This is a genomic window from Mesorhizobium australafricanum (assembly GCF_033977265.1).
Lineage (GTDB): Bacteria > Pseudomonadota > Alphaproteobacteria > Rhizobiales > Rhizobiaceae > Mesorhizobium > Mesorhizobium australafricanum.
The window spans coordinates 1-115,343 of the sequence record NZ_JAVIIT010000013.1 but is presented as its reverse complement, the minus strand read 5'-3'; the positions used below and the strand labels follow the sequence as shown (position 1 = coordinate 115,343).

92 protein-coding genes and 3 tRNA genes (1 of these 95 running past the window's edge) are annotated in these 115,343 nt (G+C 63.0%); 31 read left to right on the top strand and 64 right to left on the bottom strand.

Features of this window, described 5'->3' with window-relative positions:
- The 4 genes from RFM98_RS23030 to RFM98_RS23015 all read left to right on the top strand — a co-directional run.
- A protein-coding gene (locus RFM98_RS23030; RefSeq protein ID WP_320310983.1) for a caspase family protein crosses the window boundary here: on the top strand, positions 1 to 2,371 show its 3' portion. The gene continues 179 nt to the left of window position 1, outside the view; 2,371 of the gene's 2,550 nt are visible here — the last part of the coding sequence; its start codon lies off the left edge, out of view; it ends in the stop codon at positions 2,369 to 2,371.
- Positions 2,372 to 2,390: 19 nt separating this feature from the next.
- The gene (locus tag RFM98_RS23025; RefSeq protein WP_320310982.1) at positions 2,391 to 2,681 is read left to right on the top strand and encodes a hypothetical protein; all 291 of its coding nucleotides are present in this window, start codon (positions 2,391 to 2,393) and stop codon (positions 2,679 to 2,681) included.
- Between the two features lie 197 nt (positions 2,682 to 2,878).
- On the top strand, positions 2,879 to 3,985 hold the full coding sequence (locus tag RFM98_RS23020; protein ID WP_320310981.1) for an OmpA family protein: 1,107 nt from the start codon (positions 2,879 to 2,881) through the stop codon (positions 3,983 to 3,985).
- Positions 3,986 to 4,025: 40 nt separating this feature from the next.
- Entirely contained in the window at positions 4,026 to 5,231 is a 1,206-nt protein-coding gene (locus RFM98_RS23015) for a caspase family protein (protein ID WP_320310980.1), read from the top strand.
- Positions 5,232 to 5,371: 140 nt separating this feature from the next.
- On the opposite strand, the gene RFM98_RS23010 is transcribed toward RFM98_RS23015, so the two are convergent.
- The gene (locus RFM98_RS23010) at positions 5,372 to 5,932 is read right to left on the bottom strand and encodes a DUF6931 family protein (protein ID WP_320310979.1); all 561 of its coding nucleotides are present in this window, start codon (positions 5,930 to 5,932) and stop codon (positions 5,372 to 5,374) included.
- A gap of 279 nt (positions 5,933 to 6,211) precedes the next feature.
- Here RFM98_RS23010 and RFM98_RS23005 point away from each other — a divergent pair, with 279 nt between their 5' ends.
- A complete protein-coding gene (locus RFM98_RS23005; RefSeq protein WP_320310978.1) occupies positions 6,212 to 6,748 on the top strand; it encodes an OmpA family protein in 537 nt (178 codons plus the stop codon).
- A 240-nt stretch (positions 6,749 to 6,988) separates the two neighbouring features.
- Here RFM98_RS23005 and RFM98_RS23000 read toward each other — a convergent pair whose 3' ends face one another.
- The 7 genes from RFM98_RS23000 to tagH (RFM98_RS22970) form a co-directional block, all read right to left on the bottom strand.
- Positions 6,989 to 9,436, bottom strand: coding sequence for a M23 family metallopeptidase (locus RFM98_RS23000; protein ID WP_320310977.1), 2,448 nt, complete (start codon positions 9,434 to 9,436; stop codon positions 6,989 to 6,991).
- A complete protein-coding gene (locus RFM98_RS22995) occupies positions 9,433 to 9,843 on the bottom strand; it encodes a DUF1036 domain-containing protein (protein WP_430682341.1) in 411 nt (136 codons plus the stop codon). The genes RFM98_RS23000 and RFM98_RS22995 overlap by 4 nt, the downstream gene beginning before the upstream one ends.
- 101 nt (positions 9,844 to 9,944) lie before the next feature.
- A complete protein-coding gene (locus RFM98_RS22990) occupies positions 9,945 to 12,485 on the bottom strand; it encodes a serine/threonine-protein kinase (RefSeq protein WP_320310975.1) in 2,541 nt (846 codons plus the stop codon).
- Positions 12,482 to 13,261: a PP2C family protein-serine/threonine phosphatase gene (locus RFM98_RS22985; RefSeq protein WP_320310974.1), complete on the bottom strand. Its 780-nt coding sequence runs from the start codon at positions 13,259 to 13,261 to the stop codon at positions 12,482 to 12,484. Before RFM98_RS22985 ends, RFM98_RS22990 begins: the two co-directional genes overlap by 4 nt.
- Positions 13,262 to 13,378: 117 nt before the next feature.
- On the bottom strand, positions 13,379 to 16,906 hold the full coding sequence (gene tssM / locus RFM98_RS22980) for a type VI secretion system membrane subunit TssM (RefSeq protein ID WP_320310973.1): 3,528 nt from the start codon (positions 16,904 to 16,906) through the stop codon (positions 13,379 to 13,381).
- 25 nt (positions 16,907 to 16,931) lie between these two features.
- Complete coding sequence (tssL, locus tag RFM98_RS22975; protein ID WP_430682340.1) at positions 16,932 to 18,293, bottom strand: type VI secretion system protein TssL, long form; 1,362 nt, start codon at positions 18,291 to 18,293, stop codon at positions 16,932 to 16,934.
- A 445-nt stretch (positions 18,294 to 18,738) separates the two neighbouring features.
- Positions 18,739 to 19,821 carry a type VI secretion system-associated FHA domain protein TagH gene (gene tagH / locus RFM98_RS22970; RefSeq protein WP_320310971.1) on the bottom strand — a complete coding sequence of 361 codons (1,083 nt, stop codon included), beginning with the start codon at positions 19,819 to 19,821 and terminating at the stop codon, positions 18,739 to 18,741.
- A 413-nt stretch (positions 19,822 to 20,234) separates the two neighbouring features.
- Between tagH (RFM98_RS22970) and RFM98_RS22965 the strand changes: the two genes are divergently transcribed.
- From RFM98_RS22965 to RFM98_RS22955, 3 genes are read left to right on the top strand one after another with little or no spacing between them, the layout of a single operon-like run.
- Entirely contained in the window at positions 20,235 to 22,559 is a 2,325-nt protein-coding gene (locus tag RFM98_RS22965; protein WP_320310970.1) for a type VI secretion system Vgr family protein, read from the top strand.
- 10 nt (positions 22,560 to 22,569) lie between these two features.
- Complete coding sequence (locus tag RFM98_RS22960; protein ID WP_430682339.1) at positions 22,570 to 22,992, top strand: DUF6484 domain-containing protein; 423 nt, start codon at positions 22,570 to 22,572, stop codon at positions 22,990 to 22,992.
- A gap of 7 nt (positions 22,993 to 22,999) precedes the next feature.
- A complete protein-coding gene (locus tag RFM98_RS22955) occupies positions 23,000 to 24,157 on the top strand; it encodes a hypothetical protein (RefSeq protein ID WP_320310969.1) in 1,158 nt (385 codons plus the stop codon).
- Between the two features lie 6 nt (positions 24,158 to 24,163).
- On the opposite strand, the gene RFM98_RS22950 is transcribed toward RFM98_RS22955, so the two are convergent.
- From RFM98_RS22950 to tssA, 18 genes are all read right to left on the bottom strand, one after another.
- On the bottom strand, positions 24,164 to 25,204 hold the full coding sequence (locus tag RFM98_RS22950) for a hypothetical protein (RefSeq protein WP_320310968.1): 1,041 nt from the start codon (positions 25,202 to 25,204) through the stop codon (positions 24,164 to 24,166).
- Positions 25,201 to 26,289 carry a DUF2169 family type VI secretion system accessory protein gene (locus RFM98_RS22945; protein ID WP_320310967.1) on the bottom strand — a complete coding sequence of 363 codons (1,089 nt, stop codon included), beginning with the start codon at positions 26,287 to 26,289 and terminating at the stop codon, positions 25,201 to 25,203. Before RFM98_RS22945 ends, RFM98_RS22950 begins: the two co-directional genes overlap by 4 nt.
- Before the next feature lie 3 nt (positions 26,290 to 26,292).
- Complete coding sequence (locus RFM98_RS22940; protein ID WP_320310966.1) at positions 26,293 to 26,787, bottom strand: hypothetical protein; 495 nt, start codon at positions 26,785 to 26,787, stop codon at positions 26,293 to 26,295.
- Positions 26,784 to 27,245, bottom strand: coding sequence for a hypothetical protein (locus tag RFM98_RS22935; protein ID WP_320310965.1), 462 nt, complete (start codon positions 27,243 to 27,245; stop codon positions 26,784 to 26,786). The genes RFM98_RS22940 and RFM98_RS22935 overlap by 4 nt, the downstream gene beginning before the upstream one ends.
- Before the next feature lie 12 nt (positions 27,246 to 27,257).
- Positions 27,258 to 28,067, bottom strand: coding sequence for a PAAR-like domain-containing protein (locus RFM98_RS22930; RefSeq protein ID WP_320310964.1), 810 nt, complete (start codon positions 28,065 to 28,067; stop codon positions 27,258 to 27,260).
- Between the two features lie 3 nt (positions 28,068 to 28,070).
- The gene (tagF, locus tag RFM98_RS22925) at positions 28,071 to 28,610 is read right to left on the bottom strand and encodes a type VI secretion system-associated protein TagF (protein WP_320310963.1); all 540 of its coding nucleotides are present in this window, start codon (positions 28,608 to 28,610) and stop codon (positions 28,071 to 28,073) included.
- Entirely contained in the window at positions 28,592 to 32,134 is a 3,543-nt protein-coding gene (gene tssM / locus RFM98_RS22920; RefSeq protein ID WP_320310962.1) for a type VI secretion system membrane subunit TssM, read from the bottom strand. The genes tagF and tssM (RFM98_RS22920) overlap by 19 nt, the downstream gene beginning before the upstream one ends.
- 1 nt (position 32,135) lies before the next feature.
- Entirely contained in the window at positions 32,136 to 33,464 is a 1,329-nt protein-coding gene (gene tssL, locus RFM98_RS22915; RefSeq protein ID WP_320310961.1) for a type VI secretion system protein TssL, long form, read from the bottom strand.
- Positions 33,465 to 33,468: 4 nt separating this feature from the next.
- A complete protein-coding gene (gene tssK / locus RFM98_RS22910; RefSeq protein ID WP_320310960.1) occupies positions 33,469 to 34,803 on the bottom strand; it encodes a type VI secretion system baseplate subunit TssK in 1,335 nt (444 codons plus the stop codon).
- A 92-nt stretch (positions 34,804 to 34,895) separates the two neighbouring features.
- Entirely contained in the window at positions 34,896 to 35,348 is a 453-nt protein-coding gene (tssJ, locus tag RFM98_RS22905) for a type VI secretion system lipoprotein TssJ (RefSeq protein ID WP_095765815.1), read from the bottom strand.
- A gap of 3 nt (positions 35,349 to 35,351) precedes the next feature.
- Complete coding sequence (gene tagH / locus RFM98_RS22900; protein WP_320310959.1) at positions 35,352 to 36,815, bottom strand: type VI secretion system-associated FHA domain protein TagH; 1,464 nt, start codon at positions 36,813 to 36,815, stop codon at positions 35,352 to 35,354.
- Positions 36,812 to 37,879: a type VI secretion system baseplate subunit TssG gene (gene tssG, locus RFM98_RS22895; RefSeq protein WP_320310958.1), complete on the bottom strand. Its 1,068-nt coding sequence runs from the start codon at positions 37,877 to 37,879 to the stop codon at positions 36,812 to 36,814. The genes tagH (RFM98_RS22900) and tssG overlap by 4 nt, the downstream gene beginning before the upstream one ends.
- Positions 37,843 to 39,717 carry a type VI secretion system baseplate subunit TssF gene (tssF, locus tag RFM98_RS22890; RefSeq protein WP_320310957.1) on the bottom strand — a complete coding sequence of 625 codons (1,875 nt, stop codon included), beginning with the start codon at positions 39,715 to 39,717 and terminating at the stop codon, positions 37,843 to 37,845. The genes tssG and tssF overlap by 37 nt, the downstream gene beginning before the upstream one ends.
- A 1-nt stretch (position 39,718) precedes the next feature.
- Positions 39,719 to 40,471 carry a type VI secretion system baseplate subunit TssE gene (gene tssE, locus RFM98_RS22885; protein ID WP_320216158.1) on the bottom strand — a complete coding sequence of 251 codons (753 nt, stop codon included), beginning with the start codon at positions 40,469 to 40,471 and terminating at the stop codon, positions 39,719 to 39,721.
- Entirely contained in the window at positions 40,458 to 40,907 is a 450-nt protein-coding gene (locus tag RFM98_RS22880) for an Hcp family type VI secretion system effector (RefSeq protein ID WP_164772067.1), read from the bottom strand. Before RFM98_RS22880 ends, tssE begins: the two co-directional genes overlap by 14 nt.
- Before the next feature lie 72 nt (positions 40,908 to 40,979).
- Entirely contained in the window at positions 40,980 to 42,485 is a 1,506-nt protein-coding gene (tssC, locus tag RFM98_RS22875) for a type VI secretion system contractile sheath large subunit (protein WP_010910844.1), read from the bottom strand.
- A gap of 3 nt (positions 42,486 to 42,488) precedes the next feature.
- Complete coding sequence (tssB, locus tag RFM98_RS22870; RefSeq protein ID WP_320216159.1) at positions 42,489 to 43,025, bottom strand: type VI secretion system contractile sheath small subunit; 537 nt, start codon at positions 43,023 to 43,025, stop codon at positions 42,489 to 42,491.
- 6 nt (positions 43,026 to 43,031) lie between these two features.
- Positions 43,032 to 44,195 carry a type VI secretion system protein TssA gene (gene tssA / locus RFM98_RS22865; RefSeq protein WP_320310956.1) on the bottom strand — a complete coding sequence of 388 codons (1,164 nt, stop codon included), beginning with the start codon at positions 44,193 to 44,195 and terminating at the stop codon, positions 43,032 to 43,034.
- A 332-nt stretch (positions 44,196 to 44,527) separates the two neighbouring features.
- On the opposite strand from tssA, the gene RFM98_RS22860 reads away from it, so the two are divergent.
- The 3 genes from RFM98_RS22860 to RFM98_RS22850 all read left to right on the top strand — a co-directional run bounded on the left by RFM98_RS22860 (position 44,528) and on the right by RFM98_RS22850 (position 55,285).
- Positions 44,528 to 47,359, top strand: coding sequence for a type VI secretion system ATPase TssH (locus RFM98_RS22860; protein ID WP_320310955.1), 2,832 nt, complete (start codon positions 44,528 to 44,530; stop codon positions 47,357 to 47,359).
- Positions 47,360 to 48,263: 904 nt separating this feature from the next.
- Positions 48,264 to 53,957, top strand: a complete 5,694-nt coding sequence (locus RFM98_RS22855) for an autotransporter domain-containing protein (protein ID WP_320310954.1) — start codon at positions 48,264 to 48,266, stop codon at positions 53,955 to 53,957.
- Positions 53,958 to 54,526: 569 nt separating this feature from the next.
- Positions 54,527 to 55,285, top strand: a complete 759-nt coding sequence (locus RFM98_RS22850) for a LuxR C-terminal-related transcriptional regulator (protein ID WP_320310953.1) — start codon at positions 54,527 to 54,529, stop codon at positions 55,283 to 55,285.
- An 83-nt stretch (positions 55,286 to 55,368) separates the two neighbouring features.
- Here the strand turns inward: RFM98_RS22850 and RFM98_RS22845 are convergent, their stop codons facing one another.
- Entirely contained in the window at positions 55,369 to 56,436 is a 1,068-nt protein-coding gene (locus RFM98_RS22845; protein ID WP_320310952.1) for a hypothetical protein, read from the bottom strand.
- A 700-nt stretch (positions 56,437 to 57,136) separates the two neighbouring features.
- On the opposite strand from RFM98_RS22845, the gene RFM98_RS22840 reads away from it, so the two are divergent.
- A complete protein-coding gene (locus RFM98_RS22840; RefSeq protein WP_320310951.1) occupies positions 57,137 to 57,724 on the top strand; it encodes a sugar transferase in 588 nt (195 codons plus the stop codon).
- A gap of 45 nt (positions 57,725 to 57,769) precedes the next feature.
- Here RFM98_RS22840 and RFM98_RS22835 read toward each other — a convergent pair whose 3' ends face one another.
- Positions 57,770 to 58,018: a hypothetical protein gene (locus RFM98_RS22835; protein WP_320310950.1), complete on the bottom strand. Its 249-nt coding sequence runs from the start codon at positions 58,016 to 58,018 to the stop codon at positions 57,770 to 57,772.
- Positions 58,019 to 58,413: 395 nt separating this feature from the next.
- Here RFM98_RS22835 and RFM98_RS22830 point away from each other — a divergent pair, with 395 nt between their 5' ends.
- From RFM98_RS22830 to RFM98_RS22805, 6 genes are all read left to right on the top strand, one after another.
- Positions 58,414 to 59,694, top strand: a complete 1,281-nt coding sequence (locus RFM98_RS22830; RefSeq protein ID WP_320310949.1) for an O-antigen ligase family protein — start codon at positions 58,414 to 58,416, stop codon at positions 59,692 to 59,694.
- Between the two features lie 77 nt (positions 59,695 to 59,771).
- Complete coding sequence (locus RFM98_RS22825; RefSeq protein ID WP_320310948.1) at positions 59,772 to 60,596, top strand: hypothetical protein; 825 nt, start codon at positions 59,772 to 59,774, stop codon at positions 60,594 to 60,596.
- Positions 60,597 to 60,610: 14 nt separating this feature from the next.
- Entirely contained in the window at positions 60,611 to 61,633 is a 1,023-nt protein-coding gene (locus tag RFM98_RS22820) for a hypothetical protein (RefSeq protein ID WP_320310947.1), read from the top strand.
- 56 nt (positions 61,634 to 61,689) lie between these two features.
- The gene (locus RFM98_RS22815; RefSeq protein ID WP_320310946.1) at positions 61,690 to 62,847 is read left to right on the top strand and encodes an aldolase; all 1,158 of its coding nucleotides are present in this window, start codon (positions 61,690 to 61,692) and stop codon (positions 62,845 to 62,847) included.
- Entirely contained in the window at positions 62,847 to 63,839 is a 993-nt protein-coding gene (locus RFM98_RS22810; protein WP_320310945.1) for a nucleotidyltransferase family protein, read from the top strand. The genes RFM98_RS22815 and RFM98_RS22810 overlap by 1 nt, the downstream gene beginning before the upstream one ends.
- A gap of 92 nt (positions 63,840 to 63,931) precedes the next feature.
- Entirely contained in the window at positions 63,932 to 64,174 is a 243-nt protein-coding gene (locus tag RFM98_RS22805) for a hypothetical protein (RefSeq protein WP_320311044.1), read from the top strand.
- Positions 64,175 to 64,494: 320 nt separating this feature from the next.
- Here the strand turns inward: RFM98_RS22805 and RFM98_RS22800 are convergent, their stop codons facing one another.
- The 10 genes from RFM98_RS22800 to RFM98_RS22755 form a co-directional block, all read right to left on the bottom strand.
- The gene (locus tag RFM98_RS22800; RefSeq protein ID WP_320310944.1) at positions 64,495 to 65,313 is read right to left on the bottom strand and encodes a class I SAM-dependent methyltransferase; all 819 of its coding nucleotides are present in this window, start codon (positions 65,311 to 65,313) and stop codon (positions 64,495 to 64,497) included.
- Positions 65,314 to 65,408: 95 nt separating this feature from the next.
- Positions 65,409 to 70,295: a metallophosphoesterase gene (locus tag RFM98_RS22795; RefSeq protein ID WP_320310943.1), complete on the bottom strand. Its 4,887-nt coding sequence runs from the start codon at positions 70,293 to 70,295 to the stop codon at positions 65,409 to 65,411.
- A 260-nt stretch (positions 70,296 to 70,555) separates the two neighbouring features.
- Positions 70,556 to 72,070 carry a lipopolysaccharide biosynthesis protein gene (locus RFM98_RS22790; protein WP_320310942.1) on the bottom strand — a complete coding sequence of 505 codons (1,515 nt, stop codon included), beginning with the start codon at positions 72,068 to 72,070 and terminating at the stop codon, positions 70,556 to 70,558.
- Between the two features lie 135 nt (positions 72,071 to 72,205).
- Positions 72,206 to 73,510 (bottom strand): HlyD family type I secretion periplasmic adaptor subunit, encoded by a 1,305-nt coding sequence (locus tag RFM98_RS22785; protein ID WP_320310941.1) that lies wholly within the window; start codon positions 73,508 to 73,510, stop codon positions 72,206 to 72,208.
- A 36-nt stretch (positions 73,511 to 73,546) separates the two neighbouring features.
- Positions 73,547 to 75,286, bottom strand: coding sequence for a type I secretion system permease/ATPase (locus tag RFM98_RS22780; protein ID WP_320311038.1), 1,740 nt, complete (start codon positions 75,284 to 75,286; stop codon positions 73,547 to 73,549).
- Between the two features lie 657 nt (positions 75,287 to 75,943).
- Positions 75,944 to 77,296 carry a polysaccharide biosynthesis/export family protein gene (locus RFM98_RS22775; RefSeq protein WP_320310940.1) on the bottom strand — a complete coding sequence of 451 codons (1,353 nt, stop codon included), beginning with the start codon at positions 77,294 to 77,296 and terminating at the stop codon, positions 75,944 to 75,946.
- Between the two features lie 14 nt (positions 77,297 to 77,310).
- Positions 77,311 to 78,684, bottom strand: a complete 1,374-nt coding sequence (locus RFM98_RS22770; RefSeq protein ID WP_320310939.1) for a glycosyltransferase — start codon at positions 78,682 to 78,684, stop codon at positions 77,311 to 77,313.
- A 188-nt stretch (positions 78,685 to 78,872) separates the two neighbouring features.
- Positions 78,873 to 80,525, bottom strand: coding sequence for a hypothetical protein (locus tag RFM98_RS22765; RefSeq protein ID WP_320310938.1), 1,653 nt, complete (start codon positions 80,523 to 80,525; stop codon positions 78,873 to 78,875).
- A 385-nt stretch (positions 80,526 to 80,910) separates the two neighbouring features.
- Complete coding sequence (gene nusG, locus RFM98_RS22760) at positions 80,911 to 81,498, bottom strand: transcription termination/antitermination protein NusG (RefSeq protein WP_320310937.1); 588 nt, start codon at positions 81,496 to 81,498, stop codon at positions 80,911 to 80,913.
- Positions 81,495 to 83,579, bottom strand: coding sequence for a GumC family protein (locus tag RFM98_RS22755; protein ID WP_320310936.1), 2,085 nt, complete (start codon positions 83,577 to 83,579; stop codon positions 81,495 to 81,497). Before RFM98_RS22755 ends, nusG begins: the two co-directional genes overlap by 4 nt.
- Positions 83,580 to 84,006: 427 nt before the next feature.
- Here RFM98_RS22755 and RFM98_RS22750 point away from each other — a divergent pair, with 427 nt between their 5' ends.
- The 3 genes from RFM98_RS22750 to RFM98_RS22740 all read left to right on the top strand — a co-directional run bounded on the left by RFM98_RS22750 (position 84,007) and on the right by RFM98_RS22740 (position 86,107).
- On the top strand, positions 84,007 to 84,660 hold the full coding sequence (locus RFM98_RS22750) for a hypothetical protein (protein ID WP_320310935.1): 654 nt from the start codon (positions 84,007 to 84,009) through the stop codon (positions 84,658 to 84,660).
- Positions 84,661 to 85,325: 665 nt separating this feature from the next.
- The gene (locus RFM98_RS22745; protein ID WP_320310934.1) at positions 85,326 to 85,961 is read left to right on the top strand and encodes a Crp/Fnr family transcriptional regulator; all 636 of its coding nucleotides are present in this window, start codon (positions 85,326 to 85,328) and stop codon (positions 85,959 to 85,961) included.
- Positions 85,962 to 85,978: 17 nt separating this feature from the next.
- Complete coding sequence (locus RFM98_RS22740) at positions 85,979 to 86,107, top strand: hypothetical protein (protein WP_320310933.1); 129 nt, start codon at positions 85,979 to 85,981, stop codon at positions 86,105 to 86,107.
- A gap of 239 nt (positions 86,108 to 86,346) precedes the next feature.
- On the opposite strand, the gene RFM98_RS22735 is transcribed toward RFM98_RS22740, so the two are convergent.
- Positions 86,347 to 86,422: transfer RNA gene (locus RFM98_RS22735), tRNA-Phe, on the bottom strand.
- 67 nt (positions 86,423 to 86,489) lie between these two features.
- Between RFM98_RS22735 and RFM98_RS22730 the strand changes: the two genes are divergently transcribed.
- Positions 86,490 to 86,744, top strand: a complete 255-nt coding sequence (locus RFM98_RS22730; RefSeq protein WP_320310932.1) for a hypothetical protein — start codon at positions 86,490 to 86,492, stop codon at positions 86,742 to 86,744.
- Positions 86,745 to 86,813: 69 nt separating this feature from the next.
- Here the strand turns inward: RFM98_RS22730 and yacG are convergent, their stop codons facing one another.
- The 9 genes from yacG to RFM98_RS22685 form a co-directional block, all read right to left on the bottom strand.
- Positions 86,814 to 87,035: a DNA gyrase inhibitor YacG gene (yacG, locus tag RFM98_RS22725; protein ID WP_320310931.1), complete on the bottom strand. Its 222-nt coding sequence runs from the start codon at positions 87,033 to 87,035 to the stop codon at positions 86,814 to 86,816.
- On the bottom strand, positions 87,032 to 87,658 hold the full coding sequence (locus RFM98_RS22720) for a Maf-like protein (protein WP_320310930.1): 627 nt from the start codon (positions 87,656 to 87,658) through the stop codon (positions 87,032 to 87,034). The genes yacG and RFM98_RS22720 overlap by 4 nt, the downstream gene beginning before the upstream one ends.
- A gap of 129 nt (positions 87,659 to 87,787) precedes the next feature.
- Positions 87,788 to 88,006 (bottom strand): translation initiation factor IF-1, encoded by a 219-nt coding sequence (gene infA / locus RFM98_RS22715; protein ID WP_006200926.1) that lies wholly within the window; start codon positions 88,004 to 88,006, stop codon positions 87,788 to 87,790.
- A gap of 199 nt (positions 88,007 to 88,205) precedes the next feature.
- Complete coding sequence (locus RFM98_RS22710; RefSeq protein WP_320310929.1) at positions 88,206 to 88,646, bottom strand: arsenate-mycothiol transferase ArsC; 441 nt, start codon at positions 88,644 to 88,646, stop codon at positions 88,206 to 88,208.
- Between the two features lie 11 nt (positions 88,647 to 88,657).
- A complete protein-coding gene (locus RFM98_RS22705; RefSeq protein ID WP_320215608.1) occupies positions 88,658 to 89,143 on the bottom strand; it encodes a UPF0262 family protein in 486 nt (161 codons plus the stop codon).
- 2 nt (positions 89,144 to 89,145) lie between these two features.
- Positions 89,146 to 90,438, bottom strand: a complete 1,293-nt coding sequence (gene hisD / locus RFM98_RS22700; protein WP_320310928.1) for a histidinol dehydrogenase — start codon at positions 90,436 to 90,438, stop codon at positions 89,146 to 89,148.
- Between the two features lie 6 nt (positions 90,439 to 90,444).
- Complete coding sequence (locus RFM98_RS22695; protein WP_320215606.1) at positions 90,445 to 90,876, bottom strand: DUF2948 family protein; 432 nt, start codon at positions 90,874 to 90,876, stop codon at positions 90,445 to 90,447.
- Between the two features lie 194 nt (positions 90,877 to 91,070).
- Positions 91,071 to 92,363 (bottom strand): UDP-N-acetylglucosamine 1-carboxyvinyltransferase, encoded by a 1,293-nt coding sequence (murA, locus tag RFM98_RS22690; RefSeq protein ID WP_320310927.1) that lies wholly within the window; start codon positions 92,361 to 92,363, stop codon positions 91,071 to 91,073.
- A gap of 141 nt (positions 92,364 to 92,504) precedes the next feature.
- On the bottom strand, positions 92,505 to 92,705 hold the full coding sequence (locus RFM98_RS22685; protein ID WP_320310926.1) for a hypothetical protein: 201 nt from the start codon (positions 92,703 to 92,705) through the stop codon (positions 92,505 to 92,507).
- A 225-nt stretch (positions 92,706 to 92,930) separates the two neighbouring features.
- On the opposite strand from RFM98_RS22685, the gene RFM98_RS22680 reads away from it, so the two are divergent.
- Together RFM98_RS22680 and RFM98_RS22675 are read left to right on the top strand one after the other, a co-directional pair.
- A tRNA-Thr gene (locus RFM98_RS22680) sits at positions 92,931 to 93,005 on the top strand.
- A gap of 77 nt (positions 93,006 to 93,082) precedes the next feature.
- Positions 93,083 to 93,146 (top strand) — tRNA-Cys (locus RFM98_RS22675).
- Positions 93,147 to 93,284: 138 nt separating this feature from the next.
- Here RFM98_RS22675 and RFM98_RS22670 read toward each other — a convergent pair.
- Together RFM98_RS22670 and RFM98_RS22665 are read right to left on the bottom strand one after the other, a co-directional pair.
- Positions 93,285 to 94,031, bottom strand: a complete 747-nt coding sequence (locus RFM98_RS22670) for a GGDEF domain-containing protein (protein ID WP_320310925.1) — start codon at positions 94,029 to 94,031, stop codon at positions 93,285 to 93,287.
- 265 nt (positions 94,032 to 94,296) lie between these two features.
- A complete protein-coding gene (locus RFM98_RS22665; RefSeq protein WP_320310924.1) occupies positions 94,297 to 95,004 on the bottom strand; it encodes a thermonuclease family protein in 708 nt (235 codons plus the stop codon).
- Positions 95,005 to 95,213: 209 nt separating this feature from the next.
- Between RFM98_RS22665 and RFM98_RS22660 the strand changes: the two genes are divergently transcribed.
- Entirely contained in the window at positions 95,214 to 95,747 is a 534-nt protein-coding gene (locus tag RFM98_RS22660; protein ID WP_320310923.1) for a hypothetical protein, read from the top strand.
- A gap of 25 nt (positions 95,748 to 95,772) precedes the next feature.
- On the opposite strand, the gene RFM98_RS22655 is transcribed toward RFM98_RS22660, so the two are convergent.
- The 10 genes from RFM98_RS22655 to RFM98_RS22610 form a co-directional block, all read right to left on the bottom strand.
- Positions 95,773 to 96,327: a hypothetical protein gene (locus RFM98_RS22655; protein WP_320310922.1), complete on the bottom strand. Its 555-nt coding sequence runs from the start codon at positions 96,325 to 96,327 to the stop codon at positions 95,773 to 95,775.
- Positions 96,324 to 96,917: a L,D-transpeptidase gene (locus RFM98_RS22650; RefSeq protein ID WP_430682338.1), complete on the bottom strand. Its 594-nt coding sequence runs from the start codon at positions 96,915 to 96,917 to the stop codon at positions 96,324 to 96,326. The genes RFM98_RS22655 and RFM98_RS22650 overlap by 4 nt, the downstream gene beginning before the upstream one ends.
- Positions 96,904 to 98,067, bottom strand: coding sequence for a CpaE/TadZ family protein (locus RFM98_RS22645; protein WP_320310921.1), 1,164 nt, complete (start codon positions 98,065 to 98,067; stop codon positions 96,904 to 96,906). Before RFM98_RS22645 ends, RFM98_RS22650 begins: the two co-directional genes overlap by 14 nt.
- Positions 98,064 to 98,663 (bottom strand): TadE family protein, encoded by a 600-nt coding sequence (locus RFM98_RS22640; protein ID WP_320310920.1) that lies wholly within the window; start codon positions 98,661 to 98,663, stop codon positions 98,064 to 98,066. The genes RFM98_RS22645 and RFM98_RS22640 overlap by 4 nt, the downstream gene beginning before the upstream one ends.
- Positions 98,664 to 98,709: 46 nt before the next feature.
- Positions 98,710 to 99,234 (bottom strand): TadE/TadG family type IV pilus assembly protein, encoded by a 525-nt coding sequence (locus RFM98_RS22635; RefSeq protein ID WP_320310919.1) that lies wholly within the window; start codon positions 99,232 to 99,234, stop codon positions 98,710 to 98,712.
- A 4-nt stretch (positions 99,235 to 99,238) separates the two neighbouring features.
- Positions 99,239 to 100,690: a TadE/TadG family type IV pilus assembly protein gene (locus RFM98_RS22630; protein ID WP_320310918.1), complete on the bottom strand. Its 1,452-nt coding sequence runs from the start codon at positions 100,688 to 100,690 to the stop codon at positions 99,239 to 99,241.
- 61 nt (positions 100,691 to 100,751) lie between these two features.
- Positions 100,752 to 101,054, bottom strand: coding sequence for a hypothetical protein (locus RFM98_RS22625; protein WP_320310917.1), 303 nt, complete (start codon positions 101,052 to 101,054; stop codon positions 100,752 to 100,754).
- Positions 101,041 to 102,486 carry a type II and III secretion system protein family protein gene (locus RFM98_RS22620; protein WP_320310916.1) on the bottom strand — a complete coding sequence of 482 codons (1,446 nt, stop codon included), beginning with the start codon at positions 102,484 to 102,486 and terminating at the stop codon, positions 101,041 to 101,043. Before RFM98_RS22620 ends, RFM98_RS22625 begins: the two co-directional genes overlap by 14 nt.
- A gap of 51 nt (positions 102,487 to 102,537) precedes the next feature.
- Positions 102,538 to 103,560 carry a Flp pilus assembly protein CpaB gene (gene cpaB, locus RFM98_RS22615; protein WP_320310915.1) on the bottom strand — a complete coding sequence of 341 codons (1,023 nt, stop codon included), beginning with the start codon at positions 103,558 to 103,560 and terminating at the stop codon, positions 102,538 to 102,540.
- Positions 103,561 to 103,666: 106 nt separating this feature from the next.
- Positions 103,667 to 103,897: a Flp family type IVb pilin gene (locus tag RFM98_RS22610; protein WP_320310914.1), complete on the bottom strand. Its 231-nt coding sequence runs from the start codon at positions 103,895 to 103,897 to the stop codon at positions 103,667 to 103,669.
- A gap of 498 nt (positions 103,898 to 104,395) precedes the next feature.
- Between RFM98_RS22610 and RFM98_RS22605 the strand changes: the two genes are divergently transcribed.
- The 6 genes from RFM98_RS22605 to RFM98_RS22580 all read left to right on the top strand — a co-directional run bounded on the left by RFM98_RS22605 (position 104,396) and on the right by RFM98_RS22580 (position 110,000).
- Positions 104,396 to 105,781: a TadA family conjugal transfer-associated ATPase gene (locus RFM98_RS22605; protein ID WP_320310913.1), complete on the top strand. Its 1,386-nt coding sequence runs from the start codon at positions 104,396 to 104,398 to the stop codon at positions 105,779 to 105,781.
- Positions 105,781 to 106,752: a type II secretion system F family protein gene (locus tag RFM98_RS22600; protein WP_320310912.1), complete on the top strand. Its 972-nt coding sequence runs from the start codon at positions 105,781 to 105,783 to the stop codon at positions 106,750 to 106,752. Before RFM98_RS22605 ends, RFM98_RS22600 begins: the two co-directional genes overlap by 1 nt.
- Before the next feature lie 9 nt (positions 106,753 to 106,761).
- Positions 106,762 to 107,718 (top strand): type II secretion system F family protein, encoded by a 957-nt coding sequence (locus RFM98_RS22595; protein WP_320310911.1) that lies wholly within the window; start codon positions 106,762 to 106,764, stop codon positions 107,716 to 107,718.
- Between the two features lie 54 nt (positions 107,719 to 107,772).
- Positions 107,773 to 108,321, top strand: coding sequence for a tetratricopeptide repeat protein (locus RFM98_RS22590; protein ID WP_320310910.1), 549 nt, complete (start codon positions 107,773 to 107,775; stop codon positions 108,319 to 108,321).
- Positions 108,318 to 108,863, top strand: coding sequence for a prepilin peptidase (locus RFM98_RS22585; RefSeq protein WP_320310909.1), 546 nt, complete (start codon positions 108,318 to 108,320; stop codon positions 108,861 to 108,863). The genes RFM98_RS22590 and RFM98_RS22585 overlap by 4 nt, the downstream gene beginning before the upstream one ends.
- A 96-nt stretch (positions 108,864 to 108,959) precedes the next feature.
- The gene (locus RFM98_RS22580) at positions 108,960 to 110,000 is read left to right on the top strand and encodes a phosphatase PAP2 family protein (protein ID WP_320310908.1); all 1,041 of its coding nucleotides are present in this window, start codon (positions 108,960 to 108,962) and stop codon (positions 109,998 to 110,000) included.
- An 84-nt stretch (positions 110,001 to 110,084) separates the two neighbouring features.
- On the opposite strand, the gene RFM98_RS22575 is transcribed toward RFM98_RS22580, so the two are convergent.
- From RFM98_RS22575 to RFM98_RS22560, 4 genes are all read right to left on the bottom strand, one after another.
- The gene (locus tag RFM98_RS22575) at positions 110,085 to 111,317 is read right to left on the bottom strand and encodes an ABC transporter substrate-binding protein (protein WP_320310907.1); all 1,233 of its coding nucleotides are present in this window, start codon (positions 111,315 to 111,317) and stop codon (positions 110,085 to 110,087) included.
- Positions 111,318 to 111,706: 389 nt separating this feature from the next.
- Positions 111,707 to 112,390 (bottom strand): lytic transglycosylase domain-containing protein, encoded by a 684-nt coding sequence (locus RFM98_RS22570; RefSeq protein WP_320310906.1) that lies wholly within the window; start codon positions 112,388 to 112,390, stop codon positions 111,707 to 111,709.
- Positions 112,391 to 112,698: 308 nt separating this feature from the next.
- Positions 112,699 to 113,067 (bottom strand): hypothetical protein, encoded by a 369-nt coding sequence (locus RFM98_RS22565; protein WP_320310905.1) that lies wholly within the window; start codon positions 113,065 to 113,067, stop codon positions 112,699 to 112,701.
- Positions 113,068 to 113,178: 111 nt separating this feature from the next.
- Positions 113,179 to 115,343: VCBS domain-containing protein (locus RFM98_RS22560; protein ID WP_320310904.1), on the bottom strand; the 2,165-nt coding region annotated here is incomplete at its 5' end.

The window sequence follows — 115,343 nt, the reverse complement described above, 5'->3', positions numbered from 1 at the left end:
GTTCGATGTGTTCGTCGCCAAGGACCTCACCAAACTCCAGTTCGAGAAGGAGTTCCGCAACTATCTCGCGGCGGCGGACGGCGCCGATCTGGCGATCGTCTATTATTCGGGTCACGGCTTTCAGATCGGCGGCGAGAATTTCCTGATCCCGGTCGATGCGTCGCTCAAGGATGCAGCCGACATCGAGGTCCAGGCGGTCAAGCTCGACGACGTCCTGCAGCAATTGCGCGCCAAATCGAAGATCCAGGTGATCATCCTCGACGCTTGCCGCAACAACCCGTTCCCGCGCAAGGACTACTGGCTGCGCGACCAGTTGATTGCGGCCGGCGGCACCGGCCTTGCGCAGGTGAAAAGTTCGCTGAACACTCTGATAGCCTTCGCCACGGAGCCCGGTGCGGTCGCCTATGACGGCTCCGGGGATCTCAGCCCGTTTTCATCCGCCTTCTCCCGCCGTGCGCTGGCACCGAACCAGGAGATACGCTCGGTCATGGCGGCTGTGCGCCGCGACGTGGTCGAGGCTACCAAAGGCGCGCAGGTTCCGTGGGAGAATTCCTCGCTGATCGACGAGGTGGTGCTGATGCGCCGCGCCAACCGGCCGGCTTTGCCGCCGGTGCTGGAGAAGACCGTGCCGTCGGGTGTCGGACCCGTCGCGCTCGGCCTGCCGGTGCCGGTCGATGTCGACGGCGGCGCGGTCACCGTCAGCATTGAAAGGCCGCCGGCGCTCGGGCGCCTGATCCTGGACGGCAAGCCGGTCGCAACGGGTGAGCCGATAGCGGGAAAGGATCTGCCGCGGCTCGAGATGGATGTACCGAAGGGCGCCGGCGCCGAGGACGAAGTCGACATGCTGGCCTATGCCACGCATGACGAATGGGGCGGCGCATCGCAAGGCATCCTGGTATTCCGGGTCAAGAATGGCGAGGGCGCCGCGGGCAAGCAGCTCGTGGCCTCGCTCGAGTCCGAGCAGAAGCAGGAGACGGTGGAGCGCGGCATCCACATCACCGGCGCCGCCGAAGCGATCGAGAACCGCGACATCAGCGTCCCGGTCGGTGTCGGCCCGGTGCCGCTGAAGCTGGATTTCCCGACCAAGGATCCCGCGGTCAGCCTGAAGCTCGCGAGCTATCCGGCAACGGGAACGCTGTCCCTGCCGGATCGGACCCTGTCTCCGGATTCCAGCCTGATGGCCGATGAGGTCGACCAATTGCGTTACGAACCGCAGATCGGCGCCGTCAAACCACTGATAGTCGGCGTCGAAATCCGGGCTGACAACACTTCATCCAAGCCGGCGACAATGAAGCTGTCGCCAAGTGTCGACCCCTGCGACAGGGAGGCCGGCGAGCCTCTCGACTTGCAGGGCGTCGTCCCCGGCCTGCTGCCGAACGAAATCAGCAGCAACGCCGTGGACGTCTGCCGGGCAGCGGTGAAGGCCTATCCGGACGTCGCTCGCTTCCATTACGAGCTCGGACGGGCGCTGTTGGCGGCCGGCAAGGTCGATGAGGCCAAGAAGGCGATCCAGGAGGCTGCCGACAGGGGGCATGTCCGCGCGGTGTTCGAGCTCGGCTACCTCAACGCGACCGGGACGGGAATGCCCACCAACCGCAAGCAGGCCAACAGCTTCTACGCTGCGGCATCCGACAAGGGCGATCCCTACGGGATGACGTCATGGGGCCGCGCGCTGTTCAACGGCTACGGCGTTGAGCGCGACACCGGCAAGGGTCTGGATTTGCTGCTCAAGGCGGCGGCGATGGGCCACACCTATGCCATGAACGACCTCGCGGCGATTTTCACCGAGGGCCGTAACGGCGTGCCCGCCGATGCGGCTAGGGCCGTTGCCTTCCTCAAGGCTGGGGTCGAGCGCCAGGACATGTATTCGATGAACCTGCTCGGCCGCAATTATCTCGCTGGCACGGGAGTCGAGAAAGACCCCAAGACTGCGCTCTCGCTCTTCCAGAAATCGATGGACCTCGGCCAGCCTTACGCTCCCGGCAGCCTTGCGCGCATGTACAGGGACGGCGTCGGCGTGCAGCAGGATCTTGCCGAAGCGCAAAGGCTGTTCGAACTGGCTACCAAGCGGGGCGATCAGTCGGCCGCCTATGATCGTGCGGCTCTGGAGATGCAAAGGGGCGATAAGGCCGACCAGGCCCTGGCCGCGCGCTACCTTGCGTTCGCCGCTGCGCTCGACCTTCGCAACGAAATTCCGGATGCAAGGACCACGCTGGCGAAATTCGGAGCCAAGGCCAAGACTGCCGCTCTGAAGCAGATGCGTGGGGAACTCAAATCGAAGATTTTGGCGGACGGTTCCTTGGACGATCAACTGGTCAAGACGGCCAGGGCGGTCTGGGAACAGGCCAATCCGCGTCGGGACTTGTTCTGACCAACAAGGAGGCAATGTGGTGGGCTGGGGATCGAAACAGATAATCGTCGCAACAATCCTGTCCGGCGCCCTTGCTGTCGCAGGGTGCACGACCGTGATGCCCACGGCCGAGCCGGCTCCGACGGTGAAGCACAGGACGAAGGTCGTCCGCGCGACAACCGCGCCAAAGATCGTCAAGCAGAAGAAGGTCACCGCCAAGAAACTGATCAGGCCCGTGCAGGAAGAAACCACACCTGTCGTCGTGCCTCCCTTAGGCGGTGGCAGTGGCGGCGGCGGTGGCGGTGGCGGCGGTGGTGGTGGTTGGGGATGAGCGTTTGACGGCAGCCAACTCGTTGCGACGTTGCCATTGATTGCCGTCGCTCGCTTGCCTCCGTCTGGTCGGCCATTTCCGCAGCCAGGATTTTGGACTTGGCGAGCGGCTAGAACCGCTCGCCAAGTCGGGGCAAGTGCTCTATGCTCCGGTCACGTGCCGGTATCGATATAGGGTTGTCCTTAGGGGGGCGTTCCATGGTCGAAGTCGTCGCATTCTGGCGGAGCATGCGTTTGGAAGCCGCCGCGCGATCCGCCGCTTTCATCGTCGCTGCGCTGTTCGCGTTGTCGCTATTCGAACCGCAAGCCGCCGACGCCGCGCCGAACTGGACGCTCGATCCGTCCGCTTCGGTGCTCACCTACCAGTCGGTCAAGAAGAACACGATCGTCGAGACCAACAAGATCAGGAACATCACCGGCACCCTGAGTTCCACCGGCGACGCCAAGATCAGCTTCGACCTCAATTCCGTCGACACCGGCGTCGACCTGCGCAACGTTCGCATGCGCTTCCTGTTTTTCGAGACCTTCACCTATCCGACGGCCGAGGTCACGGCGAAGGTGGACCCCGCGGCATTCGCCGATCTGCCGACCAGGCGCCGGGTGAAGACGACATTGCCGTTCCGCCTCAGCCTGCATGGCGTCGACAAGGATCTCGAGGCGAGCGTCGTCGTCACCATGATCAGCGACACTCAGGTTTCCGTCGCTTCGGAAGCACCCGTCGCGGTCCATGTCGAGGATTTCGGCCTGCTGCCCAACATCGACAAATTGCAGCAGGCGGCCAATGTGACCAACATCGTGCCCACCGCGTCGGTGTCCTTTGATTTCGTCTTCACGGCCGACGGCGGCAAGCCGGCCGCCGTGCAGACCGTTGCGGCCGGCACTGCCGAGGTCGGTCCCGTCGCCACCGATGCCGCGAAGGCCAATTTCAGCGACGAGGAGTGCCTCAACAGGTTTGCCGTGCTCTCGCGCACCGGCGCCATCTATTTCCGTCAGGCGAGCGCAAGGCTCGACGCCAAGAGCCGCCCGCTGCTGGCGGAGGTCGAAGGCGTCGTCGGCAAATGTCCGGCCCTCAAGGTCGAGGTGTCCGGCTACACCGATTCCGACGGATCGCCCGAGGCAAACAAAGCGCTCTCCGAACGGCGCGCCCGGGCGGTCGCCGACGCGCTTGTCGCCGACGGCGTTCCGCGCAACCAGTTAAGCTCCGCCGGCTATGGCGAGGACAAGCCGGTCGCCGCCAACGACACGCCCAAGAACAAGGCGCTCAACCGGCGGATCGAATTCTCCGCCAGCAAACTCGCCAACTGAGGTCGCGGTGAGTTCTGGTCCGATCGCCTTTTGCGGTGGCATGCTTCGCGCTGCGGGGCTCGTGGCGCTTGCCCTGCTTTTGACGATGACGGCCGCGAGTGCCGAGCGTCGCGTCGCGCTGGTGCTCGGCAACTCGCAATATCAGCATGCAGCGGCGCTCGCCAACCCGGCGCGGGACGCGCAGGCCATGGCCGAGCGGCTCAAGAACCTCGGCTTCGAGGTGGTCTCCGGCTTCGACCTTACCAAGCAGCAGACACAAGGTACGGTTGCCCAGTTCGCCAGAGAGGTGCGCGGCGCCGACATCGCCCTTTTCTTCTATGCCGGCCATGGCCTGCAGGTCTCCGGCAAGAACTATTTGCTTCCGGTCGATGCCGCGCTCGAGGACGAGACCTCGCTGGATTTCGAGGCTGTCTCTGTCGATTTCGTCCTGCGCCAGATGTCGCGCGAGACCAGCATCAGGCTGGTTTTCCTCGACGCCTGCCGGGACAACCCGCTTGCTGAGGTGCTGGCGAAGACCGCCGGCATAAAAGGCGCAAGCAGCGGCCTTGCCGAAATCCCGATCGAAAATGGCGGTGCCGGCACCCTGGTCGCTTTCGCCGCCAGCCCGAACCAGCTTGCCTATGACGGGTCGGGCGACCACTCGCCTTTCACCACCGCGCTGCTCCAGCATATCGGCGAATCCAATGTCTCCATCACCGAAGCGATGAACAGGGTGACCAGCGACGTCTTCAAGGCGACCGCCGGCAAGCAGCGGCCCTGGATCAATGTCTCGCTGACCACCGAGGTCGTCCTCCATAAGGTCGATCTCAACGCGCCGCTGATCGTCGGCGAGGCGGGTGCGCCGCAGGGCGAAGCGGGTTCCGAGACGCGCAATACGGGCGCGGCATCCGGCCGGACCGACGACCAGCTTGCGCTCAATGCGCTGCGCGAGAAGATTCCGAAGCTGGCGACGGACGGGCCGATCTTTTTCGATCGCCCGGTCAAGTTCGGCGACCCGGCGATCGACGGCAAGAGCATCGCCCAATTGATCAAGGGAGAACCGCTTTTCAGTCCGGTCGAAGGCCTCGACAAGTCGGTCTGGCAAGGCAAGCACTGCGACGGCTGTCATCAATGGAACGAGACCCGCCTCTGCGAGCAGGCGAAGAATTTCGCCGCCAACGACGTCTCCGTCCTGCGCCTCCAGCATCCGCTCGGCACCCGCTTCAAGGTCGCGCTCGCCAGGTGGGCGCAAGGCGGCTGCCAATGATCGTAATGCATGTCGCCCAGAAGTGTACGCGGTTCTGGGACAACGACATGCATAAAAACAAGGACTTAAAGCGCGTCGCGCTGAAACGGTTTCAGCGCGACGCGGTTTAGGGCATTCAGAATGTTGCTGGCGGAAAGCCCCTAATACGCGTCGACCGATAGTCGTTGCGCCTCCATCTCCACCATCTGGATTCCCATTTCGACGAAAGCTGAGAGCACGCCAAAGCGGTCTGCTGTCGAGACACGGGCCAGCCCCGCCAGGATCCCGGCGTTGACAGCGTGGGCGGCGGGAAATCCGGTCGATAGCATGTCGAAAGCCGGTTCACGCCATGCCGCTGACAGCGCGATCCACTGAGCCGGCGTCGCCGGCGACAGATCGACGGCGTCGCTCAGGGCCGCTCGATGGTGGGGATTGCCGGGCTCGCGCACCCAGTCGTTCACAAGCGCCAGCAATTCGAGATCCCTGTCGGCAAGGAGCTCTGCGAGATTGCTCAGGCATTCATGTCCCCACCAGACCGCGGCGCGTTCGGGCAGGAGGTAGGCACAGAACGTGACGGCTTCCTCCGGCACGCGTCCGGCGAGCAGGGTGCGGCAAAACTCGAGCGGGGGCTGAGCGGCGGCCGGCGATTTCATGTCCCGGGCGATCGCGGGACAGGCGAGAAAGAGATCCCTTGCTGTTCTGTATCCGAGTTCATTGGCCATGGCTGCCGCACCCCGAGAACCGGCGAAATAGCACTCAAGCCTGCGGCCGAGCGCCGGTCAAGCCTCAGCCTTCGAAGCAATTCCAGGAAAAGTGCTATGCGGCTTTCCGTCTGCAATTGCCCCAGAACAAAACAGCTGGAACGTTCGCCGTTTCACGGAAACGGCGAACCAACTCTATCAGGCCGCGGCCACTGGCAACGTGCGCTTGTTCACAGACAATCCCTTCAAGATTTGATATAGTTCGCTCCAGCGAAACCAGCTCAAACAGGAGTGACGGTCATGCGGTGGGGCAGCTCAGCCTTGGCATTGGCGGCCGTGCTTTTTTCAACGCACATTTCCGCCGATCCGCTTCAGAAATCGGAAGACATTGTGAAGTTCTTCGCCGGCCAGGGCAATCTCGGCGCCTCACGCGGCATCTGCGTCGGCACCGAGGAAGAGTGCAAGAGCAAGGCCGAGAAGAACGAGGCGCCGCCCCAAAAGGCCGGCCTCGATATGATGATCAATTTCGCCCTGGATTCGGCCCAGCTCGACCAGACCGCGCGCACGGAGCTGGACGAGTTCGCCAAGGCGCTGAAGGACAACCGGCTGAGCACGTTCAGCTTCGTCGTCGAAGGCCACACCGACGCGACCGGCACGGATCGTCACAATCAGGACCTGTCGCAGCGAAGGGCGCAATCGGTGGCGGCCTTCCTGACGGCGAACGGGGTTCAACCGACCCGGCTTGAGCCGATCGGCGTTGGTAAGTCGCACCCGCGCGTCGCCAATCCCTACGATCCGGTCAACCGCCGGGTCGAGATGCGGATCAGGACGGAATAGGCCGCTGTCGCCGGCCAGCTACTCATAGCGAAACAGCCGGAGGAGCCCTGCCCATAGGCCAGGGCTCCGCCTTGCCCTCAATCAGTTCTTGAGTGCACCGCCCAAAAGGATGGCGAACGCTTTCATGGAAACCGCGGCTAATGCATGTCGCCCAGAAGTGCAGCGGTTCTGGGACGACGACATGCATCAAAACAAAGACTTAAAAGCGCGTCGCCTGAATCCGGTTCAGCGCGTCGCGCTTTAGCCGGGCTCCAGCGTATTCTGGATCGAACTTATCAGCGCGGTGATTGCCTGCTTGTATTTTTCGAATTCCGGAGAGGTCTGCCGGACTTCGGTCGTGGTCGTCGCGGGCTGGCTCTGATCGGTCGCCACGCGCGGCGCTTTCTGCCCCATCTTGCGCTCGGCCCAGTCGATGACGTAGCCGACGCTCTTGCCGGTGAGGAACGGGTTGGCCTGGATGACGGCAGATCCGAGAACGGCGCTCAATTGCGACGAACCCGCGGCCGCCAGCACCTGATGCGCCCCTTCCATGCCGAGGAAATGGCAAAGATAGAGGCGCCCCGCGGTGATCTGGTGGCCGCGGGCGCGCAGATAGGCTTCCCCTTCGCGCGCCAGGTTGCGCACCATTTCGCGCGACAGTGTCGCGTCGTAGCGAAGCGCCAAAAGGTCGGCGGTCGAAAGCGATCGGGCAAGGTCGGGACGATAGGTGTTCATCATCCGGATCCAGGTCTTGGTGATGAATTGGCCGGCGCCGGTCGCCGACGACAGCGGGTTCTTGGCACGGGAGCTGCCGCCGCTTTCGACATGCACGATCCGGTCGGTCAGCGTCTCGACGGCGGAATCGCCGGTGCCGCCGGAGCTGACGGAAACGGCGGTGGCGACCGTGGTGACCGTCCCCAGCGGGTCGATCGCCTCGCCGTTCCGGTAGAGCTCGAAATGCAGATGCGGGCCGGTCGAAAGCCCCGTTGTGCCGATATAGCCGATGACGTCGCCGGCCTTCACCTTGGTGCCGACGCCACTGGCGATGGCGAATTTCTGCATATGCGCGTAGCGCGTCTCGCGGCCGTTGGCATGCGTGATCTTCACCAGATTGCCGTAGCTGCCGCCATCGCCCTGGAAGGAGATCTCGCCGTCGAAGGCGGCCATGATCGGCGTGCCGACCGGAGCCGCCCAGTCGACGCCCTTGTGGATCCGGACCGTGCCGAGGATCGGATGCTTGCGCGGGCCGAAGGTCGAGGTCATCACCCCGGCGACCGGCGTGACCATGCCGTTAGTGACGGTCAGCGAGCGGACCTGATCGTCGCCGGTCACGCAGGCATACTGGCCGTCGCTCTGCTGGAAGACGAAACAGTCGAGGCTCTTGTCCGAGCCCTGGACGCCGACATAGAGCACCCGTCCGGAGATCTCGCCCTGGCCGCGCGGCGTCTGCGAATAGATCAGCACCAGGCGCTGGTCCTCGCTGGCGAAGGCGTCGAGATCCTGCCCTCGGGACAGATACATGATCGCCTCGCCGATGACGCTGGTCGGCACCTTGTTGCGCGCCGCCGTCGAATAGATTGCGTCGAGCAGACGGTACTGGCGCTTTGGCCCGCCCTGGTCCGAGGCGCCGGAATAGTTGAAGAGGTCCTCGCGGACCCAGGGGTCGACGCCCGACACGAAGGCGCCGGCCGCGTTGCGCGTCAGGGTGCCGACATAGACGTTCTTCGCGTAGATGGAGACCTGCATCAGCGACATGGTCGTCGTCTCGCGGTTCGGCCGGAACCCGCGCATGGCGACGACAAAGCCGGACTCCAGCCCGTCGCGGTTGAACAGCGCTTTCAGCGCCTCGCCCGCAAGCCTCGCGTCATCGGCGGAGAAATGCGCGTCGAGCGCCACGCTGTCCAGGCTGCGGTCGTTGAGGATCTTCACGAAGGTGTCCTCGGTCGCCTCGAAGCGCTGATACTCGCTGGTGACGGTCGCAACGGTCGTGTTGTTCTCGATCGCGGTTTTCTTGAAGGCGGGAAGTGCTGCTTCACCCTGGTCGATGGTCTCGCCCCAGCCGGCCTCGGGGTCGTCGGCGTCGGCCTTGGGCGCCGAACCGGCGGCGGTGTCGCTTTCGTCCGGCGCCGCCTGGAGGTCATTCTCCAGGTCGCCCTGCTGATCGCCCTGTTGATCGTCGGGCGCCGCGGCTGGAGCGGGCGGGGCCGGTTGCTCATCGTCGGGTGCCGTTGCCGAAGGCGTGGGGGCGGCCTGCCGCTGCGCCTGGAAGAAGGCGAAATCCTCCTGCGTCGACGGGATTGTCGTCATGAACTTCTCGCTGGCGCTCAGCATCACGTCGGAGAGGATTTCGATCTGCGGCGAAGCCCCGGAACTGTCGAGCTCGGCCGGACGCGCCACCGTATGGCCCTTCGTCGCGGTGTCCGCGTCGGGCGCGAGCGTGATCCACATCGGATCGCCGGCCAGATCGATGATCGCCGGCACATAGACCGAGGCGTCGGGCGGCACGTCTTCCATGCCCTCGACGGGATGCAGCTCTTCGTCCTCGTCACCGAACGACCAATAGTCCTTGGTCAGGTAGAAGCCGGCGGCGACCGCAACGACGGCGAGCGTGGCAAGGCCGGCGAGAGCGCGGCGCCAGAGCTTGCGTCGGCGCTCGGCCAGGCGCGCCTGTTTCTTCTGCCTGAAGCTCGTGTCGATCGAGTGCGTCACGGGCTGTTTCCGGTCAGGAAATAGGTCCAGCGCACCTGCTCGAGCGTGTCGACCTCGACGAAGTGCGCCGCGATATGGCCGCGCTGCCAGCACTCGTCGATGCCGCGGATCGAGAAGCGCCTCCGATCGATGCACATTTCGGTCGATCCGTCGAGGATCGCGTGGCCGAAGACGTCCGTCGCGTAGAGGTAGATGTAGCGGTTGGTCAGCTCCTCGCGGATGACATTGACGCACTGGTTGGCGCCGATGGTCCACCAGCCGTCCGTCTGGTCGCCATTGTCGACCTTCTGTCCGACGGCGAGATTGACGACGTCGAGCGTCTGGTTGCAGACGGTGAATTCGGCATGCGCCTTGCTGGGCGAAAGGATTGAGAGCAGCGCCGCGCCGAGAAGCGCGGCAAGCGTCATGCGGCCCGGGAAGCTCGGCGGGAATCGGAGCCGGCTACGCTGCTTGCGTGGCGAGGGCTGGCACAATGAACGCGGGCGGCGAAGGTCCATCGGCGTTCATGCTATCCGCCAAGCCGGAAATACGTGGCCGTGGCGGAGAACTGCGATCCGTCGGCCTCGATCTCCTCGAGGATCCTGGGCAACAGCTCCGAGGCCGGCGTCGGTCTTGAGAACATGGCGGCCTGGATGTCCTTGGGCCCGGTGATCACCAGCATGATCTGCGGCACCGCTTTGCCGGTCGCCTTATCCGGGGCGGCAAGGCCGATCGGGATGTTGAAGGTCACCTTGTCGGCTTGCGGCACCATGCGATCGTCGAGGTTGAAAGCGATGCCCTTGTGGTCGATCAGCATTACGTTCGAGATGAGCCCGCCGCCCGTATACAGCGCGCCGCTGACCGGCGAGCCGTCCGGGACCGACGTCCGGTCGAGGACAAGCTTCGGCTTTTCAGCCGAGCTCCGGTCGAGAAGGCGAAGGAAGGTGGGTACTCCGCACTGGGGCGGGTTGATGAGGCGCACGCTGATGTCCGGCTCGATATGGAACCTGGACTGGAAATCGTTGAGCAATTGTTCGAAGGGCTGGACCGCCTCACCGAATCCCTCGATCGCTGGGGAAGCGCCGGGTCCCGATATCACGTTCGCGTAAAAACAGCTGCCGCCGCTGAAATCGCGTACCCAGGAGCGGCGCTCCATCCACTTGGCTGTATCCTGTTCTAGTGACGGAAGCGCCGGCTTGGGCACGTTGATGGCGACGTCGGTGTCGTCGGGCTGCTTGGTCGCCGGCGGCTGCGGTTGCGGCGCCGGCTGTGCTGGCGCGATCGGCGTTTGCGGCTGGCTGGCTGTTGGGGTCTGTCCCTCTGGCTCGGCCGGCGGGGCGGTCGGCTGCGCCGGTGCCTGGCTTTCCGGGGCCGCAGGACTGGAAGCCTTCGGCTTGGGCAACTTGGAAAGCATGTCGACGAGGTCTTTTACGCTGGGCTTGGCCGCCGGCGGATTTGTTTCCTGCACAGGCTTGTTTTCAGCCGTCTGGCTTGGCTCCGGCGTCTTGACCGCCGGCGGCTCGCCGGTCGGCTGCGCCGGCGTCTGGCTCTCCGCGGCCTTCGGCGCGGGCGCTGGTGTCGGCGATTGCTCTGCCGGCGGCTGTGCAGGCTTGGTCTCGACCTGGGGAGCCTGCACCTGGTTGTTGGCCTCGCTCTCCGGCTGAGTGGCGGGCGGCGTCGGCTTCTCGACGGGCGTCTTGACCTCCGCATCCGGTTGCGCAGGTGGGTTCGCCGTTTCGATGGTGGCGGCGCTGTCAGGCTTCGGTGGTTCCGGCTGAGGCACGGTCGGCGCCTGCGGCGGAGGTTTCGGCGCCTCCGGTTGCTGCGCTTCGGCCGCTGGTTTGGCTGCTTCCGCAACCGGCTTCGGCGTCAGCGGCTTGGATTTTTCCGCCGCCGGCGGAGGCGCCAGGATGCCGCTGAAATAAACCCCGCCCCCCAGCAGGACCGCGAGCGCCGCGACGCCGCCGGCGATGGCGGGCATCCGCGAAGCCTTTTTCGGCGCAGCCGGCGCGGGCGCGCGGGCCGGTGCGGCCGCCGGCACGGGCCGCGGCTCCGACAGATGCGCCGGACGCACATGCTCAACGAAGCGCGGCTCGCTGGGCGGCGTGGACGGCTGGGGCTTGGAGCCGGGCGGCGCCGTCCAGCCGGCACGCGGCAGGCCCGAGCGTTCGCGTGCGCCAAACGATACCGGCGGCGGCAATGTCGCCTCGAGATCCTCGCCGCGCGTTGCCCTGGCGATCTCGGTCATGCTGGCCGGGCGGTCGCGCGGATCCGGCTGCAGCATCGCTTCGATGAGTTCGTGGAAATCGGGATCGATATCCGACAGGTCCGGTACCGTCCGGCGTTTCTCGATGACCTCGTATTGCGAGCCGCTCATATCGAGCGGCTTTCCGCGCAATGCGGCGGCAAGCACCAGTCCGAGGCTATAGATGTCGGACTGCTCGCTGACCTCGCCGCCATAGAGACCGAGTTGTTCCGGCGAGACGTAGTTGTATTTGCCGGCGAACTTTCCGCCGATCAGCGTTTCACCGCCTACAGCCGCCGAGCGGGCGATGCCGAAATCGATGATCTTGGCGCGCTCCACCCGTCCGCCAGGCAGGATGATGTTGTCTGGCGAAAGGTCGCGGTGAACCGCGCCCGCCTGGTGCACTGCTGCGAGCCCCGATGCCAGTCGATGGCAAAGCCGACGCACATCATCCCCCTGCATCGGCCCGCGCCGCATGACATCGAACAGCGACTGGCCGTCCACGAACTCCATCGCAAGATAGGGGCGGCCGATCCCCGGATCGATGGTGAAGACGTGGTAGCGGACCACCGCGTCATGCGACAGATGGTTGAGGATCGACGCTTCCTTGCGGAACAGCGACAGGATCGTCTGGTCGCGGGCGAATTCGGGCAGCACGATCTTGATCGCCACATGGTCGCCGGTCTGGATGTTGTGGCCGCGGTAGACTTCGCCCATGCCGCCGGATGCGATCCTCTCGTCGAGCTCGTAAATGCCGCTGAGTTGCGTGCCGACACCGGTATAGGTGACGTTCGTCGATATCCGTGTCTTGTCGTCGTCGCTCATCTGGCCAGGGCCTCCGCTCCGGACCGATCCGAATGGTGCGCGCCGTTGTGCCCGCCGCCGATCTTCACGAGCACGATGGTCACATTGTCGGTTCCGCCGCGCGCCAGCACCGTATCCAAGAGGGTCTGGCATGCCGCGCGCGGCGTGGCGGATCTGACCGCTGCCTCGATCTCGGCGTCGTTGACATGCGCGGTCAGTCCGTCGGTGCCCAGAACGAAGACATCGCCCGGCATCAGTTCGCCCTGCTGGAAATCGATCTCCAGCTCGTCGCTGACGCCGACCGCATGCGTGATCACGTTGCGGCGCGGCCAGGTGAGCGCCTCCTCCGCGCTGATCATGCCGCGGTCGAGCAATTCCTGCACCTCGGTATGATCCTTCGAAACCTGGAAGATTGAGCCGTTGCGGACGAGATAGATGCGGCTGTCGCCGGCCCACAGGCAGGCGAACCTCCCATCCATGGCAAGCAGGGCCGCGAAAGTGGAGCCGATGGTGATGCCGCGCGATCGCGATATGTTGCGGATCTCGGCATTGGCGCGGCTAAGCCGGTCCTCGAAACGGGCGCGAAGATCCGGCGCCGAACTGGCAATGCCGATCGTCGCCAGGTGGTCGACGATGCTGGCCGAGGCGACTTCGCCTGCCTCATGCCCGCCCATTCCGTCAGCCACCACCCACAGGCCGGTCTGCGGTTCGATGAGGTAATTGTCCTCGTTGTGATCGCGCACGCAGCCCTTGTGGCTCACGCCGAAGCTCTCGATGGGGAGGGCGACAGTGCTCAATTTGCCACCAAGCGCTCAGCAGGCGTCCTCTGTGACCAGCCATGGGCCGCGTGCCCGGGCCACTCTGCCACAAGCGTGTACATTAGAGTACCGAAATGAAGGCTGGAGCCGGACATCTCAGAACGCCTTCGGACAGCTGAAGCCGGACAAGGCCGGCAGCAGCAAGGGATTGGCGCCCGAGCCGACCTGGATCGTGTAGGCGACATCGCGTCCGCCGATCACGAAACGGGCTTCGGCGTTGGCGCCGTCGCCGGTGATGGTCGCCTTGTCGAAAAGCCGCTTCAACGCCCACGGTCCTTCGAATTTGAGCGCGGACTCGCGGCCGGGCATTTCCGGCACAAGGCTGAGGCTCGCCGATCCGGACGCGGCGCCGCTCGGCCATGTCACGATGCTCGGCGCGTTGCCGGCTTGCGCGCTCTGGACCGTCTGCCCGTCGACGTTGAGCACAGCGCTATCGACTTCGCTGTTCACCGACGTGGGGGTGATGGTGATCGAGACCGAGGGCACCGAGCCGCCGGAAGGAAAAAAAGCGCTACGGATTTCCGCCGCCGACTGGAATGCCTTCAAGGTTGATTTTGCAAGGTCCTTGCTGGACCGCGCGTCCTGCTTCCAGGTCCATTCCTGGCCGGTCATGTCGATCAGCGGCGCAAGGTTCTGCGCGAAGAAGCGGTCCATCAGGCCGCCCGGCGCGAATAGCTTGGCGAAATCCGCCATCGAGATGTCTTGGCTGCCGTCGCTGGCGAAGGGATAGCGGCCGTTGACCGCTTCCTCGCAGGCGCGCGTCACCGTCTGGTCGAGGTTCTGGTTGAGGTTGGCGACTGAGGTCTCGGCGACATTGCCCTCGAATTCGTCCGCCGCCGCGTTGACCATCCGCGCCAGCGGCTTGGGCAGGCGAGAGACATTGGCGCGCAATGTCGAGATCTGCAGCTGCAGGTTGGCGTTGACGCGTTCGGTCTGAGAAGGGACATCGGCTGAGAGCTTCAGGCTCTGGAAGATGTCGTGGAAATTCTGCGTCAGCGCATCGAGCGGCCGGCGCCCGGCAGCCCCGCCGACCAGCGCCTGGAACGACCGGAACTGCGCCTCGACGCTCGCGCCGGCATTCTGCGCAACGGTCGAGCTCGCGCCGGCGCGGCTTTGCGACTTGCCGCCGGCGATCTGCAGGCCGATGCGGGCCAGCCCCTTGGCCATGCCTGCCGGATCCTCCTGCGCCGTGCCGGTCTCGCCCTCGGCGGCCGCGTCCTTCGTCAATGCGGTCTCGTCGGCGATCGCCGTGAACAGCTGGTCGAGAGGCGAGTCCGGCGACGCGACGGCGGAGAGCGCCAGATATTGCGGCTTGTCCTTCAGCATTGCCTTGAGTTTCAGCTGGTCGAGCACGCCGTTCCAGGCGGCGGCGAACTCCTTGCCGTAGCGGTCGATGAGCTCGGGACCGAGCTTGGGCAGGTCCTGGTCGATGCCGCCCTGCTCGCCGCCGCCGCCGAGCACCCACTGGTCGTCGACGAGCATCTGCGCGATGCGCGAGAGCTGCGGCAGGAAAAAGCGATTGAAGCCGGCGCGCGTGTAAAGGCCGGGGACCCGAAGATCGGCAAGCTCGCTGCCGTCCCTGCGCTCGAACAACAGCTGCGCTTCCGGACCGGCCTTCGCGGCGACGGAGAAATCTTGCAGCCTTGCCGCGTAGACGGCCGACTTGACCTGCGCCGAGGCGCGGTCGGCGAGGCTCATGCGCCCCAGCGAGCGTTGCGCGGCCTCGACCAGCGGCTGGTTGAGCTCGAAGACCGGATCGTAGGCGTCGTCAAGCGCAAGCATGGCTCGCAGATGCTTTTCGAGCTGTGCGCGGCCCTCGCGATTGTTTTCGCCGGGATAGCGGTTCTCTTCCCAGTCCTGCCTCATCCAGGAGACGATCAGTTCGTCGTCGACCTTCGGCGCCTTCCCACCCAGCATCAGGTAGATCTTAAGCGGCTCGTAGAGCGCGATCGGATCGGCCATCTTGGCCTGGATCGTCCGCTCGGCCTGCACCAGCAGCCGGGAGCGGAAAGTTCGCTCCAGCGCCTGCCGGTAGGCCGTCTTGGAGGCCGACAGCAGCCTCTCCCGCTGGCTGAGCCCGAACGTCTCCTCGATAGGCTTTCCCTGGTCGCCGTTTTCGAACCCGGCAGGCAGGTTGCGCAACTGGTCGAGCGGATCGATGACGTTTTCGAGATCGACGTCGGTCACCGTCGTGCTCATCAGCAGGGAATCGGCGCTGTCGCGATAATGCGCCATGGCTTGCCTTGTGGAGGCGATCAGCGACTTGTTGGCGAAGAAGCTGAGACCCAATACGCCGAGCACCGCGAATGCCGCCAGCGCGATCGCGGCCAGGCCGCCGAACCTGGCGAGCCTGGCGCGCCGCTCGGCGGCCCTGTCGAAGGACACCCAGCCCGATTCCGGGAACACCACATCGGCCAGCAGATCGTGCAGGAAGAAGCTCTTGCCGGCGCCGGACAGATGCGCTTGCGAAGCGCTGCCGAAACTGCGGCCGATCGCGCCCAGCACCTGATCGAAGGGCGTCCCTTCCTGGGTGCCCGACGAGAAATAGAGCCCGCGCAGGCTGACATTGACTTGGTTACGCGAGGTGTCGAACAGGCTGCCGACAAACTGCGTTATCCGGTCCTTCAGTGCCCCGAACTGCGCCGGGAAGCCGAACAGCGCGATCCGCGCCACCGGGTCGGCCTCTTCCTGCAGGCGGTCGGCGACCTCTTCGGCGAGCCGCTTCGCCAGCCCGTCGAATTCGGCAGGCGCCTCGCCGGCCATGTTCTTGGTGCGATCGGCGGTCTGGAATGTCGCGCCCCACACCTTGCGCCTGCGCGCCTCGTCGAAATCGCCGAAATAGTCCATGAAGCCGGAGACGAGGTCGGCCTTGGTGAAGAGCAGATAGACCGGGAACCGGATCTTCAGCGTCTCGTGCAATTCGCGCAGGCGGCTCCTGATTTCGGTGACATGCGCGTCGAGCTGCCGGTCGTCGAAGCCGATCAGATCGGCAAGGCTGATGGCGAGGATCACGCCGTTTATCGGTTGCCTGGTACGGTGTTTCTTGAGCAATCCCAGGAATGCGAGCCAGCTAGCCTTGTCGCGCTCGCGATCCGATTCCTGCGTCGTATAGCGGCCGGCCGTGTCGATCAGCACCGCTTCGTCGGTGAACCACCAGTCGCAGGACCGCGTGCCGCCGACGCCGGCCACCGGCTGCGCGCTGCCGGTGCCGGCAAGCGGAAATTTCAGCCCGGAATTGACCAGCGCCGTCGTCTTGCCGGCGCCCGGCGGGCCGATGATGATGTACCAGGGGATGTCATAGAGGAAATTGCGCTTGCCGCTCGTCCGCTTCAGCGTCGCGATCGCTTCGCTCATGCTCGCTTCAAGCACCTGTGAATCGTCGTTGCGCTCGTCACTGCGCACGATGGCCGTTTCGAGCGCCTTTTGCGCCTTGCGTCGCTGCCAGAAGCGAAGCCCGTAGAACAGCGCGAGCACCGCAACGGTGATGCCGATGATCGTGGCCCTGAGCCACACAGGCCCAAGCGGGCGCGTATCGGCGAAGCGGATCAGCGGCCCGGCGTACCAGACCGCCGCCGAGAAACCGGCGAGCGCAGCCAAGCTGAAGATGCGCAGCATCCAGCGCATCAGTGCCTTGCTCCGCGGCACCCGCTCACAGCGTCTCCTCCTTCGGGATCATGACGTCGACGCGGCGGTTCCTGGCGCGGCCGTCCGCCGTTCCATTGTCGGCTATCGGCTCGTCCTCGCCCTTGCCGTCGACACTGAGCCGTGACGGATCCTTCAATTGCCCGGCCATCATCGCCTGGACGGCTTTCGCCCGGGCGACGGAAAGATCGAAATTGGATTTGAACGTGCTCGACTTCTTCGGTTTCACATTGTCGGTGTGGCCGACGATCTTGATCGGTCCGGGTTCGGCATCGAGTGTCGTGGCGATGTCGGCCGCGATGGGCTGGAATTGCGGCTTCAGCTCCGCCTGGCCGGACGCAAACAAAAGCTGGTTGCTGATCTCGACGACGATGAACTCGCCCTTCTCGCCGACGCTCAGTCCACCGCCGGCGATCTCCTTGGCAAGTGCCGCGCGGATGCGATCGATCTGGGTCGTGTCTGGAACCGCGGGCGGCGGCGGGCTGGCTTGCACCGGCTCAGTGGGCGGCGCCACGCTGGCGCGCTCGATGGTGACGGGCGTCGACGGGTTGAGCGCCAGCAGCTCGCCGGCGGTCGCGTCGCCTTCGTCGGTGATCAGCACCCGCAATCCGAAGAAGGCCGCTGTCACCAGGGTCGCCGCTGCGGCCGCGACCGCCCAGAGCGGCAGCCGCGCCCTTGGCTTTGGCATCGCCGCCGCCATGCCTTGCCAGCGGGGCGACACGTCATCGGCGGCGCGCGGCTTGAAGTAGCGCAGCGTGTCGTAGACGTCGCGCCGGACGCGTTCGAGCGTGTTTCGGTCGCCCGCCAGCCCTCGATACTGGCCCTCGAAGCCAAGCGACAGGCAGGCATGCATCAGTTCGAGCAGGTCATAATGCGCTTCCGGCTTGGCGAGGATATTGTTCAGCGCTTCGTAGAAGCCGGTGCCCGTTGGTTGGGTGTGGAAGAACTGCGCCACCAGGCTGTGCTGAAGCCAGCTGTCCTTGCTCGGCCACGGCAAATTGCCGACAAGGTCGTCGGCGGTTTCGCAAAGGGCAAACTTGGCGATCCGCGCGTCTTCCTCGCCAATGCCGGCTTTCGCGATTGTACGGTCGAAGGTCTCGATCGCTTCGGCCATATGCTCCGCCAACGGTGCCGCCTGCCGTTCGACCGGCATCAGCCGCAATTGGCCGAAGAGGATCAGCAGCGGTGCCGCGGCGGCAAGGATCGGATTTGCCGCGGCGTATTTCACGCCTCGGGCGGCGTTGAGCAGGACATCTTGCTGCAACCCCGGCGTCGCATTTGCGGCCGCTCCCGGAGTAGGCCCTTGAAAGAGCACGGTTCCGGACGACCAGCCGGGCGGCATCTGCCGGCCGCCACCGGGATCGAACACCGTCGATTCCCTTGTGGATGATGGAGCGGGCTGCACGCCTTCCGGACCGGACCTCTCGGGAGCCGCAAGCGGTCGTTGCTTTGGCCGCGGCGCGCGGATCACGGTTTTGTCCGCCGGCCTGGAGGAATCGTCCTTCGAGCTCATCGGCGACGACCCACGGTCGCGGCGCAACGAGCATCTCTTCGGTCGGATGGGAGACGCGCTTCAGGCAGAGCCCCGGCGGCGGGCCGTATGGAAAGGCTCATTTCGCCGAAACATGACATTGCTGCACACGCCCCAAGCCACGCCGCTTTGCCCGCCAGGCAAGCGTCCCGGCGCATTCTAATCGCCCGGGCATCCAATTGAAACGGGCCGCCGATTGAAATCGGAAAGCAAGATGATCGAAGAGGCGGCTTCTTCTATGAGGCTCGTCACATACAGCCGGCGAGGGCCCGTGCCCGTGCGGCTATTTCTGCTTGTCGGCCTTGGCGTAGGCTTCGGCGAAATAGGCGAGGAAGACATCCAGCATGCCGTTCTCGTGCCTGTCTTCCATCGTCCGCCAGGTCGCGACAAGCGCATCCCAGGCCTGACTTTTCCTGGACGAGAAAGACGCAGGCGGAATTTTTTTGGCGATCGCCTCCGGCGACAGGTCGTCGAGCAGCCGGGACAGCGCCGCCTGCATGGCGGCGTAGGTGGCGATTTCGTGCGTCTTCAGATCCCGGAACGCATCCTCGATACTATGCCTGGCATCGAGATAGCCGGCCCTGCGCTTGGCAAACATGATCTCCAATATGTCGTCGGTGCCCGGCACGAATTTCAACGGGTTGTTGTCCTCGGCGCCGATCATCGTGCGGTGCGCGCTCTTGGCGAGCACCTTGGCCGCCGCGCGTGCCTTGAGCAGCAGTGAGAGTTGCTCGACCGTGGTCCTCAGCACCGCGCCGATCTCGGTGGCGACGTCGTGCGGATCACGCGACTGCAGCAATTCCGGCGCGATGCCGGCCGCCTTGGCGATCTCCCGCAACATCGCGTCCGCTTCCGCGGGCCGATTGGAGGCGGCTGCCGCCGGGCCGGGCTGCAGCGCCGAGGATGTCGACACCGGCGCCGCCCCGGTTGGACGCTGCTCCATCGGATTGGAGAATGGCCCGTGGCCGAGATCCAGGGGGCGGCCTGTCGAGGGTGGCGGCTCGCGTTGCGTCGACCCGGTCCTGGCCTGCGGATGACCGGTCGCGGCCCGTTCGTCTTCGATCGAAACGCCGACGACATAACGGCCGATCAGCAACCGGTCGCCCTGGGCCAGCCGATGCGGCCCGGCCATGCGTTGGCTCGAACCGTTGACGAAAGTGCCGTTGCGCGAGACATCGTAGAGCCAGAACGAACCTGCCTGGTAGCGGACCTCGCAATGCCGGCCCGAGATGAACTTGTCAGGATCGGACAGGGTCCAGTCGCAATTCTCACGGCCGATCTCGAAGCTGCGGTCGCGGACGGCGAAGCTGGCGGCGGTGCCGGCCGGCAACTTGTCGACATTGCTGATCTGGAGAGAGATGAACATCGGTAAGCGTCGCCGAACTTGGTCAATAAATACTTATTTTTCACCCAATTCCGGACGGAAAACCGCTGCGCGCCTTTCCCGGAATTGCTCCGGCATTCTAGCAGCTTGCAAGCCCAGCGGGAGAGGAGCGTTTCACACCGGCGCGCGGGCGCGGTTTAATGCATGTCGCCCAGAAGTGTGCAGCGGTTCTGGGACAACGACCATGCATCAAAACAAAGACCTAAAGCGCGTCGCCTGAATCCGTTTCAGCGCGACGCGCTTTGGCCATCGCTGTTATTTGGCCTCCATCAAACATGTGCTAGGCTGGCAGTCGTGCGTGCGGTGAATTCGAACGCTCCCGAACGTGATGCAGTTAATAGAGCGGGGGCTTCAAACCATCACACTGGCGGCCGCGTCGAGGAGGGGCACGACCCATGCCGAACGAACGTGCCACGGTTGTGCAGACCCCGGCTGGCGCCGACCTGACCTTCACCCATCTCATCGGCCGCGATGAGGTCAGCCGTTGTTTCGCCTATACCGTTGGCTTCGTCTCGAAGAACCGTGACGTCGATCCGCTGAAGATGCTCGGCGGCGTCGTTTCGGTCGAGGGCGAATCCGATCCGAAGCGTTGGTTCAGCGGCCTTGTGTCGGATTTCAAGCTTACCCGCATCGAGGACCGGCTGGCCTTTTACGAGGCCATCGTCAGGCCATGGCTCTGGTTCCTCGGCAATACCACCGACTGCCGCATCTTCCAGAACATGACGGCGGTGGAGATCATCGAAAAGATATTCTCGAAATACGGCATCGCCAAATTCGAGAAGCGGCTGCAGGGGTCCTATCCCTCGCGCGAATATTGCGTGCAGTACGACGAGAGCGATCTCGATTTCGTGCAGCGGCTGCTCGAGCACGAAGGCATCTTTTATTTCTTCGAGCATGACGAGGGCAAGCACACGCTGGTGCTGTGTGATGCGATGAGCAAGCTGAAGCCGGCGCCCGGTTACGAGAAGGTGCTCTATAATTTCGAAGGCCACGGCTCGCGGCGCGATGTCGAATACATTACCGAATGGATTCCGGGCAGCGCGGTGCGACCGGGTGCCTATGCCCATACGGATTATGATTTCGAGAAGCCCGGCGCGGATCTGATGGCGAAATCCGCCCAGCCCTTCGGCCACAAGGAGGCTTCGGGCGAAAACTACCGCCAGCCCGGCGCGCATCTCGATGTCGGGCGGGGCGACAAGATTGCGGGAATCCGTCGCGAGGAACTTCAGGCCGTGCACCAGCACAGCACGGCGGTGGGCACCGTGCGCGGCCTTTTCTCCGGCTGCAAGTTCACGCTGGAAAGTTTTCCGCGCGACGACCAGAATCAGGACTATCTGGTGGTCAGCGCCGAGTACCGGCTGTTCGATCCCGGCTATCGAACCCAGAACGAAGCTCACAGCGAGAACTTCAAGGTGGTGCTCGGCGCATCACCTACCAAACTGCCCTACCGGCCGCCGCGCATCACGCCGCGGCCGATCATGCGTGGGCCGCAGACGGCGACCGTCGTCGGCCCTTCGGGCGAGGAAATCTTCACCGACAAATATGCGCGCGTGAAGGTGCAGTTCCACTGGGACCGCCTCGGCAAGAAGGACCAGAATTCTTCCTGCTTCGTGCGCGTGTCGCAGACCTGGGCCGGCAGCGGTTGGGGCTTCATCCAGATCCCGCGCATCGGCCAGGAGGTCATCGTCGATTTCATCGAAGGCGATCCGGATCTGCCGATCATCACCGGCCGCGTCTATAATGCTGCTGAGATGCCGCCTTATGGGCTGCCGGGCAACGCGACGCAATCGGGCTGGAAATCCAACTCCTCGAAAGGCGGCGGCGGCTACAACGAACTGATGTTCGAGGACAAGGCCGGTTCCGAACTGGTCAATTTCCAGGCCCAGAAGGACCACCATCTGCTGATCAAGCATGATCGCAACAAGACGGTCCAGCACGACCAGTCCGACCGTATCGACCACGACGCCAAGCACTCAGTCGGCCACAACCTCGACGAGGACGTCGGCAACAACAAGACGGTCAAAATCGGCGTCGATCAGACGACGAATATCGGCAGCAATGACACCGAGACGGTTGGTGCGAACCGGTCATTGACGGTCCAGGCCAACGAGACCATCCACGTCGTTGCTAACTCCACGGAGAATATCGACGCCAATCATTCGCAGACAGTGGGCCTCAACCAGACGGTGACGGTGGGTGTCGCGCGCGTGGATACGGTTGGTGCCGCCGAAGCGAGAACCGTTGGTGCTTCGCAGACGAACACGATCGGGGCCACGCGGTCGGTGAGCGTTGGGATCAATCAGAGCCACAGTATTGGCGCCGCGGACAGTTGGGACATCGGTGCGGCGCAAACCGTCAATGTCGGCGCGGATCAGAGTTTCGCCATCGGCGGGGCGCAGTCGTCGCAGATCGGCAAGGGCAGGTCAGCAAAGATCGCTGCGGACGACGCAACCGATGTCGGCGGCGGGCATGCGCTCAAGGTCGGCAAGGGCAGCGGAATCCAAATCGCGGAAGACAGTTCAATCAAGGTTGGCAAGAATCTGATGATCGAAGCGGGCGACTCGATCACGCTCAAATGCGGTTCAGCGTCGATCACGATGAAAAAGGACGGCACCATTGTCGCTGACGGGAAGGATATTACACTCAAGGGCAGCGGCAAGATCACCGTCAAGGCCGACGGCGAGGTGATCGTCAAGGGAAGCACCATCAACAACAATTGAGGGCGTCATCATGGAAGTGCTGGATCGCATCGACGGCGTTGTCATCGGCCTGCTGATCGGCTTCGAAGACGGCGCACCGCTGGTGGTTTTCGTCGGCAATCCACGCGAGACTGCGGTCGCCGCGCGCAGCCTGACGGTACTAGACCCTTCGGTAGTCGGTTCGGAACTGGCCCTACTCTTTGAAGGCGGCGACCCAATGCGCCCTCTGGTTGTCGGTCGCATCATCGATCCTTCTCCCAAGAGCAAGGAATTGGAGGTGATCCGTGACGGCAAACGTGTGGTCATCACGGCGGAAGAGCGCATTGAGCTGCGTTGCGGTCTGGCATCGATTATCCTGGAAAGGGATGGACGGGTGACCGTTCGCGGCACCCAGTTGACCAGCCAGGCGAGTGGCACCAACCGTATTCGCGGCGGGGCCGTGCATCTCAACTGAGGTACCGATGCAGCGGATCGCCTCGATAGCATCGCTCGTCGCGCAACATGCTGGCGACGCTGCATTCCTCTGGTTGCGCCGCCGTCGCGAGATCGATCGGCCGTTTCTCGACGAGACAGACGTCGGCCGCATCGACCAGCGGCTGGAAGCCAACATCGAAGGTCTCATGGCCGCCGGCGAGAGTGGCTGGCAGGCGGCACGGACGCAGGTCGCCGACTTCGCCGAACCAGGTGAGATTTTTGTCCTGGGCGTCGCGGCGCTGCGCTCGGGCGAAAGCGAGGCCATCGAGATCGCGCTTTCGGCGAGCGAGGAAACCGGTGCACTCGCTGTCGGCAGCCTGTCCGGTGCTGTGGCGCGAACGCCGCGTGATTTGCTGAAGCCCTTCGTCGCGGAGTGGCTGGCTGGGCGCGATCCGCTCCGGCGTAGCCTGAGCCTTGCTGCGCTTCAGCATCATTGCATCGATCCCGGCGCAAGGCTCGCCGACCTGCTTGTCGATGCCGATCCCGAGGTCAGGCGGCGTGCCCTTCGCCTGGCCGGCGCCCTCAAGCGCCGCGACCTGCTGGTGCCGGTGATCGCGGCACTCGACGCCGATCTTGCGCGCGAGCGCCTGACAGCCGCCTTCGCCGCCTGCCTGCTGGGTGAGGCGCGTTCGGCTCATCCGGCTCTCGACCAGATCGTGCTGAACCAACAGGACCTGGCCGCACACGCAATTGAACTGCGATTGCTCACTACCCCCGGCAAGGCTGGCAAGCAATGGCTGCAATCGCGGCTCGACCAGCCTGCGCTGCGCATCGTGGCCACCAGGGCCATCGGCCTGTTAGGCGATCGCGCGGTGATGCCCTGGCTGATCGAGCGGATGCGAGAGCCGGAACTCGCCGAAGCCGCCGGACTGGCATTGCGCGACCTTTTCGAGGTCGATTTCAACGATCTGGCGCTGTTTGCCGTCGATCCGGCGCTGCTCGGGCCGGACTTCACTGGAGACGAGCCGCTGCCGGTCGCCGACAAGGTCGCCGCTTGGTGGGACGAAGGCCGCGGCGGGCGCGGCCACGGGACCTTCCGCTCGATGCGGCGTTTGCGACTCGACGCCCTGCGCGCGGCGCTTGCGGAGCCGGGTGCGACGCTGGCTAACTGGCGCAGGACGCGCCGCTATCCCGCTTGGATGTAAGTCTATCTAGACTCTGCTCGCCCCCACCATGACAGCGGCAGCGCGCAGGCCACTTTCCGAGGTCACCTCGCACATGGCGACAGCGCCCGGCGCGTAATCATCGCGGAAACTGTCAGCCGCCAGCATCAGCGTCAGCGCGCCGCTGGCGGCGCCGATGTCGCCCACCGTCATTGCCGGATAGGCGGTCGCCATCAACTCGCGACGGGTGCGGTAGAAGCGTGGCCGGGTGATCAGCATCTCCAACCCCTGGTAGCGTTCGCCATTGCCGTTGCTGATGACGAAGTCGATGTCCGGTTCGGAAGGCCCGGAGCCGTTCACCGCGTAGCGCAGGGCGCCGAGCATAGCGCGTCCCTGACTGTAGCGCTCCGAAAGCACGGTGTCCGTTTCCTGGGACAGGCCGACGCCATGGATGGCGGCCACCATAGGTTCGCGTCCGGGCCCGCGCATCAGGCGCACGAAGACCGCCGCCTCGCCCGGCACCAAGCCCTGCGCGTTGGCGCCTCTGAGCCGCCCGGCCTGACCGAGTCGGGCAAGATCGGCGTCGTTGACGAGACTGTCGACCCCGCCCAGCAGCACTTGCGCGACGCCTTGCTCCTCCATCAGGTTCAGCGCCTGTTCGATCAGGCCGAGGCTCGCCGCAGCTCCACCGTCTATGGCGCGCGAGGCGGGGTGGAACTTACGGCCGGTTCTCTCAATTATCGCGGCAAGGAAATCGCGCGCCGGAATTTCTTCAAAGGCCGGATGGTTGCGGAAGCTTTCCGGTGGCGTGACCAGTAGAACGGTAGCCACCGCCACTGCCGGATCGACCGTACCAAGCGCCTCGTTGATGGCGCGCGCAGCCATATTGACCAGCCATTCGCCATCGCTGCGGTGAAGGCGCCGATGGGCAGGTACGCGCGCGACCACTTGGGGTGCTCCGAAGGGTTTGGCGAGCGGGACTTCCTCGAAGGCCGAAAGGCTCGCTCGAATGGCGGCGATTGTTTGTCTCGCGCTCAACCCGGCAGGCGTGACGGCGCCTGCGCCTGCGACGTAGAGCGGCCGCTTCATGGCCGCCACACCGGCTGATCGCGCAACATGCCGTCGCCGCCGCGTAAATCGAGATAGATTTTCCGCTTACGCCGTGCATTGAGCCAGCCGGGCGATGGGTGACCGAACACGATCTCACGCAGGCTAGGCGCATTGCGCCTTGTTGGCAGCGCCAGCCGTGCCTTGAGCGTGACGCGCCAAAGGTCCGGTTCGATGATCACGGTGTCGATGTTGAAACTGCATTGCTCGACCCGATCATCATAGATAAGACGAATCGGTGCGACGACCTGCGGCAGGCGGAAATCCCAGCGGCCGTTCGGGGTCATACCGATGATCGAGACCGGCTCGCCGCCGCGGACCTGCGGCAGATGCTGGTCGGCTGGAGCGCTGAGATTGTAGAGAGGGTCGAAATCCCTCGGCGGCAGCGGCCATTGCGTGTCGATCCAGGCTTGATCATAGGTGCCGGCCAGCGGCAGACGCGGCAGCCAGCCTCGCCCGAGGGGGCCGAAACCGGCCGGTCTCGGCCGGTCCGACGGGCTGGAACAGGGCTCGCCCGGATAGGTGACATTCGGAGCCTGCGTGCGCACCGCCGGATCAGCCGAGCGGGCGCGGTGATAACCGACACCCACCGGGTTGCGCCGGTCGAGCCGCCCGTCCGGCAGCGTGCCGCCGTAAGCCCGCTCGTAGACGATCGGTATGGCGAGGAACGGGGCCGGTCGGCTGTAGCTGCCAGCGTGGTAGACGCGGTCGCCAACGACGTTAAGTACCTTCTGTAGCGCCCCAAGGCGGATGCCGACTTGCATCTCCGCCACGGGCCGATGATTTGGCGCGCGTGCCGACCCGTTGACCAGCACTTCAGCGCCCGGTTTGAGTGGTGCGATATCGGCCTCGTAGCGGTTGGAGGAGTTTGCCGGATCGCCGAACGGGATGTCCCGTAGCGAGACTGGCATCTGGTCTTCCGAGACTTGCAGTTCCGGTGCCCCGTCGAGCGCGTCGAAACTCACCGAGAATAAGGCGACCAGTATTTCCTGGCCTTCGGCATCGACCTGGACGTGCGTCGCAGTTGCAAAGGGCGTACGGTTTTCAAGCCAGACAGCGAAGGCCATCGCTCAGCACCAGTTACCGTTCTCGTCGAGGCCAATCGGCCAATAAGGCATAGCGGTAAGTACACTGTAGAGATCGGGATGGCCGTTGCCGGGCAGCCAGCCCAGGAGCAGGACCTGCGGTGCGACGCCGGTGTGCCGCCCGTCCGTTTCGTTGAGAGCGACGATTCTCAGCCAATAATCCCGGACGACGAAGACGACTTCCGGCCGCGACGCCGGCCCTGCAGGCCTCTGTTCGTAGTTGAAGCGCATAGCCTGCATTTCATCAAGCCCGTCCCGCGCCATCGATCTCCGAACCAGATTGTTCCACCATGCTATAGCCGTCGCACATGCCCGATCGAGCTCCTCGGCATAGGACAGGAAGAGTTGGCGGTAAGGCTGTGGTGCGGCTTCGAGCGGAATTTCCGCCACGTTACCGAGCGGCAGGTCACGTGGCTGGGCAAGCAATCGGTTGCCGCCGAGTTCGGTGTCGTGGAAGATAAGGGGGGCTTCCCTCGTCATCGGATGATGCCTTCGCTGTCCATTCCGATTGGCAGGAAAACGAAATGGAGCATGAAATCACGCAATTCCATGTCGCGCCTTCCCAGACCCTCCAGTAACAGCACAGCCGGCTGAATCAGCGCGTTGCTGTCGCCTTCATCGTCTTCATCCTCGGGGCCGATGTACCAAAGCTCAGGATCATTGAAGCCGCTGTCCACGATCTGTTGGCTCAAGAATTCTTCATTGATCTCTCCGATTTTGAGAAAGTAGCGCCGGTAAACCTCGATGATGCGAGGATGCGAAGCCGCTCCCATGGGCCAACGCATCCTGCACATGCGTTCTGCCTCCACTTTCGGCCGCCCGGCCTGCATCTCTCGCGCAATGAGTTCGCTCCACCACTTCAATGACTGACCTTGGGCCACGCCAAGATCGCTTACATAGCGCGTAAGAATTTCGTCGTAGAGCGAGGCCAGAGACATCACCATATCCTGCTATCCTGGCCAGCCGAGCGCCAGATATTCCAGCACGCTCTTGCCTTGGTTGTCGCGCATTTCCACGCCCTGCTTGTTGGAGCACGTGGTGCAGTGAGGTTTAACCGCCGCGTTTGATCTCTTCCATTGGTTGAAGGCTGCCTCATTGCGGCACCCGCCCATGGCCCAGACTGCGGATTGCGGCGGCTGATGGTCTGCGACGAACCGGTCGCCTTTGTCGAAGGCCCGGCCCGATTTGTAGGTACCCACATTTTTGGCCGCGCCGCACGACCAGCAGGGACCACCCCGCACACTCTGCCTCTGAGCATCGTTTGTGCCGGTTTCGGGCGCCTTTTCCTTGCCCGGGGGGCAAGGTTGGCCGAAATTCTCAGTGCCGACGATTGCCTGGATATCCACAATCGCCGACGGATCGATAATTCCGAATGGTTGGGAGCCGCAGGCCTGCCCGAGCGGGTCGCCATGCCGGCACACGCCCTTTCCCTCGACTTTGACGACAAATGACCAGAGCTGAAAGGTGCCCTTCCCCTTCGTTCTGTGCGTTATGACATTGCCGCCCTGCGTTCCCGCTTCGTCGCCACTGCTGGTGGCTATCTCAGACGAGTTCTCGAGCGCAGTAGGGTTCCCCTGAATCTTCACGCTTTTGCTGCCCTTGGTCAGGTCGGAGGCCTGCAGCATGTTGACGTAGGGTACCGGCACCGGGCCTGTGGGCGGCGGAGGCGGGCTCAGGCAGACATCTCCCGGAGCGGTGCCGGTACCACCGCTGCCCTGATGGAAGAATCCCATTTTCTCGGCATAGACGTTGTTGGACACGGCCTACTGAACCTCCGGTGCCCCACGCGCCGCTCGCATTGCTGGCAGACCGTTCACTGCGAGGTCGTGGATATCGGAAAAGCTCAATTCCTGAACTTCCCAATCGTCGAGCCAGAAGGCGATACGGTGGCGACTTTCGAGGCTTTGCGGTTGCGGCAGCGCGGCGATCTGTGCCCCTATCCAGCCGGACGTCCGCAATTCGTCCACCACGCTACGGACGAGCTTGGCCGTCGCATCGAACCAGGGATCGGCTGGGTCGGGCAGTGGGCCGAGCCGGACGACGGCGAAGGGGTATCGCCGCCCGACGCGGTCCTCGCTCATGCGCCAGGCACCGGCACAGGGCTGGTCGCCGAAAATCCCAGCCTGCACAACAAAGCGCCACACTCGCGAGTCCAGGTCATCCTCATCTGGTCGCGCGCGCAATTCCATCGACATCCACCGGTCCCAGCGGTCGATAAAGGTACGCGGCAGGTTCCAGGCCACGAAATCCCCCGTCGCTGGAATCTTGCCGAAAAAGCCGGTGTTCATATCTGCGGCGGACATGTGAACTTCTTGAACATTTCGAGTGTGTATGGGTTCTCGACGCTGGCCGCCTTGAGCTCGAAATCGGCCCACATTCCCTTGGTGCCGAGCCGCAGGCTGTAGACGTCGGTGAGCTTGGTCGCATTGAAGCGGCCGCCGCGCAGCATTCTCAGCCACGCCCAGCTGCCGGTTTCGTTGAGCATAACCTCGGGCGAGCCGTCGACAGGCTGGAAGGCCAGCGAGATCACGCCGGTGCCGTCCTTGCCCGGCCATGTCATCGGCTGCGGCCTGGTCGCGTTGTTGTAATAGACCAGGTTCTGGCCATCGAGGTTGAGCGTCACCCGCGTCACGTTGGGGGAGAGATCCTTTGGCTCCAGCGTGAAGTTCATCACCGGGCCGGTGCCGCCGGGAAACAGGTCGTCGCGGATATGCCTTGCCTGCTCGAACGCTGCGAGCGCTGCCGGATCGAGGCCGAAATCGGCGCGCCATTTCCAGGGCTCGCTGGCGGTGTCGACATAGTTGATCAGATGGTCGTTGGTGAAGGCATCGATCAGGCCGGTCGGCCCGAAGAGGCGCTGGAAGTCGCGCACATTGACGTCGACCGCGCTGTCCGGGCTGAACGGATAGCGGTTGTTGAGCGCCGCTTGGCAGAAGGGCAGGATGTCCGCCCGCCAGATGGCGTTGAGCTCGTTGGTGACCGCCTTCTGCGACAGGCCGCTGGTGTCGCCGGCAATGCCGCCCAGCCAGTCGTTGATCGGCGAAGCCAGGATCTGCGCCTGCCTGGCGACCGCGCCTGTCAATTCGGCCAGCCCACCCTGCTTCTTGATCGCATCCTGCGGATCGGGATTGGCGGTTACCGTCTGCAGCACATTGGACAGCGCCGTCAGCGCCACGATCGCCGCGTCGAGCGCCGGCGGCTGGCCGTCCACCTGAGCGATCGTGCCTTTGAGCGGCTTGAAATGCTCGGCCACCAGGCTGCCGGTCATATCGACCTGGTTGGCGGAGCCGGCGCGCGGCAGGAGCTTCGCGCCTGTCGTCACCACCTTGCCGAGCTTGCCGAGCTTGCTCAAGAGCTTCGATCCGGTCTTGGCGGCACCGCCGCTCTTGTCGTCGGCCGGCGCCTCATCGGAGCGGGTGAGGTCGGTCTCCTGCACCACTGCCGTCAGCAGGCGCTTCAGCGCGGAGTCGGCGCTCGAGAGATCCTTGAGGTTCTCGCTGGCGACGTTGAGGTCGGTCAGCGGCGCCAACCGCATGTCGCGCAGGAAGCTATCCCATTGCGCGATATAGTCGTCGTAATAGAGCTTCAGGATGTCTTCCGACAGCGCCGAGACCGACGTCTCCGAATTCTCCGAACAGCCGCCGGCAAACACCGCGCGGTCCAACGCCGCCTGGCCCGCGACATCCTCCACCCGGTCGAGGATCGCGTCATGGAAGCCGGCATAGGTGTAGGGGCCCGGAACGCCGACACGCAGCGTCTTGTCGGAGCGACGCGCGAACACCTTCGCGCCGTTCGGCCCGGCGAAATTGGCCGGCACCCATTCCTTGACGGCTGCCACTTCCGGGTCTGCCAGGAGTTGCTTATAGGCGCGCTCCGGCAGCGAGATCGTGCACACCGTCTTCAGCGCCTCGGCGACCAGCTCCTTGTCCGGCGCGATGTAGGTGTCGTCGACCGCCATGCGGCGGATCGCAGCAAGCTGGTGCGCTTCGGCGTCCGCGGTCGGGAAGGGCGGAGCCGGCGCGAATTGCGGCAGATTGTTCACCCACCAGTTCTGGACGAAATCGGTGTCCATCTGCGACAGGCCGGTCATCATGCGGTAGGTCTTCAGCGCGCCGAGCATGAAATCCGGATCGCGGATCTGCCGCCACATCGTCGCTTCGAGCAGGGCGACCATATGCGGCTCGAGCACGTTGCGCAGCGCATGGTCGTACGTGTCGGTCTGCGCGCGCACCAACTCCGCCGAAGCGGTCGGGCCGAGCAGATTGTGGACGGCATCCGGCGGCGCGGTGCGCGCCGTCGCCACCGCATCCATCGCCGCCAGCGCGCCGTCCATGGTCGGCTGTTCGACCGCAGCCGGCATGGCGGCTACGTCCGTCAGCGGCGCCTGCAACGCCTCGAACTGACCAGCCTGTTCGGTAATCGCATTGCGGTTATCGAGATAGGACCAGGTGAACAGTCCGCCGGCGAGCAAGGCAGCGAGCGCACAGGCGGCGGCCGCCCCGCGCCAGATCCAGGCGCGGCGACGCTGCGCCAGCGGATCGAACGTACCGAGGCCGGCTTCCTTGAAGATCACTTCGGTCAGGAGATTGCGCAGGAAGAAGCTGCGTTTCTCGACACGCGCCGCCGGCATGGCGCGGCGCGGCGGCAGCCCGAAGGAGGAGGACAGCGCCGCGGTCAGCCGGTCGATGGGCGCGCCTTCCTGCGTCGCCGAGGTCAAATAGAGACCACGCAGCCAGGCGGCCTCCTCGTAGCGGCTCTCGCCGAACATCGCTTCGACAAGCACCTGGATCGGCTCGGACAGGCTGGAGAGCTGTGCCGGGAAGCGGAAGATCTCGGCACGCTGGCCAAGCTTGTCCTCGTCCTCGAGCCGCGGCACCAGCCGCCGCTCCAGCTCGGTGGCGAGCCTGGCGAGTTCCGTCTGGATCGTGCCGGCGTTGACGCGCGCGTCGAGCGGGAAAGTGGTTCCCCACACCTGCTCGCGTGCCGTCGTCGACAAGCCGCCGAAGAACGCTTCGAAGCCTTTGATCAAGTCGGCCTTGGTCAGCATCAGGTAGACGGGCAGGCGGATCTCCAGCCGATCGTTGAGCTCCGCCAGCCGGCGGCGGATCTTGCGGCCATGCGCCTTGATCGCCTCGTCTCCCTCCGAGAGCGCATCGATCGACAGCGCGACGATGACGCCGTTGAGCGCGCGCCGGCCCCGGTGCTTCTTCAAAAGGTCGAGGAAGCCCAGCCATTCCGCCGCGTCGACATCCGGCTGGCTCTCCTGCTGGACATAGCGGCCGGCCGTGTCGATCAGCACCGCGTTCTCCGAGAAGAACCAGTCGCAATTGCGCGTGCCGCCGACGCCCTGCAAATCATCGGTGAGGTCGATCGGGAAATTGAGCCCGGACTGGCGCAACGCCGTGGTCTTGCCGGTGGCCGGCGGTCCGACGATCACGTACCAGGGCATCTCGCGCAGGAACTTGCGGCCGCCGAGCTTGCGCCGCTTCAGTTCCGCCATCACCTCGCCGAACTTGGCGCCCACCGCCGCGACGCTCTCCTCGCCGGGGGTTAGCTGCTTTTCCGCCACGGGCGCCGCGATCTCGGCGACGAACATGCGGTTGGCGCGGATCGCGCGGCGCTGCGCGATGATCAGCCAGATTAGCCACAGGATGATCAGCCCCGCGATGATGGCGATGCGCACATTGTCGGATTCGAACGGCGCGTAAGGACCGACCTTCACGATCGGGCCGAATACCCAGATCAACAGCGAAAGCAGCGCAATGCCGATCAGCGTCCACAGGAATCGCGAGGTGATGACGGCCCAGAGGAAGCGCAGGATGAACATCTCAGAGCCTCTTCTCGACCAGGACCTCGACGCGCCGGTTGAGCGCGCGGCCCTCGCGCGTCGAGTTATCGGCCACCGGTTCGGTTTCAGCGCGACCCTCGGAAGAGATACTGTCCTGCGGCACGCCGGCTTGCACCAGAAGCTTGGCTATGGTTTCGGCTCGCGCTTCCGACAGCCGCTGGTTGCTGGCAAACGGGTTGGACTTTTGCAGGCGCACATTGTCGGTATGGCCGACGACGGTGATTTTTCCGATCAGCTCCTTGTTGTCCACGATCACCTTGGCGATCGACGCGATCAGCGGCTCATAGCCTTCGGTCAGCGTCGGTCGCGAGGACTGGAACAGCTCTGGATTGGAGGACTGGATGACCAGCTTGGCCAGCGAGACGCTCTCGGTGCCGCTGAGCGCCCCCTTGAGGTTGTCCGGTGCTTCGGCCTTGAATTCCGGCAGCAGCGCGAAATCGACCGGCTGCGGCGCCTCTGGTTCAGGAGCATCCTGCTTGGGAGCCGCGCGGGTGACGTCGCCGCGCGAGGCCGGGGGCAGGGTGCGCACCAGTGCGGACAGCTCGACCGCCTGGCTGCTCAAGCCCATCGACAGGCCGATATAGGCAGCCGCGGCGACGACAACCGCGGCAAGCGCCATCACCCAGATCGGCACGATGAAGCGCTGTGGCTCGTCGGAGGCGATCACGCCTTTCCAGTTTGGCGACAGTGGCGCGCCCTCGGCATCCGCATTGCGCAGGAAGCGCGCCGCGGCCACGCGCACGGCATTGAGCGAACGGTCGCCGGCGCGGCCGGGGACCCGATACTTGCCGCGGAAGCCAAGCGCCAGGCAGTAATACTGCAGCTCCAGCATCTCGCGGTCGCGGTTCGGGTGACGCTCCAGCTCGTCAAGCCGGGCGAAGAACTGGGTGCCGGCATCGACGTCGCCGCGCAGCATGACCACAAGCGGCTGGCGCGGCCAGGCGCTCGCGCCGCCCCATGGCGTGTTGAGCGCAAGATCGTCGAGCAGCGCCGCCACCGCCCAGGCCGCCTGGTCGGCGCGCTCCAGCGACGAGCCCGCCGCCACCGCGGCGTCGCGGGCCCGCACCAGCTCGTCGAGCAGGCGCGTGCGCATCACCTCCGGGTTCTCGGGCGCCAGCGCACTTTCGAGCTCCGGTGCAAATTCGAGCAGCGGCGCAAAGATGTTGATGAGCGTGTTGGGATGCGCGCGCGCTCTCTTTGCCGGCGCTCCAGGCGCCAGCGGCGCCATCGGGCGCGGCGCGGCACCAGTCAGCCGGATGCGTGTGCGCTCGCGATCCTCCGACAGTCCGAAAGGATCATCCCGGCTCATGGCCTCACCTGTTCACCGAATAGCAGTCGACCTGCGGCTCGCTCGGCAGCACACCGGAAACGCCGATGACGAAGCCGGGGGCGTCGAGCAGCGAGGCCCAATGCTCGCTCTTCTGGTCGAGCTCCAGGCACAGGCGGTCGCCGTCATAGGGGATTTCGCGTGGCTGCGAATGGAGTGGCTTGAGCGGAATGCCGGGCAGGCGCGACTTCCACAGCCCTTCGAACTGGTCGGCGGCGCCGACGGTCGCCTGATTGACGAAGATCTTGCGCAGCGCGTCTTCCGACAGGTCCGATCCGACACGGATGACGATGCGGCTGGCGACCAGGAGCTTCGGGTTGTCTATGCGCACCTTCCAGACATTGGTCGCATGCCGCATGACCGGCAATGCCCGCGATTTCGGCTCGATGTAGCGCAGGCTGAGGATGAGCGAACGCAAGGCGTCGGCCAGTGCCATATAGGCGGGGCCGGGTGCCATGTGGTCGTAGGCGGGCAGTTCGCCGAGCCGCCGCGAGCTCGAGCCGTAAGTGGCCATCTCGCCGGCGAGGCCGGCAAGTTCGAGATAGAGCTCGGCCGGATGGAAGACATCCTGCGCCAGCATATGCGCAAGCCGTGGCCGCGCGGCATTGGCAAGGTGCAGCATCAGGAGGTCCTCGACGCTGCGGCCGGCCCCGCCCATCACCATCTTGCCATGCGCTTCCGCGATCTGGTCGAGGCCGGTGACGACCTCCTGCAGCAATTGCCGGTACCAATGGACCGCACCGGTGATCAGTGTCGGCGGCAGGAACGTCTCATCGAGCGAGATGCCGCCATCGGCGCGGATACCTTTTATGTCGGCGATCGGCAAAGCGGTATAGCCGCCGACCGATTTGCCGGGTGCAAGCAATACCGCTTGCGGCCGGGCGATTTCGATGTCTTCCGGGTCGGCACCGCTCAGGACGGCGTCGCGCACCGAGACGATCTTGCCGTGATAGCGCGCGCCTGTCGAAGTCGCATGCGCCGGATCGAACCCGACGCCGCCGGGTGGTTCGAGCGGCAGGGCGACCAGCACCGGTCCGGCGCCGGTGTCGGCCGTCACCTGCAACGGCTTTGGCGCGTCCATCAGCTCCGGGATGGAGAAAGGCGTGCCGTCCGGGAAGATGCCCCGGGCGGACACGATCGAGACTTGCCCGGCATCGAGCAGCGACTGGTCGAGCGTCAGTTGCTGGAAGCCGAACGTATGGAGTTGGCCGGCCTGCAAGGCGCCGCGCACCATTCCCTCGAAGAACCGGTCCTGCTGCTGGAAGTGCTGGGTCCTGAGAAACAGGCCCTCCGACCACAGCACCCTGTTTGCATCGCTCATGCCGTTACTCTCTGCACGGAACCATCTGCTGTCGATTGGGTCAGGAGCATGATCTTTTCCAAAAACCGGTTCCCACTTTTTGGGATCATGCTCTAAGCGGAAATGCCGCCCTTGCCGAGGCTGACATTGATGGTGAATTTCGACCCCGGCGATACCGACTTTGTCGTGCGCCAGTTGCGTCCGCCGGGTTCGCGGATCAGCGCGACGAAGCCGAGCGCCGTCGCGTTCGGCTCGACCGTGATGGTCTTTGCCGCGGTCTTGCCCGGCGCGACCGAGATCGCGTCCGAGCCGATCAGGTCGGCGCCGAGCGCCGAGCCGGCATCGCCCTGCAGCGCGAAATAGTCGGCCGAATTGAACTTGCCGGTGCTGGCCAGCCGCATCACCAGCACGGTCACCGGCCGGTCGCCGCCGCCCGGACCGGGATTCATGCCGGCGCCACCGGTCACGTTGACCGATATGACCGATGGTTTCGGCGGGCCGCTCTGGCAAGCTGCAAGCAGCCCCGTCGCGCCGATGGCAACGATGAATTCGCGTCTGTCGATCATGTCCTACTCCTCTTCATATGCGTCCCTGAAGTCGGCGCCGATCTCGCCCAGGAAGCTCGATTCCGCGCTCTGGGCGATGTCCCGGTGGCGTTTCTGGTAGAGTTCCCACAGCTTGGCATTGCGTCCGCCGGACAGCAGGTTGCCGATCGCGGAATTGGATTTGAGCTCTTCCTCGATCGCGGCCGGATCGAAGCGGTCGATCATGCGCCGCAGAGCTGCCTGCACGCCGCGCCACGCGCGCACGTGATGTTGCGCAAGGTCCTTCACCGCGTCGCCGATCGCCGCCTCGCCGGAGAGGAAACCCGGGCTGCGTTCCGCGATGATGGTGACGATGACATCCTCGACCGTCGGCAGGAATTTGAGCGGGTTGACCTCGGAGGCGCCGACCATCGTCTGGGCGACGCGCGCGCTTCCCTTCTCCTCGGCGCGCTTGCGCAGGAGTTGCATCAGGCCATCCAGCATAAGCCTGTATTCCCGCCCGAACTTTTCCATTTCGGCGATCGCATCGCGCCCGGGAAAATCGGCTTCCTCGACGCCCATGCCGCGCAGGAACGCGGCGCGCAGCGCCATGTCGCTGGGCGCCGGTTGCGTGGGACGTGATGGCTTGGGCGGCTTGGGCACGGGGCGCGGCTGCGGAGCAGGGGGATTGGCCACCTGCACCGGTATCTCCCAGGGGCGAGCGGCTTGCGGCTTTTCGGCGGGGCGCTCGACGCGACCAGCTGGATCGGCGCCGCTGCCGGACGGGGGCGTCGCGGCTGGCCCGAAGCTGAAATCGTCATCGAAGCCGGGTGGTTTCGGCGCGGGCTCGGCCATATCGTTGCGTGATGGCATCTCGCCGAAACCGAACGGATCCGACCGGCCAGCGGCGGGCTCTTCGTTCGAGGCCGGCGTCGCCACCGGATCGAGGCTGAACGGGTCGTCGAAGGCCGGCGAGCTGCGCTGGCTAGAAGCGCGATCGTAAGCCCCGGGCACAGGCTGCTCGAACGGATCCGGCAGCCCGGCCGGGCGCGGCCGCTGCGGCTCTTCCTCGGCCTTGGCCGAGAAGAAGTCGTCGCCGCCGATGCTGGGTGGCGTCCGCGATCGGGGCGGTGACCATGCCGGCGCGGCATGGTTGGCGATCGGCGCCTGACCGACCGACGTGTGGCTAGCGCTTGGCTGGACATCGACATGGAGCACATAGTCGCCCATGCGCAGCCGCATGCCGCTTTGCAGCCGCGTCGACCTGCCGGCACCCAGAGGGCTGTCGGAATCGTCGATGAACAATCCGCTGCTCGACGTGTCGGTGACGAAGTAGCCATCGCGGCCGCCGCTGATCTTGCAGTGGGCGCGTGAGACGAACATGTCCGGATCGTCGATCTGCCAGCCGGCATCGGCGCTGCGGCCGATCACCAACTCGCCCTCGTCCAGCCGGGTCTGCCTGACCACCTGCGAGCGCGGGCCTTGTTCCAAGGTCAGAAGCAGACTCATGCGGCTGCCTCCGCCATTTCCGGCCGCCACCCGACGACTGTGTGCAACCTGAGATCGTCAGCATCCCCCTCTTCGGCGGGGCGTGAAAGCCAGGAGGTTCGGCCGAGCTGGATGGTTCCCATGCGCGGCGGAGGCACGGCGTCGCGCGCCAGCACGAGGCGCAGATCGACGTCGAGCGCTTCCCCGATCATGTCGCGCACCGCCTTCTTGAACAGGGCGAGGCGCCGTTCTCCGGGCAGGAACGACTTGAAGTCGTCAAGGCTCAGCGGACCGATGCGCAATTCGATCCGGCTCTGCCGACTGAAGACGCGCGGGCCGATCGTTGCCCCGCCGCCGAGCGCCGCATAGGCCTTGCCGACGCGGCTCTGCAGCGCCGTCGGTATGGTGATCCAGGCGGCGACGAATTCCTTGATCTGCACCGGCACCTTGAAGGCCGTGGCGAGGAACAGCGTCAGCCGTTCCGCGCCGTCGACTTGGCTGGCCAGCGATCCAGCCTGGCGCAGCCGCACCACGTCGAGCTCGGGATCCTGTGTACCGGGAAGGCCAATACCGGCCATCGCTTCAAGCATGGCGCGAACGCGCCCGCCGACCGAACGTTCGACCTGCACCGCCGGATGGGCGTCGGCCCATGCGCGGTAGTAGAGCGCGATCATGCGATGCTGCAGGATGTTGACGAAGTCGACGAAGGTCGTGTCGCTGGTCTGCTCGGCGTCGGCGCCGGTGAACCAGCGCTGCGACAGCCGGTCGAGCACCCAGCGCGTCAGATGCAGCGGCATCGGCCCTTCCGGCCCGAGCAGGCCGAGATTGGCGACGGTCACCCGTGCCGGAGCCTTGTCCCTGGCATCCTGGAATTTGACCACGTCCCTCGCCGAGAAGCTCAGGCGGACATGCTGGCCGAGCCTTGCCGGCTCGCGGTCGGCCTGGCCGGAATGGCCGAACAGCCCGCGTCGCTGCTCCAGGCGGCGCAGCAGCTCGAAGAAGTCGAAGCTCTCCGACAGCGCCTCGCCTTCGTTCGGCGCAGGCCGCGCTAGATCAGGTAGCGATTGCCGGGCGTCATCGGCCATGGCACATCCTCCTGCTTCTGCAGCAGCCGCGTGCGGGTCCGCACGAAACCGTTTATCCCGGCATGGCGGGCAAAGAGCCGCGCAAGCAGTGCCGAAAGCAGCAGCGAGCTTTGGCCTGCCAGCACCGACTGGTCGACATGCAGCGTCACCTCGGTGCCGCGTCCGAAGCACATCGGCCCGTCGATCTTGAGCCGCTCGATCACCGGGCGCGAGTCGATGCGGGTAATCGAGTGCACGTTGCGGGCAAGACTCGGATCGCCGCGGTCGGCATAAAGATCGAGCAAGGCATGCAGCGGATCGACGCCGCGGCCTTCCTTGGCGAGGCTCAGGAAGTTGAGCGAGAGTTGTGCCACCAGCCGCCAGGCGAGATTGTCGGCGCGGGATTCGCCTTCCGCGCCGGCCGGCAGCGCTGCCGGGATCGCCGGCTGCGGCGGCCGCAGCGCGCCCAGCAGCCGCACCGCTTCCACCGGATCGGCGGTCTCCAGCGTCAGCGCGGGCGTGTCGTCCAGGATCGGCAGATCGCGGTTGGTGCAGAGCGCCATCACGTCGAGCCGCTTCAGTGGCCGGTTGGGCTGGCTGCCGGCCGGACGCGAGATGGCGAGGAACACATCGTCGCCCGTGTAGGAGGTGCGGGTCAGGCCGTCGCGCCGCTCGTCTTCCGTTGCCCGGCGCGGGCGCCGCTCCGTCGAATAAACCCAACCGCTGCCGCGGTTCTGTCCCAGGCTGAACAACTCGGGAATTATCGCCTCGCTGCCTTCCGCGTCGGCGTCTTCCACCCTGGTGACCCGGAAGATCTCGAAGTCGCGCGCACGGGTACGGTCGGCGTGCAGCACCTGGCGCGTCCGGCGCGGATCGATCTCGATGACGTTGCATTCGCGTTCGAAGAGATTGATGATCGGGGTTGCGAACAGCTCGAAATCGGCCACCGTCACATCGGCAAGCTCCGGCACCGGACGCCGGAACAGGAAGATGATCTCTAATCCCCCATCGCACTTGCGCACCACAGGCTGCAGTCCGGCGATCCGCACATAGTGGAAGCGCTCGGGGATCATGAAATATTCGCGCAGCAGCCGGTATCCCTCGAAGGTCGGGCGGGTGCGCGGCATCAGCGCTTCGTCGTCGCTTATGCCGATCATTTCGGGCTCGGGCAGCGCCGTGAGCGGATTGGTCTTGCCTTCCGCGCGCGCGCCGGCGGCCGAGCAGGCGCCGAAGATCGCGTCGAAGATGAGCGGCGCCTTGGTGCGCCCGGCGAAATAGAGATCGAGACGGTCGAGCGACAATTCGCTGAGCTTGCCCTTTCCGGTTCGGGCGAGCGCGATGCGAAAGGCCGCTTCGCCACGCACGCCGCCGACCGGCGCGATGCCGGCCGCCGCCAGCGCGCTGCGGTCCTGGAAATAGCTGACCGAATTGATCGCGATCGGCCACAGCGTGACCTCTTGCGCGGTGGTGAAGGTCGAGCGGGTCGAGAGCCCTGGATGCAGGCTGGAGACCAGCCGCGTGCCGCGCGCCACGGCATGGCCGGCGATCATCGCCTGCACCTGCTGGCCGGGTTTCAGCACGGCCATCGCCACCGCCGGCGCCGGCGTCACCAGGTCCGGATAAAGCACGTCGAGCACGGCGCGCGAGAAGCGCGAGCGCTCTGCGTCGACCTTCAGCCGCGTGCGCGCGGCAAGAAAGGCCACGCCGTCGAGCAGCCGCTCGACATAAGGGTCGGGGCAGGGGACCGTGTCGAGGGAAAGGTTGCGGGCGACCGCCGGATGCATGTCGGCGAATTCCGCGGCCAGCGCGCGGATATGGGTAAGTTCCTCTTCGTAATACTCCACGAAGACCCGATCCATCTCAGGTATCCCTGAATTCGGTTCGCGCCAAGCCGTTGTCGAGGTTGATCGTGGTGCGCAGCCGCATGCGTTCCGGCGTCGGCGTCATGATCAGCACGGCGTCGATCTCGATCTTGAGGCCGACGCTCTTGTCGCCAAGCGTGACATTGACCGTCGTGGCGCTTTCCTTGAGACGCGGCTCGAAGGTGGCAAGCACCGCGCGGATCTCGCGCGCCAGGGTATCGCGGTCGAAATCCCGCGACGAGCGGCCCGAAAAGGACGGCACGCCATAATTGACGACGCTGCGGCGCACTTCCGGAAAATCGGCGAGTGGCGGCAGTTCGTCCAGGGGCTGTTCGTGCTCGGCGTCGGAAAGCATCGGTACGGACTCGAAACGCTCGGTGTTGAACAGGGCCTCGATGTCGCGCCGGACGGCTTCCCGCAGCACACGCGCCGACACCACCACGCCCCGGCTTTCGATTTCGGTGCGATGCTCGGTCTGGAAGACAAGCCTATGAAGGCGCCTTTTCTGCTCGGACGTGAGTTCAGCATCGGCATCAATGGCACGCGCGCTGCCGGCGAGAAGTGCCTCGACGCGCTCGGCGCCGAGTTCTTCTTCCAGCAGACGGCGCAGCCCGTCGATCTCCGACGTCAGGCCGGGCAAGTCGTTGACGAGGCGATCCCAAAGGGAGGGCTGGACCGCCTCGCGCTTTGCCCGGGAACTGCCGGCAAGCTGCGCTTTCGCGCCAGGCCTCTTGGCCTCACTTGCCGACATAGACGTCCATTTCGATCTCGTCGTCCTTGTCGTAGACGAACTTGATCTTCTTGTAGGCGAAGCTGACTTCTTCCTCGATCAGGTCTGCCTCATCGCGAGCCTGCCGCATGTCGTATTCCATGATCGAAGCGTCGGTGAGCGTCACGACCAGATAATCGCTGGTCTCGCCGTCGATTGTGCGGCGGGCCGAGAACACCACCTCGTCGAGCGCCTTGTTCTCGAACAGAGCCTTCTTCAGGTAGGGCGACGACTTGTCGTAATGCTTGAAGAACTTGATCATACCCATCGATACGCGGCCGCGCCGCGACAGCGAATTCGGGTCGTAGGGCGCGATCATCTTGTAGTCGACGCCATGGATCTCGATCTCGTCTTCATGGCCGTCGCGCTTGCTCGGGCCCTTGATGTCCGGGACTTTCAGGAAGCCGTCGATCTTCATCGAAGGCGCATCGGTTCTGTCTGGCATTGTCTTTCTCCACCGCTACGAAACAAGATGACTTTGCTTAACGATTCAGCCCTTCACCGACGGCAGTTCCGACACCAGCCGGAGCGAGGCGTTGATGCCTTCCAGCTGGTAGTGCGGACGCAGATAGAAACGGGCATTGTAGTAACCGGGCCGGCCTTCGACGCTGTCGACCTGGACCTCGGCGGCGGCGAGCGGGCGCTTGGCGCGCGCCTTGTCGTCGGCAAAGGCAGGGTTGGCCAGCACGTACCGGTTGATCCATTCGGTCAACCAGATCTCCATGTCGGTGCGTTCCTTGAACGAGCCGATTTTGTCGCGCGCGATCGCCTTGAGGTAGTGCGCGAAGCGCGAGACCGGGAAGAGGTAGGGCAGGTTGGCGCTCAGTCGTTCGTTCGACTGCGCGTCCGGATCGACCAGACGCCCGGCCCGCGTCTCGTCATCCTGCAGCGAATGCGCGCCGATGAAGGCCGCGAGGTCGGTGTTCTTGCGGTGCAGGATCGGCATCAGGCCGAGCTTGGCTAGCTCCGCCTCGCGCCGGTCGTCGATGGCGACCTCGGTCGGGCATTTCATCGCGATCGATCCGTCGTCGGTCGGGAAGGCGTGCACCGGCAGGTTGAGCACCGTGCCGCCGTTTTCGACGCCACGGATCTGCGTGCCCCAACCGTAGAGCTTGTGGCTGCGGTTGATGTTTACCCCCATGGGGAAGGCCGCGTTCATCCAGACATATTTGTTGTGGTCGCCGCCCACTTCCTCCTCGAAGGTGAACCCCTTGACCGGAACGGTTTCGGAGCCGTAGGGCAGGCGCGCCAGCACCCGCGGCATGGTGAGGCCGATGTAGCGGGCATCCTCGCTTTCGCGCAGCGACTGCCACGATGCATAGGCCGGGTTGTTCACGATCATCTGCAGGTCCTGCGGGTTGGGCAGTTCCTGCCAGCTGTCCATGCGGAACAGCCGTGGCGAGGCGGCGGCGATGAACGGCGTATGCGCCGAGGCGCAGACGCCGGAAATGTTGCGCAGCAGGCCGACGTCGCGCGGATGGTTGGAGAACTCGTAGGCACCGATAATGCAGCCGATCGGCTCGCCGCCCAGCATCGAATACTCGTCCGTGTAGACTTTCTTGAAGATCGGGCTCTGGTCCCACATCTGGCCTTCATAGTCTTCGAGCGTGTCGGCCAGCTGCTCCTTGGAGATGTTCATCACCCGGATCTTCAGCTTGGTATCGGTCTCGGTGTTGTTGATCAGGTACCAGAGGCCGCGCCAGGTGCCTTCCATCTCGCGCACTTCCGGCGCATGCAGGATCTCGTTCACCTGCGTCGTCAGCATCTTGTCGATGCCGGCGATCAGCGACTTGATCGACTTGATCGCATTCGACGAGATGGTCGTGGTCTCGGAGCGCGATTGCGCGGCAAGCGCCAGGTTGCGCACCAGTTGCTGCAGCTTCTCGCTGTCGTCCTTCTTGACCTTGAAATCCTTTTCCAGAAGTCCGCTGAATTCGCCAAGATCGATGGCTTCCGCCTCGGCGGTGGCGGCTGCGGTCTTTTGCTGTTCGGCCATGACTTACTCCTCGCCCTTGCCGTCATCCATCGCCTGGCTGGCGATCTTGCTCAGCAGCGGCTCGTTGTTCAGAAGCTGCGCGATGCGCTTTTCCGCGTCGACGCGGCCGTCCATGAAGCCGAGCAGCTCCTCGAGCTGACGGCGCATCTTCAGGATCTCGGCCAGTTGCGGGACCTGCTCGGCGACCTTGTCCGGCGCGAAGTCGCCCATCTTGGAGAAGGTGAGATCGACCATGAGCTCTTCGTCCCGCTCCTGGCCCTCGGCCTGCGGCAGGGTATTCTTCACCCGCGCCTTCACGCGCGGCCCCATCGCTTCCATGAATTTCGGGAAGCGGTTGGCGTCGGTTTCGACGAAGTTGCGGTCGAGAACCGACTTCGACGCTTCCCTGGTCTGTGAAGCGCCGGAAAGGTCGGCCATCACGGCCATGACGAACGGCAGTTCGATCGTCGTCGGGCTGCCGTAGGTTTCAACGTCGTAGGCGATCTGCACGCGCGGCGCGCGGTTTCTTTCGATGACCTTCGCTTTGCTCTCTGCTGGCATGCTTTTCTACCTTTCATCCTTCTGGGCCGGCTTCTTGGGATCGGGAACACCGGCAAGCAGCCGGAACTCCTTCAGCCCCGACGGGGCGAGATCTTCCATCAGTTCAACGAAATCCATGTGCACCATCCGGCGCACGCGCCGGGCGAGATGCGGGATGGGGCTCGACGGTTCGGTGCGGTCGTAGAAGGCGACGACGAGGTCGAGGCACTTGACGACTTCGTCGCGCGAGTTGATCCGGTCCGGCAGACCGGTGCTCGCTTCCAAAGGGCTTGCCACACTTGCCATCGTCTCGGCTCCATGACCGTTTCGGGCGGGCATTGCTGGTTCGGCTGCCTGCGGAGCAGGCTTCGCGGCGCCGTTCGCCACGGCGCCGGAATTCCGTTCCAGCGTCGTCAGCAAACGCTGCAGGAACTTCTTCAATTCCGGGACGGTGGCGCCATTGCCTTCGATACGGGCGTTGAGCGCGGCGTCGACCGCGTCCAGGGCGGCGATCGTGGCACGCGCGTCGGCCAGCAGCGACGTCATTGCGTCCGCCGCTTGATCGATTTGCGCCGCGCATCCGGTGCGCACGCGGTTCAGCAGCTGATTGTGGGCGCTCGTCAGCGCCGCCTTTTCGGCGGTCCCCAGGCCGGAGGCTGCTTCCTGCAGCATGACGCGTTCGTCGAGCGCCGCCTGTTCCAGGTCCCGCCCGCTGATCGGCCCGATCGCGCGCGGGGAGAAGAAGACCACCTGCCTGAGGTTCGCCAGCAAGCCTTCCTGGCCGTTCTGCAGATCGAGCAGCGCGTTGATGCGGCGCAAGGCGGCCTCGCGCGGCGCGCCCGTCCGCAGCGACGGGTGCATCGTGTCCCAGTACTGCTCGAAGGTCCGCGCAATCAACGCCAGCCCCTGGGCGAGGCCGGCCAGACCTTCTTCATTGGCGAGAGCGCGCGTGACGAGAACCAGCAGACGCAAGTCCCGGCCGCGGCGCCGCAATTCCTCTGCCTTTTCCAGAACGGCCGGCCAGTCTACCGGGACAGTGGTCTGCGAGGTCTTGTTGCCGCCATCGTGGACGACCTTGAGCTGGGCTTCGGTCAGGCGCTCCAGCTCATGAAAGGCCGGGTCGTTGCGCAAGTCCTCTCCCGACGGGTTCTCACCGTTTAGAGGATTCAGCCAGAGTGCGAGATCAATCACACCAACCCCCAGCCAGCGGCGCTGAGACCCTATGTGACGTTACGTTATCACCGGCCTCGCGCGACGACAATTGAGCACCTGCGCAAAAACTAACGGAAGCTAAACGCGACCGTTTCCTTCGGCGAAACCCATTGCGCGATTGTCAGACCCGGTATGTGAAATGGCTCGCATAGCCCGGACGGCAATCCAGTGTTTGCTGCCACGAGTTTGCAAGGCTTGTGTAACCGGGCGGTGCCGCCCGAATAAATTCAAACGTCTTATCCGTCGCACCGCTTTGTCAAGCAGCCGCTTATATGGCAGGGTACGGTCGGCAGGTTGCGGGAGCAGGTTCGATGGAACAGCGCCGGTCATCGCAGAGCTTCAAGCGTAAGGAACTGGTCGCCAAGCTTAACGCCACTGGGGTGCGCGCCTTCAAGGCTGCGGCCGACACGGCCAAGCTGCGCGGCAATCCCTACGTCGAGCTCGCCCATTTCATCCAGCAACTGGTGCTGTCCGAGCGCTCGGATGTGCAGATGATCGTCGCCGACGCCGGACTGGATGTCAGCCGGCTGACCGGCGACATGACCCGTGCCATCGACAAGCTGCCTTACGGCGCCACCTCGGTGGAGGAATTCTCCGACCACATCTTCCACGCCATCCAGGAGGGCTGGAACCTGGCGACGCTGGAGTTCGGTGTCGAGGAGGTGCGCAGCGCCCATATCCTGCTTGCCTGCCTGAAGACGCCGGTGCTGGAAGGCCTGGTGTCCAAGATCAGCGCCGAGTTCGACAAGATCGACGCCGATGGCGTCATTTCGCGCTTCGCCGATGTCACCGAAGGCTCGCTCGAAGCCGGCTCGCCTGCTGTCGCTCCTGCCGCCGAGGCGCCGGTGAAGCGTGGTCCGGGCGGGGATTCGGCTTTAGCCAAATACGCCACCGACCTCACCCAGCGCGCCCGCGACGGCAAGATCGATCCAGTGGTCGGCCGCGATCCGGAAATAAGGCAGATCGTCGACATCCTGATGCGGCGCCGGCAAAACAACCCGATCCTGACTGGCGAGGCCGGCGTCGGCAAGACGGCGGCCGTGGAAGGATTTGCCCTGCGCATCGCCCAGGGCGACGTGCCGCCGACGTTGCAGAATGTCAGCGTGCGCATGCTCGATGTCGGGCTTATGCAGGCGGGCGCCAGCGTCAAGGGGGAGTTCGAGAAGCGGCTGAAGACGGTCATCGACGAGGTCCAGGCCTCCGAGGTGCCGATCATCCTGTTCATCGACGAGGCGCATACGCTGATCGGCGCCGGCGGCGCGGCCGGTACCGGCGACGCAGCCAATCTCTTGAAACCGGCATTGGCTCGCGGCGAGCTTCGCACCATCGCCGCAACGACCTGGGCCGAATACAAGCAACATATCGAGAAGGACCCGGCGCTGACACGTCGCTTCCAGGTGGTCAAGATCGACGAGCCCTCGGAAGCGGTGGCCGTGCTGATGCTGCGCGGGGTTGCCGGCGTGCTTGAGCAGCATCACAAGGTGCAGATCCTGGATGAGGCGATCGAGGCGGCGGTCTCGCTTTCGCACCGCTATATCCCGGCCAGGCAATTGCCGGACAAGGCGGTCAGCCTGCTCGACACCGCCTGCGCCCGTGTCGCCGTCTCACAGCATGCGACGCCGGCCGAGGTCGAGGACATTTTACGCCGCCGCCAGGCCTTGGAGGTCGAGCGGGGCATCATCGGCCGCGAGGCGGCGATCGGCATCGAGGTGGCCGATCGGCAGGTCCGCGTAGACACCGGGCTGGCTGAAACCGAGACCGCTTTGGCCGCCGCCCAGACCCGCTGGGACCGGGAAAAGGCGCTGGTGGCCGAAATACTCGACCTGCGCGCCAGATTGCGCGGTGAGGGCGTGCCGCTCGATGAGGCGGCGGCAGAAGAGGCCGCTGCGGAGACGGAGAGCGCGGAGCGCGCAGCAAAGGCGTCCGAGCAAAAGCTGGCCGAGCAAAAACCAGCCGAGGCCAAGGCGGCCGAGGCCAAGAAAGCCAAAGCCTCGAAAGCCAAGGGGGCCAAGGCTGCAAAAGCCGAAACAGCTTCCGCGGAACCCGTGGACGAAGCCGCCGCCGACCTCACGCGGTTGCGCGAACTGATGGCCGAACTCGCCGCCGCGCAAGGCGAGACGCCGCTCATCTTGCCGTCGGTCGACCGCAACGCCGTGGCTGCGGTCGTACAGGACTGGACCGGCATTCCGACGGGGCGGATGCTGTCCAGCCAGACCGAGAAGGCGTTGAAGCTCGCCGCGACGCTGTCCGAACGTGTCGTCGGTCAGGACCATGCGATGGAGATGATCGCCAGGCGCGTTCAGACCAGCCGCGCCGGCCTTGGCGCGCCGGAAAAGCCGGTTGGCGTGTTCCTGCTTTGCGGCCCCTCCGGCGTTGGCAAGACCGAAACTGCGCTGGCGCTTGCCGAGACCCTTTATGGCGGCGAGCAGAACCTGATCTCGATCAACATGTCGGAGTTCCAGGAAGCGCACACCGTCTCGACGCTGAAGGGCGCGCCGCCCGGCTATGTCGGCTACGGCAAGGGCGGCATCCTGACCGAGGCGGTGCGCCGGAAACCCTATTCGGTGATCCTGCTCGACGAAGTCGAGAAGGCGCATCCCGACGTGCACGAAATCTTCTTCCAGGTCTTCGACAAGGGCATGATGGACGACAGCGAAGGCCGCCGGATCGACTTCAAGAACACGCTGATCCTGCTCACCTCGAATGTCGGCTCGGACGTCATCATGAGCCGCACCAAGAACGGCACCGTGCGCACGGGCATCGACGATCTGGATATCGCCTTGCGCGCGCCGCTGCTGAAAGTGTTTCCTGCCGCCTTCCTTGGCCGCGTGGTGACCATTCCCTACTATCCGCTCTCGGACGCGATGATCGAGGCGATCGCCAGGCACCAGTTCGGCAAGATCGCGCGCCGGCTCAGGGCCACTAACGACGCCGAGCTTGTGATTGGCGACGGTGTCATGGACCTGGTCAAGGCGCGCTGCACCGAGATCGAGTCCGGCGGGCGCATGATCGACGCCATCCTCACCAACACGCTGCTGCCGGAACTCAGCCGCGGCGTGCTCAATCGCTCGCTCGAGGGCAAGAAGATGACAAAAGTCATCGTCGACGCGTCGGCGGATGGCTTCACCTACTCGTTCGAATAGAGGCCAGGGAAGCGGGATCGTTGCTTGCCTGGCGTTGGATCAGCCGGCGCTTTCGCCAGCCGGTCCTGCTAGCGCTAGATCCACGCGGAAGCATCCGGATTCTGCTCCTGGGTGCATATTCCAACAGTGCGCAACACCGGGCCTGACCGGTTGGGGCTTAGCACGAGGACTCGCTAAATACGGCACCGGCTGATGAAGAGATATACGCTTCTGCCAATATGACAAAAACACCTCCGTAGCGACGAAGCCGGGAGTAGCGCAACGCAGCTTGGTCTCGCCGGCAGCACAAGTGCCACAATCGCCAGACCGGCCATCACCGAGCCTTTTGCCATTTCCGGTGGACTGTGCGTTCGCTCAGATCTTCGACGCTGCGCTCGATAGGTTCAGTTCGCCCGCCGAGACGCCGCTTCGTGAACATTCGCCGAACCGGCGGGCGCTCGCAGACGATACGCGCAACGGCAGACGTAACGCGCAGAAAAATGCCGAGCGCGCGTACCGGCAACAGGCGTTCTTGGAGCGGCCTAACTCTTTCTATGCAAACATGGAATCGCGGCGCTCGCGCTTTGCTTCCGGTGGGTAGATTCGAGAAAACTGCAAGGAATGCCAAGTAACGGAGCCGCATGACATGGCGTTCGGTTGCCAGCAATTAGCCTAGGTCAAGAAAATCAGAGCCTTTAGTGGGACGCAATCTGCCGCGCGCTCGCTGCAGCAGGGGAAGAGATTTATTGTGCGGGATGCATCAAGGGGAAGGGTATCAGTCGAGCGGACTGTAGACCCTGCGAAAGAAAAACTGGCGGCATTCGCCGTGGGGCGCGGCAATAGCAAGAGGTTAGGGACCGGGTCATTCCTGCTCGCCTGCAGGCTCGCACTGCGCATCAGCCGCGCATTGCTTGGCGCCGCGTCCATGGCCGCGCTCGGGCTGGCACTGGCGACGACGACGCCCTCGCTCGCCCAGGAGTGGACCGGCGCCGTTTCGTCCGACTGGTCCGACGCCGGGAACTGGGCGGGCGGCGTTCCGACCAGCGGCGTCGACGCGTATGTCGACAGGGTCACTCCCAACGCGACGGTGGTCGGTGCAGCCGGCGCGCAAGCGGACCAACTCTACGTCGGCTATTCCGGCACCGGTGAACTGACGATCCGGAACGGCGGCGCGGTCAGCAACATCGACGGGTATCTCGGCTTACACGCCGACTCGACCGGCACCGTGACGGTCGATGGCGTCGGCTCGACGTGGACAAATTCCGGCGATCTCCATGTCGGCCGGGGAGGCACCGGCACGCTGACGATCCAGAACGGCGGCAAGGTCAGCAACACCGGGTACATCGGCACCAACGGCGACTCGACCGGCACCGCGACGGTCGACGGCGACGGCTCGTCCTGGACCAATTCCGGCTTTCTCGCTGTCGGCTGGGTCGGCACCGGCGAGTTGACGATCCGGAACGGCGGCGCGGTCAGCAATGATACCGGCTGGATCGGCGCCTGGGCCGAGTCGACCGGTACCGTGACGGTCGACGGCTCGTCCTGGACCAATTCCGACGATCTCTATGTCGGCACGTGGGGCACCGGCGCGCTGACGATCCAGAACGGCGGCGCGGTCAGCAACATCAACGGGTATCTCGGCTTCCACGCCGACTCGACCGGCACCGCGACGGTCGATGGCGGCGGCTCGACGTGGACCAATTCCGGCGATCTCTATGTCGGCGATTTCGGCACCGGCACGCTGACGATCCAGAACGGGGGCATGGTCTCCGCTTCAAGCATGGAGATTGCCAGCCGGGCCGGCTCGACCGGCACGCTGAACATCGGCGCGGCCTCCGGCCAGCCGGCAGCGGCGCCCGGCACGCTGAACACAGCATCGGTTGCGTTTGGCGCCGGCACCGGCCGCATCGTGTTCAACCACACGGCCTCGAACTACATTTTTGCGCCGACCGTTTCGGGCGCCGGGTCGGTAACGGTCGAGGCCGGCACGACGATCCTGACCGGAAACAATAGCTATACCGGCGGCACCACGATCGCCGGCGGCGCGCTGCAACTCGGCAATGGCGGCACGGCCGGCTCGATCACAGGCGACGTGACCAATGACGGCATTCTGTCGTTCAACCGCTCAGACGCTGTCGCCTTCGGCGGTGCGATCAGCGGCAGGGGGCGTGTGAACAAGGACGGGGCGGGCACGCTGACGCTCGACAACGCCAACACCTATACCGGCGGCACGACGATCAACGCAGGCACGTTGAACATCGGCCACTTGGGGGCGCTCGGAACAGGCGAGGTGACGCTGACCGGCGGCGGCGCGCTCAATTCGACGGTGTCGGGGAGTCTCACCAATGGGGTGAATTTCGCCCCCGGCTCATTCGCCACTGTCTCGGCTTCGACAGGCCGGACGCTGACGTTGGGCGGCCGTGTCAATATGGGATCGGGCGGCGGTGCGACGGTGCATTTCGGCTCAGCCACGAACGCCGGAACGGTCGTGCTGGACCCCGGTGGCGGAGTCATCCATCGCGCCTCATCCATCGCCATCGACGGCGGCACGCTGCGGCTCGGGAGGTACGGCAGCGATTACACACAGGCCGCCGCCGGCACGAGCATTGCATCGGGGGCGACCCTCGACATCAACGGCAATGCCAGCGTGAATCATCTTTCCGGCGCGGGCACCGTTACCAATGACAGCGGCGCAGCGGCGACATTGACGGCGAACTACGCTTCCGCCTCGACCTTCTCCGGCGTGATCAGGGACGGAACCGGTTCGATCGCGCTGACGAAGACAGGTTCCGGCGCCCTGACCTTGAGCGGCGCCAACACCTACACCGGCGGCACGACGATCAACGCAGGCACGTTGAACATCGGCGACATGGGGGCGCTCGGAACAGGCGAGGTGACGCTAACCGGCGGCGGCGCGCTCAATTCGACGGTGTCGGGGGTTCTCACCAATGCGGTGACTTTCGCCACCGGCTCGTCCGCCACTGTCTCGGCTTCGACAGGCCGGACGCTGACGTTGGACGGCTTAGTCCAGATGGGGGGATTGGGCGGCGGTGCGACGGTGCATTTCGGCTCAGCCACGAACACCGGAACGGTCGTGCTGGACCCCAGTGCCGGAGTCATCAGTGGCGCCTCATCCATCGCCATCGACGGCGGCACGCTGCGGTTCGCGGAGATTGGCAGCTTTTTCACACGGAACGCCGCGGGAACGAGCATTGCATCGGGGGCGACCCTCGACATCAACGGCGATGCCGCCGTCAATCGTCTTTCCGGCGCGGGCACCGTTACCAATGACAGCGGCGCAGCGGCGACATTGACGGCGAACTACAATTCCGCCTCGACCTTCTCCGGCGTGATCAGGGACGGAACCGGTTCGATCGCGCTGACGAAGACAGGTTCCGGCGCCCTGACCTTGAGCGGCGCCAACACCTATACCGGCGCCACGACGATCGGGTTCGGCGGGACGCTCCAGATCGGCGACGGCGGCACGTCGGGATCGATCAGCGGATCGAGCCGCGTCGGCATCTCCGGGGGCGCAACCCTGTCGCTCAACCGCCGCGACGATGTCACCTTCGCGAATGTGGTGGTGACGGGCGCCGCCGGCGGCCAATTCAATCTGGATGGCTCCGGCATGACGAGCCTGACGGGATCGAACTCCGTCGGCAACCAGTTCCTCGGAACCGCGAACGTCAATGCCGGCACGCTGCGCGTCGACGGCCGGTTCGGCGACACGGTCGGCAACGCGGCCACCGTCATCGTCAACAGCGGCGGCACGTTGTCGGGGACAGGAACGATTGCCGGCACGGTGACGGTGAACAGCGGCGGCACGCTCGCCGCGGGCCACAGCCCGGGGACGCTCACCATGGGCTCGCTGACGCTCACGGCCGGCTCCATCTCGAATTTCGAGCTCAATGCGCCCGGCGTCGTCGGCGGCGCGAGCAATGATCTCGTCAAGGTCACCGGCAATCTGAGGCTCGACGGCACGCTGAACGTGCAGGGCGCGCCGGTGGCCGGCTATTATCGCCTGTTCAACTATGGCGGTGCGCTCGCCGGGAGCTTCGGGACAGTGAATGCGGCCGGGTTCTCGAACGCCGATGTCCAGACGACCATTCCCAATCAGGTGAACCTTGCGCTGCTCAATGCCGGCCAATACATGCAGTTCTGGGACGGGGCCGACGCGACCGGCAACGGCACGATCGACGGGGGCGGCGGAACCTGGAGCACCGCCGGCACCAATTGGACCGGCCAGCCGGGCCAGGCCGAAATCAACGGAAGCTGGATCGGTTCGGTCGGCGTGTTCGCCGGCGCGGCCGGCGGGGCCGTCGCGGTCGCTGGTGTGCAGAGTTTCGACACGCTGCAATTCTCGACGAACGGCTATGGGCTGAACGGCGGCACGCTCGCCTTCAACCCGGCCACGGGCTCGGCCGCGACGATCCAGGTCGATAACGCCGTGTCGGTCGTCATCGGCTCGACATTGAGCGACGGGGCAACCGGCAACCGTCTGACCAAGACGGGCGGCGGCACGCTCACTCTGACCGGGGCCAACACCTATACCGGCGGGACCACGCTTTCCGGCGGCGTGCTGTCGGTGTCGAGCGACTCCAGCCTCGGCGCTGCTGCCGGTGCGCTGACCTTCGACGGTGGCACATTGCAGGTCACCGGAACCGGCTTCACCTCCACGACGCGCACGATCGACTGGGGCACCAATGGCGGCGGCTTCGACATCGTCGATGCGTCGAACGCCTTCACCTTGAAGCAAACGCTCGGCGCCGGCGGCTCCCTGACGAAGCGCGGCGCCGGCACATTGATCCTGACGGCGGACAACGCCTATACGGGCGGCACGACGATCTCCGGCGGCACGCTGCAACTCGGCGACGGCGGCACGTCCGGGTCGATCGTGGGCAACGTCGTCAACAACGGCACGCTCGCCTTCAACCGCGGTGACACGGTGACCTTCGGCGGCGGCATCTCGGGCAGCGGAGCGGTGCGCCAGATCGGTGTGGGCAAGACCGAGCTCGCCGGCGATTCCAGCGGCTTTTCCGGCACGACCTCGGTCGAGAACGGCATCCTGGCGGTCAATGGCAAGCTCGGTGGGACGCTCGATGTGCGTGCTGGCGGCCGCCTGCAAGGCATTGGCACGGTCGGTGGCACCACGGTGTCGGGCACCATCGCGCCGGGCAACTCGATCGGCACGCTCAACGTCGCGGGCAACGCCGCCTTCAATGCCGGCTCGATCTACGAGGTCGAGGTCGACGCGGCGGGTCAGGCGGACCGGATCGACGCGACCGGCACGGCAACGATCAATGGCGGCACGGTGACCGTGCTGGCGGGGGCCGGCAACTACAAGCCGCAGACCGACTATACGATCCTGAGCGCCGGAGGCGGGGTGAGCGGCACCTTCGCGGGCGTCACCTCGAACCTGGCCTTCCTCGATCCGACGCTCGGCTATGACGCGGGCAATGTCTATCTGAGGCTGAGGCGCAACGACATCACCTTCCATGGGATCGGGCTGACCCTGAACCAGATCGCGACGGGTGCCGGGACGGAAAGCCTCGGCTGGAACAACCCAGTCTATGACGCGGTGGCCAACCTATCGGCGGATCAGGCCCGCACGGCCTTCGACCAACTCTCGGGCGAGATCCACGCCTCGGCGAAGACGGCGCTGATCGAGGACAGCCGCTTCCTGCGCAATGCGGTCAATGACCGCCTGCGCGCGGCCTTCGAGGGTGTCGGCGCGGCGAGCGCCCCGGTGACGGGCTATGCCGACGGCGAACCCGTGCTTGTGCCCGCCACCACCGACCGCTTCGCGGTCTGGAGCCAGGGTTTCGGCTCCTGGGGCCATAGCGACGGCGACGGCAATGCCGCGCGTCTCAACCGCTCGACCGGCGGCGTCTTCATCGGCGCCGACGCTCCGGTGTTCGAGACGTGGCGCTTCGGCGCGGTCGCCGGCTACAGCCGCACCACCTTCAACGTGAGGGATCGCAGGTCATCGGGCACGAGCGACAACTATCATGTCGGCCTCTATGGCGGGACGCAGTGGGGCTCTCTCGCCTTCCGCACGGCCGCGGCCTACACTTGGCATGACATCTCGACGGACCGGACGGTTGTCTTCCCTGGCTTCAGCGACAGCCTGAAGGGCGACTACAACGCCGGCACGGCGCAGGTCTTCGGTGAACTCGGCTACGGCATCCGCGCGGGCAACTTCGCCTTCGAGCCCTTCGCCAACCTCGCTTATGTGAGCCTGCACGCGGATGGCTTCACCGAGCGGGGCGGTGCCGCGGCCCTCACCAGCGCGGCGGCGAACACGGAAGCCACCTTCGCCACGCTCGGCCTGCGCGCCTCCAACAGCCTCACGCTGGGCGGCATCGACGCGACCGCCAAGGGCACGCTCGGCTGGCGGCATGCTTTCGGCGACGTCACACCGCTCTCCACCATGGCCTTCGCGGGCGGCGCGGCGTTCCCCATCGCCGGCGTTCCGATCGCGCGCGATGCGGCCGTCATCGAAGCGGGTCTCGACTTCGCGCTGACCCCCGCCACCATGCTCGGTGTGTCCTACAACGGACAGTTCGCCTCCGGTGTCTCCGACCAGTCCGTTCGGGCGGTCTTCAACATGAAGTTCTGACGTCAGCTCAGCGCGGGGGGCGGCAAACTCAAAAGCCTGCCCCGCCAGATGGAACATTCCCGAACCGGGTTTTCGCAACCGGAGGTCCGCACTCGCACGCCACGGAAGATGGTGGCATAGTGAAGAAGCTTACGTTGAGTGGCAACGCAACAGGGGCGTCGCTGGTCGCCGTTGCGGCCATCATCGGAGTGGATCGACCCGCTACATCCACGCGAAAGCATCCGTATTCTACCCCTGGATGCGTATTCCGAAAAGACAATTATTAGTTGCAATACTTTTGGCTTAAATTAGCCACCTAAGATATAATTAGCAAATTGTTAACCCTGATTAATGCGGGTTCTCCACAACGTCGTAGTATGAACTTGGGTCGCGGGGCGGCTGCCTCATTTGGGCGAAGTAGCCATGTACGCCGGACGTCGGATCGACGTCCCAACATACCCCCGTGGCCTTTGGTGAAACGCATCAGGCTGAGACGCCTTGGATGGGACATTCTGTTGATAAGAAGGGCCTTGCAAAGACAAGGAAGGATAAACAAAGAGCAGAATGGGTGGCGGAGAGGAGTAAGTAGCATGGGGTACTCTCGAATTCCCGATCTTTGGAACGACACAACTGAAACAGTGCATGATGGGTATCTGCCGGATGGCAATGGGGTCGGCCGTCCCGGTTTCGAAGAACAACATACAATCGACGGCCTCGTCGTAATTGTCGACAAACGCGCACTCGAGCGAGAATGCCTCGCGCGCGGCCTGGTCGAACACCATCCGGCCTTCCGTGTCCGGGCGGTGGGATCGCTTGATGAACTCCGGCACATCGCAGACGCGTCGGAACCATCCGTTTTCCTGGTGATCCTCGGCGCCAGGAAAGTCACCGACCAGAGCGTTCGGGCGGACCTCTTGCATTTCGTTGCCGAGGTCGGCGCCGTACCGGTGATCGTGGTGGCCGATTCCGACGAACCGGGAGAGGTTCTGGCGGCTCTTGAAAGTGGCGCTCGCGGCTATATTCCAACAAGCGTGACCGTGAGGGTTGCGGCCGAGGCCACCGGTCTCGCCCGCGCCGGGGGAATCTTCGTACCCGCCAGCTGCATACTGGCGCTTCGCGAAGTTATCCACGCGACTGCAAACAGCGCTCGCCCACTCACCGGCATGTTCACCTCGCGAGAGGCCTCTGTTGTGGAGGCGCTGAGGAAGGGCAAGGCGAACAAGATAATCGCCTATGAGCTCAACCTGTGTGAGAGCACCGTCAAGGTCCATATCCGAAACATAATGAAAAAGCTGAAGGCCACGAACCGCACGGAGGTGGCGTACAAGCTTAGAGAGATGATGCTGTAAAGGGCCGCTTTGCCGGTTTGGTGGCATGACACTCAGAGGGGTCGGCCGCCCCGGCGGGGCCTTTTTCCTGAAAAAGCGGCGCGTCACCGGTCGGCCTTTCCGGCTTTGACGATGAATCCAACGCTGTCGCGCCCCAGCTCCGCGCCGCGATACGCGGCTTCGGCAGCCTTCAGCCCGCCCATCAGCTTGCGAATCGTCGGAGCCGCACCGAGCGCCTCCAGCGGCAGGCCCAATTGCCCGCGGGCAGGCCGCTTCGGCGGCCACACCCTTAGGCCGAAATAGTGAGCGGCGGAGCGATCGATCTCGCCGCTGAATTGCACCAACAGCGCGTTGCGCGAATTCTCGGAAATGCGACCCAGACAGTTAATATCCATTGCCGGCTTGTCCGAAGGCCGCATCGCGGCAACGATCACATCCCATTTGTTGCCGGTCATGATCGACGGGTGCGCAAACATACTCACTCTCGCCCTGCGCTCGCGGAGCGAATGCTCGATGACTGGTCCGCAGGGCGTATCGCTGACAACAGCGATCTCGGCGCCGCGTTGATCGATGCCGGCGTCGTCGAGAAGGACGCAGCATAGCCGCGCGAAATCAGCCAACACGCTTATGGCAGGATGGCCGAGGTTGGGCGCCACTACTTTGATGCCGGCATCGTCGCAGCCCTCGAAGTCCACGACGCCTGGCCTGAGCTCCCACGGCTCAGCCATCAGCGAAATCACCGCACGGGAGGGCAGGAGCTCGGCGAGTGACCGCGAAATCGGCCCGATCTGGAGACAGTTCGCGAGAAGGTCGACGTTCTGCCAATTGCGGCTATCGATTCTGTTCGTCACTTCCACGCGGTCGGACACTTTGGCGTACTTGGCAAATGCCAACGTCGCATAGCCTGCCGTCGGCACGCCCGGGCGTCGTTGGGAGTCCCGGGTGAGGGCTATGACGCGACCGGCGTTGGCCAGCGCGGCGGCTGTTGCGGCTATTGCCCGGTATCCCGTGGCGGCGCCAACGACCACTGTCAGGCCGGTGAGATCGAGATCGAGCAAGGCTATTTGCTCGCGCACGATCGCAAGCGCCTCCTCAACGTCGATCTCGGAAACGGGGCGAGCAGCCGACCTTGCCAGGACCTCAAATGATGACGGCATTGATCTGTACGTCACTTTGCGCGCTCCTCCCGATCGGGCCGGCTTGCTGCAGGCTTGGTCGGTAACCCCATCTCGTGGGATCTCGATATGGGCGCGAAATGCGCATTCGTTCAGGCCTCGAGCACCTTTGCCGGCTTGCCCATTTTCGGCTTGGGTCCGGATTTCCTGAATTGTCTCGGAGAAGGCCTGTATTTTGATGCGGTTTCGACTGGCCCCCAAGACGGATCCAGTTCCAATGTTTCATTTCAGCATTTTCATTGCGCAGCGTAGGGTCGAACTTGCTCGAACTTCTACCACGGCAATCGGATGCGCTTGATACGTCGTTTGGATCGGAAGACTTAGGCCCGCCGCTGTGGCCAGACGTGGCCATCTCCGAATGAATGCGAGCGCCAGGTCCGCTACCGCTATTGTGCTTGCAGGTGAGCCCAGGGGTTGCGCTGCCTCGCCAGCCGATGGGCGAGTGACATGGGGTGTTTTGAAATAAGGCTAAGGGGGTAACCCTCGGCGGTCAGAGTGCTACCTCCTTTGCGGCTCTTGTCCGGGATAACCCGTCGCTGTGAAGTTGTGCGCAGGAACTGAATTTGAACCGCACTCCACTCCAATGGCACTTCTTGGCAAACCCGTGACAGTCAGTGCGTTTGACACAAAACCCCGCAGGCCCGGCGCTCGTGTCGGCCATAACCGTCGTCCGTTGGGCGGCCGTCGCAAGAGGATGATGGACGTCACAGTCGCGCTGGTCGCGCTCGTCCTGGCCGCCCCGGTCATGGTGGTGATCGCCCTTTTGGTCAGGCTGTCCGACCGCGGGCCGGCGGTGTTCTCCCACACCCGTGTCGGTTTCGGTGGCAAACCCTTCGCCTGCTATAAGTTCAGGACCATGGTGGCCAACTCCGGGCAGGTTCTGGTCGACCATCTCGCGAGCAACCCCGAAGCCGCCAGGGAGTGGGAGCAGAACTGGAAGCTCAGGCACGACCCGCGCATCACCTTCCTGGGGCATATCCTCAGGAAGTCGAGCCTGGATGAGCTGCCTCAGCTGATCAACGTGTTGCGCGGGGAGATGAGCTGCGTTGGCCCGCGACCGGTCGTTCCTGACGAGCTGCAACGCTACGGCATCTGCGCGGCCGATTATCTTAAAGCCCGGCCGGGCCTTACCGGCCCGTGGCAGGTGACAGGCAGGGACGCAATGGATTATCCCAGCCGTGTCGCCCTCGACAGCCGCTATGTACGAAACTGGTCCATGTGGACCGATGTCGTCATTCTCGGCCGGACGGTCTTTGCCGTGATGAAATTCGACCAGGCGTCTTGAGCAAGGCATGTTCCGCCGACGGATCCAGATGACTCACTTGAGGGGTCATCGCTCACGGGTCACGGTGCGGCGCCAGACGAGGCCAACGAAGAGGCCGACCAAATAGGCGCATTGCAGCGTTACGACGAGAAGCAGGATCGAAAGCAGGCGATACCGATCAAACCAGCCGTCCGTATCGCCTACGACGGCGCCGGCCACGACGACCACCGCTGTCGCAACGATAAGCGCAGGGGCGCGAACGCGAAATCCCAGCAGGATGCCGATCACGCCAGCTGCGACAAGGCCCCAAAGCACGGCGATCTCCTATGGTGGAAGAATCAGTGTGCTGCACCCCAAGTCTCCCACGTCCGCAACATCGTACCAACGCCCCACTGTGGGCCTTTGATCATTTTTTTGACCACTGTCGTTTGTGGTCCGCGTGGTTCGCGGGAGCCGGGACGCCCTTCGCACAAAAGGCGTAGGGCGACCTGTCCCAATGGCACCCTTCCGCTCATTTTCTTATCCGCCGGCTGAGCCTACGCTGCTTGTTGAATAGGTATGCGGAGTATTCACCCGCCGTGCGGCAGCATGCCTTGAATCGCCCTACGCGATAGCTCCGAGCGCCTGTTTCCCGGCTTCGACAACCCATTCACAGCCGCGCCAAGAAGCAGGAAGTGGCTGCCCTTGGCGGCACAGTCCAAGACCATCCCATGCTGCAAGCAACCATTCTTCTGCTTATCGTTTCGATATGGTTCCCCGGCGCCGCACGAATCGGCGGGACCGATGGCTCGCTTTCCTTCTTGCTGGCTCTGTTCTGCGCCGTGGTAAGCGTGACCTGCTATGGCGATATAGCGAGACGCCTTCATCGGACCGAAGCGGTTCTGGTGACCGCAGTGCTGACGACAGCTGCTCTCATCATCGTCTTTTCGTTGCTGTCGATGCTCTACGCGGGCAATCCGATCAGAACGTTCCGCGCGGTCTTCGCGCAAATATTCGCATTTGCCATCATCCCGGCGGTCGCGGCCATTTCCACCAGGCCGAAGGGTTCCGAGGCGATCGACAGGATCGTCACGGTGATGATCATTATGAGTGTCGTAACGTCCTGCCTTGTATCGATCGGCTTGGGCGACGCGCGGTTCGCGGATAGATCCGAAGGATATTTCAAGCACTCGAACCAGTTGGGCATAGCCCTGTCGGCTGGTCTGCCGCTTGTCGCGGCCATGCTGGTCGCGTCTCGCCGGTACCGAATTCTGCTCCTGGGCTGCCTCCTGGTGGTGCTTCTCGGCTTGGTGAAGTCGGGCTCCAAGACAAACTTCGTTGTCGGCGTGGCCGGTCTGGGCGTTTTCTTCGGGCTGTACAGCGTCTACCTGGTGAGACGGAGACAGGCTCCGGTATCTATCCTTGCGGGGGTGGCTATTGCGCCGGTCCTGCTTGGGACGAGCTTGCTGGCGCTGCGCTCCCTCAATCCGCGGGCTTACGAGCTGCTCTCGACTCAAGCATCCGGAGGCGAGACGCACTCGATGATCTCTCGTTCGCGACTGTGGTCGATATCGATCGATTTGGGCTTGGCGCATCCGTTCATCGGAGTGGGCGCAGGACAGACGGTGGGCGACATAGCCCCCCACAGCCACAACCTCTTCATTGACTACTTCAGAACGCTGGGGGTGCCCGGCGTCGCGTTGATAACGATCATTGTCGTGCTCGTCACGGCATATCTGATCGGCGCCGTCCTGAGCGCGTTGAGCGGCGATGACGCCAGCGAAGAGTCTAGAAAGACGAACGTGATGGTGCTCGGGTCGGCGGTTGCGGTACTGAACTACATTGTCGCAAACCAGATGAGCGACTCCTTCGGTCCATCGACCGCGCCGTTCTTCTGGCTGCCTCTGGCCTTGCTCGTGTTCTACCGCGGGGTGCAGCGATCGACACAGGCCGAGCAGGGTGAGAACAAGGCCCCGTCCTTCAACGCCGCGTTGCAAGTATTCGAATACTGACGACGAGCGATAACGTTGCTTGGTTGCTTGGCGTTTCCAGAGCCATCTTCACCAGCTCAAATCCAATGACTTCGCCTATGGTTCATGACTTGGCAGCGTGCCTGCCGCAACGCGTCGAAGCGTGGGCGTTTCGAACGGACATTCGGTTCGTCGAATTCTTTGGCCTGCCCGGGATCGGCAAGACGACTGCATCGAGCCGGTTGGCCGACAGCTTGCGGCGGTGCGGCCCGCTGATCGGCGAGGTGAAGGTAGCGTGGGGGAGAAGAACATTCATCGGAAGGCAGATAAACAGGGTTGGTATTGTTGTCCCAAGATTGATGGACCGCAGGTTTCGCTCAGTGATCGTGCGAATAGCGCGCTTTGTCATCCAAAGCGGGCAGGAATCTATTCTCGATGCGGTAAGAGTAATCTGGAATTTTTCGGTCTTGGTTGCTTTCATAGAGAATGAAAGATCGAAAAGTTATTCAATTGTCGTGATGGACCAAGGGTTGTTGCAAGGGTTCTGGTCCATCTTGCTCAAGAGCAAGCGTCGAACGACATCCGAGACGTGGCTTGAGATACTGTCGGCCATTGGCATCCACGACATGGTTTTTGTCCATCTGCGGGGCGAAATGGGCCTCGCGCGGGATCGGCTCCTGACGAGGGACGATCGCTCATCGAGGATGCAGAGAGCATCTCCCGGCAGTGGGCCAGATCTGTGGTCCGCGGCGGATTGCGCATGCCGCGAGATGGCGGCCGACCTTGGAAGGGAAATGCGAGCGCAGGATCACGCCGGCGCGCTGGCGATGATCGACGTGGAGAGGTTGGCCACGCCCGAAGTTGTGGCGGAAAGGGCCTTCGAGAAAGTGCTGGCCTGCCTCGACAGGCATCGGCTGGGTGAACTGGCAGATCAACGGGTTTGAACGTGAGCACGAAAATGGATCGCCGTTCGTTCATGGGCCTTGCTGGCCTCTATACCGCATTGGCTCTGTTGCCCGGTCCGTCCAAGGCGCAAGGCGGGCAGGCGCCTGCTCAGCCGGATAGTGGAAGCGGCACGCGGATCGTGCTGAGCGGCGACTATGGCTATGAGAAGAAATCCATTCGCGACCTCGATATCGGAGCGACAATCGATGCCCGCATGGCGTCCTTCACGGTCGCCAACAGCAGAAACAGCAACCCGGATGCAACGACGGGATGCGATGAGGGAGAGCTGGCCATCAATCGCTATCCGGTTGTCGTGGAAAATTGTCCCGGCGTTCGGTTCGTCGGAGGGCGTTTCGACGGCAAGGTGCCGCTAACGTCGGATTGGCAGGACACCTACTGCAACAGCGCGGCTCTTCTTGTCAGGAACGGAACCACCGGTGCGACCATAGAAAGCGTTCGCGTGCGCCGCTGCTGGGACGCCATTCGCATCGGCGAGGGGGCGGGTGGCTTTCGCCTGAAAGGGTGCTGGCTCAGTGAAACACGGGATGATGCGATGGAAAACGACTACCTGCTCGGCGGCATTGTCGAAGACTGCCTCTTCGACGAATGTTTCTCGGGGATCAGCGTGGATCCGGCAAAAAATGCGCGCGACGGGACAGGTCAGGTCGTGCGGATCGATGGATCACTCATCCACATGCACGGCTATCCGGCTAAGGGCGAGGTCACGCATGAGGCGCCGATCAAGGCGACCGAAAAGTCTCCGATGCTGAGGATTACGGGATCGGTCTTTGCGCTGGCTACGGCAAACATGCGCGGCTTTCGCCGCCTTGGACGGACGTGGCACAAGATGATCGAAAGCCGGGACAATGTGTTGCTGTGGCTGCCCGGCGAGTCGATCCCATTTGACCTGCCGCCGCCGCCGTCCGGCTTCCGAGTGCTCACGGGCGCCAGCGCCCGCGAGTATTGGGACAAGGCTCGCCTCAAGTGGATTGCGGCGCATCGGGACGTGGCCCGGTTTTCAGACGAAGCGATGTGAGGCAGGTTGACTTGAACCACCACCGTGCATTGGCCGACCCGAGGGACCCGGGCTCGATGAAGCGGCGCCAGGCAGCCTATCGACATGTGGCGCAAGGCTTGGGCGATTGCAGTCCCACCACGTTTGTGGTCCAGGGTCGGTTGGCGCGCATTGGCGGGCAGAACCTCCTGTTCGGCTCATCCCGCCAAGCCGTCTTCGCCGTCAACGATACAGCTGCCGACATCTGGTGCTCTCTGCAAGACGGCATGTCGCCGGAGGCTATCGCCGTGGAGATTGCTCGCGGCGGCATTGAAAGGCGAGAGGCGGACCGGCACGTCGAGGCAACGCTCGAAGGTTGGGAACGGATGGGCCTGATACGTCCCGGTGCGCCGTTGTCCCGCCCGCCGGCCTACGAACACAGTCAAACCGTCGCTGTCGCCGGGCTTTGCATACGCATCGTCTATCCGGCAGCATTCGCCTTCCCGGCGATCACAGTATTCAGGCATCTCGAGGTCTCAAGCGAGGCTGCCGACATTGTGCTTAGACTGGTCGAGCGAGGGGAACGACTCCACCTCTTCCGCGATGGCGAGTGGATTTTATCCTGTTCGCCCGATGAACTTCCCGTTGTGCTGAAAGGGCAGTTGCTGACCGAAGTCCTCGATCACTGCGCCTATGCGCTCGCGCTTCATGCGGCCGCGCTTTTCAGAAATGAACGCATGGTGCTTCTTTGCGGCGACCCGGGCGCCGGCAAGACGACGCTGACCATGGCGCTTGCCCATGCAGGGTTCGGCTTCGCCGCGGATGATGTGACGCTGCTGGATTCAAGCGGGCATGCGACGGGTCTTCCGTTCGCTCCGGCAGTCAAGGCGGGGGCATGGCCACTTTTGGCCGAACGCTGCCCCGATCTCGATGCTAGTCCAGTCTTTCGCCGGCCGGACCGAAGACGTGTACGCTTTGTGGCGCCCAGGGCGCTTGCGCCAGCGCCAGCTACTGCCGTGCCCGTCGGCTGCGTGGTCCTGCTCCGTCGAGATCGCGGCACGAAAGCTCGCCTGGAGCCGGTCGATCCGGCCAGCGCATTGCGCGGCCTGCTCAACGGCGCGTTCGCCCCCGGCCGGACGCTGAGCTGCAGCGCGTTCGATGCGCTGGTCAGTCTCATCGGATCGGCTGGGTCCTATTACCTGATCTATTCGGGGCTCGACGACGCGGTCGAGCTGCTTGCGAAGGCATGCCCGTGATGCGCAGCGGCAACGCGCTTGAGGCGCTGATCGCCGGACTTCGCGGCTGTCCGGCCGCGGACGCCGACTGGCAGGCAGTGATTGCCCTGGCGAACCACACGCTGCTCACACCCGACTTGTTCTCGTCGCTCGTGCGTGCCGGCCAGATCCAGCGACTGCCGCAGGACGTACGCGTCTATCTCCGGTTTGTTCACGACTGCAACCGGGAACGGAACCTGCGCTTGCGCGCCCAGTTGAGCGAAGCCGTCGCGGCCCTGAACCGGCGCGAGATCGTTCCGCTCCTGCTGAAGGGGGCCATTCCGTTGTTCCTTTCCGTCCCTGAGCACGTCCCTTGCCGGATGACCAGTGACCTCGATCTGGCTGTGGAGCCGGTAGAAGAGGCGACCGCCCATGCATGCCTCGAAGAGCTTGGCTACGCCCCGGTGGCGCGTGGTCGGGGCCTTGCCCGCCGGCAGGATGCTGGAATGCTGGAATTGCGGGCCAGTCAGGCAAACGGGTTCGGCCCGCCCGGTCTCGTCGAAAGAGATGGCCTCCGCGTGAAAATTCCTCCCGTGCATTCGCGAGCCATGCACTGGACGATGCACGATCTCCTCAAGGAGGGGGATTACTGGCGCGGGCGGATTGACCTCAGGCACCTTCGTGATCTGGCGCAATTGGCGGAAAGCGACCACATGGATTGGACGGCCCTGCGGGTAGCCATGTCGGATCGGGGCGCTCGCAATGCGCTCGACACTCAGCTCCTGGCCCTGCACCATTTCTTCGGAACCAGGATCCCGGCAAGCTGCGCGCGGCGCCCTTTGGTCCGCTTTCAGCACTGGAGACGGGTCTTCACGGCGAAACACCCCTTCCTCGGAGCCCCCTTGCGTCTGGCCGGCAATCTGGCATGGGGCGCGCGGAGGTTCTCGCATGCCGAGGGTTTGGCGCGACGTGGTCCGCTCGATATCGGACGTCGCATCGTTCGCATCCTTTTTTACTCTCGCGCAAAAATATAATTAACCCGCGAGAGAAGTCTAAGCCTTTTGGCGTACTGGTGTATTGGGCTGCGGTGTATAGAATAGATTTGCCAGAAACAGGGGGTCACGACATGGCATTGGAAAGTAGAAAATCGGAACGGACATCGGAGATTCTTGTCTCGGAGGCTCAGGCGCGTCGCGACTTTCTCAAGAAGGCAGGGCGTTTCGCGGCGGTGACCCCACCGGCGATTACACTTCTGCTCGGCACGAGCTTGAACTCCCGGGCGATCGCCAAGTCGGGTGGATGGCCGGGCAACGGCTGGGGGGACAAGAACCACATCCATCTCGGCCCTCCCGGCAAGATCGGAAAATAGTGGTTTCGAGAATTTTCCGGCTCTAACCTTTATTTGACAGCATTTGACAGCCCGGGCCGCCCCTTAGCGGCCCGGGCTTTTGTATATTTGAACCGAAGACGGCAGCGGCTCTAAGCGCGTCGCGCTGAACTTGACGCATGTCGTTGTCCCAGGACCGCTGCACACTTCTGGGCGACATGCATTAGAGACAGCGACCGGGCTCCAGTCTACATGAAGCGCCCCGCGTCGCGGCAACTGCTGATCGAGACGAAGGCGTTGCCGGTGAATGCGAACAGCGGGTATCTCGCCTGGGCATCGCATCACTCGCCCGTCGATCAGGCCTACCTGTCGCGCTTTCGCAGAACGAAGCAGAATGACTCCGCCGCCTGCCGTCCAACGGCGTAGAAGGCCAATCGCTGCCAGATTCTCCAGAGGAGATAGGCCGGCACAAGGATCATGAAATAAGATGTTCGCCAATAGGTAAAAGCCTGCTCCACCGCCAGACCGTTCCGCAGGCTGAGCTGCTCTATATCGCGAGGCGTGCAATTGTCATAAAGCGCAGGGAAACCGTCATGACCCTCGGCCTTGTGCGGAAACAGCGCATAGAGCAACCGGCGCTTCAATTCCTGCGGCAAAAGCAGGTTCAGTCTTGCGAATGCAGCGTTGCGGCAGGGCGCAAAAATTGCCGCCCGCCCGCCCGGCTTGAGACAGGATGCTATGGCACGCATCGCGCCGGCCGTGTCGCGCACGTGCTCTAGTGTGGCCTGGCATACAACGAGGTCGCCGTCGCCAGCGCCCCTATACGTGCACAGGTCGGCCACTACCGTCTGATCATAGATCCCGACCGGCGCTGCCTTCAGTTCATCTTCACTGATATCGAGTCCGACGACCGTAAGAGCCAGATCGGATTTCGTCTTGAGCGAGACACTAGGCTGGGAGCCGCCACCGAGATCGTAGACCTTCGATCCGGGCAGCAGCAGCGGTGGGAGCAACTTTTTCTTGAACTCTTGGTGGCCGTCCAGGCGTAGCTGGAGCGGCAACCATTGGTCTAGTGCTTCGGTCCAGTTCGTGTTCCAGCGGACGAACGCCAGGAGAAGGGACCGTCCGCCGTTACCTGATACTTTGGCAGCTTCCGATTGCGGTGCCGATACGCGGTTCATTGCCAACGTTCCTCGGATTCGGTACTCAGGGTCGCTGTTTTTTCGATTTCAGATCTGCAAGCAATTTACTTTGTGAAAGACGCCAGGGCGCTGCCCTAGGCGAGCAGCAGACTGCTCACGAAATTGTCGTTCTGGAACTGCTCGACATGGACGCCGGTGATCGTTATCTGGTCGCCGCCGCCCAGCGTGGCTACTACGTTCGAGCCCTGGTTCGTAGCCACCTGCTGGAACTGGCTGGCATTGTTGATGCCGAAATCCCTGAGATCGAGGACATCGCCGGTGCCGGTACCCGCCACGAAGTTCATGACGATGTCCTGCCCATCTCCCTTGTGGAACACGAACAAATTGTGCTGGTTGCCGGCGACCAGCATGTCGTTGCCGCGCCCGCCGATCAGCGTGTCGTTGCCGCCAAGACCCCACAGATAGTCTGAACCCGTCGTGCCGTTCAGGACATAGCCGCCGTTGACAATGGTCGGCGTGCGCCCTGCGGGAGTCGGGACGAAGTAGGAATCCGTCAGCACGGGGGTTGCGGTTGTCCCGTTGAAGCTGCTCACCTTGTAGAATTCGATCAACATGCCCTGGTCCGTGACCGTCACCAGGTTGGCGCCGACGTCGGGGACGGTCTTGCCGGTGCCGCCAAGGCCGGTGGTTGTGTAGGGAAGAAAGACGCCGTCGCCGTTGTCGTCCCTGTTCTCACGGTAGTAATTGTGTTCATGGCCGGCAAAGACCGCGTTCACACCCCATTGTTCGAACGGCCACTGCATGATGGTGCTGCTGCCAGCCGGATTGTATGGCGTGTGATGGAAGTAGGCCACATCGAAGGACGCGTTGGAATTCGCGAGAAGGTTTTGCATCCAGTGGCCTTGCGTCGAGGTGTAACTACGGCCATCGGGTTCCTGTTTGTTGCTGTTGAGCGCGAAGAAGTGCACCGGCCCGATTTGGAAGTCGTAGTACCGCTCGTTGTCGGGCAGCGTGAAATAGTTCAGGTAGTTGGTGACGTTGCCTTCGTTGTATTCGTGGTTGCCTAGAGTGGGAAAGAAGCGGTTGATGCTGCTGCCGCTCCCGTATGCGCCCTGATAGTTGCCGATATAGTCGTGATATTGCTGGCCGACCGCAGCGTCGAGCACCTGCGGCGCGTAGACGTTGTCGCCCACAGTAAGGATGAAATCGACGTTCCAGGCATGCACCATCGCCGACACCGCCTTTTCGCCGGTGAGATCGGTGTCGCCGTAATCGCCGAAGACCGCGTACCGGTATAACACCTGCGGCGCCGTCGTCGGCACGACGCTGAGGCTATAGTCCTGCCCGGCCGTGCTCCCGTCGGACGAGGTCGCTGTGACGTGCAGGTTGATCGACGGCTCGGTTGCCGCGTTGAGCGTTCCCGTGCCTGAGCGCGTGACGACGCCCGTGTTGGCATCGATGGCGAAGCGAGAGTCGTTGATGCTGTAGGTAACCTTGTCGGTTACATCGGGATCCTTGGCCGACGCTGTGATGTGGATCAGAGTGCCCGCGGCTGCGTTTTGGGTGATCTGGTTGGCGGCGGAGTCGGCATCCTGCGGGTGCTTGAAGCCGACCGGGCCGGTCGTCGGCACGTAGTATTCGATATGCAGCAGCGGGGCGCCGGCGGCGCTGCCGTCGAAGGAATAGGCGCTGCGCGTGCCGCTGCTGCCGCTGACGACGAATGCCATGTCGTTGAGTTGCAAATAGCCCGGCTGAGTGATGATCTCCTGCACGATCGCCGAGAGGTTCGGCGTGCGTTCGGCGAGACCGGCTTCATTGACCACGGTCCAGTCGGGTGGCGTCCACGTCACCGAGGCATTCGTCATCGGGCGCAAGGTGACGTCGTTTATCTCACTCTCGAAAGGGGTGGCTTCGTCGCTTTCGCCTCGGACCAGGAGCGACATTGCGCCGGTGCCGATATTTTGGGCCTGGAACTGGATGTAGGCACTGGTGATGACGGCGTCATAGGGAATATCGACGCTGGTGAAGCGCATCCCGACCGTCTCGACCTTGGCGCCCGAAACGACCATGTCGAGATGGGTGCTGATGAGGTCCATCCCGCCGTTGGGACCTTGCTCAACGTCGTCGGCGCTGGACCCAATTCTTGTCTGGAAGACCGGCCCTGTGTTCACGCTGAGCGTATAGTCCTGCCCGGCGGTGCTCCCGTCGGACGAGGTCGCGGTGACATGGAGGCTGACCGACGGCTCGGTTGCCGCATTGAGCGTGCCTGTGCTCGAACGTGTGATGACGCCGGTGGTGGAATTGATGGCGAAGCGCGGGTCGCTGATGCTGTAGGTGACCGTCGAGCCGGTGTCGGGATCCTTGGCCGACGCCGTGATCCCGACCGCCGTGCCGGCGGCGGCGTTCTGGATAATCTGATTGGCGGTGGTGTCGGCGTCGGGCGGCGTGTTGAAGCCGACCGGCTCCGGGCTGTCGAGGACGGAGAGGGTGAAGGTCTGGTTGGCGGTGCTGCCGTCCGACGAGGTTGCCGTCACCGTCAGGTTGATCGACGATTGGGTCTCGAAATCCAGCGTGCCGGTAGCAGAGCGCGTGATGGCGCCGGTGCTGGAATTGATGGCGAAGCGTGCATCATTGAGGCTGTACGCAACGGTCGAGCCGGCGTCGGGATCCGTGGCCGAGGCGGTGATGCCAATGGCCGTGCCTGCCGCCGCGAGCTCGGCGATCTGGTTGGCGGCGGGGTCGGTGTCGGGCGGCGTGTTGAAAGCCACGGGACTGCCGGCCGGACCAGGCAGCTGATATTCGATGTGCAGCAGCGGTGCGCTGGCCGGATTGTACTCGTAGGAATCGGCCGTGCGCGTGCCGGTGCCGGTGATCAAAAATGCCATGTGGTTGAGCGCCGCCCAGCCGGAGCGGTTGACGATTTCCTGGATGATTGCCGAAAGGTCCGGCGTGCGTTCGGCCAGGCCATGCTCGCCTACGGTGGACCACGGGTCCGGCGTCCAGGCAGTGGATGCCGTCGTCCGGGGGAGCGAGGACACGTTGAATTTGACGTTGGTGAAAGCGCTCGCGTCGTCGACATTATCGCCCTGGATCAGCAGTGACGCCGCGCCCGTCATAACCTCGTTGGCCTGGAACTGGATGTAGGCGTTGGTGATTATGGCGCCCTGGGGGATATTGATCGCAGTGAAACGAAGGCCGTCGACCTGGCTGGTGCTGCCGTCATAACCCAGCTCGAGGTCTGAGACGTTGGTCGACATCGCGCCGGTGCCCTTCTGCTCGACATCGTCGCCGGCGGTCGCCACCCTTGTCTCGAAAGTCACAGGCGTGCTGTTGGTGCTCCCGGTGACGGCAACGCTGAAGGCGTGGGTATCGGTGCTGCCGTCGGATGATGTGGCCGTGACCGTGAAGTTGACCGTCGGCTCGCTCGTCGCGTTGAGCGTGCCAGTGCCCGAGCGGGTGACGACGCCGGTGGTCGAATTGATGGCGAAGCGCGTGTCGCTGATGCTGTAGGCGACGGTCGAGCCGGCGTCGGGATCCTTCGCCGACGCCGTGATCCCGAGCGCCGTACCCGCGGCGGCGCTCTGGGCAATCTGGTTGACGGCGTTGTCCGTGTCCGCCGGGGTATTGAAGGCCACCCGTTCGGGGCTGTCGAGGACGGAGAGGGCGTATGTCTGGTTGGCAGTGCTGCCGTCCGACGAGGTTGCCGTCACGGTCAGGTTGATCGACGATTGGGTCTCGAAATCCAGCGTGCCGGTAGCAGAGCGCGTGATGATGCCGCTGCTGGCGTCGATGGCGAAACGCGTGTCATTGAGACTGTAGGTTACGGTCGAGCCGGCGTCGGGATCGGTGGCCGAGGCGGTGATGCCGATCGCCGTGCCCACCGCCGCGAGCTCGGCGATCTGGTTGGCGCTGGGGTCTGTGTCGGCCGGTGAGTTGAATGCGACCGGACTGCCGGATGCGGGCAGAAGATACTCAACGTGCAGCAGCGGCGCGCTGGCCGGATTGTACTCGTAGGAATCGGCCGTGCGCGTGCCGGTGCCGGTGATCAAAAATGCCATGTGGTTGAGCGCCGCCCAGCCGGAGCGGTTGACGATTTCCTGAATGATCGCCGACAGATCCGGCGTGCGTTCGGCAAGGCCATGCTCGCCTACGGTGGACCACGGGTCCGGCGTCCAGGCAGCGGATGCCGTCGTCCGGGGGAGCGAGGACACGTTGAAGGCGGTGGTGGTGAAGGGATTGGCGTCGTCGGCATTGTCGCCCTGGATCTGCAGCGACGCCGCGCCTGTCATAACCTCATTGGCCTGGAATTGGATGTAGGCGCTGGTGATGATGGCGCCCTTGGGGATGTCCACGCCGGTGAATCGGATGCCGACCGTCTGGCGCGTGGTGCCGTCATAGCCCAGTTCCAGATCGTTGATGTTGCCTGAGATCGTGCCCGAGCCCTTCTCCTCGACGTCGTCGCCGGCCGTCGCCACCCTCGTCTCGAAGATCGGGTCGGCGCCAAGGGCGCTGTTGACGATGAGCGTGGTCGCCGTCGCGGTCGTGCCGGTGCCGGCGGCTCCATCGGGGCTGGTGGCGGTGTGAGCGCTACCTGCTAGGCCCACATGCCACAGGCCGAAATCGTTCGCTGTCCGGGTGTCGAGAACGGGGCCGTTGAGATGAATGCCGATTCTGGCTGCCGCCTCGGCGAGGCCCGTCAGCTTCAATCCGCCATCGCCCGCCCAGGTCGGGGTGATCCCGCGCGTGGAGATGAGATCATCGATCCTGATTGCGGCTTGCTCTGCGCCGTTGCTGTCGCTGCGCGTGCCAGTTTCGGTGTTGTCGTCGTTGCTCGCTTCACCCGTCACGGAAGTTCCCGGCAAGCCGATCGCACCGTGCTCCGCGACGTTCCGATCGCCGGTTCCAGCCGGCGAGTGGTCATCGATCAAATATTGGCCCTTCAGGAGGGACAGCGAGTCGAACTCCGCCGTGACCGGTCCCAAGGTATTGCCGCTGTCGGGAATCCGAGGTGGTTTGGACATATCAGATCTCCTTTGCCGCTTGTTTCCGGGCTTGGGCCTCGACAGGACCGGAGGTGAACGTCGCAGCCCGCTCCGGCTCGTCGCAATTCGACGGCGTCGAATTCACAGAGCGAAGGGCCGCATTGCTTGGTCGAAGACGACCGGCTTGGACTGCTTGCTGTTTCGCCTGCGTGCGTGCGGGCTCGAAGTTGCCCGCGAAAGTCGTGCCCGGCCGGTCGGTTACCCCTCGAGCCAAGCCGCTGGTCGGCCTGTTTCCTTCTTCATCCCTGGCGGCGGAACTGGGGCCAGGCGGGCGCCACGGAAACTACCAGGCGCAGCAGCGACAACCCCTCTCGGCCAAGGAACAGCGACGGCAGGACCCAGCACAGAAGCAGGCTCCCGGCAGACGCCAGCAATGCCACATCGATGAGCAGGGGAAGCGGTGGCAGCCGGAGCTCGCGCATCCATTCCACAACTGCCCAGGCGCCTGTTCCGACAACGCCCGCGAGCGCGACGCCGGGCAGGTGCGCTGCCGCGAATTCCGACCATGTCATGCTGGTCACGCGAAGGCTCAACTGTGCCATCAGGAAGAAGTTGACAGCGAAGGCAACTCCGACGCCGAACGCCACGCCTTCCACCCCCCAGCGCTGTCCGATGACGGATCCGACGAAGACGCCGATGGTGAAGACGGCCTGGCGCCATGCTCGCGCGTAGACCGTGCCGGTTGCCCGCGAGATGGAGTCGCTAAGCTTGTAGCTCGTGCGGAACAGCATCCCGAACGCCAGGATCTGGAGCGGCGCGACGACGCCCTCCCAACTCCGTCCGAGAACGACCAGAACCAGTTCGGGCGCCACGATTGACACCACCACGCTGGCCGGCAAGACAAGCAAGGCGCAACCTGCGACGGCGCTGCGGTAGGCGCGGGCAAGCCGCACTGGCTCCTCCTGAACCAGCGCCATCGTCGGGAACAGCACACGATCGAAAACCTGGCCGACGATGACCGCCGGCGTCGTCATGAGCTGCGACGACAGACCGTAGAGGCCGAGCGCATCGGCGCCTAGCCAGCGGCCCACGACGAGCCTGTCTGCTTGCGTGGCAAGATAGTTGCAGACGCGGGCAACGGTAAAGCCGCCTCCGAAATAGAGCAGCTCGACGATTGCGCGCCGCTCCAGCAAAGGCCGCATCGGATGCGGCTGGCCGGTGAGCAGCATGATCGTGCTTATGAATTGCTGGGTCAACAGGGCGCCGACAAGCGTCCAAATGCCGAAGCCGAGCCAGGCGAGGATCGGACCGACGACGACATAGCCTAGCGCAAAGGCGCAAGCGTCGACGAGCGCGAGCCAGCGGAATCGTAGCGCGCGCTGGGCCGAAGCCTGCGCCACCATGGAAAGCCCCTGGAAAAGAAAGATGACGCAGATCGCGCGCACCACGAGGGCCAGATCCGCAAGCCGAAGGAGATTGGCAAAGAGGGGCGCCATCACCCAAACCAGCGCGGACACAGCGAGGCCAAGGAGGAGCGAGAAGGTAAACCCGACCCGAAGATGGCGCTCTTCCAGCACGGGCCGCTGCACGATCGCGGGGGCGATGCCGAGGCCCTGGAAGATGGTCGAGAACCTGATGACGATCAGGGCCGCGGAGTAAAGACCGAACTCGCTGGGCGAGAGCAGCCGGGCCAGGACGAGAAGGGCAACAAGCTGCGCCACCGCCAGGAAGCCCATGGACAGGCCCGTCCAGAACACCCCGACGACACTGCGTTTGGCCAGTCCGGACCGACTGTTGCTCACGCCTTTCTCCATTCGCTAATGCATGTCGCGCAGAAGTGTGCAGCGGTTCTGGGACAACGACATGCATCAAAACAAAGACTTAAAGCGCGTCGCCTGAATCCGGTTCAGCGCGACGCGCTTTAGGCCGATCGATGCCGCGCCGTGCTGCTATTGGTCCCTGAACGCGCGCATCATCTGGTCCGTCAAAGGTTTCATCAGGTAGGAGATCACCCTGCGATCGCCGGTCCGTATGAATGCTTCCACCGGCATGCCGGGCACCAGCGAGAGCGCTCCGAGTTTCTTCAGGTCCTGCGGGTCGGGCGTGATGCGCACCACGTAGTAGACTTCATTGGTGCGCTGGTCGCGCGTGACATCGGCCGAGATCATGGACACCACGCCCTCCGTCTCGGGCGTCGTGCGCACGTTAAAGGCGGTGAAGCGCAGCAGCGCGTGCTGGCCGATCAAAAGCTGGTCGATGTCTTGTGGAGCAGCCTTCACCTCGATCGCGAGCCTATCGGTGTCGGGGACGATCAGCATGATCGGTTCCCCCGCACCGACCACGCCGCCCACGGTGTGGATGGTCGATTGATGAACCGTGCCGCTGGCGGGAGCGCGAATATCGATGTGGGTCAGTTGGTCCTCGGCCGCAACCTTCCGCTCCTCGAACTCGGCGATCTTGGCTTCGACGTCGCGCAGCTCGCTCCCGGTCTCGCTTGCGAACTCCTTGTCCAGCTGTAGAACCTGGAGTTCGACTTCGGCGATGGCGCCCTTTGCCTGCGCCATGCTCGATACAAGTTGCGCCCGCTCGCCCTCGATGCGAGTCGCCTCGCGTTCGTATTCGGTCAACTTGGATTTGATGGTGAGCTTCATTTCGACCAGGCTTCGGATATCGACGAGCTCGTCGTTGATCAGCGCAATCTCCTTGGCCTTCGACGATTCCTGGGCCGAATACCCTTCGATCTGGTTGCCGAGCTGCTCGATGCGCTCGCGCAGGCGTGCCTTGTTGCCGGACACCTCGACCCGGCGAAGATCGAACAGACGTTGCTCGCTGGCTAAGGTGGCCGCAATCTCGGGGTCGTTGATCCGAGCGGTAAGCTCCGGCGGAGATACCATTTGCTCGCTGCCATCACGTTCGGCCTCGAGCCGGGACCTTCGCGCATAAAGCTCGTCCAGGTTCTTCGTCACATACGCCAGGCTGGCACGCGAAATAGTGTCGCTGAGTTCGACCAAAATATCTCCGGCCTGCACATGGTCGCCGTCGCGCACGAAGATCTTGCCGACGACCCCACCAGTGGGGTGCTGCACCTTCTTTTCGCTGGTCTCGACGACCACCGCGCCATGCGAAATGACTGCTCCCGAAATGTCGACCGTCCCAGCCCAGACTCCAGCCCCGCCGACGAGCAGCGCGACGACGGTTACCCCGCCCAGCAGGTTGCGGCGGATGGATCGCCGGTTGGAAGATGATCGCTTCAAGATGACTGTCCTTGGCTGCCCGCTTCCTGGACGCCGTCAATTTGGCAGTTGTGGTGAGCTTGAAACCGGCTGCAGGCTGTCACTGCCGACCTGAGGCATCGGAAGGAGCTTCGACAGGACGCAATCCCTCGTGCCGAACATGTGCATCTGTCCCTCTTTCATCATCAGCATGAAATCCACCGTGCTGAGGATGTTGGGCCGATGCGCCACGATCGCCACAATGCCGCCGCGCGCCTTGATTCCAAGGATGGCCTGGGCAAGCGCCATTTCGCCGTCCATGTCGAGATTGGAGTTCGGCTCGTCGAGGACGACTAGGAAAGGGTCGCCGTAGAGCGCACGCGCCAGGGCGACACGCTGGCGCTGTCCGGCTGAAAGGGCGGTTCCGCCTTCTCCAATCTGTGTGTCGTAGCCGTTGGGAAGACCGACGATCAGGTCGTGAACGCCCGCCGCGCGGGCAGCGGCGACAATGGCCTCCGTGTCCGCTCCGGGTTCAAAGCGCGCGATGTTGGCTGCGACCGTCCCCGCGAACAGTTCAACGTCCTGCGGCAGATATCCGATATAGCGGCCGAGGCGCTCCGAGGACCACTGATCGAGCGCGGCTCCATCCAGCTTGATACGGCCCGCCAGCGGCCGCCATGCGCCGACCAGCCCGCGAACCAGGCTCGATTTGCCGGAACCGCTCGGGCCGATGACGCCGAGCACGGAGCCGGCGTCCAGGCGAAATTCGACGCTTTGCACGATGATGCGTTGCGTGCCCGGCGCGCCGATCGCAATGCGATCCACCGTCAGGTTCGAGCTCGGCACCGGAAGCGCCATCGGTTGACCATCCTGGGGCAGTCGGGCGAGCAGGCCGTTCAGCCTGCGCCAGCTTTGGCGGGCGCCGACGAAATTGCGCCAGTTGGCGATGGCAAGATCGACCGGCGCGAGCGCACGGCCCGCGAGGATGGACCCGGCAATAATGATCCCGGACGTCGCCTCGCCCTGGATGACAAGCCAGGCGCCCACGCCCAGCATTGCCGACTGGAGCATCAGCCGCAAGGCGCGGGCGAAACTGCCGAAGCCGCCTACGATATCGCTGACACGCTGCTGTTGCGCGAGATGTTGCCGGCTGGTTTCCCGCCAATGGTCATGCAGGCGCTTGCCCATGCCCATCGCCATGAGGACCTCCGCGTTGCGGCGGCTGGCCTCGGCGAAGCTGTTGCGCCGCACGGCTGTCAGAACAGCGGCACCCATAGGTCTGCGCGTAAGGAACTCGGTCGCCGCCGTCAGCGTCACCAATATGACAGCGCCGCAAACGGCGGTGATGCCGAGCGTCGGATGAAGGCTCCAGATGATCCCCAGGTAAAAGGGCAGCCACGGCAATTCGAAAAGCGTGCTGGGTCCGGGGCTCGCCAGAAACATACGAATGTTGTCGAGGTCGCGTTGCGGCTGCAGCCCATCGCCCTGCTGGCCGATGAACAAGGGCAACCTGGAGATGGCGGTGAACACGCGTCCGCCGACGGCTTCGTCGAGCTCGGTACCGATCCGGGTCATGATGCGGCCGCGCACGAGATCGATGACAGCCTGCCCGACGAACAGAACGCCTGCTAATATCGCCATGCCGACCAAAGTCGGAACGCTGCGGCTCGGCAGCACACGATCATAGACTTGCAACATGAACATCGCGCCGGTCAGCATGAGAATGTTGCTCACGCCGCTGAAAGCCGCGACGCCCGCGAGCGCTACCCTGCAGGAGCGCAGCGCGCAGGCGAGTTCCGAACCGGGCGGCGGCTGGATGTCCCCGGAAAGGGACTGGGCGCCGGCCCCTCTATTCGCGGACACACCTGTCAGGCGGCCTCGTCGTTTCCGTCTTGCTTTGGCTGCGGCTGCCGTCAGCAATCCCAGGGCAGCCACCGCCAGCCAAACCGGAAGATGGCCAAGGCCGGCCAGCAAGGCCGGCCGACCGTCGAGAAAGCGGAGCCAGTCGGGCAAAATATTGCTCCAAGGCCGCGTCAGCGAGACCAATCCCGGGAAATCGACAGAGGGCGACAGAATCCCGACGCCTGCCAACGCAAGAGCGAGCAGGAGCAGGATTGTACGGGAAATGCGCGACCGGCGACGGCGTGGGAGGCGACGTGACCTCTTCCGGCGCGCCGTTGGACGGAGAAGGCGCACAGGCTTCCGCTCCGTGTCGCCGCGGACATTCGTGAGGCGAAGACGGCGACCCAAGGCTATCAGTGCCGTGCCAAGGACCAAGATCAGAGTTCCAGGGGTGAAGCTTTGAGCATCTGAACAGTTTCTTCCTTCCAATGCGCCGATGGGACGGTCGATGTTCGAGGACTACTTTCGTGCTGGTCGGCGGGACCGGTGCTCGATCCGATCGCAGGCAAGGCCCTTCCGAGAGCCGACGCCACGCCTGGACGACGCTCCGCCCAGGCTGTCTCCGTAACGTGGCTATTGGCCGACGACACCAGGGGCTATTGCTCCGGTTGCCGAAATTTCCGGAGCATAGAACCCTTTGTTGGCTGCGACCGAAACCTCGATTACATCGCCGGCTTTCACTTCCGTATTTTCGTCGGCGACGATGTCATGCGCCGCTTTCTGGTCGCGTCTGAAGATCGAAATCTTCACGGAGCCCTGCAAATCATCAAAGGTCCTTTGCTCGCCATAGGTGAAGATGAAAAGAAGTTTGTCGGCGACGTATCTTATTTGGCTTTGAGTTTTTCCCAACTCTACCTCCGTGTCCTGGGTTTGGGCTAGCAAGTCCATGTCATAGCTTTGATGCTTCTTTCTCAGCTCGCTCTCCGCGTTCAGCAGTTCCTGCTGTGCCTGGACCTGCTGAAACTCGGTCTGCGCAAGTTCGGCGCGATAGCTGGTATGTGCCCGTTCCGCGTTCATGACGTTCGTGTTCGTCACCAGACCTTTTTCCCGCAGCGCGCGGGCGGATTGCAGTTCTTCAAGCTGAAGGTCCGCGGTCTTTTCCCGTTCCTTGCGCGTGGTAGCAACCATGTCGGCTTCCTTCTTCGCGCGAACCGTCGAGGCTTCGAGATAGGAAATATCGTCCCGGTAGGCGGCAAGATGCGCGTCCAACTGCGCTTGCTCGGATGCAACGATGTCGGCAATCAGGCGTCCGGCGAATTCGACAGGCGGATCCGGCGGAGCAACGAAGGTCTTGTCCTGCCGGCTTTCCGCTTGCAGGCGGGCAAGTCGAACCTTCAGCCGATATTCTTCAATCGCCAGATTTGAGCGCGCGCTGCGCAGATCCGCTATTTGCAGGGCCGGCTCGGTATTTCCCGTGATCGTAGCCCGGAAGCCGCCCGCTATGGTCAGCGCTTGGCGAACGGTTAACCCCGGTTGAAACGGGTAGGATCCGGGATGAGCCACCGTTCCGGAAATGAAGAAGGGCCGATACTGGCCGACCGCCACTTGCACAAACGGCTCGAGGATGAGCTTCTGCCGCTGGAATGCGCCCTGGATGGCCTGCGAAAGAGCAGCGCTGTTGAGGCCGCGCGCTTGGATATCGCCAAGCAGCGGAAGCGATATCGATCCGCGATCGTCGACTACGACTTCCAGCGGATAGGCTGCCTCTCCGAACACGGATATGCGCAGGACGTCACCGGTGTCGAAAGCGTAGCCGTCCGCGCGAGACGCATCGGTAGCAAGCAGGACAAAGGCCATGGCAAGCAGGCCGCAGATGATCGATGGCAAAGAGCCGACGGCAAGGCCAAGATTCGGACGCAGCCTGGGCCCCTGATCTTTCCTTGGGAAAGACATCGATACCAACTGCAGAACAAAACGCCGATACATCGTTTTTACTCCGGTTAATTTGTCCGCCTGACTCCAGGTTCAATCGAGACCTTCTGGTCGGGGCGCCAGGGCAAATCCTTATTCGCGGAGAAACCCTGAGGTCCGTTTACCGCTCCACGACCCAGAACGTGTGGCCGGTCGGCCTGTAAGAATCGGCCTGTGGAAATCGGCCTGTGCAGCGGGGAGGCTCGTTTGGCTGCGCCACCGAGGATGCCTCTTGTAACGTTCGGCCTGGCGGCCGACAGGGCTGAGGCCTGGACGGACCGATAGATCGTTTCGACCCGGTCACACATGGCATCCAGCCCCCAGGACGAAAGGTCGGTGAGCCTGGCGCCATCCGCGAGCCGCGCGCGATAGCGCTCGTTCTCCAGAAGGTCGGCGACCGACGCCGCGGCCGCGCTCACATTGTCGACCGGTGTAACGATCCCATTGACGCCATGCGTCACGACCTCTTCCACTCCGGGCAAATGCGACACCACGCAGGGTCGGCCGCCCGCCAGATACTGCATCACGACACGAGGCAATCCCTCTCGCATCGACGTCAGCACACAAACGTCTGCCAGGCTGATCAGCTTTTCGGGCTCGCCATGATAGCCAATCATGCGAACGTTCTTCGCGAAAGGAGACCGTTCGATCGCCGATGCGACGGCGGACCGTGCCGGTCCTTCGCCGGCCAACAGGAGCCGCACGTTCGGAATGCGATCGACAACCTGGCCGAACGCTTCAATGAACTCGATATGGCGTTTTCTCGGCTCCAGTGCAGCCAGCATCAGGACCACTGGCGGCTTCGGCTCGCCGGCGGCCGTTCCCAGCAGCAAATGCGGTTCTTCCGGCCATTGCGCGTTGGCGAAGCGCACCAGATCGAAGCCGGAATGAACGACGTGGTGCTGATCGGGGCCTCCCAGATGATTGGCGACGCAAATGTCGCGCATCGCCTGGCTGACATCGATGAAAGCGCGGGTGCATCTGGCGGCTAGGCGTTCAGCAGCCAGGAAGATCAGCCTCTGGGTGTTGCTGACGTGCACGAAAGGCAGAATGTGCACGCCATGCACGATGCCGGGGATGTTGGCTTGCTCGGCGGCCAGGCGGCCGATGATGCCGGCCTTGCTTTGGTGCGTGTGCACGATGTCGGGCCGCCAGACGCGCATCAGGCGAGTGAGTTGCCTGAATGCGGAAATGTCACGGGATGGCGAAATCGGGTTGATGAGATCTTCGAGGGTGACGACCCGAAGAGCTCCGGCGACCGATGCCCGCAGGCCCGGGTCGTATTCCTTGCCGTGAACCAGCAGGACCTCGTGGCCGTGCCCCGCCTGGGCGAGACAGCAGGCCAAGGTATTTTCTTCCGAGCCGCCTCGAAGCAGTCGGGTGAGCACATGAACGATCTTCATTTGCGTGTACCTCAGGGACATGAAATCCGGCAGGTGGCGGGCAGGGCAGGAGATCGGTATGGAGTTGGAGCGTTTAGGCTTCCGTCCGCGCCTTCTCGGGCGCATGGCCGTTCGGCCTTGGCGAGGTCGCTGAAGGCTGCCGGTTCCGTTCTGTTGGGCTGGCGAGTGTGGGGCTGCCGTCTGTTCTGCTACAGGGACAGCCAGATATGCCTGAACAGTTCCCGGCCGACCGCCTCTACGCTCGAGCTTGCATCGACGGTTTGGATTTCCTCGTCTTTGGCCCGCAACTCCGCCATCAACGACAGCCGCGCGTCGAATGCTTCTTTCTCGATTTCACCAGGCTTTCGGCTTTCGGAGACGGCAAAATCGGAGACGAGGTGCAAGGTGAGATGCGGTCGGCGCGCTTCCATCCTTCGGTAAAGTTCCTGCTCCAAGCGGGCGAGAACCGACAAGCCTCGGACAGAGAACAGGTGCGGCGGGATGGTTGGCCCGTCCAGATATCCCCTGCGCTGCCCCTGCGGCCACCTGTCACAAATGACGATCAGGCCGCGCGTTGCCATTCGGTGCGCGCGCTTGACGACGGCGTATCGCTCGAACGCGATCAGGATTGCCCACAATGCCAGCCCGGTCGCCGCAACGCCTCCCTTGGCGCGAGTCCCGCGGACGGAGTCCTTGCCATGGGGTTGGGCCAGGGATTTCAGGCGGCGCCGATAAGGGAAAAGCACCTTCTGCAACGCCTTGCGGTGCCACCAGCCGCTGCCGTCGCCGGTTCCGGCATAGGCCTGCGTGCAGCCGAACTTCCATCGAAATGTCTGTGTCAGCCGATCAACCTGGGTACTCTTTCCCACGCCATCGGGCCCTATTACCGCCACCAAAAATCCACCGGTGGCGAACCGTCTTTTCGGCGGAAGGCGGCCGGGCATCAGGCGCTGAAGAAACCTCAAGGCAAGATAGGAGCTCTTGCGCACCAGATGGACAGCGGCATCGGCGATGTCATGGCGTTCGGTGAAGCCGCACATTTCCCGGATCGAACGCCGAAGCCTGGCAAGATCCCCACGATGGGCGACCAGATCGCTGCCGCTTTGCCGGAACCTGCAGGTCGCGGTTCTTTCCCGGCCAAGCGCGAATTCCACTACATGCAAGCCTTGCCCGCTAGGCGCAAACGGCAGTTGTGCGAACTGGTCTCTCCAATGGTGGCGCATCGTGACCCATCGCCGCAAAGGGAGGGTCCAGCCGCGAAAGGCGAAACGGGCGATCGTTAACCGAAGCTCGTCTTCGGGAGAGACGACCGGAACCGCCACGTCACCGACATGCATCGCATCCCACCGCTTGATCGCCGCGTAGTCGAATGCCGGATAGCGTTTGCGAAATTCCCGGCCGACCCGGACGCCGATATGCACGTCGAGATGGAGATATCGGCCGTTCGAAAAGTCGGGCAGGAACCAATCCTCTCGGCCGGCGCAGACATTGTCGTAGCAGGACAGGCTCACCCCGCGACGACCTTGCAGCCCATTCACAATGGAACAGAAGGCCGGGTAGTCGTGCTTGTCCAGAAGGATATCGAGATCGTCCCGACCGGCAAATGCGTCCTGCAGGAATGCGAGGTCCTGGACTATTCCGTATCTCAACCCGGCCTCGTTGAGTGCTCGAAACAGCACGCTGGCAATCGGCAAGGCGGGTACTGGTTCAAAGCGACCGAATGGCGCACTTCCGTCATTTCGAGCAGCCGCTTCATCTGTGCCCTCGTCCATGGCGTTGTCTTGCGGAAAATCCTTGCGCCGCTGGGCGAAGATTTGCCACCGGCTCCCGCCATCCCCCCCGGCGAGCGCCGAAGTATTCATGCCTGGCGCTACCGCCTCCGCTGCCATCCCGACGCGATGATACTGGCGGGACCAAAGGTCGTCGCGGGGCTCGCTGGGGCTTGCTGGTTTGGATTTACGTGAGGATCGCAAGGGGTTCCCCGGTTGTTGGTCACGGCGGGTGCCGTTCACTTCCGTCGTCGGAACGTCGTCGAATTGGGCGTCGGGTATATGTAAGTCCTTGTCGGTCTGGCCTCGTCGGGAGGTCGCGTTGCCGGCCTTCCGAGTGCCGATCCGCGGCGCCGAACGTCACCTCCCAAGCTGCCGCACCGAGGGTGAATTGGTTGCCAACTCATCGCCTCTCTGCGCCGGAGATTTCGGCGCCATGCACGAAAAAGAAATAACAAAGAAAATCGACAAATTAATTCTAGGAAAATATCGCCAATTTATCTCTGTCGATAGTAATCGGTATTGCTCTGTTCATAATATCAAGGAGAATCTTGACCGCCCCGGTCTTTCCAACATGGTCAAGTATCCCAAGCTGATCCGCAAACGGCCCGTCCAAGACTCTGATTCTTTGCCCGGACCTCAACAGGATATCCGGGTGCAAAATTCCGTCGTCGTCGGTTGCCGACATCAAGGTCTCGACCACGCCGTGCGGCGCCGGTATCGGCAATCCTTGGCTCATGACCAGTTTTCGGACACCAACGGTCGAATTGATCGGGTACCAGCTTTGCCGATGAAGGACCAATGAGACGAACAGATAGCAGTCGAAATATGCGCTGCAGACGGTTTTCACGCTGCGGGCGTGCCGGACGGTTCGCTTCCGCTTGGGCAGGTAGGTGCGGAAGTTTTGCGCTGACAGATGTCGCTCGGCCAGTCCCTCGGAATGCTGATGCGTCTGTACCACGCACCAACGCGCAATCCCGCCATCATCGAGTTGTCTCGGCGGTTCCGGAAGCGAATCGTAATGTAAGCCATCATTCAGCATTGCGAATGTTTCTTCTTCGTTCAATTGAGGTAGTAACCGTCGGAGACGCTGCTTTCGAGCGATGTGTAACGGCCGTATTTCGGCAGCTTCGGTTCGTCCACCATCGTCAGGGCAATGCCGGAGATCTTGGATCGGCCGCCAAGATGCCTGATCCCCTCGGCGACAGCCTCGCGTGAGGTTTCGCGCCACTTCACGGCAAAGATGATCTTGTCGACATGCCTCGCCAGGATCGTGGCATCGGCGACGGGGCCAACCGGCGGCGCGTCGATTATGACGGTGTCGAATTTTCCTCGAAGTTCATCGAGGATCGAGAGCATTCGCGCCGAAGCAAGAAGGGCAGGCGGGTTCCTGGTCTTTGCGCCGGCGGGCAGCAGGCTAATCCCCGAGCGCTCGTCCAGATGAATTGCGTGCGCGGTCTTCATCGGCAAAGTCAAAAGGTCGACCAATCCGACCTTCTCGGCCATTCCAAAGAACGCCGTGGCGGCCGAAAGGCGCAGATCCGCGTCGATCAACAGCACGCGCTCGCCGTCGGCGGCTGCCGAGCACGCCAGGCTCAACGCCAGTGTAGTCTTTCCCTCGCTGGGCATCGCCGATGTCACGAGCAGCAGGCGCGGCGAGCGGGTCAGTCCCGGTGTCGCCCCCATGCCCAGGCGAAGCCGCCGCACTGCCTCGCTATATCTGGAGAGTGGCTTGCGCTCGAGATAGGCTATAGGCTGGGTGTCGCCGGACCAGCCCGACATCCTCGGCATGGACGCAAGAACCGGAACGGCCAGTTCCTCCTCTATCTGCTTCTTTGCCATGAAGCCGGAGGCGGACAGTTCACGAAGAACGGCGCCGGCGCCTCCGAAGAGGAGACCAAGAACCAAACCCAAAGCCGCAAAGAGAGGCCTGTTCGGGAAGCTTGGCGAAAGCGGAACAGCCGCGGCCGTGATCACGCGTACGCCGCTGTTGAGGAGGGTGGACTTTTCCTCGGTGAGTTTGGCGCGTGACAGGAAGGTCTCAAAAAGGTTCTGGTTCGCCGTGGCAGTCCGCTCCAGGTCGCGCAATTGGATGCCGACCTGACCTTCGACCTCGGACTGGTTGGATACCGAGTCCAAAGCCCGGACCAGCGAGGCTTCACGGGCTTCGGCGGCGTCGACTTCATTCTTCAAATTGCCGACGAGGCGCTGGACTTCCGCGGAGATTTGCCCCTCGATATCGCGGCGCTCCGCCTGGGCGGACATGACTTCGGGATGTCGTTCGCCATATTTCAACCGCAGGTCGGCTTCCCGCCGGCTCACCACGGAGAGCTGGGATCGAAGCGCGCTGACCACAACGGATTGCAGCACATCGGGCATCGACTGGAGATCGCCTCCGCTGCCCAGCAATTTGTCAACTTGTTGATATTGCGCCCGTTTCGCTGCCAATTCGGCGCGAGCGTTGATCAGCGCGATGTTCAGCTCGGATAGCTGCTGCTCGGTCAAGCTGCCGGCCCGTGTCGTCAGCAAATTGTGGTCCGCCCGGAACTTCTGGACGGCCTCTTCCGAACGGCTGAGTTCCGATCGCAGATACGCGGCCCGGTCGGCGAGCCATGTGGAGGCTTTCTGGACCCCTTCGTAACGGGTCTTTGTCCGATCGGCGACGTAGGCCTGGGCAATTGCATTCGCCAGCGATGCTGCTTTTGCCGGGTCGTACATAGTCACATCGAGTTCGATGACATTGCCAAGCCCGACACGCGAGACTCCCAATGCGCCTTGAAGCCATGACAATGCGGCTGGCCCAACCTTGGGATCCTCCGCCAGCTTCTCGCTACTGACCACCTGCTGAAGAAGCGACGCGGAGCTCATGACCGCGATCTGGCTTTCAATGAATGTTGGATTGTCGGAAAAGTCGGAATTGGAATAGTCCTGGGGAGTCATATAGTCGATCGGAGAGTCAAGCAGGACTTGCGCAACACCCGTGTACGATGGCGGGAGCGTGAAGGCGGCAAGCAGGAATATGCCAAAGGTGATCGCTGCGACTAAGCCACCGATCTTCCAGCGTCGGAGAAGGAAATCAAAGATCTCCCTGACGTCGAGTGACGGCAACTGCTTGGTAATGATCGGATCGTCTGTCGGATTACGCATTCCCGGATCCTTGCGACCAGAAAAACAACTCCCACCCCCTTCAGCACCGGCTGAATGGCTTGCACCTCAAATCATTCGGGCAGTCAGCTGTTAAGCGCGCTGACGCTTATAAGTGAGGGTTCGTGCCCCGCCATCCGGCATGTCCGGATCGCTCTCTTCCGCCCGCCGACCGATCACCCTATCGGCCAACCGAAACCATATCAGTTTCTCGGACGCCCCTGCCATTACCATTAATGAGTAGTAAATCGGCAAAAGGTCGATCTGGCTACCCGGTGGCTTCAGGCTGTCTTTTGGGATGTTGCCAAACATCTTCCCGAACTCGCTTGGGGGAGGTCTTCGGACAGCACTGGCGCCATGCGGGGCGCGGGAGAGTCTGTGCGTTCCCTTCGCCGGATATCCGCAGTGTCTCAGCGAGTCTGGGGTCGATATGGAAACCTATGGCGAAGTTGTATGGGGACTTGTGGATTGGGTGACAAGTAAGTCCGACGCCATCCTCGTGCTGTCGGCGACCCTGCCGCTGGCCCTTCTTCTGAGAGAGGGTCGGTTGATTGCCTGCAGCGTCGTCGGCGTATTTGTCGGGGCTTTCATGTCGATCGTGTTCGGCATCGAAGGCGTTGTAGCGGCCGTGCTCGTCATTCTTGCAAGCAGTTTACTGCTTTCAACCGTCCTGCTTTCGACCCGGAAGCGATTGGCGCAAGTCGAGGATCGCGTCGCGTCGGTGGCATCGGCAATCGACAACCTCGAGATCGTCGAGGAGAGACGACAGACTTTCAGTACGCGACGTACGCCCAATTCGCGGCTTCTCAGGCGCCTGCAATCAGCAACCGGAGCCGCGGAGCAGGCCGCCTCGGCCGACGCAGGCGCTGGACCCGGAAAAAGGATGCTGGCATTTCCCGACATGTATTCGCCGGAACCGGGACCGGCCGACCTGCGACCGAAATTTGCTGCTCCGGCGTCGACTCGATCCGTACAGCGCAATCCCACCTTCTCCGAAGCTAGAGGGAAAGTCGCGTTGGAACTGAACAATTCGGCCGGCGATGGTTCAACCCCATTGGGGCGGCAGAAAAAGTCATCGCAATAATGTGGCCGGGCCGAGGCCTGAAGGCCGGTTCCCAGGGGCGCAACGAATGCATGTCGCCCAGAAGTGTGCAGCGGTTCTGGGACAACGACATGCATCAAAACAAAAACTTAAAGCGCGTCGCCTGAATCCGGTTCAGCGCGACGCGCTTTAGAGCGGTTCAGCGTTTTATGAACCGCTGAACCGCTCTAAGTCTTTGTTTTTGCGCAATTCCGGATGGAAACCCGCACTTTTCCTGGGATTGCTCTGGGATCGGTGTCGCCGGCGAAGCTGGCCGCCGGCTCAATGCGATATTTTCCTCACAGTGGACGCTGGCGATGCTGCAATGGGCGCGGCCTGGCGATGTTCGCCGCCCTTTTCCTTCGAAGTTTCCTTCCGATGGCCGAACAATCACGGTCCCAGCGACGAGAACCCCGAAGATTAGTCGAGCCAGCGCGGATTGCGTGCCTGCGCGTTCCGCCTCACAGGTTGGTAGAGCGGTATCCAAAAGTAGTAGGTTTTAAACCAATCGTACGAAATCACGGATGGAACCTTCGGCGTAGTTGAATTACATTGCAGCTTCGGGTTGCCCGAGCATTGACTTTACACGGGGCGTGATGGACTTACCGAAACGGTCTCTTGGACCCGGGCGAACACCCGCGTTAGCCGACTCAAGTTGGGAAAAGCGCGTGTCCGAACTGCCCGGAGCTGTCCGGCGTGTCTTTCCGGCGGGCACTGCGATTGCGCGCGAACATCAGGCCAGATCGGCTATTTTGATAATAACCTCCGGCTGGGCGGCATTTGCCAAGATGCTGCCCAATGGTTCACGTCTAATCGTCGATTTCGTGCTGCCTCATGAAATTGCCCTGATCGAATTCGCCGGAGAGATGAGCGAGACGGTGACGGCACTCTCGGGCGTGACTGCGATTGAGCTCGCCGGTCCGGTCCGGTCCTGCTTTTCGCGCTACCCACAGCCCATTTGCGAGGCCGTCCTGGCGGCTGAAGCGAGCCGATATTCCAGACTTGCGGAACATCTGGCAGGGGTCAGCCGAAGGGGTACCGTTGAACGCACTGCCCATCTTCTGCTCGAACTGGCCTGCCGCACGCATCGATCGGCAACGAGCTATCCAAACCACTATGCTTGTCCGCTGACCCAAACTGAATTGGCGGACGCCCTGGGTCTTTCGGCCGTGCATGTGAGTCGCGTGTTGAAGACATTGCGTGAGGCTGGCCTGGCCACGTTCCGCAATGGTGTGGTGGAGTTGCACGACCATGCGGGGCTTATCGAAATGGCCGGATTTGATCGGTCCTATATCTCGACCTGACTGCCACGCGGCCTCACTTGCCGGCTCTCGGCTGTATCGGCGCCGTCAAGGCGAACGCGCTGGCCGCTGATCTCGACCATATCGCCGTCGATGACGGCCGCGAGGCCGGTGGTGGGTCTGGCTGCGGATCGACCTATTTGTTGTGATGAGACCTGTCCAGGCTCTTTCTCCGGTTGGAGAATGCTCCCAAATCCAGCGAGGTCCAGCGATTCTGGCCGGTGACCACGTGACAGCTTCGTTTGGCGCTCTCGCTGACCTTGGAGAGATCTAGGCATGTGTCGTGGGAGGCCCCTGGGCTTTCGCGCCGAAAAGATAAGAAAATTCAGCCATTGCGGAGGCTGAAACGTGGAAGCTTCGGCGAAAGCGAATATCAGAGAAGAGGGGATGGTGCCCAGAGGCGGATTCGAACCACCGACACGCGGATTTTCAGTCCGCTGCTCTACCAACTGAGCTATCTGGGCCTGCGCCGGCCAAGGGGATCGCCCGCCGGGTTTCACGAGAGCGCCGGGCGGCGCCCCTTGAAAGCGCGTGGGTTATAGCACGGGTATCCTGCCTGTCCAGAGCAATTCCAGGAAAAGTGCGCAGCGGTTTTCCGCTCCGGAATTGCGTGAAAACAAATGCAATTCCAGGAAAAGTGCGCAGCGGTTTTCCGCCCCGGAATTGCGTGAAAACAAATGCAATTCCAGGAAAAGTGCACAGCGGTTTTCCGCCCTGGAATTGCGTGAAAACAAGCGCAATTCCAGGAAAAGTGCGCAGTGGTTTTCCGCCCTGGAATTGCGTTGAAACAATCGCTTGGCCGTTGATTTCGTCAGCAAGGAAAATCGCGGTGAAACGGCGGCCTGCCGCCTACGCTCACCCCGCGTCCTTGGGCCCCGGGCCGGGCTTCGGGCTGTCGTCTTCTTCCTCTTCGCCGTCGCGGCCGGGAATGACATAGGCGCCCTTCAGCCAGCGATTGAGGTCTATGTCTTTGCAGCGCGCCGAGCAGAACGGATAGTGCTCGCGCGCGGAAGCTTTTCCACATTCGGGGCAGGGCCGCTTTGGCCGAAGCGGCGTTACCTTGTCGTCCAGGCTCATGAGCGCGAAGCGTGCCAGTTCTGGTGGGCTTTGAACCCTTCGCCCGAAAGCAGCGCGACGCTTTCATAAAGCGGCAGGCCGACCACGTTGGTGTAGGAGCCGACCAGCTTGACGACGAAGGAGCCGGCCAGACCCTGCACGGCATAGCCGCCGGCCTTGCCGCGCCATTCGCCCGACGCGACATAGGCGTCGATCTCCTCGCGCGGCAGCCGCTTGAAGCGCACCCTGGTCTCCACCAGCCGCTGGCGCAGCTTGCCGCCCGGCGTGATCAGGCAGATACCGGAATAGACCCGGTGCGAGCGGCCGGAAAGCAGGCCGAGGCAATTGATGGCGTCGTCGATCGTCTCGGCCTTGGGCAGGATGCGCCGCCCGACCGCCACCACCGTGTCGGCGGCGAGGATGAAGGCGGGCGCATAGGCGTCCTCGCTCTTCAGCGAATCCAGCGCCTTCTCGGCCTTGTCCTTGGACAGGCGCTTGGCCAGCGAGCGCGGATGCTCGGCGCGCAGCGGCGTCTCGTCGACATCGGCGGGCAACACCCGGTCCGGCTCGATGCCGGCCTGCTGCAAGAGTTCGATGCGGCGCGGCGAACCCGAGGCAAGCACGAGCTTCTGCAGGATGCTCATGGGAGCATGATGCCGAAAAGTGTGAAGCGGTTTTCGGACGACAACATGCTCCACTCTTTGATTTGGAGCCGGATTGGGACTTCAGGTCGAACAGACCTGAAATCATCCGGCCAGGTTCGCGCCGGACTGTTACTTGAAACGGTAGGTGATACGGCCCTTGGTCAGGTCGTAAGGCGTCATCTCGACCAGGACCTTGTCGCCGGTCAGCACGCGGATGCGGTTCTTGCGCATGCGGCCGGCCGTGTGGGCGATGATTTCGTGTTCGTTTTCGAGCTTCACCCGGAACATCGCATTGGGCAGCAATTCGGTGACCACACCTGGAAACTCGAGGACTTCTTCCTTCGGCATTCGATACCTTTACTTGGATGGGGCGTTCCGGCGCCTAGAGCATGATGCCGAAAAGTGTCAAGCGGTTTTCGGACGACATCATGCTCTAAGTCTTTGATCCGGAGTCGGATGATTTCCGGCCGAGCAGACCGGAAATCATCCGACTCCGGCCGGAATTTGCGGCGGAACCTATATGATAATCGTCCGCTTGTGAACAAGCTTAATCCGGGGCGCTTTCAGCTTTCGGCGCCGCAAAACGCCTGTTGATTCGGGCCTTCAGCCGCTCGCGCACGTCGCGATAGGCGGCCATGATGTGCTCGCGCGTGCCGCCGGTATCGGTTGGGTCTGGCATCGGCCAGTATTCGACCTCGACGGCCAGCGAGCGGGTGAGCTCGAGTGCTGCATGGTGCGCCTCCGGCGCCAACGTGACGATCAGGTCGAAATAGTCGTCTTCCAAATCCTCCAGCGTCCTGGGCTGGCGCTCACCAAGCGAGAGACCCTCCTCGGCCAACACGGCATCGACGAACGGGTCGCGCTCGCCGGCGCGCACGCCGGCCGAAGCGACGAAGGTGGTGGCGGGCAGCATCCGCCGCGCCAACTGTTCCGCGATCGGCGAGCGCACGGCGTTCATGCCGCACAGGAACAGAATCGAGTGGGGCAAGGCGGCCAGGATTAGCCCCGCCAGTGCAGCACGCAGACCAGCGTGAACAGCCGGCGCGCCGTGTCGAAGTCGATCTCGATCTTGCCGGCGAGCCGGTCCATCAAGGTCTGCGAGCCCTCATTGTGCAGGCCGCGCCGGCCCATGTCGATCGCCTCGATATGGCTGGGCGTCGAGGAGCGGATGGCCTCGTAATAGCTTTCGCAGATCAGGTAATAGTCCTTGACGATGCGCCTGAGCGGCGTCAGCGACAGGATGTGGGTGACCACCTCGGCGCCGCTGTCACGGCTGACGGCAAAGACCAGGCGCTGCTCGGCCAGCGAAAGCTTCAGTCTGTACGGCCCCCCGCCGTCGTCGCTGACCGGCCGAAAACTGTTCTCCTCGATGAGGTCGAAGATCGCCACGGCCCGCTCGTGCTCGACGTCGGGCGTCGAGCGGCCGATCGTTTCGTCCAGCTCGACGTCGATCAGCCTGTTGCGGATTTGGTCGTGGCCGGACATCGCTACATGTTCAACCTGATCGCGACGGAGCGGGCATGCGCGTCGAGCCCTTCCGCCTTGGCGAGCGCGATCGCGGCGGGTGCCAGCATCTTGAGCTGCTCCGGCCCGAGCTTCAGGATCGAGGTGCGCTTGACGAAATCGAGCACCGACAGACCCGAAGAGAAGCGCGCCGACCGTGCAGTCGGCAAAACATGGTTGGAGCCGCCGACATAGTCGCCGATGACCTCCGGCGTATGCCGGCCGATAAAGACGGCACCGGCGTTGCGCATTCTGGAAAGGAACGCCTCGGCATCGTCGAAAGCGAGCTCGACATGCTCGGCCGCGATCCGGTTGACCAGCGGCAACGAGGTTTCGAGCGTCGGCACCAGGATCACCGCGCCGAAATCGCGCCAGCTTGCGGCCGCCGTCTCGGCGCGCGGCAGAACTTTCAGCTGGCGCTCGACCGCCTGCTCGACCGCCTTGCCGAATTCGGCGTTGTCGGTGACCAGGATCGATTGCGCCGATACATCATGCTCGGCCTGCGCCAACAGGTCGGCCGCGATCCAGTCCGGATCGTTGTCGGCGTCGGCCACGACCAGCACTTCCGACGGCCCTGCGATCATGTCGATGCCGACCGCGCCGAAAACTTGCCGCTTGGCCGCCGCGACATAGGCGTTGCCCGGTCCGACGATCTTGGCGACGGGCTTGACCGTCTCGGTGCCGTAGGCAAGTGCTGCAATGGCCTGCGCGCCGCCGACGCGGTAGATCTCGGAAACGCCGGCAAGGTCGGCCGCCACCAGCACCAGCGGATTGACGACGCCGCCCGTGGCCGGCACGACGATGACGATGCGCTCGACGCCGGCGACCCTGGCCGGCACGGCATTCATCAGCACCGAGCTCGGATAGCTCGCCGTGCCGCCGGGCACGTAGAGACCGACGGCTTCGATCGCCGTCCAGCGCGAGCCGAGCTCGACGCCGGCGGCATCCGCATAGCGGTCGTCCTTCGGCTTTTGCCGCTCGTGATGCGAGCGGATACGGTCGCGCGCGAACTTTAGCGCCTCGATCGTGGCCGGATCGGCCGCTTCATAGGCCTTGGCGATGTCATCCTTCGAGACGGCGATGCCGAGCGCGCCGAGATCGGCTTTGTCGAACTTGAGAGTATAGTCGATGAGCGCCTTGTCGCCTTCGGCGCGCACGCGGGCGATAATGTCGCGCACCACCGCCTCGACATCGGCCGAAACCTCGCGCTTGGTGGTGAGGAAGGCCGAAAAACGCTGCTCGAAATCGGCGTCCTGCTGGCGGAGCGTAATAGCCATTGCTCCTCAACCCCTGTGCACGGGTCGCGAAGTGGCTTCCCAGGAGCCGCCGACATCGGCAAGCCGAGCCTCGACGCATTCGACGTCGAGCATGATGGTGCCGCCGCCCGAGAACACCAATTCGACGATGCCGGCCGGCTTGCTGATGGCGATGAAGCTGATCGCCAGCAGCGACAGCACCTCGGCCGGCTTGTCGCGCGGCACGCCGCTGGTCTTGGCGCCGAGCACGCGGTCGAAATGCAGAACGCTCTGCCGCCGCTCATTGTGCTGGCGGAACAGGCCGGATTTCGCTTCCCAGACGAAGCGGTTCATGGTCAGCACGAAGCGCTTGGCCGCCGGCAGGTATTCGAGGTCGGAGACCTTCATCACGGCGTCCTGGACATGCGCCGAGACAATGCTCAAATCCTGGTCGTCGAGCGCGATGAGCTTGAGAGCCATGCGGAATGCGCACCTAAACGTTGATAATTCAATGTTCTGTTAGAGCATGATCCCGAAAAGTGGAAACCGGTTTTTCGGCAACGATCATGCTCAAACAAAACGGGAGCGTGTTGAACCCGATCAATTCGAGTTCAAACACGCTCTAGGAGGTCTTTCCGCTCGGCGCAACCGCCCGCAAGGAATGCTGCGAAGCGTCAGCCCGAAATCCGCTCGATCACCGCGCCGCAGCCGGAAAGCTTTTCTTCGAGCCGCTCGAAGCCGCGGTCGAGGTGATAGACGCGATTGACCGTGGTTTCGCCCTCGGCGGCAAGGCCGGCGATCACCAGCGACACCGAGGCGCGCAGGTCGGTCGCCATGACGGGGGCACCCTTGAGCTTGGCGACGCCGTCGACGATTGCCGTCTGACCGGAAAGTGTGATGTGGGCGCCGAGGCGGGCGAGTTCCTGCACATGCATGAAGCGGTTCTCGAAGATCGTCTCGGTGATGCGCGACTTGCCCTTGGCCATGGTCATCAGGCCCATGAACTGCGCCTGCAGGTCTGTCGGGAAAGCGGGGAAGGGGGCGGTCGTGACGTCGACCGGCGCAATGCCGGCGCCATTGCGCTTGACGCGGATGCCTTCATTGGTCGGCGTGATCTCGGCGCCGGTCTCGACAAGCACGTCCAGCGCGGTCTGCAACAAATCGGGCCGGGCGCCGGCGAGCATCACATCGCCGCCGGTCATGGCGACGGCCATGGCATAGGTGCCTGTCTCGATGCGGTCGGGGATGACGCGCACGCGGGCGCCGGAGAGCGCCTCGACGCCATGGATGGTGATGGTCGAGGTGCCGGCCCCATGGATCTTGGCGCCCATGGCGATCAGGCATTCGGCGAGATTGACGATTTCCGGCTCGCAGGCGGCGTTCTCCAGCACCGTCTCGCCTTTGGCAAGCGAGGCCGCCATCATCAGCACATGGGTGGCGCCGACCGAGACCTTCGGGAAGACGTAGCGGTTGCCGACGAGGCGGCCGTTCTTGGTCTTGGCCATGACATAGCCATTGTCGACGTCGAGTTCGGCGCCAAGAACCTGCAGGCCCTCGAGGAACAGGTCGACAGGGCGCGTGCCGATGGCGCAGCCTCCGGGCAGCGACACCTTTGCCTCGCCCATGCGAGCAAGCAACGGCCCGATCACCCAGAAGGAAGCGCGCATCTTCGAGACCAGCTCATAGGGAGCGGTGGTGTCGACGATGTTGCGGGCGGAAAAATTGATGGTGCGCGAATAGCCTTCCTGCTGCTTTTCGCGGCGGCCGTTGACGGAATAGTCGACGCCGTGATTGCCGAGGATGCGGATCAACTGCTCGACATCGGCCAGATGCGGCACGTTTTCGAGCGTCAGCGTGTCGTCGGTGAGCAGCGAGGCGATCATCAGTGGCAATGCCGCGTTCTTGGCGCCCGAGATCGGAATGGTACCGGCCAGCTCGTTGCCGCCGACAATTCTGATGCGATCCATGAGAAAACGTCCCCTCGGCCAGAACAGGCCGGTTTCAATCGGTTGATGCGCCCGGCTTAGACCATTGGCCGGCTTGGTTCAAGAAATAGGATTTCCCCCAGACCCTGACCAAGAGTGGTCGGTCACTGTGGCTGATTTCGGTTAGTCCTTGTGCATTTTTCCAGCAGCCGGCAATCCTTCCGGCCGATCGTCGGGGTCGCGGGCGCGCTGCTTGTCGGCGTCGCCGACGCGCCGCGAGCGGGCCTGCGCCTTGCGCTTCTGCAGATTGGCGCGCAGCGCCTCGGCCAGCCGGCCCTTGCGCTCGCCGCCGCTTTTTTTCGGTCGATTTGCCTTGTCGCTCATCATCCGGTCCCTGGCCGATGGTCAGCCGGCTGCGATTCCGCAATGGCTAGCATTTTAGCGCGGCCATGTCATGAAAGCAGGCCGCCAGGCGGGTTTCACGCTGTGGATCAGCCACGCATGCCGCCTCAAACCGGATAATGGTTGGCAAGAATCACATGCGACGCTTTGGGTTTTTCTTGGCCTTGCGCTTGCCGGTTCGATATGGCAGAAGCGCCGCCATCGTAGGCTGCGGTAGCTCAGTGGTAGAGCACTCCCTTGGTAAGGGAGAGGTCGAGAGTTCAATCCTCTCTCGCAGCACCAGATTTCCCAGTAGTTGTTACATAGGACAGCGCTCGACGACGTTCTGGCGCCAACCTGTTGCGATGCCTCGCATACGAGGCCTCGTGGCGGAATGGTTCACGCAGAGGACTGCAAATCCTTCGATTCCGGGCGAGGCCTCCAATTCCGGCGCCACTAATGCATGTCGCCCAGAAGTGTGCAGCGGTTCTGGGACAACGACATGCATCAAAACAAAGACTTAAAGCGCGTCGCCTGAATCCGGTTCAGCGCGACGCGCTTTAAGACGCGGACCGATTGCGCTCAGTTGCTGACATGTGACAGCCGCAGGCCGGCTTCGTCCGGGGCCTCGGCCATGCCTTCCTCGGCGAAGCGGAACATGTCCTCGAAATCCAGCTCGTGTTCGAAAACGACGCCGCCGACGCTGATTGCGAGCACATCCTTGTCGCCTTTCGGCGCGAAATAGATCTCGCCGACCGCGCCGCGAATGCGCTCGCCAATCTCCTTGGCGTCCTCGTCGCTCGCGCCCGGAAGGAAAATGCCGAACATCGAGGTTCCGAGCCGGCCGATCAGATCGTCCTTGCGCACCGAGGATCGGATGGCCGATGCGATCAGCCGCAAGGCCTCGTCGCCCCATTCGAGACCGAAGCGCAGGTTGATCGATGCCAGATGCTCCGGATGGATGACCAGAAAGGCGCCGGAGCGCGGACCGGCCGGTCTCGCCGCCCTCCTGTCGACCATCGATGTGAACACTTTGCCGTTCAGGCACCCTGTCAGTTGGTCATAGGTGCCGGATTTGGTGAGCTCCCGCCGGTAGCGGCGGATCTCGATCTGTTGCCATCCGAGCAGGACAAACAGCGGCAGGCCGACGGCGATCGGCACGATGATAGCTGTCACGGCCCCACGGACGAACGGTGTCAGGCTATCGCTAAACATGAGCAAGTAGTTCAACCCGAGCGAAAGGCCGACGCAGACGGCGGTGCCAAGCAGGGCCAGCCAGATAACCTGCTTCCATGTCTGAACCGGCGCGGTCGGCGTTTTCGTTATCACGGGCCAATCTCCTATTCGACGCATCGGCTTACAGGAGGTCCGTTACGATTTCGGTTTCAGGGAAGCGTACAATTTGATGCAAAATCGGCATCTTCTCCATGGGAAGCGCTGGATCCGACCACGCAGGCGCCCCCGCGGCTTCCGCGTTGATGACCTGCCTGGTCGTTGCAGCAGTCGATGGTTTAGAATCGCTGAACCGCTCTGACCATTCTGCTTTCACGCAATTACCTAGGGGAACCGGCCAATGGGCTTTCCCGCAACAGCGCTATTGCGGTGGGCCGAAAATGCCCATCCCGGCGCCTCTCGCCACCGCTTCCGCACTGCCGTAGACGCCGGTGGGAGCGGCCATCGCCCAGCCATTGGAAACCAGCCAGGCGCCGACATCCTGCTTGCCGAGCGCGCAGGGCGCGGCAATGGCGAAGCGGTCGGCATCCGGCGGCAGAAGGCATCTCAACGCCCGACCGCGCAGCCAGGCGTTGAAGGCGGCGCGGGCGCGCTGGCCGCAGGGCCAGGCGGCGTCGTCGGACGAACAGATCCGGTCGGGGTCTATGTCGACCGTCCCGCTGATCGCGACCGCGCGTCCCATGGCTTCGAAGACCGCCGAGGAGGTCGCGACCGGACGGAAAAGCAGCGTCTCGCGCCAATCCTGCGGCATCGGCGTCTTCGGCGGCGGCGCGAGCCCGAGTTCGCTGAGCGGAGGGCGCGGCTCGACGCGCTCGATTCCGGATGGGTCGAGTGGCGGCGGTGCGATGAGATGCTCGGCGATCTTGCGCGCCGGCTGGCCTGGCCGCGTGTCATGAAGCGGGGTGCGGGAGGCCGGCATGTCGCCGGCGTCCTGGACCGGTGCGATCGAAGCCGGGTCGGGCGGCAGCCAGCGCCCGCCCACGGCGATCAGCAATGTGCCGGCAAGCAGGCCAAGACCGCCGAGCACCGGCGCCAGCAGCGGTCGACCGGGCGGTTTCGCCTGGCTCACGCGCGGGGCCCCGCGGGATCGTGCCGACTGTCGGCGATGCTGCTCGAGCTCAACCCGTTAGCTCCTGTCGACACGGCGTCGCCTCCGGCCGTTGAACCCGATCATACATTAGACGCGAGCGACATTCCTTGAAAAGCAAGGCGTTGCGTTAAGTCTCGCGCAACCAATGCATCCTAGAATCGGCCATCGGATGTCGAGGGGATGACGTGATGCGCAAGCCGATACTGCTTTTTGCCTTTCCAGCCCTGATGCTGCTTCTGCTGGCGGCTGAGCGAGTGGCGGCAATGCTTCTCGGCTCCTATCCGGCCAGCCCAGCCATGTGGCACCTCTGGCTCGAGCTGCGTCCGTTCTCGACCATGTTCTGGCAGCAGGTGCATGTCTATCTCGGCGGGTCGATGGCCATCGACGCGGCCATCATCGTCTTTGCGGCGGGCGCCTGCTGGATGATTTGCCAGGCAAAGAGGTCGGCCGGCTTCTTCCTCGCCAATCATGCCGCCCTGCTTTTTGCCGGTAAGATGATCGCGCTGAGCAGCCATGCGGAGACGGCGAGCACCATCGCCGCTTTCACCATACCGAACGGCCTGCATTTTTCGCTTATGCTCGACTTCAGCTTGAAGAACAGCCTGGTGCTTTGCCTCGGTCTCGCGGCCTGTGCTTACTGCCATGTCGCGTTCCTGCGCGAGGCCAGGCAGCGCGCCGAAACCCGCGCGGTCCGCGTGCTGACGCTGCAGCGCGATCTCTAATAACCAGCCGATTTGGCCCGTCTGCTCAGTTGATCTTCTTGTAATAGACCTTGCCGTCGGGCTGCTGGATGCGCTGGTAGGACGGGTTGGGGCCTGGAGGCGCGACCTTGCGCCTGAACGAGCGCTGCGCGTCGCCGGCGCCGCTTTCGTCGGCCGCGGACGCATCCGCCACCGTGGTATTGTCTGTCATGGTCGGCTCGGGCGCGCTGGGCGCTGGCTCGCTGGCTGCGATGGGCTGGCCTTGCTCCAGCCTGGCGATATTGCCGTTGATCTGGCCGAAATTCGCCTGCAACTGGCGGTCCAGCGTCTCGAACCGGCTCTGGAAGCCATTGTTGACGGTATCGATGCGGGCGCCGATCCGCTGCTCGAACTGGCCGAGCTGTTCCAGCCGCGCCTCCACCGTCTTGAGGTCGTTGACGCCGCGATAGAGATAGACGGCGGCCGTCACATTGACGAAAGTGACGAGCGCGGCACCCACCGCGACGACACCGATGGTTCTGGCTCGGCTCGGCCTGCCCGGTGCTTTTTCCCGTTCGCCAAGCTCGATTGCCGGAGCGTCCGGCTCGCTGATCATCGTCATTCAACCACCACCTTTGCGCCCACCGCGACGCGCTTGAAGAGATCGATTACGTCCGTATTCGTCAGTCTAAAGCAACCGGACGTGCCATCGAAACCGACGCCCTTGGGATCGTTGGTGCCATGGATGCGATAGAGCGTGTCGCGCCCGTCGCGCGCGAGATAAAGTGCCCTGGCGCCGAGCGGGTTGTAGGGGCCGGCCGGCACCATCGCCGGCAGTTCCGGCCGGCGCGCGCGCATTTCCTTGGGCGGGCGCCATTCGGGCCATTCGGTCTTGGACGCGACCTTGACAGTTCCGGTCCAGCCGAAGCCGTCGCGGCCGACGCTGATCTGGTAGCGCAGCGCCTGACCCTGGGCCGTGACGAGGTAGAGCGCCTTCTCTTGTCTGCGGATGATGATCGTGCCCGGTTGCTCGCCGGTCTGGAACGCGACTGCCTTGCGCAGGCTGGGCCCCATGGCCGGCAGCGGCGGCAGGGCCGATCCGGCCATTGCCACATCGCAGCCCAGCGCCACCACGACGCCGATCAGCAAGGCGCCGACCAGGCCGGCGCTGCCGCCGCGCGCTTTCCCGGCCGTGGCTCTAGCGCTGGGCATTGTCCAGCCGTTCCTTGAACATGCGTTTCAAATCCTTGTTGAAGCGCGCGCGTCCGTCCACCTCGGAAGGCAGGATGGCGCGGTTCAGCGCGTCGGCCAAAAGCGCGTTGTCCAGCGCCAGCGACTTGATGTGCGGCGCCTTGAAGATCTTCTCCAGCTCGCTGCGCGAGAAGTGGTTGCCGAACCATTTGCGCTTGTGCTTGTTGGCGACCAGCGTGATGTTGACCTTGTTGCCGCGCAATTCGCGGATCTTCTTGTAGAGCCGCTTGCCTTGCCTGAGCGAAGCGACGTTGAGCTCGAAGACGATGAAGATCTCGTCGCTCGTGCGCAGCACCGAATCGTGCCACGGCGTCTCGATGTTGGGCAGGTCGATGACGATGTCGTCGAAGCGGTAGGCGACGAGATCGAGCAGCCGGAAGACGAAGTCGGAGCCGTGCGGCTCGAACGGCAGCTGCGGCCGTTCGAAGGAATAGAGCGTGAGGCCGGATGGCCGCGACAATTTGATGACGTCCATCAGCTCGACGTCGAGCCGGTCCGGCTGGCCGATGATGCCGGTCAGATCGAACTGGTTGAACTGGTTGAGATAGGCGCCGCAATTGGCGCTCTGGAAGTCGAGGTCGACGAGGCAGGTCGAGCCCGCCCGCTCGGCCGACTTCGAGGCCAGGTGCTCGGCGGCAGAGATCGCCAGCGTGGTGGCGCCGGCCCCGCCGCTCGCGCCGATGAAGGTGATGATGCGGCTCTTGGTGCCCTGGCTGCCGGTGTCGTGGAAAGTGACGGCGTTGAGCAGCTCCTTGGCGTCGAGCGGCTTGTGCAGCCAATCCGAAGCGTTCATGCGCACCAGAACGCGCGTCTGCTCGGAGGTCAGCTCGTCGGAAATCGCGATCAGCGGCACCGAGGCCCAGGCCGCGCGCGCCTCGACGATTGCCGGATTGCCGAGCAGTTCGCCATTGCCGAGGTCGAGGATGATGATGCCGGGCCGGCTGTCGACAGGCGGCCCTTTGAGGAACTCCGCCGCCTCCGAAATCCTGACGTCATAGATCGCCAACGCGTCGAGCCGCGTGGTGACGTCGCGCTTGAAATTCGCATCCGACGAAAACAGCGCCACCTGCTTGCGCTTGGTCGGGAGGACTTTGGTGTCGATGGCGTTCATGGCCATGTGCTCTTCAAATCTTCGCCCGTGACCGTGCTCAGCATGGAGGGCATGGTGATGTTGTTGAACCCGAGCAGCCCGCCCAGGAAAAAGAACTGGAAATTCACGTTCTGTAGGCTGACGGCGATTGTTGGCACTGCACCGCTTGGACGGGTCTGGTAACCAAGGCCAGTCGCCGTGTATCTAATCACCACGTTTGCGGGCTGAAGCATCGGGAAAAAATGACACATGCCCGATCTCTGTCCTGCCGCAAGTGGCGGGCAAATGCCCGTGCCTACGGCGTCGCCGCGAAAGATCAGGTTGAAATTCGCGAGGGTGAACGTTGCTGCTACGCATCCAGAACCGGTGCAGGTGCACGTGCTTGTCGCACCATTGCAGATATAGTCATAGTCGCCCACGAGGATCGGATTGCCTGGCGTCGTCGCGGTTCCAGCCGTAGCGATTTCCGGTGCTACCGGCGTTGAGACTGAGGCCCTGCGGGCACCGACCTCCACCGCCTTGGTCGCGGCGTTCCACTGATACCAGGCATATCCGAAATCTACGAAGCCGAGGGTTAGTACCAGCAACAGGGTCATGGCGATGGCGGCTTCTACCATCGTAGCGCCGGCTTCGTCTCCTCTGAACCGGGTTAAGACTTGCATGTCACCACCCGATGTAACGTTCTTCGTGGGCGGAGGAAAAAGTGATCGGACCTAACCCGAGATAGTCGAGCAGCGATACACCTGCATATGTGAAGGACGTGGAGAGCCTCACCACACGGACGGTGGAAGACGAGCTGTGGTAGTTCTGAAAACCATTGGCGTCGGTCGTCACAGGTATGACTAGGTAGTTGAGATCGACTGTCACATTCGCGGGCAGCCAACCCGGGACCCGGCTCGCAATACTGCAGTCGCCACCGCAATTGTAAGTGCCTGTCGCGGCGATATTGGCGGCGTAGGTCGCGCAGTTCAACGTTGCGTTGAATGCCTGATTGCAGCGCGCGGCGTAGCGGGCACCGTCATTGAGACCAGCTTCGATCAGCAGCTTCTCGTGCAGGAGATTGCCGAACTCGAAGACGCCGGCCGAAAGGCTGATCATCAACGGCGTGATCAGCGTCATCTCGACAAGAACCGCACCTCGCTCCTCGCGACCGAACTTCCTCAAAATCGAATTCAAGGCAGACAGCATCACATCACCTGTAAAGCTGCACTTCGTCACGCACCCGGTTTGCCAAGGTGCCTCTGCCAAGCGTGCCGTTGATGTCGACGATTTCAGCCCGCACTTCGCCGTTTGCGACTGCCTCGGTCAGAAACACGCTTGCGAAGCCCATCGCCGGCACGGCGCCGCTTTGGCCCTTGAGCTGGTCCAGGACCGCCTGAGAACTGCAATCGACAATGGCGGCCTGAAACAGGCGGCGATCGATCCCGCCGGTCGTGGGCGCGCAAGTTGGAGTGCCCTTCTCTCCGCCAAGCGAGGCCGTGCCGACAAGATTGTGGTCGATCTCGTATTTATACAGATCATAGCGAGATGGCGGGTTGGCATTGCTATAAGCATTGCCGTTGGCATCCTTGAAGCCCGCCAGCCCAGCCGAGAGTTTGTTGACGCTGACATAACCCTCGTAATCCCAGCTTCCATTGCCGATCTGTCCGCTGAACTGCAGGTCTGGAGTCAGCCCGCGGAACTTTGTGGTATCGGTCTGCAAAGTGCTGTTGCAGCTGCCCGTCGTTTTGTAGCCTTTCCGCACATTGGGCGCGGGCGGCCACCGGCTGTCATTCTTGGACGGGAAGCCACCGCCGTTTCCGTACATGTCGAAACGCGTATTGAATCCGTCCGTGACCTTGTTGCTCAAAGTTCCTGTTTGCGTGTAGATGAGCCTGGTGTTCACGCATTCGGGCACTCGGCCGACGGCAATGTCAGTCGCGAGCTCGGTTTCGCCATAGCCGTGAGCATCCTTTGGCCGCAGGAAGCCAATATTCCCCGGTCCCCAATTGTTGCCGCCGACGATAAGTTTGAGGCTCTTTCTCAGCAGATTGCCCGAACTCGCGATCTGGTTCAGATCCTGCCCGGGGAATGGATTGCAAATGAACGACGGCACCATCTGGCAGACGGTAGCGCCGTTGTTACCGGCAACCGCCGATGATCCGATATTCATGCTGTTGCTGGCGCTGTTGCCGGTGAGGAACGAGGCCGGAAACATCGTCGCGAAACCGGTCGGATTGACCGTGACTTCCGCATACGTTGCCAACTTGTAGTCGGTTGTTTTCCAGTCTACCCCGTTGGCATCCTTCCCACCTTCGTCCAGCGCGATGCTGTCGTTCGCGGGTATCCCGCTGAGATAGCTGACCGTCAGATCGGATCGGACGAGAGTGTGGGTGTCGGCGGTCGAAAACCTGCTCTGGTTCTTCAGAAGATTGTCGATCGCCCGGTCGGCGCGCACGAAGGCGTCACTTCTACCGTCGAGTTCCGCCGCCGCTGCTAACGCGAACGCATCGGCGCCCTTCTGTAGGTCGTTGTGCAAGCTGTTGGCCCGACTCATGTCGATGACCAGCAGAGCGAAGCCGATAAGCACCGGCAGCAGTATTGCAACGAGGATCATCGCTATGCCGCGCTGATCATCCCTGAATTCACGAATGGTCCCCAACATGACCCCTACTCTCCATTCGTGCCGGGCGTCCTCGCGCGCCCGACGCGCCGCATCCTTCTGTTCAGTTCGCCGTGCTGGTCGAAGCCGACGGTCCGACATTGACTGTCATGTTCGTCGTCGCTCCGGACGTGCTTGGCGGAAGTTTGTATTTCTGAACCACGGCTACGGACCGGGCCCCGTCGCCCTCGATCTTCGTGTTGTTCGAAGCCGGGTTGTACGGGTCGACCGTCTGCAGCAGCTGGTTGGCTTTCTGCGAGTCACCGGAAGCCAGCGTCATCGTGTCGTAATTGTGCAGATAGTCGGCCGCGCAGCCTGCAAGCAGGCTGGTGCCGAGAAGAACGAGCAGGAGCTTATTTCTTGACATAGACCAGCTTGTCCTTCGATTTCACATCCAGCATGTGGCCATAGGGCCCGGTAACGCCGTCGCCATGCTCATACTTGCGGATCATGTCCTTGTTGACTTCGAGCTGGCCGAGCAGCATGAGCTCCGGATCGTTGGCCGGCTTCGTCTTGTCGAAGGGCGTCGCCAACTGCTCGCCTGGCCTCACCGGCCGCACGAGATGCGGCGTGACGATTACGACCAGCTCGGTCTCTTCCTTCTGCGTGCTCGAATTGCGGAACAGCACGCCGACGATCGGCACCTGGCCAAGCCATGGCACCTGGTCTTGCTGTATGGTGTTCTTGCTCGAAAGCAGACCGCCCACGGCGAAACTTTGGCCGTCACGCAGGTCGACTACGGTCGAAAGCTTGCGGTTGGTGAAGATCGGATCGCCGGCGGCGGTGAAGCCGGTCAGGTCGCTGACTTCCGGCGCCAGCTTCATGTGAATCTTGCCATCGTCCAATACCACCGGCGTGAAGTTCAGATTGACGCCGAACTGCTTGAACACGATCTCGACTTCGCCTTGGGCGTTGACACTGCGCACCGGCACCTCGCCGCCCGCATTGAAGCTGGCCGTCTCGCCGGAAACCGTGGTGAGGTTCGGTTCGGCCAGCGTACGCACGACGCCCTTTGCCTCCAACGCCTCGATGATCAGATCAACCTTGAGGTTGTTGTCGATGACCCGGGTGATCAAAGCGGCGAATGGGCTGGTATTCGACAAAAGGCCAGAGAGGATACTTCCCGGGCCGAGCACCACATTGTCCTTATCGACGGCCGCATCGCCCGTACCGGTTCGAGTCGTACCGCGGCTGTTCGTGCTCCTGATCGACACGCCGAGATCGCGCCCAGCATTACGCTTGGCTTCCAGGATGCGCACCGAGAGATTGACCTGCTCGCTGTCGTCGATCGTCACGGCATTGATGATGGCGTCCGGGCCATATTGCTGCGTGACTTCCACGATGGAAGCCAGTGTCGCGGCGTCCTTCACGTGGCCGGAAAGCCTGATCTTGCCGTTGATGGAGCCGATCTCGATGCGAGCCTTGGGCGCCACCTGGCGAATGGCGACCGCCATGTCGCTGACATCCTGGCCGACCTCGATCTGGATGGCGCCCAGCGAGCGCTTGTCCTCGGAAAACAGATTGACGGTGGTGGTGCCGACGCTCTTGCCGATGATATAGAGCGTCTTGTCGGTCATGGGCTGAGCGTCGGCAATCTTTTCGTCACCGACGACGATGTCGCCCAAAGTTGCGTTCACCTGGATTGTTGCGGATTGAGAGACAGGCACGAACACGCGATGCAGCGACGGGCTCGAGACATCGATAAAGCGGTCAGCTGCAGCAGCCGGATGGCCAGAGATCGCCGATACGCCCAACACGGATAGCGCAACCGCCGCCATCCTCACCCAAAACCCCTGCATTCCCCGTCTCCCCAATTTGCTGCTTGTGGCAGCCCGCCGCGCCGACCCTCGTCAGTCTTGTCGCGGCACTTCGTAGGTTTCCAGCTTGATACCACGGAACACGCCGATCGTCGCCTGCTTAGGCGGTTCCGGCTGGACGTATTTGATCACTTCCTTCACCTGCTGCTGAGGCGCGGCGGCCATGACCGTTACCGGCTTTGCCTTGCTCATCTGGTCGATCTGGGTGCCGACCCGTTCCACCGCCTTGGCCAGTCCGTCGATCCTCTGGTCGGCCTGCTTGCGCGCCGCTTCCTCGGCCTTCTGCCTGTCAAGCTCGGCCTGGCGCTTCGCGACATCGTCCGGCGTGTCGCCGGTGAGGTCCGCCAGCGTGACCCTCTCATTCATCTCGCCCTTGCTGCCGGCAGCCTGGCGCAAAGCCAATGACAATTGCCCGGCGCCCGCCGCGAGCGTCAGCTTCTGGGCATCCTTGGTGCTGACTTCGACTGTGACCGCTTTGACGACTTGCGGGTTCTCCTTGCTTTCGTCGGCAACCTGGTCGACGGCAAGCACCTTCACGCTTTGCAACAGCACGTCGACGAAACTCCTATCGGCGCCGTCGTCACTGCGCGTGGTGCGCGTCAGCAGGACGTCGACCCTGTCGCCCGGAAAGACAAAACCGGCGACGCCGAGCACGTCGTTGACGCGAATGGACACTGCCTTCATGCCTTCGCCTAGCACAGCCGACAGCGTCGCGCGCTGGCCTGGGCCGGTAATCTTTGCTGCGAGAATAGGTTCATTGGCGCTGATCGATTGCAGCGCTTGGCGCGCACCGTTTCCGGCAATAGCCTCTTTGACTGTCTTGAAGGCGCCTGCCGGCACCGCTCCTGCCGGCCATGCTATTTCGCGCAATTTGTCGGTGCTCAGCGCGTCGCCGAATTTCAAGGGCACGGCCGCGACCACGACGGTGCTGGCTTGCACGCCATTGGATTGAGCCAAGGCGTTGCGCTGGCCAGCCAGCCAGATATTGACAAGCACAACCGCCAGTACACCGAATATACCGGCGAGCACGATCATGATAAGTGTGTTAGCGCGCATAAGCCCAAACCCCGAAAGCCCAAACCCCGAAAAGGCAGCAGAACGGCCGAGTGACCTGAGTGAGTTCAGGCCCGGAACGGATCCGGGCCTGAACTCTACTAGTTAATCAGGAGCCGACGCCAGTAGAAGCCGCGCAGCCGCCTTTACCGGTTTTGGCGCTAGCGGCCTGCAGGTTGGCGCAGAGATCAGCGAACCGGCCACTCACCCAACCGCCGATGGCGATAACGGTAAGAATCGACGCCGCTGCGATGATGCCGATCAGGATTGAATATTCGACCATGGCAGCGCCGTTTTCATCGTCGCGGAACTGCCGGGTCATCGTCATGAGCTTGTTCATGCCAATTTCTCCCTTTGGAGGTTTGAACCCGACGAGACAGAGCCAAGGAATGAACCCCATACCCAAGCATCCCCCGTCACGTTCAATCCTAGGTCCCGTGAAAAAGGCGAGTCAAACGGATTAACAATCCCTTAACCTTTCAATACTCGCTCAAACGCTTTTTGAATTTTGACAACAGCTTGATTCGCTTCGTTTTTCAAGTGATCTTAACCATTCGTTCACAATTCCGCCGCAGCCCTACCTCGCTGCCGCCATATTAGAAACAATACATATCTCATTATATCTAATGGCTTAGCAGACCAATGTCGCCTCCGAGACGACAAAGGTCTTAGGACTTTGGTCTGTGCGCAGAACGTAAGAAGAAATAAAACGATTTCCCGAATATTCATCTCTTAACTATGTCGCAAGTAATATACGCTGTGTGGCTTGCAGGCCGCTTGTGCCCCTCGTGGTTAACGCTTAGTTTCCATCTGGGGAAAATATAAGGGGGTAAGCGGCATGTTGGGTCGCTTCATCAAAGGGCCGAACGAACAGAAGACGCCACTGGCGCCCGTCGTCACCGTTGCGCCGAATGGAGCAGCTACTGCTCCCGCGCCAGAAGCCGAGCCACAGGGCCATGATTTTCTGACCCTCAAGGTCGAGCTCCATCGTCATCTCATCGACCGTTTCAACCTGACGGCTCTGGAAAGCGCTTCAAAGGACGAGATCCTGAATGAGATACGGCCGATCGTGCGAGAATTCGTGCGCGGCCGGAACGTTCCTTTGAATGCCCGCGAGCTCGATCAACTGACCAGCGACACGGCCGACGAGATGCTGGGGCTCGGTCCGATCGAGCCGCTGCTCAAGGACGACTCGATCACCGATATCATGATCAACACGCATGAGCGCGTCTTCATCGAGCGTCGCGGCATGATCGAGCAAACTTCGATCCGCTTTCGCGATGAGGCGCATCTGCTGCGGATCATCAACAAGATCGTGTCGAATATCGGCCGTCGGGTCGATGAATCCTCGCCCATGGCGGATGCGCGCCTCGACGACGGCTCGCGCGTCAACATCGCCGTGCGTCCCGTTTCGATCGATGGCCCGTTGGTCTCGATCCGCAAGTTTTCGAAGAATCCCTATTCGCTGGAACGCCTGATGGCGTTCAATTCGATCCGCCAGCCGATGATCGACCTGCTTCGGATCGCAGTGCAGGCGCGAAAGTCGATCCTGGTTTCGGGCGGCACCGGCAGCGGCAAGACCACGCTGCTCAACGCGCTGTCGAGCTACATCCCGTCGAGGGAGCGTCTGGTCACCATCGAGGACGCGGCGGAACTGCAGCTGCAGCAGCCGCATGTCGGCAGGCTGGAAACGCGCCCGCCCAATGTCGAGGGCAGGGGCGAAATCCGTCAGCGCGAACTGGTGAAGAATGCGCTGCGCATGCGCCCCGATCGCATCATCGTCGGCGAAGTGCGCGGCGAAGAGGCCTTCGATATGCTGCAGGCCATGAATACCGGTCATGAAGGCTCGATGACCACCATCCACGCCAACACGCCGCGCGACGCAATATCGCGAATGGAGCAGATGGTCGGCATGGCCGGAATGCCGATGTCGCACGATTCTATTCGCGCGCAGATCGCCTCCGCCCTCGACATCATCGTGCAGACGCAGCGTCTTTCCGATGGCGGCCGGCGCGTGATCTCAATTTCGGAAATCACCGGCATGGAAGGCACTGTCGTGCAACTGCAGGAAATCTATCACTATGTCAGGCGCGACGTTGCCGCCGACGGCACGATCATTGGTGATTTCCGCGCCACCGGTGTTCGCCCGCGTTTCGCCTCTGAAGCCGCAACGCTTGGCCTGCATTTCGCCAAGGATGCCTTCAATCCGCAGGTAGCATTGTAATGCTGACGGGACAGACGCTGCTCTATTTCATCTATGTGGTCGCGGCGGCGTCGGTCATTCTTGCCGGCGAGGCATTCTACCTCTCTCTTACGCGCCGGCGCTCGCAACGGGCTGCGGTCAATCATCGGCTCCGCCGCATCGCGGATGACACGCCGGCGGAGCAGACATTGCGAAGCCTGCTGCGCGAACGGGGACTGACCGATTCAGGGGACTTTATTTCTGGCTTTGTCTGGTTGAACCGGCTGTACACACAGTCCGGCATCACCGGAAACCCGATAACCTTCGCGGCCTCTTTTCTTCTCGCCGGCCTGGCGTTGGCGTTGCTGCTTTGGTTCTTCATCGGCCTCGCCACGCCGGCGGCGTTCATCACCTTCTTGGTGGTCGGCTTCGTATTCCCGCTCCTTGTCTTGCGACGAGCCCGTAACAAGAGGGTGCAGAAATTTGCCAGGCAATTGCCTGATGCCCTGGACATGATTGTTCGCTCGTTGCGCGCCGGCCATCCTGCCTCGGTCGCTATAGGTCTTGTCGGTCGCGAAATGCCGGACCCGCTTGGAACGGAATTCGGCATCGTCGCCGACGAGATCACCTTCGGCCTTAGCATCGAGCAGGCGGTGCGGAAACTGTCGGAACGGGTGGGTTTTGAAGGACTTCATCTGCTGTCGGTGTCGCTCTCAATCCAAGCCAAGACCGGCGGCAATCTCACCGAGATTCTTGCGAACCTATCATCCGTGCTGCGCGAAAGGCAGAAGTTGAAAATGAAGATCAGGGCGCTCTCGGCCGAAGGCCGCGTCTCCGCATGGATCATCTCCGTATTTCCCGTCGCAATGTTTCTAATCCTGATGCTCGTGGCGCCCTCTTATTATGGGAAAGTTTGGGGCAATCCGTTGATCCTTCCGGTGTTCCTGACCTTCGGGACCTGGGCGCTGCTCGGCGACTACATCATGTATCGCATGGTCACTTTCGATTTCTAGGGAGCGATCGTGAACCTACTTTCGAACTTAAACGACCTGAGTCTTTTGGTGTCGCTCGCCGTCTTCGCGGCCGCGGTTACCCTATTCCTCTTCGCTGCGCTGGTGTTCTTGCCCGCGATGCAGACGCGCAGACTGGTGACCGACAGTCTGGTGGGCGATGGTCCGGCGGACCGCCGTTCGATCCTGGGACAGGATCATCTAACTAAGGCTGCGGCGCAGAAGCCGATTGACGCCTATTTCAAATCGATGGAGAAGGAGCGCAATGAGCCGGACGCCCTCGAGGCCAAGCTCTTTCGCGCCGGTTTCTATCACGCGAGTGCGCCTGTTATCTACACGCTTTGCCGGTTGGGCGCCGTCGCCATTGGCTTTCTGCTGACCTACGCTCTCTTGTCGAAAGCATTGCCACCGCGCTTGCCCGGCTTCTTCGCCTTCGCCGGTGCTGGCCTGATCGGTCTCGGATGTATCGTTGTCCCGAGCATCATGCTCGATCGATTCGAGAATGCGCAGAAGCAAGTCTATCGTCGCGCCTTCCCGGATTTCATGGACATGATGATCACCTGTGCCGACGCCGGCATGAGCCTGGAGGCGGCGGTCGAGCGAGTAAGCAACGAAATGGCGGGCACGCACAAATGGTTGGGCATCCAGCTTACGATCATGAACCTGCAGCTGCGAGCCGGCAAACCGTTGCGTGAGGCCTTGCGCGAGCTAGCCGATCGCATCGGCCTGGACGAGGCAAAAGCTTTGGCGGTGCTTTTTAGGCAGTCGGAAGAGCTCGGCACCAGTCTCACTGATGCACTACGCGTCTACAGTGCCGAGATGCGGGGGCAGAGAATTCTACAGGCGGAAGAGCGGGCCATGGCGTTACCCGTCAAGATGATGATTCCGTTGGGACTCTGCATCTTTCCAGTGGTGATCATGGTGATAATGCTGCCGGTGATCATTCGCATGAAGGGCATTTTCTTCTAAGCCGTCATATGGTTATCTTCTAAAATTGAGTCGGAGGGCTCCTTGGGGCACAAAATGACAAGGCCGATGCGCCTCGCCGCCGCAGCCAGTGTGCTGCTGGTTCTGCTCGCCGGTTGCCAGTCGACCGACAGCACCGGCGTCGTGCGCACCAACGAGCCGGCCAAAGGCGACTATACCGCCTTTGGCGATACCTTCGATGGGCTGAAGACGATCAGCGACGTCGACTACTATGCCTCGGACCAAGCGGTCACCGAGGCCAAAACCCAGTTTCGTTCCGAAAACTACGGCAACGCTGGCGCGCTGTTCTACAAGGCCACACGGCTGGCGCCGAATGACGGCGTCGCCTGGCTGGGTCTCGCCGCTTCTTGCGATCGCATCCGCCGTTTCGATCTGGCCGATATGGCCTATGGCCGGGCCTACCGGCTGCTCGGCGCGACGCCGGAATATTACAACAATCTCGGCTATTCCTATTTGCTGCGCGGCAAGCTGCAGGATGCGCGCAGCAACTTCCTCAAGGCCTATGAATTGGCGCCCAACGATCCGACCGTCGCCAACAATTTGAAACTACTGTCGTCCAGCGTGCGGAACATAGAGCGGTCATGAGTCTTTTGCTGGCCGCTTCCCTTGTCTTCAAGGGACTGGCAATTCTTTTGCTCGGTCGCACCGCCTGGATCGATTTTTCCACGCAGCGGATCACCAATCGCGATGTGCTGCTTTTGCTTTGCCTGGGCTTAGGCGCTTTGCAATTCCAATCCTTGCAAGCTCACTCATGGTTCGAGATGGGGCTGAGCGCGTTTGCCGGCGCAGCCCTCTTCCTTGCGCTCTTTCCATTCTGGCTTCTGCGCAAGATCGGCGCCGGCGACGTCAAGCTGATGAGCGTCGCGCCGTTTCTGATTGGCGGAAGCAATCTCGCTGTTTTCTCTATATTGCTGCTGGTTTTCGCAGTTGCCACGGCGGCCCTCGTCAAGAATCCCTTTCTGTTGCCGGCCGGAATGTTCCGCCATTATGTGCAGCATATGGATCGCAAAGGTGTCGTGCCGTTTGGCGTGCCGATATCTGCGGCTGCCATCTGCACTATAGCTTGGCAGATGTATCACGCCATCGTGGTGGCAACCAGTTCCGGAATTTTGGAGCACCTTAATTAGCTCTTGAGACGACTATGAACGCGTAATTTTGTTGGTCGATGAACTGGTGCTAGCTAGGTGGTTCGGGTGCGGGGCAACAGAGATTCGCAGTTGAGAATGGCTGTGCGCTATTCTCTTATCCAGAACGGGCCATTCTTAGCTCTCGTTCTAATCTACATTGCCGGTTGGGGCAGTTGGCAGCTCTTTCATAGGGGAATTTTTGAAATCCGTCTTTTCAGCCATGATTTCTCTGCCGCCTCTATAGCTTTCGTTTGCCTGACCTATCTGCTGCGGTTGATTTATCTGTTAGGTCGAAAAGTTCCAGAACGACCGTTTTCCGAGTTTCGCCATATCGTCAAAGACGATCGTCCCTTTTTCGTTCTCGGCCTCCCTATTCTGGCGGTCATCCCTGCGTTCTTTAGCGTATTTGGGCAGATCAAGAATTCCATGCACCTTTGGATACCCATCTACGCGGACCCGTATCTTGCCCGGTTGGACCAGGTAATCTTTGGTGATCATGCGTGGGTGGTGTCAGCACGGATATTTGGTTCACCAGCTGCCATAGTGCTTCTCGATTACGCTTACATGTCCTGGTTTCTAGTCGTGTATAGCGCAGTTTTCACGGCCGCTTTCATGCGCAGCGATCCAGAACGACGCTTTCGCTTCTTTACGACTTACTTTCTATCATGGATAGTTCTTGGCAATATTGCAGCCCTTCTGTTCGATTCTGCTGGGCCTTGCTTCTATGGGGTCTTCTACCCGGACAATCCGTTTTCGCCGTTGTTTGGGTATTTACAAGTTGTCGCCGATAGTGCGCAGCCATTGATGGCCTTAAACATTCAGAACTATCTGATGGGTCAGTACAAAAGTGGCGGCGGCATGGTGGGAGACGGAATTTCCGCATTTCCGTCCCTTCACGTTGGGATGGCCACCCTGATCGCGATCTTTTTCTATGACATGAATCGGATAATCGGTATCGCTGCGTTCGGGTTTTGCGCGATCATATTTGTTGGCTCGATCGTGCTTGGGTGGCACTACGCGATAGATGGGATAGCCTCTTTTTGCGCAGTCCCGATCTTTTGGCGTTTTTCAAAATTTGTCTACTCCAGATTTCCAATGTCGTCCGTTCGGTGGCAACTCGATGGCGAACCAGCCTGACCGACATCCTCGGGTGCTCGTCCCCTTGACACGCCGACGTCTGCTCTTCTTACCAGTGTGCTGAAGCAGCCGGCCTGGCCCCACTCAAAACCCCGACGTCGACTTCTCCACCAGCTTCAGCTGGCCCTTTTCCACCTTGAAGAAGGGCATCGACCTCTGGCTCGATCCGTCGGCGCGGAAGCGGAACAGGCCGGTCGAGCCGCGGAAGCCGGTCGCATTCTCCAGCACCTGCTTCGAGAAGCCGTCGGGTCCGACCGAGCTGGCGATGCCCGCGCTCAGCGCCACCATGTCGTAGGCGTAGGCCACGTTGACGTCCGGCTGGTAGTTGTAGGTCGCCTTGAAGCGGTCGGCGATCGGGCCGGTCTCGCTCTGGTCGAGCGTCGCGATATAGGCGCCCTCGTAGAGCGGATCCATGGGGCGCTCGAGCCAGCGGTCGGTGCCGATCAGCGTCACCGCCTTGCCGGGAATGCCTTTTGCCTTCAGCGCCGCAAGCACCGCGGTCGGGCTGCCGTCGCCGCTGGCGACGACAACGGCATCCGGCGCGTCGACCAGCGAGCCCATGTCGGACACCACCTTGGCGCCGCCGTCGCTCGCCGAATAGGGCAGCGTCACCGCAAGCGTGGCGCCATAGATGCTGAGCGCGTTGGCGACCCGCGATTCGGCAGCGCTCGAGTCGGCGCCCGCCGGCACCATCAGCACGAATTTCTTGGCGCCCTTGCTGGCGATGGCCGCCGCGCCCGCCGCCGCGCTGTCGGCTTCGCTGAGCCGCACGGAATAGACGCCGGGGCCACCGGCGAAATTGTCGGCCAGCGCCAGTACCGGCGGCCGCTTCGAGCCGGAGAGCTTGGCAAGGCGCTGCGTGGCCGCGAGCTCGGACGGGCCGATGACGACCTTCACCGCGCCCGACGTGATCGCCTTCACCGCGAGGTCCTTGGCGTAGCCGCTGTCGCCGCGCGTGTCCTCAATCGTCAGCGTCAACAGCTTGTCGCCGAGATCGGCCATCGCAAGCCGCGCGCCGTCATACATTTTCCTGCCGTTCTCGCCCGTGCCTCCGGGCGCCGAAAGCGGCAGCAGCATGGCCACCTTGGTCGGTCCCGTGCCCAATGTCAGCTTGGCCTGCGCGGCGGTGGCCGAGGTCGGGCCGCTCTGGGTCGGACTGCCCACGGTTGCGCTGCTAGCCTGCTGGGCAGGTGCTGCCGCGCTGCCCGCCTGGCCGGCGGGTGCCGCGATCGCCGACGGATCGAGCACGCCCGGCGCGCCGCTCTTGGACTGGCATCCCGACAGCATCGCGACGAGCCCGAAAGCGATCGCCCCCAATGCATGTCGCCCAAAAGTGACCTCGGTTTTGGGAGAACGACCTGCATGAAACAAAAATGCATGTCGCCCAAAAGTGACCTCGGTTTTGGGAGAACGACCTGCATGAAACAAAAATGCATGTCGCCCAAAAGTGACCTCGGTTTTGGGAGAACGACATGCATGAAGCAAAGACCCAAAGCGCATCGCCCGGGTCTGTTTCGACGCGGCGCGCTTTGGACGCGGACCGTGGACTTGCCGTTCGAGTTTCATGATGCTTCCACTCATATGCCGCCGCCAGCTATTCTGTCCCGGTCTGTCTTCCATTCATCTTAACGTCCGGCTTGCTCCTGAATCAAAGAGACAGCGCATGAGGTCGCCCGAAACCGCTTCACACTTTTCGGCATCATGCTCTATCCATCGAAGAGCCGCGCTCTGAGCGCCTGTATCGTCCTTGCTTGCGCCGGGCTTCGATACTCGGCGCATCTCATGTATCGCGGCCCGGGCACGAACAGGCGGCGCACGCAAACGCGTTTTTCCTGGGCGGCGACAACATCGTCCGAAGAGCCAACCGAAAAGCCGACCGTCGCCACCGGCAGCGGCCCGGTCACCTCGAGGCCTTCCCTGGCCAGGATCGCGCGGGCGCGCTGGCAGTAATTGACCGAGCGGACCGAGAAGCGAGTTTCCCCATGCCCGGCGCGGTATTTCATCACGGTGGTGCAAAGATCGCCCGCGGCAAGCCTGTTTGCCTGCGCCAGATATTTGACGCCCAGCGCAATGTTGGTGGCCGGCTCGCCGAGCTCGTCGAGCGAACCGCGAAAGCCGAGCATCCGCGCCGTCGCCGGCATGACCTGCATCAGGCCGACCTCGCCATCGGCGCCGCGCACGCCGGGGTCGAATCCGCTTTCGATCTCCATCACCGCATGCGCCAGCACCGGCTCGAGGCCATAGAGCGACGCCTGGCAGGTTGCGAATGCCTTGAATGTCTCGCGGGTTCGTTCCGGCGCCGCATCGCAGCGCTGCACTGGCCGCGCCAGCTGCGACTGCGGCCGTTCCAGCCAGTTGGCGTGGACGGGCGTCTCACCCAGGCAAAGCAAGGCGACCGCTAAAGCAATTCCAGGAAAAGTGCGCAGCGGTTTTCCGTTCGGAATTGCGTCAAGACAAAGCGATAGAGCGGTTCGCCGTTTCTGTGAAACGGTGAAACGCTCTAGAGCAATTCCAGGAAAAGTGCGTAGCGGTTGGGCTCGGCGACTTCGCCATAGCCTTCCGTCCGCAATGGCGTGAAAACAAAAAGCCAGATCGTTTCGCCGTTCATGTGAAACGGCGAAACGATCTGGCGCGATCGCCTTCGGCAGCTTTCCGTCGGCCACCATCGCAGCCAGCCGGTGTTCGCCCGCCCGTCAGCTCAGTTCATATACTCGACCATGCGGTCGTGGAAGCACTCGCATTTGTTGAGCGTGTCTTCGTCCTTGTAGTTCGTCTTGAGGTAGCCATAGGCCATGCCGCAGGCGACCTTGGCTTCCGAGGCCCAGACGAAGGCGGGGCGCGACGAATTGATCCATTCCGGGCTGTTGGCGACGGCGACGGATTCGTCCATCAGCTTCACCACATGGTCCTTGAGCTCGACCAAATTGTCGGTCAGCACCAGGTCCGAAGTGCCGACGGTGCGGCAATAGTTCACCGCCGGCTCGCCGATGATATCGGCAGCAAAGCCCGTCGACCCGGCTACGAGCAGTGCCGCGGCCGAAGCCAGCAATCTTACGGAATGTTTCATGTAAGCCCCTCTCCAAATTGCGAATTCATGCGTTGCTAAAGCTTAGCATGGAAGCGCGGTTGCGCGCCACGCCAACTGAACCATTGAGTTTTGTTTCATCCACACGTGGGATCAAACTGTTACATGCTCCTGATGAATCGGCTGGTTGTGATCGTAAAGAATGTTAATCGTCGCCCCAACTCCAACGTTCGTCAGCGTTGCCACTTCGACCATATTGGCGCCAGCGGCTGTACCGTTGTCGTCAACCATCACGTGGGCGTCGCCGTTCGAGAAAGTAACATTGACCGCCGCGTCTGCCTGCGGGTCCGTAGTCGGCGCGTTGGCCCCGAGGGACTTGAGCAGATCGGACAGGTCGATGACATCTTGGCCCTGCGTATAGTCCGCGATGACATCGGCCACATGGAACGTGAGCTTGGATGCATCGATCACGAATGTATCGTTGCCGGCGCCGCCGGTCAGGTGGTTGAAGTCCAGCCCGCCGATGAGGATGTCATTCCCGGTGCTGCCGTCCAGGAAGTCATTGCCAGCACCGCCAACCAGAGTGTCGTTGCCGCCAGTGCCAACCAGATGGTCGTCTCCGGAAGTCCCGGCGATGGACTCGACCGTCAGCTGGCTGCCCGTCGTGCCGTCGATGTGGACATTGAAGGTCTGCGTCGCGGTATCGCCGTCGTGATCCGTGATCGTGACGTTGATACCGTTGAAGTCGAGATCCGACGGCGGGTTTTCGGAATGCGCGCCGACCTCGACACCATTCACTCGGAACCCGCCTTTATTAGTGCTGTCGCTGAGGACTTTCACCCCGTAGATCGCATCGCCCGCTACATAGTCGCCGTTACCCGCGGCGGCAGACCAGTCAAGATTGCCGATCTGGATAACGCTGCCTGATGTCGCGTTGAGCGTCACTTGGTCGTAATGCGTCATGCTGGCATCGAGATAGACCAGGACGGTAACTTTGGCCATCGACATGCCACCCGTGTAGCCTTCAGTGGTGAACTTGAAGTCATCGATCCCGTGGCCAGTCGAATTGTTGCTATCGTCAACGAATTTGAACGTGATGGATTCGCCAGGGTCATTCGTCTGGCCCGAGCCTCCCTTGACGGCCCAGCCTTGTGAACTGGTATTCACTGCATCGCTACTTTGACCGGCAATGCCATTGCCATCATCGCCGGTCACGACAATGTTGAAGTCGGCGGCCTGGCCTAAGTCCACCAGCAGGGAACCTGTCGGTCCTCCGGCTGTTGCTGAAGTTGCCGCGATTGGATTGAACACGACGTCACCCGCCCGATGCATCACCTCCAGCGAGTCGGTGCCGTTGGCGTTGAGCGTCAGGACAGCAACGACATCGGTCCCTTCCATCAGGTTCAGCACGATCTGGGACGATGAGCTGGAGGCAACTTGCACGTTCTGCCCCGTCGCCGAAATGCTACCAAACCCATCCGCTCCATACTGCCACTCGGCAAACTGGCCGGTGTGCGTGGCAGTCGTTGCCGGATTGAGCGCCGACAGGCTGACGATGCCATCGCCATTACCGTCATTCACGAGGGTAAACGCCGGCACATCGTCGACGATCTCAACGGTGATCGCTGCCGAGGCGTTGGCGCCGGTCTTGTCGGTAACCGTTAGCCCGAAGACATCGGTTTCCGTCACGTTGGGCACATCGGTGGTTGCCGAGGTCAGGTCATAGAGGTAGGTCGCAACCCCGGTTGCAGCATTGTAGTTCGTGATCGTGAGCGTGCCGTGATCGCCGTTGATTACATTGTTGCTGCCCAGGTTGGCGATGAGGATGGTCGTGCCCTTGATGGTCACAGAGGCAACATCGCTCAGGCCGTCAGGGTCGGAAACCTTGAATGTGCCGCCAACCTCGATGGTAGTCGGACCGACCTTGGAGCCTGCCGGAAGGCCGGCTTCGTACACCACGTCATTGGCGCCACCAGGATTGCCGCTATCAACCGTGATCGTCGGCACATCATTGGTGCCGTGGATGACGACGGTGACCTGCTGGTCGTCCCAGGCTCCCTTGTCGTCGGTGACGCGCACCGTATAGGTCTCGGTCACGGTCTGGCCTGCCGCCAGCGCCTGCACGGCGGCGCTGCCGTTGTTGAGGGTGTAGCTCCACTGGCCGCTGCTATTGACGCTGAAGCTGCCATACGTCGTGCCTGTGCCCTGCGGGCTGTTGGGGCTGACGCTCCAGGCGGCCGTGTGGCCTGCGTCGGGGTCGGCCGAGGTCAGCTGGCCGCTCGTGGTCAGCGTGCCGTCTTCCGTCACGCTGCCGGCGG

Excerpts from the sequence above, each read along its gene's own strand:
- RFM98_RS22995 (WP_430682341.1), bottom strand. The coding sequence starts at position 9,843 with ATGACGCTTGCCGCGCTTCTCGGCGCGGCGCTGCTCTCAATCCTTTCG.
- tssC (WP_010910844.1), bottom strand. The coding sequence starts at position 42,485 with ATGGCCGAACAGCAAAAGACCGCAGCCGCCACCGCCGAGGCGGAAGCC.
- RFM98_RS22655 (WP_320310922.1), bottom strand. The coding sequence starts at position 96,327 with ATGACGATGATCAGCGAGCCGGACGCTCCGGCAATCGAGCTTGGCGAA.
- RFM98_RS22990 (WP_320310975.1), bottom strand. The coding sequence starts at position 12,485 with ATGAGCGACGACGACAAGACACGGATATCGACGAACGTCACCTATACC.
- RFM98_RS22750 (WP_320310935.1), top strand. The coding sequence starts at position 84,007 with ATGGAAACCTATGGCGAAGTTGTATGGGGACTTGTGGATTGGGTGACA.
- RFM98_RS22630 (WP_320310918.1), bottom strand. The coding sequence starts at position 100,690 with ATGTTGGGGACCATTCGTGAATTCAGGGATGATCAGCGCGGCATAGCG.
- RFM98_RS22640 (WP_320310920.1), bottom strand. The coding sequence starts at position 98,663 with ATGGTAGAAGCCGCCATCGCCATGACCCTGTTGCTGGTACTAACCCTC.
- RFM98_RS22850 (WP_320310953.1), top strand. The coding sequence starts at position 54,527 with ATGGGGTACTCTCGAATTCCCGATCTTTGGAACGACACAACTGAAACA.
- RFM98_RS22610 (WP_320310914.1), bottom strand. The coding sequence starts at position 103,897 with ATGAACAAGCTCATGACGATGACCCGGCAGTTCCGCGACGATGAAAAC.
- RFM98_RS22765 (WP_320310938.1), bottom strand. The coding sequence starts at position 80,525 with ATGAATACTTCGGCGCTCGCCGGGGGGGATGGCGGGAGCCGGTGGCAA.
- RFM98_RS22770 (WP_320310939.1), bottom strand. The coding sequence starts at position 78,684 with ATGAAGATCGTTCATGTGCTCACCCGACTGCTTCGAGGCGGCTCGGAA.
- cpaB (WP_320310915.1), bottom strand. The coding sequence starts at position 103,560 with ATGCGCGCTAACACACTTATCATGATCGTGCTCGCCGGTATATTCGGT.
- RFM98_RS22705 (WP_320215608.1), bottom strand. The coding sequence starts at position 89,143 with ATGTCCGGCCACGACCAAATCCGCAACAGGCTGATCGACGTCGAGCTG.
- RFM98_RS22645 (WP_320310921.1), bottom strand. The coding sequence starts at position 98,067 with ATGAACGCCATCGACACCAAAGTCCTCCCGACCAAGCGCAAGCAGGTG.
- RFM98_RS22755 (WP_320310936.1), bottom strand. The coding sequence starts at position 83,579 with ATGCGTAATCCGACAGACGATCCGATCATTACCAAGCAGTTGCCGTCA.
- RFM98_RS22935 (WP_320310965.1), bottom strand. The coding sequence starts at position 27,245 with ATGTCTCTGGCCTCGCTCTACGACGAAATTCTTACGCGCTATGTAAGC.
- RFM98_RS23020 (WP_320310981.1), top strand. The coding sequence starts at position 2,879 with ATGGTCGAAGTCGTCGCATTCTGGCGGAGCATGCGTTTGGAAGCCGCC.
- RFM98_RS22800 (WP_320310944.1), bottom strand. The coding sequence starts at position 65,313 with ATGAACCGCGTATCGGCACCGCAATCGGAAGCTGCCAAAGTATCAGGT.
- RFM98_RS22805 (WP_320311044.1), top strand. The coding sequence starts at position 63,932 with ATGGCATTGGAAAGTAGAAAATCGGAACGGACATCGGAGATTCTTGTC.
- tssF (WP_320310957.1), bottom strand. The coding sequence starts at position 39,717 with ATGGATCGGGTCTTCGTGGAGTATTACGAAGAGGAACTTACCCATATC.
- RFM98_RS22775 (WP_320310940.1), bottom strand. The coding sequence starts at position 77,296 with ATGTATCGGCGTTTTGTTCTGCAGTTGGTATCGATGTCTTTCCCAAGG.
- tssG (WP_320310958.1), bottom strand. The coding sequence starts at position 37,879 with ATGGCCGATGACGCCCGGCAATCGCTACCTGATCTAGCGCGGCCTGCG.
- RFM98_RS22855 (WP_320310954.1), top strand. The coding sequence starts at position 48,264 with ATGGCCGCGCTCGGGCTGGCACTGGCGACGACGACGCCCTCGCTCGCC.
- tssL (WP_320310961.1), bottom strand. The coding sequence starts at position 33,464 with ATGAGCCGGGATGATCCTTTCGGACTGTCGGAGGATCGCGAGCGCACA.
- RFM98_RS22940 (WP_320310966.1), bottom strand. The coding sequence starts at position 26,787 with ATGACGAGGGAAGCCCCCCTTATCTTCCACGACACCGAACTCGGCGGC.
- murA (WP_320310927.1), bottom strand. The coding sequence starts at position 92,363 with ATGGATCGCATCAGAATTGTCGGCGGCAACGAGCTGGCCGGTACCATT.
- RFM98_RS22840 (WP_320310951.1), top strand. The coding sequence starts at position 57,137 with ATGGACGTCACAGTCGCGCTGGTCGCGCTCGTCCTGGCCGCCCCGGTC.
- tssE (WP_320216158.1), bottom strand. The coding sequence starts at position 40,471 with ATGTCGGCAAGTGAGGCCAAGAGGCCTGGCGCGAAAGCGCAGCTTGCC.
- tagF (WP_320310963.1), bottom strand. The coding sequence starts at position 28,610 with ATGTCCGCCGCAGATATGAACACCGGCTTTTTCGGCAAGATTCCAGCG.
- infA (WP_006200926.1), bottom strand. The coding sequence starts at position 88,006 with ATGCCGAAGGAAGAAGTCCTCGAGTTTCCAGGTGTGGTCACCGAATTG.
- RFM98_RS22635 (WP_320310919.1), bottom strand. The coding sequence starts at position 99,234 with ATGCTGTCTGCCTTGAATTCGATTTTGAGGAAGTTCGGTCGCGAGGAG.
- RFM98_RS22880 (WP_164772067.1), bottom strand. The coding sequence starts at position 40,907 with ATGAAGATCGACGGCTTCCTGAAAGTCCCGGACATCAAGGGCCCGAGC.
- RFM98_RS22965 (WP_320310970.1), top strand. The coding sequence starts at position 20,235 with ATGCCGAACGAACGTGCCACGGTTGTGCAGACCCCGGCTGGCGCCGAC.
- RFM98_RS22590 (WP_320310910.1), top strand. The coding sequence starts at position 107,773 with ATGACAAGGCCGATGCGCCTCGCCGCCGCAGCCAGTGTGCTGCTGGTT.
- RFM98_RS22825 (WP_320310948.1), top strand. The coding sequence starts at position 59,772 with ATGGTTCATGACTTGGCAGCGTGCCTGCCGCAACGCGTCGAAGCGTGG.
- tssK (WP_320310960.1), bottom strand. The coding sequence starts at position 34,803 with ATGAGCGATGCAAACAGGGTGCTGTGGTCGGAGGGCCTGTTTCTCAGG.
- RFM98_RS22815 (WP_320310946.1), top strand. The coding sequence starts at position 61,690 with ATGAAGCGGCGCCAGGCAGCCTATCGACATGTGGCGCAAGGCTTGGGC.
- tssM (WP_320310962.1), bottom strand. The coding sequence starts at position 32,134 with ATGTTCATCCTGCGCTTCCTCTGGGCCGTCATCACCTCGCGATTCCTG.
- yacG (WP_320310931.1), bottom strand. The coding sequence starts at position 87,035 with ATGAGCCTGGACGACAAGGTAACGCCGCTTCGGCCAAAGCGGCCCTGC.
- RFM98_RS22945 (WP_320310967.1), bottom strand. The coding sequence starts at position 26,289 with ATGGCCTTCGCTGTCTGGCTTGAAAACCGTACGCCCTTTGCAACTGCG.
- RFM98_RS22605 (WP_320310913.1), top strand. The coding sequence starts at position 104,396 with ATGTTGGGTCGCTTCATCAAAGGGCCGAACGAACAGAAGACGCCACTG.
- RFM98_RS22660 (WP_320310923.1), top strand. The coding sequence starts at position 95,214 with ATGCGCAAGCCGATACTGCTTTTTGCCTTTCCAGCCCTGATGCTGCTT.
- RFM98_RS22795 (WP_320310943.1), bottom strand. The coding sequence starts at position 70,295 with ATGTCCAAACCACCTCGGATTCCCGACAGCGGCAATACCTTGGGACCG.
- tagH (WP_320310971.1), bottom strand. The coding sequence starts at position 19,821 with ATGTTCATCTCTCTCCAGATCAGCAATGTCGACAAGTTGCCGGCCGGC.
- RFM98_RS22650 (WP_430682338.1), bottom strand. The coding sequence starts at position 96,917 with ATGCCCAGCGCTAGAGCCACGGCCGGGAAAGCGCGCGGCGGCAGCGCC.
- tssM (WP_320310973.1), bottom strand. The coding sequence starts at position 16,906 with ATGCGCTGGATGCTGCGCATCTTCAGCTTGGCTGCGCTCGCCGGTTTC.
- RFM98_RS22600 (WP_320310912.1), top strand. The coding sequence starts at position 105,781 with ATGCTGACGGGACAGACGCTGCTCTATTTCATCTATGTGGTCGCGGCG.
- RFM98_RS22950 (WP_320310968.1), bottom strand. The coding sequence starts at position 25,204 with ATGAAGCGGCCGCTCTACGTCGCAGGCGCAGGCGCCGTCACGCCTGCC.
- hisD (WP_320310928.1), bottom strand. The coding sequence starts at position 90,438 with ATGGCTATTACGCTCCGCCAGCAGGACGCCGATTTCGAGCAGCGTTTT.
- RFM98_RS23005 (WP_320310978.1), top strand. The coding sequence starts at position 6,212 with ATGCGGTGGGGCAGCTCAGCCTTGGCATTGGCGGCCGTGCTTTTTTCA.
- RFM98_RS22860 (WP_320310955.1), top strand. The coding sequence starts at position 44,528 with ATGGAACAGCGCCGGTCATCGCAGAGCTTCAAGCGTAAGGAACTGGTC.
- RFM98_RS22625 (WP_320310917.1), bottom strand. The coding sequence starts at position 101,054 with ATGTCAAGAAATAAGCTCCTGCTCGTTCTTCTCGGCACCAGCCTGCTT.
- RFM98_RS22960 (WP_430682339.1), top strand. The coding sequence starts at position 22,570 with ATGGAAGTGCTGGATCGCATCGACGGCGTTGTCATCGGCCTGCTGATC.
- RFM98_RS22955 (WP_320310969.1), top strand. The coding sequence starts at position 23,000 with ATGCAGCGGATCGCCTCGATAGCATCGCTCGTCGCGCAACATGCTGGC.
- RFM98_RS22830 (WP_320310949.1), top strand. The coding sequence starts at position 58,414 with ATGCTGCAAGCAACCATTCTTCTGCTTATCGTTTCGATATGGTTCCCC.
- RFM98_RS22580 (WP_320310908.1), top strand. The coding sequence starts at position 108,960 with ATGGCTGTGCGCTATTCTCTTATCCAGAACGGGCCATTCTTAGCTCTC.
- RFM98_RS22810 (WP_320310945.1), top strand. The coding sequence starts at position 62,847 with ATGCGCAGCGGCAACGCGCTTGAGGCGCTGATCGCCGGACTTCGCGGC.
- RFM98_RS22820 (WP_320310947.1), top strand. The coding sequence starts at position 60,611 with ATGGATCGCCGTTCGTTCATGGGCCTTGCTGGCCTCTATACCGCATTG.
- tssJ (WP_095765815.1), bottom strand. The coding sequence starts at position 35,348 with ATGATCGACAGACGCGAATTCATCGTTGCCATCGGCGCGACGGGGCTG.
- tagH (WP_320310959.1), bottom strand. The coding sequence starts at position 36,815 with ATGAGTCTGCTTCTGACCTTGGAACAAGGCCCGCGCTCGCAGGTGGTC.
- RFM98_RS22695 (WP_320215606.1), bottom strand. The coding sequence starts at position 90,876 with ATGGCTCTCAAGCTCATCGCGCTCGACGACCAGGATTTGAGCATTGTC.
- RFM98_RS22585 (WP_320310909.1), top strand. The coding sequence starts at position 108,318 with ATGAGTCTTTTGCTGGCCGCTTCCCTTGTCTTCAAGGGACTGGCAATT.
- RFM98_RS22565 (WP_320310905.1), bottom strand. The coding sequence starts at position 113,067 with ATGAAACATTCCGTAAGATTGCTGGCTTCGGCCGCGGCACTGCTCGTA.
- RFM98_RS22720 (WP_320310930.1), bottom strand. The coding sequence starts at position 87,658 with ATGAGCATCCTGCAGAAGCTCGTGCTTGCCTCGGGTTCGCCGCGCCGC.
- RFM98_RS23015 (WP_320310980.1), top strand. The coding sequence starts at position 4,026 with ATGCTTCGCGCTGCGGGGCTCGTGGCGCTTGCCCTGCTTTTGACGATG.
- RFM98_RS23010 (WP_320310979.1), bottom strand. The coding sequence starts at position 5,932 with ATGGCCAATGAACTCGGATACAGAACAGCAAGGGATCTCTTTCTCGCC.
- RFM98_RS22685 (WP_320310926.1), bottom strand. The coding sequence starts at position 92,705 with ATGAGCGACAAGGCAAATCGACCGAAAAAAAGCGGCGGCGAGCGCAAG.
- RFM98_RS22620 (WP_320310916.1), bottom strand. The coding sequence starts at position 102,486 with ATGCAGGGGTTTTGGGTGAGGATGGCGGCGGTTGCGCTATCCGTGTTG.
- RFM98_RS22790 (WP_320310942.1), bottom strand. The coding sequence starts at position 72,070 with ATGGAGAAAGGCGTGAGCAACAGTCGGTCCGGACTGGCCAAACGCAGT.
- tssB (WP_320216159.1), bottom strand. The coding sequence starts at position 43,025 with ATGCCAGCAGAGAGCAAAGCGAAGGTCATCGAAAGAAACCGCGCGCCG.